Source organism: Streptomyces neyagawaensis (assembly GCF_023516595.1).
GTDB lineage: Bacteria > Actinomycetota > Actinomycetes > Streptomycetales > Streptomycetaceae > Streptomyces > Streptomyces neyagawaensis.
In genome coordinates this window covers 1-115,343 of the sequence record NZ_JAMGBG010000001.1, presented here as the reverse complement: position 1 = coordinate 115,343, position 115,343 = coordinate 1, and the positions used below count along the sequence as shown (strand labels likewise).

Sequence of the window (115,343 nt, the reverse complement as noted above, 5' to 3'; positions counted from 1 at the left end):
CGCTCCCACGACCTGCTGATGGACGGTGACCGACCGGCGGGCGACCGGTGGAACCACGACCACGACAACCGTGAGCCCCCGCCGAAGGGGGCGCGCACCCTGGGTGCCCCGCCGCCCTACCGCCCTACGGAGGACGAGATCGACGACGAGGTGCGCCACGATCTCGACCGCTGGGAACGCGAGGGCTCCGTCGCCTTCGTCGGCCGGGACGGTCCTCGTCTGTTTCCGGCCACCCGGCGTGAGGCGCTGGCCGCGCTGCGCCGGTTCGTCGAGCACCGGCTGGCCGGCTTCGGCCCGTACGAGGACGCGATGCTGGCGGGGGACCCGGTGATGAGCCACAGCCTGCTCTCGTCCTCCCTCAACCTCGGCCTGCTGGATCCGGCGGAGTGCGTGGAACGCGCCGAGGACGCGTGGCGGGCGGGGCGCGCCCCGGTCAACAGCGTGGAGGGATTCGTCCGCCAGGTCGCCGGCTGGCGCGAGTATGTCTGGCAGCTCTACTGGTACTTCGGCGAGGACTACCGCCACCACAACGCCCTACGGCACCACGAGCCGCTCCCCGGTTGGTTCCTGGAGCTGGACGCGGACGCGGTGCGGGCGCGCTGCCTGGCCACGGTGCTGGCCCAGGTGCGGGACACCGGATGGACGCACCACATCCCCCGGCTGATGCTGCTGGGCAGTCACGCCTTGCAGCGCGGCTGGGACCCGATGGCGGTGACGGACTGGTTCCACCGCAGCTTCGTCGACGGCTACGACTGGGTGATGATCCCCAATGTCGTCGGGATGTCGCAGTACGCCGACGGTGGGCGCATGACGACCAAGCCGTACACGTCCGGCGGCTCGTACGTGAACCGGATGAGCGATCTGTGCGGCGGATGCGTCTACCGGCCGGGTGAGCGGACCGGCGACCGGGCCTGCCCCTTCACCACCGGCTACTGGGCCTTCCTGCACCGGCACCGGGCCCGCCTGGAGCGCAACCCCCGGATGGCACAGACGGTCCGCGGCCTGGACCGCCTGGCAGACCTGGACGAGGTACTCCACCGAGAAGCCAGCCGCGGCGACACCCCACACTGACGCCGGCGACTCCCTTAGCCCCGCAAGTCGCTCAGCACCTCGCGTGCGGCCCGTGCGCCGGAGGCCAGTGCGCCCTGGACGGAGCCGGTGGCGCGGTGGTCGCCGCACACGTAGCGGCCCGGTGCCACGCGCGTGGTGCGGGTCAGCGGCTGCGGCGGAGGCATGGCGGGCAGCGCGTCCTCGACGCTGCGGACGGCCAGCAGGGTCCAGCCGTCCGTGCCGGTGCCGTACGCCTCACCGACCGCCGCCCGCACCCGCCCCTCCCGCTCCTCCCGGTGCACCTGGTCCTCCCGCCCTCCCCAGTCCCCCCGACCTTCCCGGCCCTCTCCGTCCCCGTCGAGCACCGACGTGGCGACGAGGGCGTGGCCGGGTGGGGCGTACTCGGGTGCGACATCGCTGAGGACGCAGGTGTTGAGGAAGCGGCGGCGGGCGTCCACCAGCAGGGTCGGCTCGCCCAGGGGGGAGCGCGGGGCTACGTGGTAGTACGTCGTCACGGTGCGGTAGTCGGGCAGGGTGACCTCGGGCAGCAGCCCGGGGACGGAGCCGGGGCCGGTGGCGATCACGACCGCGCGGGCGGGGATCTCCCGGCCCCCGGCCGTCAGCACCCCGTCGTCCGTCAGCTCCGCCACACCGCTCTCCAGCCGCACGGCATCCGGCGGCAGGGCGGCCGCGAGTGCCCGCGGAACCGCTCCGACGCCCGCGGTGGGCAGGAACAGCGTGCCGCGCAGCATGCTCCGCCACACCAGGTGGAACACCCGGGCGGAGGTCTCCAGGTCGTCCTCCAGGAACACCCCCGACAGGAAGGGGCGGAAGAAGCCCTCGACGAACGCCTCGGAGAACCCGGCGTCCGCGAGTGCCGTACGGGTGGTGGTGTCCGCGCGCCGCTTGAGCCGGCCGGGCGGCGACAGCATGGCGCGGGCGGACAGCACACCGAGTGCGGCCAGGTCACGGGGCCCGGCGAGGCGGCCCGGCAGCAGGTCGGGCAGTGTGCGGGGGCGCCGGGTGGGGTCGCTGAAGCGCAGGCGGCCGGAGGGGCCCTGGACCAGGACGCCGGGTGTGAAGGGCCGCAGCCTCAGGTCCCTCAGGGGGAGGCGGCGCCGTAGCTGGGGGTAGGACGTGTTGACGACCTGGAACCCGCGGTCCACCACGAACCCCTCGACCCGGTCCGTACGCATCCGGCCGCCGACCCCGTCACCGGCCTCCAGCACCCGTACCCCGACACCGGCCGCCAGCAGATCCCGGGCGCACGCGAGCCCGGCGACACCGGCTCCCACGACCAGTACGTCCGTCGCGTCCGTAGCGTCCGTCGCGTCCTGGGCTGGGGACACACGACCACCTCTCCCGTCCGCCGGCGCGGCCCCGTGCCGCTCCCTCAACGGAGTGTTCCGCGCGGGACCGGTCCACGGATGCGTTCGCCCCGCGCACTGGGCCGGACGGGTCGGGTCCGTCCCCCTGCGCCTTCGCGAGGAAGTCGACCGGCAGCGACTCGCCCATGACGGCCGAGGCGATGATGGCCGGGGCGATGACGGCCGGGGCGACGAAGAGGCCGCCTAGGGACGCGGAGGAAGGCCCGCAGGAGCCCCGCCCGCGGCCTCGGGCGAGGTGGCCGCGCGGAGTTCGCTGGGCGGCATGCCGTAGGCGGTGCGGAAGGCGCGGGTGAAGTCGGCGGGCCGGGGGAAGCCCCAGCGGGCGGCGATGGAGTGGATGGGCTCGGTGCGTAACGCCGGGTCGACGAGGTCGCGGTGGGCGCGCTCCAGCCGCTGCTCGCGGATGTACGCGGCGACACCGACGCCCTCGGCGCGGAAGAGGGCGTACAGACGGCTGCGGGAGATGTGGTGGGCGGCGGCGATCGCGGCGGGGGTCAGTTCCGGGTCCGCGAGATGACGGCGGACGAACGCCTTGATCCGCAGCATCAGCGTGCGGTCGTAGGCCTCCGCCGGCATCAGCGGATCGGCGTCCAGCGTGTGGGCGAAGGCGGCGGTGACCAGGTCGGCGACGACGGTGCCCAACCGGGGGGCGTCCTGCGGCTGGTACGGGCCGGTGTCCGCGGTCAGGTTCACCAAGAACTGCGACAGCAGCGCGCCGACCCCCTCACGGCCCGATATCGGCCGCCCCACCGCCTGATCGGCCCGGCTCGCGGGCAGCGCCACCAGCGCCCGGGGGATCTCCACGCCGACGATGGTCACCGGGTCGGAGCCGGTGAAGACGTCCCACGACCGCGACGAACTGTTGACGTGGATGTCGCTGAGCCCGTACGTGACCTCCTGTCTGCCCCAGGTCGCCCTGCCCTCTCCGCGCAACAGCAGGGAAAGGTGGTAGACCTCGGGGTCGGACTGGCGGACGAGCTTCGGCGTGCGGCGGAAGACCAACGAGTCGAACGTCGCCGGCCACACCATCACGTCGCCCAGCCCGATCAGCCGCTGGTGCACGCGGTAGTCCGCCGCGCGGTCACTGGACAGGTCCAGGGGAGCATGCGTGCGGCCCATGCGTTCCGTCCACGCGTCGAACCGGTCCCCCGGAGGCAGATCCTGGGAGCGGAACACCGACTCTGGCAACATCGGCGCAGTCAATCACAGGGCCCCGAACCGGCGGAGCGGGCCCTCAGCCGCGGGCCTACGCCGAACCGGGCGCGTCGGCGTGCGCGGTGAGGAGCGGCTGGAAGAACCCCGTCTCCCGGGGCGTGCGCCAGCGGACGTCCGCGAAGCCCGCGTCGGACACCAGGCCGGCCAGCCGGTCGGGTCGCAGCGCCCAGTACGTGGTCCGGCGGACCTGGACGCGCCATTCCCCGTCCGCCGGGAGGAGTTGGAAGTGCTCCAGGTCGTACCGCTCCCCGTCGTCGTGCCAGTGCCACAGCTGGAAGGTGATCGTCCGCTGTCCGCCGCCCTCCGGCAGATGCACCTGGGGAGGCGTCGACGAGGGCCGGTCCCGCAGGAGTTCGTCGTAGGGGCGTGTGCTGAGCAGCAGCCGGCCGCCCGGGCGCAGCACGCGCCGCATCTCCGTCAGGGCGGTACGGACGTCCGGCTCCGTCAGGAGATGGGGAAGGGAGTTGTCCGCGCAGACCACCGCGTCGAACCGGGCGTCGGTGAACGGCAGGCGCCGCATGTCGGCGGCGGCGGTGACCAGCGGCAGCGACCGCCGGGCGCCCTCACGGGCGGCGCGGGCGGCGGCGCGGGCACTGAGATCGGTCCCGACGACACGATGCCCGCGCAGCGCCAGCCCGACGGCCTGGGTGCCGATGCCGCACGAGCAGTCCAGCACTACCGCCCGCTCCCGCCCCAACAGGCCGTCCAGCGCCTCCCCCTGACGGCGGGCGCTCGCCTCCCAGTCCGCGTAGATCAGGTGGTAGTCGTCGGCCAGTTCGTCGTAGAAGCGCGCCACCGAGGTCTCGGACATGCACCGAGGTTAGGCCGTGTCCGACCCTCGCCGTCCGCCTCGCGACGCCGTGCACGCTCCCTCAAGCCCTTCGGGCAGGGGGACCCCCACTCGCCGCACCGGCTGGATCCCCGCGGGGATCGGCGTCTGCGGCCGCCGCCACGGATCCACTGATCAAGGCCGACGGCGTCAGGTCAGCACCTCGGCGATCGCCGAGATCGCCGCCGGTCCCACTCGGCAGCATCCCCCGATCAGCCGTGCCCCGCCGGTCCGCCAGCCCTCGACCTCCGCCGCGGTGAACCGGGACCGGCCGGTCCACTCCCGTGCGGACGCGTCCCAGGCCTCACCGCTGTTCGGGTAGACCACCACCGGCTTGCCGGTGACCCGGGCCGCCGTCGCCACCGCCGCGTCGACGTCCTCCGGGGCGCAGCAGTTCACGCCCACCGCGACGACCTCCTCGGCGTCGGCGGCCAGGGCGAACGCCTCCTCCAGCGGCTGCCCGGCCCGCGTCCGCTCCCCGGCCACGGTGTACGACAACCACGCCGGCACCCCGAGCCCGCGCACCGCCCGCAGCAGCGCCTCGGCCTCCTCGGCGTCGGGCACCGTCTCCAGGGCGAGGACGTCGGGCGCGGCGGCGGCCAGTACCTCCAGCCGAGGCCGGTGGAACCGCTCCAGCTCGGCGACGCTCAGCCCGTATCGCCCCCGGTACTCGGAGCCGTCCGCGAGCATTGCCCCGTACGGGCCGACCGAGGCCGCCACCCACAGGGGTCGCCCGGCGCCCTTGGCCCGCGCCTGTCGGGCCGCGTCGCGGGCCAACTCCACGCTGAGGCCGAGGAGTTCGGTGGCCCGCCCGGCGTCGATGCCGCGCTTGGCGAAGCCCTCGAAGGTGGCCTGGTAGCTGGAGGTGATCGCCACGTCGGCGCCCGCCTCGAAGTAGGCGAGGTGGGCCTCGGTGATCGCCTCCGGCCGCTCGGCGAGCAGCCGGGCCGACCACAGCTCGTCGCTCAGGTCGTGCCCGGCCGATTCGAGCTGATTGGACATGCCGCCGTCGAGGACGAGCGGGCCGGCGGCGAGCGCCTCGCCGAGGGCGGGGGAGGGGACGGAGGAGGGGGAGGGACTCCCCGGGGCGTTGCGGGTCATACGACGACGGTAATCGAGCCACGGCCGTGCTCCCGAACCGAATGTGTCCACCTTATGAACAGATTGACCACCATGTGGAACGCCGGGATACGATCACGGCCCTCCCCGTCCCACCCCTCCCCATCCCCAGGGAACCGCCATGAGCACCACGAGCACCCCCGAGGCCGCAGAGCCCGAACCGTCCCCGGTCGCCGGGCCCGAAGCGGCCGACCCCGCCGCCGCCCGGACCGTCGTCGACCCCGCTGCCGCCCCGGTCGCCGCCCTGACACCCGCCGGCCGCAAGTTCGGTCTCGCCGCGGCCACCGCCCTCGTGATGGGCAACATCATCGGCGGCGGCATCTTCACGCTCCCCGCCGCCGTCGCCCCGTACGGCACGGTGAGCCTCGTCGCGTTCGTCGTCCTCTCCGTGGCCGCCGTCCTGCTGGCCCTGCTGTTCGGCAAGCTGGCCAGGCGCAGCCCGGTCACCGGCGGTCTCTACGTCTACCCGCGCGACGCCTTCGGCCCCTTCGCGGGCTTCCTGTCGGCGTGGTCGTACTGGACGATGTGCTGGGTCAGCATCGCGGCCCTCGCCGTCGGCGTCGTCGGCTACGTCGACGTGCTGATACCCCTGGGCGACGGCAAGGTCGTCCTCGCGGTGGTGGCCCTGGCCGCCCTGTGGCTGCCGGCCGCCGCGAACTTCGCGGGCACCCGCTACGTCGGCGCGGTGCAGGTCGTCTCGACCGTCCTGAAGTTCGTGCCGCTGCTGCTGGTCGCCACGATCGGTCTGTTCTTCATCGACACCGACAACTACGGCCCGTTCAACGCCTCCGGGGAGAGCGTTCCCGGCGCGATCGCCGCCTCCGCCGCCCTGCTCCTCTACAGCTTCCTCGGCGTCGAGTCGGCCGCCGTCAGCGCCGGCGAGGTCCGCGACCCCGAGCGCACCGTGGGACGCGCCAGCGTCCTCGGCACCGTCGCCTCCGCGGTGGTCTACATCCTCGGTACGGTCGCCGTCTTCGGTCTCGTCCCGCACAAGGAACTCGTCGAGTCGGGCGCGCCGTTCGCGGACGCCGTGAACTCGATCGCGGGCGGCAGCTGGGGCGGCACCGTGATCGCGCTGGTCGCCGTCGCCTCGATCGTCGGCTGCCTCAACGGCTGGATCCTGCTGAGCGCACAGATGCCGTACGCCGCCGCCCGCGACGGTCTCTTCCCGAAGCCGTTCGCCCGGCTCGGCAAGGGCGGCGTCCCCGGCTTCGGCGTCCTCGCCACCGCGGTGCTCGGCACGATCCTCATCGTCGTGAACTACGCGGACGACCCGGACACCGCGTTCCGTGTGCTCGTCCTCATCACCACGTTCACCGGCTGCGTCCCGTACCTGCTCTCGGCCGCCGCCCAGCTGTACTGGCTGGCCCGCGGCACCCGCGAGCGCGTGCGCCCCGCCGGCCTGGTCCGCGACCTGATCGTCGCCGGCCTCTCCTTCGCCTTCTCCTTCTGGCTGATCGCCGGCGCCGGCTACGCGGCCGTCTACCAGGGCGCCCTGTTCCTCTTCGCGGGCATCCCGGTCTACGTGTGGCTGCGAGGACGACAGGAGACGCCCGAGGACGCGGACACCACCCCCTAGGTTCGGGCGGGCCCGTTCCGCGCACTCCATTCCTCTGCGAGCACGCTGAACATGAGAGAGTCCCGCCAGCCGTCCCGGATCCACGCGGTGTGGCGCAGGTGGCCCTCGTAGGTCATGCCGAGCTTGTTCAGCACGCGGGACGAGCCGGTGTTCCGCGGGTCGCAGGTGGCGTGGATCCGGTGCAGGCCCAACCCGGCGAACCCATGGGCGAGAAGTCGGCGACCGATCTGCGTGCCGATGCCTTTGCCCCATACCCGCGGATGCACGACGTAGGAGATCTCGCCCTGGCCGTGCTCGCGGCTGCGGACATGCAACTCGCCCATCCCCACGACGTCGTCACCCAGCCGCGCCACATGGGCGAACCTGAGCTGGGGCGTGCTCGACCAGGCCGCGGCCGCGGCCGTCACGAAGTCGCGCGTCTGTTCCTCCGTGTTGGGGCCCCAGGGCTGGAATCGGCACGCCTCCGGCAGGCGGGCCCACGCGTGGACGGCCTGCCAGTCCTCCGGCGTGATCCTGGTCAGGGTCAACGACTGCTCACTCATGGGCCGATCCTGCCAACTGTGCACGCGGAGAGCACTTCTCTTTCGCTCCCGGACAAGCGTCGTCCGTACGGAACGCCGCCTTCAGCGGCGAGGGGCCTGTCCGCACGAGCGGAGCCGGATCGTGGAGATCGGCGCGCTCGTGCGACTCGACGTGCAGCCGTAGACGTAGCCGTGGGCCGGGCTCAGCCCGTCGCCGCGTGGCGGCCGCCTCCCCGGCGCTTGGTCCTGCCGCGGCGCCTGCTCATCGGTACGGCGAGGCCGCAGAGCAGTCCGACGGCCAGGGCGTACGGCCACCAGCCGAAGCCGCTGTCGGCCGAGGCGCCCGTGTTCAGGGTGTCGGGGCCCCGCGGGTCCGTCCTGGCGTCCGCCGCGGACCTGGTCTTCGGCGACGCGGTCGCCTTCGCCGCCGTCAGGACGACGTCGTTGCCGTCGCCGCCCCGGTAGCTGATCCGGTAGGCGTTGTCGGCCAGCTTCACCTTCGCGCCCTCGCGCAGACCCTTGAACGTACCGGTGACGCCGCCCTTTCCGGCATGGTCGATCACGGTGACCTTCTCGCCGGGGCCGCCGACGGCGCCGAGGGCCGCGAAGTCCAGCTCGCCCGCCAGCCGTACCGCCCCGGACACCTTCAACGGCCGCTCGCGCAGCACCAGTCGGCCCCGCCCGGTCTGGGTGTAGCCGCCGGTCACCCGCAGGCCCGCCACGACCGCACCGGCGTTGGTCACGGAGCCCCGCACCGTGCCCTTGCCGGAGAGGGAGCGGTTCACCGTCAGCCCCGCCGTGCCCACGTCGAGCCTCGCGCCCGCCGTGGTGAGCCTGATCCCCTTGCTGCGCGCCAGGGTCGCCCCCGAGCGGAGCGCGAGCGTGCCCTTGGTGACGGTCGTCAGCCCGCTGTACGTCACCCCGCTGCCCGTCAGCGTCGTCGTCGCGGCGCCGGACTGGGTGAACGAGCCGCGGCCGCCGATCCTGGACAGCGACACCGGCTTGGTGACGTTGCGGACGACCAGCCTGCCGTCGTTGACGACCCTGCACAGGTCGCCCTTGGTGTACAGCCCGCCGTCGCCGCCCCGCTTTCCGCTGCCCAGCCGCAGCACCGCGTTCTTCTGGATCGTCGTCGAGCCGTTGTAGTACTGGACGGCGGCGAAGGTCACGTCGTTGCCCTTCGTGCCCTTGATGACGATGTCCCCGGCGCCGGGCGCGGACAGGGTGTCGTGGAACACCCCGCCGCCGATGGGGGCGCCCAGGGTGACCGGACCGTTGTAGTCGAAGGTCAGCAGCGAACGGGAGCGGGCGGCGAGGAGGTTGATGTAGACCGTCTCGGCGGTGCCCGGCATGAAGATCTTGTTCGTGGTGCCGTCGCCCCACTGGACGTTCGCGCCCTTGATGTTGGTGCCGCGCTTGTTGACGTTCTTCCGCGCGGGTGTCCAGTTCAGGGCCGGGTCGCTGAGCGAGGGGTCGGTGTCCCCGCCCCGGTCCGACCAGCTGTACTGACCCGTGAGGATCACCTTGCTGCCGGGCCGGGACTGGACGTTGATGTCGCTGCCGTACTCGCGCTGGTAGAAGTCCATGCCCTGGGTGACGGTCTGTCCCAGGGGTGTGTCCACGGTCCAGGTGCCCTGGTTGAGGATCTTGCGTACGCCGGGGAGCGAGGTCGCGTACTCCGGTGCGCCCGCGTTGAGTTGCGTCCCGTTGTCGATGACACCGGTGAACGGGTGGGTGCCCGACAGGTCCCAGGTGGCCCACAGGAACCTCGGCTGGCTGATCAGCCCCGAGCCGCTGATGGTGCCCAGGTTGTACTGGACGTCCTTCAGCACCAGCCGCAGGGTGCCGTCGACCCTGATGTTGTCCTGGTTGAGCCGGAACGCCGGGGTGTCGTACGGGAAGTGCCTGATCACTCCGGTCCCGCCGCCGTTCCCGTACTGGAGGGTCGCGCCCTTCGCGACGGTCACGGCCGGCGGGTCCGGGTTCGTGACCGTGACGTACGGGTGGTTGCCGCCGAGTACCTTCACGACCTGCCGCTGCCGGGACTTCGGCAGGGTGAAGTCGCTGTCCCTGGTGAGGATCAGGGTCCCCGTGCCCCGCACGGTCAGCGTCCCGGTGCCGCTGAACGTGCCGTCGTAGGTCGTCTTCCCGGGCGGCACGGTCACGACCGTGTCGCCGTCGAGCCGGACGTCCCGGCCCGCCAGCACGTCGGCGGTCGCGTCGCGGGGGCCGGCCGCGGTCGCGGTCGGGGCACCGAGCATCAGGGCGGTGACGGCCAGGGCTCCGGCGGCCGCCGCTGTCTTGTGGATATGGCTGCGCACGCCTTCGGAGACGGGCGGGACGCCACCCGATAACAGAAATCCGCGCCCGCGTCGCGAACAGAGCGTCAGCGACCGATGGAAATCGCTTTCCCCCATCTCGTCCGACCCGTTGACCTCCCGGGGGAGCGCCCTTACCTTTTCGCCGTTCGGAGTGACTGATCTTGTGCGATATGTCGAACGATTCTATTCCTTTTTGTGCCGCCTCGCACGCTCCGACGCCCCCCACCACCCCCACGACCCCCCCCACGCAGAACCTTCAGAGAGGCAGACCGCATGAGCCGCGACAACGCCTTGCCCCAACCCCCCGACCGCAGGCTGCTGTTGAAGGGCGCCCTGGCCGCGGGCGCCCTCACCGCCCTGCCCGGTGCCGGTGCCGCCCACGCGGCGACCGGCGGGCCGGCCGCTTCCCCGGCGGGACCGGGTGCCGCCGCCCCGTACGTCAACCCGCTGGTCCGCAACCGGGCCGACCCGCACATCCACCGCCACCGCGACGGCTTCTACTACTTCACGGCCACCGCACCCGAGTACGACCGGATCATCCTGCGCAGATCCCGCACGTTGCGCGGTCTGTCGACCGCGTCCGAGTCGGTGATCTGGCGCAAGCACGCCACCGGTGTCATGGGCGCCCACATCTGGGCACCGGAGATCCACCACATCGACGGCAAGTGGTACATCTACTTCGCCTCCGCGCCCGCCGAGGACATCTGGGCCATCCGGATCTGGGTCCTCGAGAACGCGCACCGCGATCCGTTCAAGGGCACCTGGGTCGAGCGCGGGCAGCTGAAGACCGCCTGGGAGACGTTCTCCCTCGACGCCACCACCTTCACCCACCGCGGCCACCGCTATCTGGCCTGGGCGCAGCACGAGCCCGGCATGGACAACAACACCGCGCTCTGGCTGTCGAGGATGGCCGACCCGCTGACCCTGACCGGACCGCAGGTCCGGCTCTCCACCCCGGAGCTGCCCTGGGAGGTCATCGGCTTCAAGGTCAACGAGGGCCCGTCGGTCATCCGGCGCAACGGCCGCCTGTTCATGTCGTACTCGGCGAGCGCCACCGACTTCCACTACTGCATGGGTCTGCTGACGGTCGACGAGGACGCCGACCTGATGAACCCCGCGAACTGGTCGAAGTCCCAGACACCGGTCTTCACCAGCAACGACACCACCAAGCAGTACGGGCCGGGCCACAACAGCTTCACCGTCGCTGAGGACGGCCGCACCGACGTCCTCGTCTACCACGCCCGCCAGTACAAGGACATCGTCGGCGACCCCCTGAACGACCCCAACCGCCACACCCGTGTGCAGCGCCTCGGCTGGAAGCCCGACGGCACGCCCGACTTCGGCGTCCCCGTCGCCGACACCCCCACCCCGGGTTCCCGGAAGGAGAGCTGAGATGAGACGTGCGTACGCGATCCTCCTCGCGCTCTGTCTCGCGCTGGCCGGCGGCCTCGCCACCGCGGGCCCGGCCCAGGCGGCACCCCAGACCATCCCCAACGGCGTCCAGTTCACCGACAGCGGCGGCAACCCCGTGCACGCGCACGGCGGCGGGGTCCTCAAGGTCGGCTCGTACTACTACTGGTTCGGCGAGCACCGGAACCCCGACAACACCTTCAAGTACGTGTCGGCGTACCGCTCGACGGACCTGAAGAACTGGGAGTTCCGCAACAACGTCCTCACCCAGGCCACCGACCCGGAGCTGGCGACCGCCAACATCGAGCGTCCGAAGGTCATCTACAACGCGTCCACCGGCACGTTCGTGATGTGGATGCACAAGGAGAACGGCGTCGACTACAGCGAGGCCCGCGCCGCCGTCGCCGTCTCCGACACCGTCGACGGCGACTACAGCTGGCGGGGCAGCTTCCGGCCGCTCGGCCAGCACATGTCCCGTGACATCACCACCTTCGTGGACACCGACGGCACCGGCTACATGATCTCGGCGGCCCGCGAGAACTACGACCTCCAGATCTACCGGCTCACCGCCGACTACACCCAGGTCGCCGCCCTCGTCGCCGACCCCTGGCACGGCGGCCACCGCGAGGCCCCGGCCCTGTTCAAGCGGGGCGGCGTGTACTTCATGCTGACCTCGGGCGCGACCGGCTGGAGCCCCAACCAGCAGCAGTACGCCACCGCCACCAACATCGGCGGACCCTGGACGGCCATGGCGAACATCGGTGACTCCACGACGTTCGGGTCGCAGACCGCGTACGTCCTGCCCGTGCAGGGCACGTCGACCACCTCGTACCTGTACATGGGCGACCGCTGGGGCAACTCCTTCGGCGGCACGGTCAACGACTCCCGCTATGTGTGGCTGCCGCTGACCTTCCCGACCTCGACCACGATGTCCCTGTCCTGGTCGCCGGAGATCACCGTCGACACGGCCGCCGGAACGATCAGCGGCAACAACGCGACGTACAACACCCTGATCGCCCGCAACAGCTCCAAGTGCGCGGACGCGCCCAGCCAGTCGCTGTGGCAGGGCATCGCGATCAACCAGTACACCTGCAACAGCGGCGGCAACCAGAAGTGGTGGTTCAAGGACCTTGGCACCGGCTACTACCAACTCGTCGGCCGCGGCAGCTCCCTGTGCCTTCAAGAGAACTCCACCAACGTCACCCAGGAGAACTGCGGCACCGCCACCACCCAGCAGTGGAGCCTCACCGCCTCCGGCAGCTACTGGCAGGTGAAGGCCCGCACCACCGGAGAGTGCCTGGACGTGAACGGCGCGTCCACCGCCAACTCCGCCGCGATCATCACGTACACGTGCAACGGAGCGACGAACCAGCAGTGGACGCGCGGAACATGACGTAGATCAGGTCTCTTCTCAGGAACCGGTCTTCGGCGGAGGCATCGGAGTGTATGCCGACGCGAGTCTCTTTCGGGGATCGGTCTTCTGTTGCTCGGCATGGGCGGCGCTGTGCCGGTCCACCATCAGGGACACCTCCTCGCCCGTGCCGAGATCCTTGGCCGCCACGTGCACCAGGTCGTTCGCGTCGATGTCGAAGGAGACCTCGACCTGGGGCACACCGCGCGGGGCCGGTGGCAGGGGCAGCTCAAGCACTCCCAGTTTCTTGTTGTACTCCGCGATCTCGCGCTCGCCCTGGAAGACGCTGATCTGTGCGGACGACTGGTTGTCCTCGGAGGTCGTGAAGATCTCGGACCGCTTGGTCGGGATCGTCGTATTGGCTTCGATGAGCTTGGTCATGATGCCGCCTTTGGTCTCGATGCCGAGCGACAGTGACGTCACATCGAGCAGGAGATCGTCGCGCAGCTGTCCGGTGAGCACGGCGCTTTCCAGCGCCGCACCGATGACCACACCTTCCGGGATGATGGCCCTGATGGGCTCCCGCCCGCCGGCCAGTCTCCGCATGAGCGTGGCGATGGCGGGCATCCGGGTGGCTCCGCCCACCAGAATGAAGTGATCGATATTCTCGATCTTGTAGGTGGTGTACCAGTTCTTCAGCGCCATGCGGATCGGCAGCTCACAACGCTCCAGGAGATCCTTCGACATCTGCTCCAACTGCCCGCGGGTCAGTGTGACGTCCAGATGCACGGGACCGGACGGGGACGTCGCGATGTAGGGCAGGAGCACGTTGGCGGTCGGGGCCTGCGACAGTTCGATCTTCGCCTGTTCCGCGGCCTCGGTCAGCCGCTGGAGGGCGGCCCGGCCGGTGAGTCGGATGCCGTGGCGGTCGGCACATTCGTGGACCAGGTGATCGACGATGCGCCGGTCCCAGTCACTTCCCCCGAGGTGACTGTCGCCACTGGTGGACAGCGTCTCGACGACCCTGTCACCGATTTCCAGCAGCGACACGTCCAGAGTCCCGCCGCCCAGATCGAATACCATGATCATTTCGTTGGCGTCCCTGCCGAACCCGTAGGAAAGAGCCGCAGCGGTGGGCTCGTTCACCATCCTCGCCGTCTCCAGACCCGCGAGCGCGGCGGCCTCCGCGAGTGCGGCACGTTGTACGTGGTTGAAGTAGGCGGGCACGGTGATGAGGGCGCGGTTCACGTCCTCGCCGAGATAGGACTCCGCGCTCTGACGCAGGTCGGCGAGGATCCAGGAGGCGACTTCCTCGGCGGAGTAGCGGCGGTTTCCGTGGCGGAAGGTCCAGCCGGTTCCCAGCTCCAGCTTGACGCGGTGGACGACGCCCTCGGGCTTGAGGGCAGCCTGGTCCTTCGCGGGCTTGCCCACCAGCCGCCGTCCGTCCTTGGTGAACGCCACGATGCTCGGTGTGGTCACCTCGCCGTGGCTGTTCGGGATGAGCTGGACCTCGCCCTCCCTGAAGATCGCCACGGCCGAGTTTGTCGTACCGAAATCGATGCCCACGATGTTCGACGTGGTGGTGGCGGGCCGGGAGATCCGGGACGCGTCCGCAGTCTGCCGGGGCAGTTCTCCCAGACCGCGGTTGTGCCAGAGGCTCTCGGCCTGGGCCCGGACCTGCGGATCTCGGTCCTGGACCAGGAGGGTCAGGGCCTCCAGTGCGGACTCCCGGACCGGTCCTCGCCAGCTGCCGAGCAGCCGTTCCACTTCGTGGACCGCGCCCTGCCGCTGCCAGGTGGCCCCGGTGAGGATCGCGGCGCGGAGCGTGTCGGACACCCCGGGGTCCTGGGGGGCGTTCATGTAGAGGATACCGGGATTGCGGGTCAGGTAGAGGCTGCCCTCGGCGTTGTTGACGGTCCGGGTCGGCGTCTGGCTCGGCAGCCGGCTGCGCACCCGGTCGTGGACGAACGTGTACAGCTCCTCGGCGGAGACGTATCCGTCCCCGTCCAGGTCGGCGCTCCCGTCGCACAGCCCCGCCACGACGGCTGCCGTGAAGATCGACGGCTCCGCCCGTTCCCTGCTGCGCTTCTCGGTCTCATGGCTGTACTGCAGTGCTGTCGAGGAGGTGATCACGATCCGGCCCCGCCCGGAGAACGGCTCCTCCAGGTCGACCGCCGGTGCTCCCCTGGTACGCATCCCTTTGGCGAACGCCCCGCTGTAACAGCAGTCCAGCAGGACGACGGCTCGTCGGCACGGACTCTGTTCCAGCTGGTCGGCGACGAACTCGGAGGAGACGCCCGTCGCGTCCAGGTAGTCCCACTCCGTGTCCGACGCGACGAAATGGAGCCTGTTGCGCAGGTCCTTGCGGCCGTGGCAGGAGAGATGCAGCAACAGCAAGTCCTGAGCCTCGGCGCGTGAGAAGAAGGACTGGACAGCCTTGCGGATCTGCGGGGCGGTCCCGTTCTCGACGACGGTGACCTCGAACTCGCCGATGGCCGGGTCGCCCAGGACGGCGGCGAGCTGCTCGGCATCCGCGGCCGCGCCAGGCAGCTCGCTGAAACGCTCGTCCGCGTAGTGCTGGTTGACGACGAGGAGCGCGGACTTACGCATCGGAGGAGTCGTCGGAGCCGACCGGACCGGGTGCGTGTCTGGCCGCGAACAGCTCGATCGCGCGGCGCTGGTCCGCGCGCGAGGCCGAGGTCAGGTGCAGTTCGTCGCCGTCGATCGTGACGTCGATCGAGCCCGAGTTGCGGCGGGCCAACCAGTCCTGGGCCAAGGCCAGGAGGGCCTTCAGCCCGGCGGCTCCCGTCGCGCTCACGAGGACCGTCGTGTAGATCACGGCTTCCCCGGCCCGTGTGCCGCCGGGAGCGGGTCCTGCGGTCTGGTGCCGCACGGAGGACACGTCCAGCTGTGACAGCTCTTCGACGAGGAGCGCCACCGCCTCCTCCGCCCCTTCCGGATCCGCCTCGTCGGCGAACGCCAGCACGGCGTCGTGTCGCCGGTCGTGCATCGTCGTACCTCCCCGTTGATTGCCCGCAACTCCCCATACGCGGGCGAGCTCATGATGGCACGTCAGCCCCGGCTCCGTCCGGGCGTAGCGGCAAGGAGGCGTCAAGGAAGCAGTGCACCGAGGTGCGCTGCTCACTGCGAGGCGGGCGCGGTCCCGGCCCGCGCCGCACCTCCGACGCGGAACGTCCGAGAGGGCGCGCGGGCCGGATGCCTCAGGCGAGCAGATCGATCGCGTCGATCGCCGTGCCCGCACTGAGGTAAGCCGTCGACCCCGACCCGCTCACCACGTTGATCCTCAGCACGTTGTACTGGCTGGTGTCCGTGCGCCAGGCGCTGGCCGGAACGCTGTAGGTGAACGTGTAGTTGTTCCCCCGGTAGGAGCCGTTGGTCAGCGACCGCGTGTTCGGCTGGGTGGGCGGGGAGGGGATCGCCGACGTCCATCTGTCGTTGACGACGACCTGCGGCCGGCCGTTCGCGTAGGCCGTCGTCACCCCGATCCGCAGCGTGTGCGCGGCGGCGGCCTGGGCCGCGGTCAGCCGGAAGTAGACGAGGAGGCCGCTGTTCACGTCCTTCCAGAGGTAACAGGGGAAGGCGGAGGTCTCGGTGCCGCTGCCGATCACCACGTTGCCCGTCCAGGCGGCGGCCCGGACGTCCGAGGGGTGCGCGTACGTCATCAGGTCGGCGTTCTTGAAGCCGCTCGGCGTGCCGTTCCAGTCGTTGATCCGCCAGATCGCGCTCGCGTTGGACGGGTCGTTCGACGACGGGATGGCGATCGTGTTGAGCGTCGTCGTGCCGCCTGCCGTGACCGTCACGGAGGTCGTGTACACCGCCAGCTCGCTCTTGTAGACGGTCAGCGTGTACGTCCCCGGCAGCACACCCGTGATGGTGAAGTAGCCGTCCGACGAGCGTGCAGAACCCCAGTACTGCGCGGCCGAGTTGGCGAGCCCGACCGTGTACGGGTACGACGTGTTCCGCCCGGTGATGCCGACACCCGCGACCCGGCCCCGGCCGCCCGAGCCCACGTACCCGGCGATGCCGAGCGAGTCCGCCCACGGGGTGGTCAGCGTGCCCGGGAACAGCGACGCGGAGGGCGCCCCGCCGTCGGTGAACGCGATCACGTACGGGCCCTGGAGGCCGAATCGCTGCTCCTCCGTCTGGTTCTGCCCGTAGTACAGGATCTCGTACAGCCCGCCGCCGTCCGCGCTCTGGTGGCGCAGCAGCGAGCGGTAGAACGGGCCGCCGGACGCCTTCTCGTGGTTGGAGCGCACCACCCACAGGCCGACGCCGTTCGCGGACCAGCCGACGTAGTCGTAGTCGATCACCCGCAGCTTGGAGAAGTGCTTCGAGCGGGTCTGGCCGTCGGACTTCCGGAACACGTCCGAGGCCTCGATGGTGGTGGGCGCGTACGTGTACGAGTCGGGCGCGTCGTTGAGGAACAGGCCGGCCTTGACGCGCAGGATGAAGCGGGTCGCGGAGACCGAGGTGTCGGCCTTGTTCGTCCACAGGTAGATGTTGTTCTCGCCGCTGCGGGCCGCGTAGTAGTGCCGCAGTGTGCCGTACGTGACGGAGACCAGGATCGTCGACCCGGACTGCCGGATCGTCACCGTGGAGCTGCCGAGGCCGGACTCGATGTGCGAGTTCATGCCGCCGTAGCCCTGGTACTCCGTGCCCCGGTAGACGAGCGAGGCCAGGTCGCCGTTGCTCTTTCTGACCTTGAAGACGAGGTTCGCGCCGGTGTCGACGACGTAGTGGGTGCCGTCGTCGCTCCAGCCGAACGCGGCGGCGTGGGCGGTACCGGCGAGCGGCCCGGCGAGTGCCGCGCCGGCCGCGGCGGCGGCCGTGCCGAGGACGAATCCGCGGCGGCCGAGGGCCTCTTGGTCGGTGGCCTGGGACATGGGGGCCTCCTCGGGAGGGTGGGGGGTGGGGGTGATTCGGAAGAGTGACAGTTGAATCGATTTCGCGAAAGGGCTTTCGACACAAGGGAGTTGGCAATCTTACGAAAGTGCCCCGACCTCTAGAAAGCGCTTGCCCGACAGGATACGGTCCAGCCGCCGGGTGTTGTCATCCCTCCCGAGGAGCCGCAATGAGACGTTTCACCGTCGCCGCGCTGACGGCGGCGACTCTGGGCACCGTCCTGTCGGCCGCACCGGCCCAGGCGCACCACGGCCGACCCGTCCTCGGCCCGGAGAACTGTGCCGCGAACGCCTGCCACTTCGACGTCCCCGCCGGCACCTACGACGTGACCGTCCGCCTCGGCGGCGACAGCGCCGCGAGCACGAGCATCACCGGCGAGACGCGCCGCGCCCTCCTGCCCGAGACGGCGACCGCTGCCGGCGAACCGGTCTTCCGCAGCTTCACCGTGAACGTCCGCACCCCCGAGGGCGAACCCACCGGCCCCGACGGCACCCCCGGCCTCGACCTGGTCATCGGCGGCTCGGCCCCCGCGCTGGCCGACATCCGCGTGACCCCCGCCTTCCCCCGAGCTCTCGGCTCCGCTCGAGCAGGGGGGACCCCCATGGCCCGGCAGATCTTCTTGGTCGGCGACTCCACGGTCTGCGACCAGCCCGGCGACCCGTACTCCGGCTGGGGCCAGCAACTCCCGCGGTACCTCCGCAAGGGCCTCTCGGTCGCCAACCACGCCGACTCCGGCGAGAGCACGGTGTCCTACCTCGCCGACGCGCGACTGTGGGCCACCGTCCGGCCGCGGATCCGCCGGGGCGACCTGGTGCTGATCCAACTGGCCCACAACGACAAGCAGACCGACGAGGCCACCTACCGCGCCAACCTGGAGACCCTGGTCGCGGGCGTCCGCGACCAGGGCGGCCGACCGGTCCTGGTCACGCCGATCGTGCGCCGCTGGTTCAACGCGGACGGCACGCTCAACAACAACACGGCCCTCCTCGTCAACGGCCTCGGCGTCGACCACCCGGCCGTCGTCCGCTCCGTCGCCGCCGCCCACGACGTGCCGCTGATCGACCTCACCGCGAGGACGAAGGCCCTGGTCGAGTCCCTGGGCACCGAAGCCTCCAAGGCGCTCTACCTCTCCAACGAGAAGCGCGACAACACCCACACCTCCGTCCACGGCGCCACCGTGTACGCCGGCCTCGTCCGCGACGAACTCGTCGCCCTGGGGCTGGTGCCCGCCGGGCGGACCAGGGTGGGATGAGCCCCTGGGGCGCCCCGACCGGAACCGGGGCGCCCCAGGTTCCAACCGACAGCGACGACCCAGGAAGCGTGCGCCCATGCCCGCCCAGCCCGACGAGGACCGCAGCCTCAGCCCGTACACCGGCTACACCCGCGCCCACTGGGAGGCGGCCGCCGACGCGCTGCTGGCCGCCGTGGAGCCGTACGCGACTGCCGACGGCGCCCTGTACGACCTTCCCGGCGACCGCACGAGCTGGTCGGGCCGCCTCTCGGACGGCCTGGAGGGCTACGCCCGGACCCTGCTCCTCGCCGCGTTCCGCAAGGACGAGAAGGCCCTCGCCCGCTACGCCGACGGACTCGCGGCCGGTGTCTCGGGGGTGTGGCCTCGCATCGAGGACCGCGGCCAGCCCCTGGTGGAGGCGGCGTCCATCGCCCTCGCGCTCCGGCTGACGCGGCCGCTGCTGTGGGACCGCCTCGACGACGGGGTTCGCCAGCGTGCGGCGGCCTGGCTCGGCGACGCGCTGACCGCAGAACCCTGGCCCTGCAACTGGGAGTTGTTCCCGGTGACCGTCGGCGGCTTCCTGGCGGAGATCGGCCACGAGCCGGAGCTGTCCCGCCGGGTGATCGAGGAGCGGCTCGACCGTATCGAGCGGTGGTACCTCGGCGACGGCTGGTACACCGACGGCGACGGTCGCAAGTTCGACTACTACAACGGCTGGGCGATGCACCTCTACCCGGTGCTGCACGCCTGGCTCGCCGACGACGCCCGCCTGCTGGACCTCTACGGCGGCCGCCTGTCCACCCATCTCGCCGACTACGTCCGTCTGTTCGGCGGTGACGGCGCCCCGCTGCACCAGGGCCGCTCCCTGACGTACCGCTTCGCCACCACGGTCCCGCTCTGGCTCGGCGCGCTGACCGGCCGGACACCGCTCGGGCCGGGCGAGACGCGCCGGCTGGCGTCCGGCGCCCTGAAGTACTTCCTCGACCGGGGCGCCGTCGACGACCGTGGCCTGCTGTCGCTGGGCTGGCACGGCCCCGACCCGGCCGTCCTCCAGGGCTACTCGGGCCCGGCCTCCCCGTACTGGGCGAGCAAGGGCTTCCTCGGTCTGCTGCTGCCGCCGGACCACCCGGTGTGGACGGCCACCGAGGAGGCGGCGCCGGTGGAGCGTGCCGACGAACTGCGTCCCCTCGGCCCGCCCAACTGGCTGCTCCAGTCAACCCGTTCGGACGGTCTGGTCCGCCTCCACAACCACGGCAGCGAGGACGTCCGCTACGACCCGTACTACACGCGCCTCGCGTACTCCACGGTGACGGCGCCCGTGCCCCTGGCGGAGCCCCCGGCGTCGTACGACAACAGCGTGATCGTCGACGGCGACGCGAGCCGGACCGGCATCGAACCGCTCGGCGTGGGCGAGGGCTGGGCGGCGTCCCGGCACACGGCGGCCGGGGGAGCGCGGGTGACGACCCTCGTCCTCGCCCGCGGGGCGGTGGAGGTGAGGGCCCACCTCGTGGCGGGGGCGGCCCCCGGGACGCCGATCCGCGTGACCGGCTGGGCGCCGACGGAAGGCGTCCACACCGACCTCCGCCCGGCCCTCGGCCTCACGGACGCCGAGAAGGGCGACGGCGCACCGTCAGAGCAGGCCCTCACCGGGGAAACCACCGACGACACGTCACTCTTCGTCGCCCTGACCCGCCTGACGGCCGACCCGGCCCCGCCCCCACTGGAGGACACGGTCTCCGTGCGACTCGCCGCCCCGGGCGAACTGCACATCCGGTGGACGGGCGGCCCGGAGACCCGGGTCCGGCTGACGGACGGCGCGGTCGTCTCCGAGGACCTGGAACCGGTCGGTGCGCCCCGCACAACGTGAGGTCGGCCGTAGCCGTCTCCCTGTCCGAGAGCGGTTCCGCCGGCAGCAACACGAGGAGGAGACCGAGGTACGACAGGAGAGGGCCGGCCGACCCCGACCGTGCCCACGATCCGACGAGCGACTCGCCCGGCTGTGGGCGGAGCACGTGCGCGCACCGTTCCCGGCCGGCTGGCGCGGCGCGGACGTCGCGGGCGTGGATCTGGTCCTCGTGGATTCCGATGTCGCGGGCCTGGTGCGGACGGAACTGGACGACGGTGGGCTCGACGACGGTGACATCGCCGCCCTCTGGGCGCGCGCCGCCGACCTCGACAAGATCGTGCCGCTGATCGACGAGGAGTACTGCGCCGCGTACTTCGCGCGGCTGCGCGTGATGGCCCGTCTGGCGGTGGCACCTCATGTGCCCGCCGCGACGTGAGCGACCGTCGGGCCGAGGGCGGGACGCCGGTCCGGGTGCGGGGCCGGTCAGAGGATGTCGTAGGTCAGGTGGGTCGCGGTCGAAGTGGGGGTCACGTCGCGTTGTACGAGGGTGTGGGGTGTCCTGCCGGTGAAGAGGGGGGTGCCGGTGCCCATGACGACGGGGGCGAGGTGGAGTGTGAGGGTGTCGAGGAGGCCGGCGTCGAGGGCCGAGCCGACGGTGGTGCCGCCGCCCATCACGACCACGTCGAGGTCCTTGCCGCCGGCGGCCGACGCCGCCTCGGCGCGCTCGCGCGCGGCGGCCACGGCGTCGGCCATGCCGGTGGTGACGAAGGTCCAGTCGAGGCCCGTGAGCCGGACGGCGTCCGGCGGGGAGCTGGTCACGACCACGAACGCGGGTTTGCCGACCTCGCCCGCGCCGTAGCCGGTCTCGTCGTCCCAGCCGTACGGTCCGTCGACCACGTCGAAGAGATGCCGGCCGAGGACGACGGCGCCCGAGCGGGCCGTCGCCTCGCGCAGGATCCGGCGGTCCTCCGGGTCGTCGGAGAACGCCCAGGTGTGCAGGGCCTCGCCGCCGGTGCCCAGCCCGTTGTCCGGGCCGGGGTCGGGTCCGGTGACGAACCCGTCGAGAGAGACCGAGATGTCAGCGATGATGCGGGTCATACAGGGCAGACCGGATCCACGCCCGGAACTCATCGGTCATCCCTGCGGCGGTCGTCCGTCGGCGGCCATCCGTGCGGCGCGGCGGGGATGGCTACTCACCGCGCGGCACGGCCGGGGTGAGCGGCGGGTGGCCGTCCGCCGTCGGGCATCACGACGGCGGCACGGGTCCCGGCACGGCCGCTTCCCGGGGCCAGTTCTCCAGGGCCACGTGCAGGGCCTCGATCGCTCGGTCCCAGGACGTCCGCACGTCGCGTGCCGCGCCGAAACCGCCGTCCGCCTCCAGGGCGCAGTAGCCGTGGAAGGTGCTGCGCAGCAGGCGTACGGCGTCGGTGAGATCGGGCTCCTCCAGGCCGTAGGCGCGGAGCATGCCGTAGGTGATCTCGGCGGTGCGGCGGAAGGCGGGCGAGGCGGCCACCAGGTCCTGGTCGATGCGGGCCTGGGTGGCCGCGTACCGGCCGGGACGCTCCAGGGCGTAGGCCCGGTAGGCCCCCGCGAACGCGGCCAGCGCGTCCTTGCCGGCCCGCCCGGCCACCGCGTCCGCGATCCGCTCGATCATCTCCCCGCCGGCCAGGAACGCGACCCGGGTCCGGAGGTCCTGGAGGTTCCTGACATGGGAGTACAGGCTCGCGTCCTTCACCCCGAACCGCCGAGCGAGCGCCGACAGCGTCACGTTCTCGAAGCCGACCTCGTCCGCGAGGTCGGCCGCCGCCGCGACGACCCGCTCGGTCGTCAGGCCGGTTCTGGGCAAGGGCGACCACCTCGTGTTCCGCGCGCCTGGGATCTGTGGGGACAGCCTAGGTGAGGCGGACGCCCTCGGATCCCGGCGCTCCCGGTGCGGCCCCGGGTCAGCCGATCGGCGCGTACAGGACGCCCAGCTTGTCGATCTCGGCGCCCGAGCGGCCGGTGAAGCCGACGATGTGCCGGCCGGCGGGGGCGGTGAAGGTGCGGGTGTCGGCGGTGGGTGTGCCGGAGGCGAGCGTGCGGCCCTGGTCGGTGGTGAAGGCGGCGGAGAAGATCCGGGTGTGGCCGTCCTTCTTGCCCTGGGTGAGCTTCACGGACGTGAGGTGCTCGCCGGATGCCAGGGTCAGCGAGACGGCCGTGCCGCCGGTGCCGCCGTGGGTGAGCGTCGTACCGCCGTCGTGGGTGAGCGACACCGCGTCGAGGCGGGACGCGCCGCGCAGTGTGAGCGTGCGGGGCGAGACGGCCGAGGGGAGGTCGTCGGCGTCGCTGAACGCCGTGCCGTGCGGGCCGCCGAAGAAGTCGCTCGCCCCGAGCCGGGGGTTGACGCTCCAGGAGAAGTCGACGGTGTGCGGGAAGTGGTCGGAGAGGTTCTTCCCGCCTGCGTCGAGGAACCTGGCCCACTCGTTGTGGTAGCGCGTGGCGGTCAGGTCCACCAGGGGGCTGCCCCGGTAGAGGACCTTGTCGACGACCTCGCAGTCCTGGGCCGGGGCCGTGGTGGCGCAGACCAGCGCGTCAGCGCCCTGGGCCGGCGGTCTGCCGCCCTGGACGAGGTCCACCCACGGGTCGCGCAGGCCGTTCTCCGACACGAGCGTGCGGATGTTGTCGCCCGCGCGCGTGTAGCGGGTGTTGGTGTCGCCCATGACGATCACCGCGTTGCCCGCCGAGTTGGCCTTGATGAAGTCGGAAAGCTGGGTGATGTTCGCCCGGCGGGCGGCCAGGGCCGCGTCGTCGGAGTCGGCGTTGGTGTGCACGTTGTAGAGGTCGACGAAGACACCCTCGGCGAGCCGCACCCGGGCCAGGGAGAAGCCCTTCGGGGTCAGGCAGTTGGTGCCGGTGCACTTGTTCCACTTCACCCGCTCGAAGTCCTCGAAGGGCAGGTCCGAGAGGGTGTTGAGGCCGTCCCCGAAGGGCACCCCGCCGCTGGTCGCCGTGCGGTGCGGGTGGTCGTCGCCCGCGTACAGCGCTGCGTGGTAGTTGAAGTCCTCCTGGACGTTGACGAGGTCGTACGCGCCGAGGCGGGGTGAGATCAGGGGGGTGTTGGTCTTCGGGCTGCCGGAACTGAGCCCCTCCGGGAGGCCCGCGACGTTGTACGTCAGCACGTTGAAGGTGCCGGAGGCGGCGGCCGTCGCGGGCGCCGCGCCGGTGGTGGCGAGGCCCGTGACGGCCAGGGCGGCGGCAGCGAGGGTGCCGAGGAGTCGTCTCATGCGGGTACTCCGGGAGGGGGGTGGGAAAAGTGAGCGGTGCTCAGGTTCTGTGTCCAACAGTGTGACGGGCAAGGGCAGTTGAGGAAACAGTGAAAGGCGTTGTGATTTGACGCGTCCATGGCACCGTGTGGTCACCCGGTACTCGTTCAACGTTCATGTTTCGCCTCGATCCTCCACGGGCGGCGCACTCGCGCCGCGGAGGGCAGCCGCGGAAGGCAGCGGCATCCAGGAGGCGTCACATGGGGCACGGGCACGCGCACGGTCATCACCACCACGGACACGACCACGATCACGAGCATCCGGCGGCGGACGGCCTCCCCGCCGCCTTCGACACCGCCGTGCCCGACGAGGCGCTGACCCCCGAGCAGCAGTCGCGCCGCACCCTGCTGCGCCGCGCCGGTCTTCTGGGCGCGGGCCTGACCGCCGCGAGCGTCCTCGCCCCGGCGGCCGCCACCCCCGCGTACGCCGCCACCGGCAGCCGCAAGCGCGGCGGTTTCCTGTGGCTGTCCGGCGACCACCACATCCACACCCAGTACAGCAACGACGGCAAGTACCGCGTCGTCGACCAGGTCCGCCAGGGCGCCCGCCACGGCCTGGACTGGCTGGTCATCACCGACCACGGCAACGCCACCCACGCCAGGATCGGCGTCGAGAAGGTCAACCCGGACATCCGTCAGGCCCGCGCCGCGTACGAGGACACCCTCGTCTTCCAGGGCCTGGAGTGGAACATCCCGGCCGCCGAGCACGGCACCGTGTTCGTGCACCCCGGCAAGAACGAGGTCGCCGTCCTCAAGCAGTTCGAGACCGACTACGACGGCGGCGTGAAGGGCGCGACCGAGTCGACGCCCGCCAACGAGGCGCTCGCCATCGCCGGGCTGAACTTCCTCGCCGAACAGGTACGCCGCCGCAAGGTCAAGGACGTGCTCATGCTCGCCAACCACCCCGCGCGCAAGGGCATCGACTCGCCGCACGAGCTGCGCGCCTGGCGGGACGCCACCAGCCCCCGCCACCGGATCGCCGTCGGCATGGAGGGCGCCCCCGGCCACCAGGCCGGAGGCATCGCCGCGCCGCTCGGCATGGGCCGCGCCCGCGGTATCTACGACAACAGCCCCGGCGCCAACTCCTTCCCCGGCTACCCCCCGGAGTCCTACCGGACCTGGGGCGGCTTCGACTGGATGACCGCCACCGTCGGCGGCCTGTGGGACAGCCTGCTCGCCGAGGGCAAGCCGTGGTGGATCACCGCCAACTCCGACTCCCACCACGTCTACACCGACACCGCCGTACGCGGCGGCCCGGACAGCGACTACACCGCCAACGGCAGGCACACCGACCCCGTCTACGGCGGGAAGATCGACCTGACGGAGGGCGACTACTGGCCCGGCCAGTACAGCCGCACCCACGTCGGCGCCGCCGGCTTCTCCTACGCCGCCGTCATGGACGGCATCCGCGCGGGCCGCGTCTGGGTGGACCACGGACAGCTCGTCAGCGGCCTCGACATCCGGGTGTCCGGCGGCAGCCGCTGGGCAACCCTCGGCGGCGCCCTGCACGTCAAGAAGGGCACCAAGGTCACCCTGACCGTCGACGTGGCGCTCGCCGGCGGCCCCAACTGGGCCGGTTTCGTGCCCAAGCTGGCGCGCGTCGACGTCATCCAGGGCGATGTGACGGGCACACCCGCGGACAAGGACACCTTCACCGCGCCGACCACGAAGGTCGTCAAGTCCTACGAGGTGAACAAGTCCACCGGCACCGTCCGGTTCACCTACCACCTCGGCCGCGTCGACCGCCCGCTCTACGTCCGGCTGCGCGGCAGCGACGGCAACCGCTCGGCCGTGGGCGCGATGGGCGCGGCGGTCGACCCGGCGGGCCCCGCCCTCGACGTCGTCGGTGACGCCGACCCGTGGCGCGACCTGTGGTTCTACTCCAACCCGGTGTGGGTGCTGCCCTCGTGACGCCGTACGCCCTCACCGTGGACGCCGGGGTCCGGGACCTGCGCACCGCCGACCGTCTGCTCCACGCGCTGGCCGCCGAACTCGCCCTCCCCGAGGGCACGTTCGGGTGCACCCACCTGGTCCGAGACGGCCGGCCGAGGGTCGCGCTGTCCCTCGCGGTGCCGTCCCGGCCGCTCCTGAGCACCGTCCGGGAGCGGCTGGCGGCCCGTGCACACGAGGTGACGCCCGGCATCCCCGACGCCATGGGCCGTGCCGTGCTCTACCCCGGCGCCACGGCCCTGACCGGCACCCTGTCCGTCGCGACCGTACTGGACCGCTCCGCGATCACCCGGGTGACCGTCCTCGGCTCACCCGGCCGACCGGACCCGGAGACCCCGCTGATGACGCGGAACCATGTACGCCCGCACTGGCACGAGGGTGAACTGGTCCTCACCGCGATGCCCGCCGTCGGCGGCACCCTCGTCCCCTTCGAGGTCCCCGAACCGACACCGTGCTGCGCCGACCACTGAGACGGGCCGGCGGACACACATGAGGGCGGCCGGGCCGTGAAGCCCGGCCGCCCTCACCGTCAGGGCGCCGCCACCGCTCAGCGGACCTCGGAGAACACGAACGAGAACTCCGTCGGCTCCGCCCGCAGGTGGTACTGCGGCAGCGCGCCCGGCCCGCACGACTGCGAGCCGATGCCCATCTGGCCGTGGTCCAGGTTGACCCACACCGTGTCACCGGCCCGGAGGTCGGTGAGGTGCTCGGCGGCGTCGAGCTGCTCGCTCGTCCAGCGCCGCGCGGTGAACCAGAACTCCGGGTCGCCGTCGATCCGCAGACCGCCGAGCTCCGCCCAGCGGACGTCGGGGCGGGCCCCGTTCTCCTGGGGGCGGAGGTAGGGGGTCTGGAGCTCGTCGACCGTGGAGTGGTACCGGTACAGCATGGACGCCGACTTGGTGTCCGGGTAGCCCTCGCCGGGGCCGCCGCCGTACCACTTCACGGCGTCCGCCGACGACAGCCCGAAGCGGATGCCGAGGCGGGGGAGCGGGACAGTCCAGTCGCCCTCCGGGGCCACCGACACGGTCAGCTTCAGCCGCGTCCCGTCCGACGTCCAGCGGTACGTCGTGCGCAGCCCGATCTCCCACGCCGCCGGCGCCACCCGGGTCCGTACCGTCAGCGCGTCGTCGCCCACCTCGACGGCGTCCAGCCGGTGGCGCATCCGGTGGAGGCCGAACTTGCGCCAGAGCAGGCCGTACTGCGGGTCCGGCTGCCAGTCCGCCCCGGCGTCGTTGTCGGTCGGCGCCCGCCAGACGTCGAGGCGCAGCCCTGTCACGTCGAGGCCGCCGATGGTCTTCAGCGCGCCGGTGCGCACGTCGAAGGAGGCCGGGCCGAGACAGATCAGCTTCTCGCTCGCCGTGGGACGGTCGCTGGGCACTACGACCGGCGACGGCCGCTCCACGACCGGCAGTTGGGCCCACGCGACCTGGTGGTCCTTGCGGCCCCACGCGGTGTCCTCGGCCAGCAGCGCCCGTACGGTCCACAGCGCCTCGCCCGCCGGCCCGCCGGACGGCGGCCGCGGCAGCTTCACCTCGGCCGACTCGCCGGGCTTCAGGGAGGGCACGGCGAGGGCGCCCGCCTCCAGCGTCTTCCCGTCGACCTGGTACGACCACTCGAAGGCGAGCTCCGACAGGTCCGCGAAGTCGTACGCGTTGCGCACCCGTACGGTCCCGGCGGCGCCGTCGCCGTCGATGCGGACCGGCTCGATCACCTTCTTGAACTCGACCAGGCCCGGCGAGGGCGTCCGGTCCGGGAAGACCAGGCCATCGCAGACGAAGTTGCCGTCGTGCAGCTCCTCGCCGAAGTCGCCGCCGTAGGCGTAGCCCAGCTCGGGGTGGGTGATGCCGTGGTCGATCCACTCCCAGATGAAGCCGCCCTGGATGCGGTCGTGCGCCTCGAAGATCCGCTGGTAGTCGGCGAGGCCGCCGGGGCCGTTGCCCATGGCGTGGCCGTACTCGCACTGGATGAAGGGCAGACCGCGCCGCTTGTGGGTGCCGCCGTCCAGGCCCTTGCCGATGCGCTCGACCTCGGCGTGGTCGGCGTACATCCGGGAGTAGACGTCGGTGTCGCGGCAGTCCCAGTCGCCCTCGTAGTGCACCAGGCGGGAGCCGTCGCGGCCGTGGATCCACTCGGCCATGGCGGTCAGGCCGCGTCCGGTGCCGCACTCGTTGCCGAGGGACCACATCACGACCGACGGGTGGTTCTTGTCGCGCTCGACCATCCGGGCCGCCCGGTCCAGCAGGGCCGGGGTCCAGCGGTCGTCGTCGACGGGGTTGTCCCGCCAGTTCTGCTCGGTGAAGCCGTGGGTCTCCAGGTCGCACTCGTCGATGACCCACAGCCCGTACTCGTCGCACAGGTCGAGGAAGGCGGGGTGCGGCGGGTAGTGCGAGGTGCGCACCGCGTTGATGTTGTGCCGCTTCATCAGCAGCACGTCCGCGCGCATCGTCTCCAGGTCGAGCGCGCGGCCCCGCTGCGGGTGCCACTCGTGGCGGTTGACGCCCTTGAACAGGATCGGCCGGCCGTTGACCTTGATCAGGCCGTCCTCCAGCACGACCGTGCGGAAACCGATCCGCAGCGGGACGCGCTCGCCCTCCGTCACCAGCTCACCGTCGTACAGGTGAGGGGTCTCCGCGGTCCATGGCTCGACGGGGACGGTCACCGGTTCGCCCGTCGCGACATCGATGTCCAGGCCGGGCACCAGGACACGGCCGTCGACGTCGGAGTCCACGCGCAGGGTTCCGGTGCCGCCGACGTGGTCGTAGGAGGCGTGCACGAAGAAGTCGAGGACGGCGCCCGCCGGGCGGTGCAGCAGGGTGACCTCCCGGAAGATGCCGGGCAGCCACCACTGGTCCTGGTCCTCCAGGTAGGAGCCCGCCGACCACTGGTGGACCCGCACCGCGAGGACGTTGCCCGTGGACTTCAGCAGGTGCCCGACGGCGAACTCGTGGGCGAGCCGCGATCCCTTGAACTCCCCGATGTCCGTGCCGTTCAGCCAGACCCGGGCACAGGACTCCACACCGTCGAAGCGGAGCACGGCCCCGCCGTCCGCCGGCCACCCCTCGGGCAGGTCGAAGTACCGCAGATGGTCGCCGGTCGGGTTCTCCGTCGGCACCCGCGGCGGGTCCACCGGGAAGGGGTACAGGTGGTTGGTGTAGATCGGCGCCCCGAAGGCCCCGTCGCCCTGCATCACCCAGTGCCCCGGCACGGACACCCGGGCCCAGTCCCCGGCGTCGTACCCCTCCGCGGCGAAGGAGTCGTCCTCGGCGTCGGCGGTCGGCGACAGCCGGAAGTGCCAGTCTCCGTCGAGGGACAGGGAACGGGCGTCGGAGGACGCGTACCAGGCGCGGGGCGGCAGGGCCCCGCTGCCCGGCGACACGTCCTCGACGTAGTCGACGGACGAGGCGGTGGTACCGGTGGTGCGGAAAGACATCGGTCTCCTAGCTCAGCCCTTGATGCCGGTCTGCGCGATGCCCTGCACCAGCCAGCGCTGGAGGAAGAGGAACACGAACACCAGGGGCAGGATGGAAATGGCCGTGGCCATGAAGATCAGGTGGTAGGTGATGGTCTGGCCGGTCATGTAGTTCGAGAGCGCGACCTGGACGGTCCACGCACTGGGATCCTGACCGATGACCAGGGGCCACAGGAAGGAGTTCCACCCGCTGATGAACGTGATCGTCGCCATGGCGGCGAAGAAGTTCAGCGAGTTGGGTACGACGACCCGCCAGTACGCGCCCATGTAACCGAGCCCGTCCACGCGTGCCGCCTCCTCCAGTTCCTTGGGGAACCCCAGGAAGTACTGCCGGAACAGGAAGCAGGTGAAACCACTGAAGAGGCCCGGGATGATGAGACCCCGGTAGGTGTCCACCCAGCCGAGCGAGGAGACCAGGACGAAGCTGGGCACGAAGGTCACGGCGGTGGGGACCATCAGCGTCACCAGGACGGCGTAGAAGACCTTGTTGGCGTGCTTGTACGGGATGCGCGCGAGACCGTAGCCGGCCAGCGAGCAGACCAGCAGGGTGCCGAGCGTGTGCAGCACACCCACGACCGCCGAGTTCCACAGCGAGCGCGCGAAGTCGACCGAGGGGTCGTCGAACGGCTTGCTGATGTTGCCCCACTGGATCTCGGAGGGGAACCACTTCCACTCCTCGCCGGTGATCTCCGGGTCCGTCATCAGCGCGTTGCGGACGATCAGATAGAAGGGGACGAGGAAGAGGAGCGCGGCGATGCCGGTGGCGACATAGAGACCGGTCGAGCCGAGCACGCTGCCGGTGCGGACCTTGCGCGGCCGGGCCGGTGCCTCGGCCCGCTCCGCCGGAGGTGTCGTCGTGGTGGTCACTTGGACTCCTCACCCCTTCCGAATCCCATGATCTTGCCCTGGAGCAGGGTGACGAGGCAGATCAGCACGGTGAGGATCAGCGCGCCCGCGCTGCCCGCGCCGTAGTCCTGGCTCTCGCCGAGCGCCTTGTAGTACAGCTCCATCAGGGGCGGCCGGCCCCAGGTGGTCTTCGCCAGCAGGTTGAAGAACTCGTCGAACGCCTGGTAGGCGGCCACGAGGAGCAGCAGGATCACGGCGGTGGAGGTGGCCCGCAGCTGGGGCAGGGTGATGTGCCAGAACGTCTGCCAGCCGGGCTTCGCGCCGTCGATCGCGGCCGCCTCGTACATCTCCTGCGGGATGTTCTGGAGGGCCGCGATGAAGAGGATCATGTAGAAGCCGGCCTGGAGCCAGAGCCGTACGGTCACGATGACCAGCCAGTACCACGGCGGGTCGGGGTTGGCGAGCCACGCGGTGTTCTCGATGCCGAACATGCCGAGGAAGGTGTTCATCAGGCCGAAGCGGACACCGTTGAAGATGGACATCTTCCAGATCAGCGAGGCGGCGACGTAACTGACCGCCGTCGGCAGGAAGAACACCGAGCGGAAGAACGCCCGCATGAACCGCAGCCGGTTCACCAGCAGCGCGAGACCCAGCGAGGTCGCCCAGGTCAGCGGCACGATGAGCGCGGCGAAGACGGTGAAGGTGCCGAGCGACCCCACGAAGTCCTCGTCGGTCAGCATCACGACGTAGTTGTCGAGGCCGACGAACTTGTCGGGCGTGACGGTGAAGCGGGCCTCGAAGAACGAGAGCCACAGGCTCCACAGGATCGGCGCGTAGACGAAGACCGCCAGGCCGATCAGGAACGGCCCGGTGAAGAGCCAGAAGTTGAGAGTGGGGGAGCCCCGCAGCCCCCGCCGCGGCTTGGCCGGAGCGGCCTTCGCCGGGGCGGGGCTGGAGACGCCGTCCTTGGTGATGGTCGACATGTCGTGGCTACCTGTCCCCAGGCCTATCCGAACAGCTTCTTCAGCTCACGGTCGACCTTCGCGTCGGCCTTGGTGAGCTCCTTGTCCGGGTCACCGCCCTTGCGCACCGAGTTGGCCATGACGTCCTCCAGGGCGGTGATGCTCGCCTGGGTCCAGCCGATGTTGTCGAAGTGGCCGAACTCGTTGAACAGCTTGACGCCCTCGGCGGGCAGACCCGACTTCAGCTTGTCGGCGGACTCGGCGATCGACTTGCGCGGCGGGATGTGGAAGCCGTAGGAGAGCGCCCAGTCCTCCTGGAACTCCTTCTGGTCGATCCACAGCCACTTCACGTATTCCTTGGTCGCCTCGAGGTTCTTGCTCTTGGCGTTGACGAACATCGACCAGCCGCCGTTGTAGACGGACTGCTTGCCCGCGTCGCCGACCCTCGGGAACGGGAAGATGCCGAGGTCGTCGCCGAGCGCCTCCTGCATCTGCGGCATCGCCCACATGCCGCACCACTGCATCGCGGTCAGGCCCTGGTTGAGGGCGGACGGGTCCCAGAAGTCGGTGGGCGCGTCGAGCAGCAGGTCACCGCTGGTGAACAGCTTGCGCAGCTGCTTGAAGCCGTCGACGACCGCGTCCGTGTGGTAGGCGATCTGGTTCTTGTCGTCCAGGTGCTGGGCGCCGGCAGACCAGATCAGCGGGCTGATGATGGCGTGCAGGGTGTTGCCGAGGTAGGCGCCCTTGACCTTGCTCGTGGTCAGCTTCGCGGCGGCCTCTATCAGCTCCTCCAGCGTCTGCGGGACCTCGACACCGGCCTTCTCGAACAGCGACTTCCGGTAGAAGAAGAACTGCGGGTCGTCGATCATCCGGATGCCGTAGATCTTCCCGTCGACCGTGTGCGACTGGATGTCGGCCGGGTTGAAGTCGTCCTTGACCGGGTCGATCAGGTCGGTCAGGTCCGCCACCTGGCCGCTCTCGATCATCTGCAGCTGCGGGTGGAACTCGAAGCAGTCGGGGGCCTTGTCGGTGAGCAGCGTCGCGAACAGCTTGCTCTCGAAGTTGGAGCCGGTGATCCACTGCGTGGTGACGTTGCCGCCCTTGTAGGCCTTCGCGTAGCGCTTGATGGCCTGCTCGGTGCCGGCCTCACCGTACGCGTGGAAGTACTGCGTCAGGGCCTTGCCGGACCCGGAACCGCCGCCTCGGCCGTTGTTGCTGCCGCACGCGGCGAGACCGCCGGCGGCGGCCAGACCCAGCGCGGCCCGCAGTGCGGTGCGGCGGTCGAAGTTCCTGTTGCTCATTGCCGACATGCTGACGTCCTTGTCTCGAGTTCGGCTCCCGGCGCTGCGCCGGTGCATGGCTCCGCGGCTCAGTGCCCGTGGCTCAAAGAGGCTTGCGGAGCGGGACGTTAACCTTCGGCTAAGGCTTCGGCAAGGGGTTGAACGAAGTCTGTTCGAAGCGTTGTACTCGGTCCGGGTGTCCGAACGTCCTTGTTCCGGGGTGGAGTTGAGACGGGTACGAGGGCCGCCGGGTCAGGGTCCGGCGGCCCTCTGCTCAGTGCGGTGCCACCGCCGCGACCGGGCCCGATGCCCGGTCGATGCGCTGCGCACCCGTTCCCCTCACGACGCCGACGCGGTGCGGCTCCTCGCGGGGGTGCCGCGCCTGGTGGGCCGCTGGCTGAACGACGACAGCGCCCCTTCGAGGGCGAAGGTCGCGGCGCCCAGGCACACCGGGTCGGTCGGGATGGGGGACAGGACGATCTCGGCGGCGTCCAACGGCCGGCGCAGCGAGTGCCGGGCCACGGCCTCCCGCACCTCCGCCAGCAGGGGCTCGCCGAGCGTGGCCGCGACCCAGCTGCTGAGCACGACCACCTCCGGGTTCAGCAGGTTGACCAGGTCGGCGATGCCGGCACCCAGGTAACGGGCGGTGTCCCGGACGACCTTGAGCGCGATGGGGTCCCCGGCGGCGACGCCCCGGGCGAGGGCGTCGATGGTCGCGGTCTGGTCCTCGGGGTGCAGCAGGGTGCTCCGCGGGGCGAGTTCCCGCAGATGCAGCATGATGCCGGGCGCGCCGACATAGGTCTCCACGCAGCCGTGGTTGCCGCAGTGGCACAGCCGCCCGTCGAGCACGAGCGTCGTGTGCCCCCACTCCCCGGCGCTGTTGCTGACCCCCCGGTGCAGCCCGCCGCCCAGCACCAACCCGGCGCCGACCCCCGTGCCGAGGTTCACCACGACGGCGTCCCCCCGGCCCCGGGCCGCGCCGAACCACAGCTCGGCGACCGCGCAGGCCCGCAGCGGATTGTCCAGGTGGAGCGGGTAGGCGATGTGCTCGGCGAGCAGGTCGAGCAGCGGGACGTCGTGCCAGTCCCAGTTCGGGGCGTACTCCGACACCCCGCCCTCCCGGTCCACCTGGCCCGGCACGCTCACCCCGACGCCGAGCACGCGCGCGCCCTCGACCCCGGCCTGGGTGACCACCGAGCCCACGGCCGCCGCGACATGGGCGACGACCTGCTCCGGCCGGCTCTCCCCGGGGCGCATGTTCTCGTCCGCACGGGCCAGCACATTGAGCGCCAGGTCGAACAGCTCGACCCGGACGTAGGTCTCCGCGATGTCGACGCCGATCAGCGCGCCGCCGGTGGTGTTGACGGCGACGAGCCCCCGGGGGCGCCCGCCCGCGGAGTCCTCGAAGCCGACCTCGGTGATCAGCCGCAGATCGAGCAGCTCCCCGACCAGCGTCGCGACCGTCGCGAGGCTCAGTCCGGTGGCCGCCGCCAGCTCCTGCCGGGACGTGGGAGACTCGGCGATGATCTGGCGCAGCACCTCGTAGCGGTTCGCGGTGCGAATGTCGCGAGACGTGCGCTTCACCGACGCCATGTTCTCCTCGATCCCTCCGGGCCGTGGCGAGGCATGCGGCCCCGGCGCGGCGCAAGGCTATGACTGGGAGAGACTTTCGACAAGGGGTTAGGAAAGGGGGTTTACAAAGTCTTCCGGCAGGCGACGCCCCGTGGCCGGAGAGCGGCGGGCCGCCGCAGGCCCAGGTGGAAGACCCGCCCCCCGGTCCGGCTCAGCCGCCGAGCACCTCCCGGACGAAGGCGTTGCGGAACGTACCCGCCGGGTCCAGCGCCTCGGCCAGAGCCCGGAACTCACCCAGTCGGGGGTACAGCTCCCGCAACGCGGCCGCCGGAACCGTGAACACCTTCCCCCAGTGCGGCCGGGCCCCCAGCGGCGCCAGCGCCTCCTCCACCCGCCCCACCACCGGCAGGACGGCCGCCGCGTCCGCGATCCACGTGAAGTGCAGCGCGACCGTGTCCCGGCCGTGGGAGGGACTGAGCCACTGCTCGTCGGCGGCCACCGTACGGACCTCGCACACCTGGAGCACGGGCGCCACCGCCTCCCGCAGCCCGTCCAGCGCGCGCAGCGCCTCCCCGGCGTCCTCACGCGGCAGCAGATACTCCGACTGGAGCTCCTCCCCGCTGCTCGGTGTGAACTCCGCCCGGAAGTGCGGCAGCCGCTCGTGCCACGGGCCGGGCACCCCCAACTGCTCGGTGCAGTTCACCGCGGGCATCCCCGGCACCGGGTGCACGGGCCCGGCCGCCGGCTCGGCCCACGGGAACTCCCGGAACGGCTGATCGGTGCGCCGCTTGACCCAGACCTGGTCGAAGCCGGAGTGCCGCCACCGGGTGAACAGACTCACGCTGTACGCCGCCGCCGAGACCGCCCCGAGGTCCAGCCCGGCGAGGGGGAGCGGACCGTGGACGGTCTGGCTCACCTCGAAGGCCGGCTCCAGATCGAGGGTGAGCGCCGTGACCACGCCGAGGGCACCGAGCGAGGTCACCGCCCCGCCGAAACGCTCGTCACCCCGCCCCAGGGACAGCGTCGAGCCGTCCGCGAGGACCAACTCGACCTCCCGGACGGCCGCCGCGAGCGGTCCGTTGCCGTTCCCCGAGCCATGGGTGCCGGTGGCCACCGACCCCGCCACGGAGATGTGCGGCAGGGAGGCCATGTTGTGCAGGGCGAGCCCATGGGCGTGCACCGCGCGGGCCAGCTCCGCGTACCGGACACCGCCCCCGACCCGTACCCTGCGGGCCGCCGGGTCCACCTCGATCACCGGCGGGAGCGCGGACAGCGACAGCAGCACGCCGTCCGGGCCGGGCTCGGCGATCTCGTTGAACGAGTGCCCGCTGCCCAGCACCCGCACCCGCTCGCTGCCCGCGACCAGGGCCCGCAGCGCGTCGACCGAACGCGGCCGGTGCAGCTCCTTCGCGCTGTACGTGATGTTCCGCGCCCAGTTGGTCAGGGTCTCGGTCGTCATACCTGAAGTCCTCCACCGTCCGCGAGCCCGGGGGCCCGATCCCTAGGTGTGCTCATCCTCCCTGGTCGGGGCCGTCCGTTGACCCGCTCTCGCCCGCCCGCCTACGGTGTGAAAACGGTTACTGCCGTCAACCACCCCCCACCGGAAGGCCACTTCCTTGCCCGAGCGTCCACGTGCCGTGTTCGCCATGACCGCCGAGAACGTGCCGCGGGTCTTCCCGCCGGAGGTGCTGTCCCGGCTGCGGGACGCGGTGGACGTCGATCCCGCGCTGGTCGTCGAGCGCGCCGAGGACTTCACCGACCCCCGCGTCCGGCCGGTGCTCGCCGGGGCCGAGGTGCTGATCACCGGCTGGGGCTGCCCCCGGATCGACGCGGCGGTCCTCGACGCGGCGCCCGCGCTGCGCGCGATCCTGCACTCGGCGGGCTCGGTGAAGGGGTTCGTCACACCGGCCGTCTGGGAGCGGGACATCACCGTCTCCACGGCCGCCGACGCCAACGCCGTGCCCGTCGCCGAGTACACCCTCGCGATGATCCTGCTCGCCGGAAAGGACGTCCTCGGCCTGCGCGACCGCCTGCGCGCCGAACGGGACCACTACCCCGGCTGGGGCCTCGTCCCCGGCATCGGCAACCACGGCCGCCGCGTCGGCGTCATCGGCGCCTCCCGCATCGGCCGCCGCGTCATCGACTTGCTGCGCCCCTTCGACCTGCGGGTGAGCCTCACCGACCCGTACGTCGACGAGGCGGGAGCAGCCGCCCTCGGCGTCCCCCTGCTGCCGCTCGACGACCTGCTGCGCACCAGCGACATCGTCACCGTCCACGCCCCCGACACCCCCGAGACCCACCGCCTGCTCGGCCGGCGCGAGCTCGCCCTCATGCCCGACGGGGCCGTCCTCATCAACACCGCCCGCGGCGCCCTCGTCGACCACGACGCCCTCACCGGCGAACTGCGCGCCGGCCGCCTCTGCGCCATCCTCGACGTCACCGACCCCGAGCCGCTTCCCGCCGACTCCCCGCTCCTCGACCTCCCCAACGCCTTCGTCACCCCCCACCTCGCCGGCTCCCAGGGCAACGAGCTCGCCCGCCTCGGCCTCGCCGTCACCCAGGAGGCCGAACGCCTCGCCGCCGGCACCCCCCTGGCCCACGCACTCGACCGCGCAGTCCTGGAACACACCGCGTGACGCGGAGGCGAAACAGACGATTCCGGTTGCGGCCGTTTTCGAACGTCGGCCAGAACGACGGCCAGAACGACGGCCAGAACGACGGCCGCCCCCGCCGACCGGGGGCGGCCGAGGTCGGAAGGACAGGCGGGCCGGTGTTCGTCACCCACCTCGAGCCGGGTCCCGGCAAGCTCCTCGCGCCGCGTGACGTGTGCCCGGACACCGGGCTGGTCCGGCTGCTCACCCACCTCGGCGAGACCGGTGCCCGCCTGCCCAGCGTCGACTTCACCTAAGCGGCGGGGTTCGTGGGCAGAAGCCGGGCGAGCCAGTCGGTGCGGGTTCGGCGGGCTGTGGCCGAGATGTGTGCCTGCGGGTACAGGGCGTCGAATCCGTGGAAGCCACCTGCCCAGACGTGGAGTTCGGCCTGGCCGCCGGCCGCCCAGATGCGGGTGGCGTAGTCGGTGTCCTCGTCGCGGAAGACTTCGGCGGAGCCGGTGTCGATGTAGGTGGTCGGCAGGCCCGCGAGGTCGTCGGCCAGGGCGGGTGAGACGTATGCGGGTACCTCGTCGTCGGTGAGGTCGCCGAGGAGGCAGCGCCATCCGAATCCGTTCATCTCGCGGGTCCAGACGCCGGGCCCGTTCGAGTACTGGAGGCTGGAGGTGGTGGTGTTGCGGTGGTCGAGCATGGGGCCGATCAGGACTTGGGCGGCGATCGGCGGGGTGCCGAGGTCACGGGCCAGCAGGGTGACGCCGGCGGCGAGTCCGCCGCCCGCGCTGGCGCCTGCGACGATGATCCGGGCGGGGTCGATGCCCAGTTCGGCGGCGTGGTCGGCGATCCAGAGCAGTCCCTGATAGCAGTCGTCGACCGGGATGGTGCCGGTGGACTCGGGCGCGAGCCGGTACTCGACGGAGACCACGACGGCGCCGAACTCGTCGAGCCACTCCAGCGGGATGTCGATCTGTGAGAAGCGGTCGCCCATGACCATCCCGCCGCCGTGCATCCAGTAGACGCAGGGCGCGGCGGCGGTGGGATCGCTGTTCGCGGGGCTGAAGACGGACAAGGGGATCGGCGTGCCGTCCGGACTCGTAACGGTGACCTCGCGCCGGTCGATGGCGCGGCCTTCGAGGAGGGGTTCGACGGGCATCGAGGAGAAGGGGCGTACCTGCGCCAGCACTTCCGGGCTGAGCTGGGACATCAGCGGCATGTCGGCCAGGAGTTCACGCAGCTCGGGGTCGAGGGAGGGGCGTGCTGTGGTCATGGTCGTTGCCTCTCGTGGGTGTTCGGCGGGTCAGAGGGCGGATTTGCCGCGGACCGGAACGTGGTCCGTGTACTCGGGGTCCTTGGCGAGCAGCGGGTCGATCTGCGCCACGATGGCCTGGGCGGTCCTGCCGGCGAAGACGCGGTGGTGGTCCTCCTCGCTGGTCCAGCCTTCGGCGACGTGGACGACGTCGGGGTCGGACGCCGAGCGGGAGACGAGGTAGACGAGGCAGTATTCGCTCGCGCCGGGGCTGCCCTCGTTCAGTCCGGTCAGCAGCAGGTCGACGAGCTGGTCGCCCATACCGGGCCTGGCGGTCAGGGTGGCGCCGAAGCCGTAGTCGGCAATCATGGAGTCCTTCTCTTCCTCTTCGGTGATGGAGTGCGGTGATTCCATTGAAGCGGTCTGACCTGGGAAAACGTTAGACCGATACTCGTTTCTACTTGCACGATCCTCGCGAGCTTGGGAACCGTGGCGCGAAACGGTGCTGCAATGGACGCATGGACCTCGAAGAACTCCGCACCCTGCTGGCCCGCCATGCGCGGCCCGACTGGACCACCGCCGTCGACGGCGTCCTCATCTCGAAGGTCGAGCGCCCTGATCCGCCGGCGCCTTCGATGTCCGGCACGGTCCTGGCGGTCATCGCGCAGGGCGCCAAACGCCTCGCCCTGGGTGAGAGGGTGTTCGAGTACGGGCCCGGGCAGTACCTGGTCGCATCCGTCGATCTGCCTGTCACAGGGCAGTTCACCCAGGCCGACCCCGAGCAGCCCGCGCTGGGGTTCGGTCTCGTCCTGGAACCGTCCGCCGTTGCCGAGCTGCTGCTCGAGGCCGGGCCCGGAGACGCCCCCCGGAGCGGCGGGGGCGCGCCGTCGGGGATCGCCGTCAGTGACGCTCCGGCCGCGCTGCTGGACGCGGTGGTCCGGCTGCTGCGCCTGCTCGACGAGCCCCGCGACCGGGCCGTACTGGCCCCGCTGGTCAAGCGCGAGATCCTGTGGCGTCTGATCACCGGCGAGCAGGGTGCGACGGTTCGCCAGCTCGGCCTGGCCGACAGCAGCCTCAGCCACATCTCGCGGGCCGTGCGCTGGATCCGCGAGCACTACGCGCAGCCCTTCCGGGTCGAGGACGTGGCGCGGCAGGCCGGCATGGGTGTCTCCGCCTTCTACCGCAACTTCCAAGCGGTGACCGCGATGAGCCCCATCCAGTTCCAGAAGCAGATCCGGCTCCAGGAGGCCCGGCTGCTGCTGGCCACCCACCCCGGAGACGTCACCGGAGTCGGCCACCGCGTCGGCTACGACAACCCGTCGCAGTTCAGCCGGGAGTACCGCCGCCAGTTCGGCGCGCCCCCCAGCCAGGACGCCGCCCGCCTGCGTCAGGCCGTGCGTGCGCCGGCGGGCCTCCTGCCCTGAGCTGGGCGGCCTTTGGTGGAGGATCGTGCAAGGAGTAGCGAGGATAGTTCTACTGTCTCCGCAGGTCAGAGCGATTCAATGGGATCACCGGTTCTCCCGTGGAGCAGGAAAATGCCTGCCCTCCGTATGGATCCCATCACCTCGCAAAGGGGCACAACATGAAGACAGTTCTGATCACTGGTACCTCGTCCGGATACGGGCGGGAGACCGCCCTCTACTTCCACTCGCAGGGGTGGAACGTCATCGCCACGATGCGGACGCCGCGTCCAGACGTCCTTCCTGAGTCGGACCGGCTCCGCGTCGTCGAGCTCGACGTGACCAGGCCCGAGAGCATTACCGCCGCGTTCGAGGCCGAGGGCCCCGTCGACGTCCTGGTCAACAACGCGGGCGTGCCCTCGATCAGCGTGTTCGAGGGCACCCCCATGGCCCGAGTGCGGGAGGTCTTCGAGACCAACACGTTCGGCGTGATGGCGATGACGCAGGCGGTGCTGCCCCAGTTCCGCGAGCGTGGCTCCGGCGTGGTGGTCAACGTGACCTCGAGCGTGGTGCTCGGGCACATGCCGCTCTCGGCCGTCTACAAGGCGAGCAAGATGGCCATCGAGGGGTTCACCGCATCCCTCGCGCTCGAGCTCGCGCCGTTCGGTGTGCGGGCGAAGACGGTCCAGCCGGGCGCCTGCCTGACGACGAACTTCGCGGCCAACGCGACGAAGGGCGCCTCGCTGGACGAGCTGGTCCCGGCGCCCTACGCACCATGGGCGAAGAAGGCCATGGGCGACTTCACGGGCCAGGACCTGTTCACCAAGGAGAGCGACGTCGCCGAGACAGTGTGGCGAGCCGTGCACGACACGACCGGCCGGCTGCGATTCCCCGCCGGCCCCGACGCGGTCTCGCTCTCCCAGGCGAAGTGATCAGTTGGCAGGCAAGGTCACGCCGCACGGATACCAGGAGCTGGCCCCGCGCCCACGCACCGGGTCGGCTCGCGTAACAGCTCCGGCCGGTGTGACGGCTCCCGTACCCCTCTCCGGGGCCCGCCCGGCGCAGACGCCCAGGAGCGTGTCCCAGTGATCAACGCCGGGCCTGTCACGGACGATCGCTCCATTCGTCCGAAACGCGATGTCGTGTTTCCGCCAGCGTGGGCGTCTCGCTCAGGAGAGAGTCGGCGACGGTTCGTGTTCCTGAGCGCGGGCCTGTCCATCCGGCACTCCGCGAAAGGCACAGCGCATGCACGTCGTCCCCGGGCTCAAGGTCCTGTACTTCGGAACGCCGGTGGTGCTGATCAGCTCACTCAACGAGGACGGCACGGCGAACCTCGCGCCGATGTCCTCGGCGTGGTGGCTGGGCCAGTCCTGCATGCTCGGGCTCGCCAACCATGCCCAGACCACCGCGAACCTGCACCGTGAGGGCGAGTGCGTGCTCAACCTGCCCTCGTCGGCGATGGTCGACGCCGTCGACCGGATCGCGCTCACCACCGGGAAGCCGAGCGTGCCGGACTACAAGGCGAAGCAGGGGTACCGGCACGAGCCGGACAAGTACTCGACCGCACGGCTGACCGAACAGGCATCGGACCTGGTCCGGGCCCCCAGGGTTGCGGAATGCCCGATCCAGCTGGAGTGCAGGGTCGTCTCGGCCCACCCTCTCGGCGGTCCCGAGCCCTACGCCACTGCCTTCGAGGTCGAGGTCCTTCGCGCCCATGTCGAGGAAGACCTGGTCATCCCGGGGACGCACTACGTGGACCCGCTCGGCTGGGATCCGCTGATCATGAAGTTCTGCGAGTTCTTCGGCGGGGGACGCAACGTTCACCCGTCGAGACTCGCCGAGGGCTGGAACATGCCGCACCAGCTCCAGCCGACGACCGTCTGAGCAGGCATCCGGCGGCAACCCGGCCGCATCCCGTGATCATCCGGTACTCACGCCGGAGCCGCTGAGCCTCGTTTGTCCTCGACATGGACGACGTGAAGCTCGGTGCCGTCCCGGTGGCGCTTGGAACGTCCGAACAGCCCGACAGCAATCTGCGATTGATCCTGAGGCTCATCGGGGCCGACATAGGTAAGAACGTCGTCGTGATGGCCGGTGACGACCCATCCCTCGACGTCCTTGAGATCGATCACCCCGAAGTCTCCTGCCGGAGACCCGGCATGCGCCGGGCCGAACTTCCTCAGGAGGTCGGTGGCCTGTTCAGCGAGCCCCCCTTCCGGAGCGGTCAGCACGACACAAGTGCCGTGCTCGAACAGCACCCACGACGTGCGAGGGTCGGCGAGGAGCCGCTGCCAGACGTCTATCAGCATCCCGGTGTTCACGCCGGTCATCATGCCGCAGAGCACCGACACAGGGTGACGATCGACCGACGGCTACGGCGAATACGCGACTCCTGACCATGCGGGCCTACCAGACTCGATTCCCCGAGATCATCACGCGCTGCGCCCGGCTGCCGCTCGCCCTGTCGATCATGGCCGCCCGCGCCGCCACGACCCCCGGCCTCCCGCTCGCCACGTCCGCCCGCGAACTGCGCGAGAGCGGTTCGGGGCCCCGCGGGCACCGCCTGGACGCCTTCGCGGAGGACGACCCCGCCACCGACGTACGCACGTGTTCTCCTGGTCCTACCGGCGCGTCACACCCCCGGCCGCCCGGCTGTTCCGGCTGCTGGGACCGCACACCGGCCCCGACATCACCCCCGGCGTCGCGGCCCTGGCGGGCGTCCCGCACGACGAGGCCCGGACGCTCCTCGGGGAGCCCCCCGCGCACCTGCTGGAGCAGCATCGGCCGGGGCGCCACACGGCGCACGACCTGCTGCGTGCCTACGCGACCGAGCTGACCGGGGAACTCGACCCGGCGGACGACCGGCGGGCGGCGCTGCGCCGACCACCACCGCACGGCCGTCCTGGACCGGCTCGACCACGTCGACGCCCACCGGATGCGAGCCCCGCTGCGCGAGACCACCGCCGGTCCCGTGGCCGCCCCGGGGGCCGCCGCGCGACCCGCTCGGGGGCCCCGCTCCCACCTCCGCCGGGCCGGAGGCATACCGTGAGGAGTCGAACGAGAGGAGAAACGGCATGGGCAGCCGCACCGCGCTGGTGGAGGACCTGATGGAGAGGTTCCCGCACGTGCCACGGGAAGCCGTCTTCAAGGAGGACCTGCTCAGGGGTGGCGTGGCCTTCGACGCCTCCGCCCTCAGTGACAACGAGAACGGCGAGGTCAAGCCGAAGTCGTACTTCATCTTCTCCTTCGACCACGGCACCCTGCCCGAACTGGGCGAGGCCGCCCTGCGCCGCCCGCCCGAGGAGATCATCCTCACCGGTGGCCCCTACGACCTGCGGCGCACCGTCGTGTCCGTACGGGTCAACCCGTCGTCGCCGTACCGGGTCGCGGCGGACGCCGACGGCCTCCTCGGCCTCTACCTCGACGGCCGCCGCATCGCGGACGTCGGCGTGCCGCCGATGCCCGAGTACTACCGGCACACCCTCTCCAACGGGAAGTCCGTGATGGAGGTGGCCCCCACCATCCAGTGGGGCTACCTCATCTACCTGACGGTGTTCCGCGTCTGCCAGTACTTCGGCGCCAAGGAGGAGTGCCAGTACTGCGACATCAACCACAACTGGCGCCAGCACAAGGCGGCCGGGCGACCGTACACGGGTGTGAAGGACGTCGACGAGGTCCTGGAGGCCCTGGAGATCATCGACCGGTACGACACGGCGAAGACCTCCACCGCGTACACCCTCACCGGCGGCGCGATCACCAAGACGGTCGCCGGACGCGACGAGGCCGACTTCTACGGCCACTACGCCAAGGCCATCGAGGAGCGCTTCCCGAACCGGTGGATCGGCAAGGTCGTCGCGCAGGCGCTGCCACTCGACGACGTCAAGCGCTTCCACGACTACGGAGTGAAGATCTACCACCCCAACTACGAGGTGTGGGACGAGTACCTCTTCAAGATGTACTGCCCGGGCAAGGAGCGCTACGTCGGCCGCGACGAGTGGCACAAGCGGATTCTGGACTCGGCCGATGTCTTCGGCGCGCGCAATGTGATCCCCAACTTCGTGGCGGGCGTGGAGATGGCCGAGCCCTTCGGGTTCAAGACGGTCGACGAGGCGATCGCCTCGACCACCGAGGGTCTGCGTTTCTTCATGTCGCACGGCATCACGCCCCGCTTCACCACCTGGTGCCCGGAGCCCACCACCCCGCTCGGCAAGGCCAACCCGCAGGGCGCGCCGCTGGAGTACCACATCAGGCTCCTGGAGGCGTACCGCGCCACGATGGACGACTTCGGTCTGTCCTCGCCCCCCGGTTACGGCCCGCCCGGCCCCGGTAACGCGGTGTTCTCGGTCAGCTCCTTCATGGACAGCCTCCCGGCGGCGGAGGAGACCACCGAAGAGGTTACAGTCAAGTAACTTCCGTGACCGGTGAGTCGAACAGGACTCCCATACGTACAACTCCATAGCGGAAACCGACGTTCGGCACATCTGAACACGCGGCTTGTCAGTTGTGCGGGAAGCGTGAAAAGCTCGGGGCCGCCACCAGGTGGTCCCCACAACTCCCTTGGCTCAAGGGCCGGTTGACCTTTCTGGTGGGCTTCCCCCTCGCTCTGTGGATGCAGGAGACCCATGCCCGACCTGCCGAAGCCCCAGGACGCCGTCGAAGCCGCGCTGTTCTCGGAGTGCTGGGACGCGGTCCTGTCGTACGCCGATCTGTGCACCTCCGGCTCCAACGTGGCGACCCAACTGGCCACCCAGGCCTTCAGCAGCGGCATGCGGGAGGTCGACGTCCTGGAGTTCGAGGCGGGCGTCGGCCGCGGTGCGGGACGGCGTGCCCTGCGCCTGCCCCGCATACCCTTCCTCCTGACCTGGGTCAGGACCACCGCCGCCACCTGGGAGTCGGGCGGGCAGGGCCACCGGCTCGACCCCGACCTGCGACTGTGGCTCAACTCGGACAAGGCGTTCCGCTACGCCGGTCCGCCGTTGCACCGCCCCCTCGCCCTGCGCGCCCTCAGGGACATGCAGGAGCCCGACGCGGCGCTGCTGTGGCTGGCCGAGGTCGAGGCGCTGCCGCTGACCTCGGTGGCCCGCCGGCTCGGCCTGGACCCGGCCGTCGCCCGCGCCGAACTCGACCAGGTGCGGGGCCTGTTCCGCGACCGGTGCCAGCGCAACCTGGCCGACACCCCCATGGACGCCGACTGCCGCAGCTACGCACGGCTGCTGGACGCGGTCACCCGCTCGCCCGGCACGGACACCCCCGACGACCTCTCCCGGCACCTCGCCACCTGCGTGGAGTGCGCCGAGGCGGCCGCCTGCCTCGGCCTGCACGGCGGCGGACTGCCCGCCGCCCTCGCCGGCGGAGTCATCGGCTGGGGCGGACTCGCCTACCTGGAGCGCCGCCGCCGCGCCGCCGAGGCGGGGCTCCTGCCCGGCCGCGCCGACTCCACCGGCACCGACCGGGGACTCTCCCCGGGCAAGGAACCCCGCCCGAGGATCGGCCGCACCGGGATGCTGGTAGGCGCCGCCGTCGTCTCGGTGCTGGCACTCGCTGTCTCCCTGATGCAGTTCGGCGACGACGACACGGCCGCGGCCGAGGGCGGCAGGACGAGCGAGTCACCGGTGGTCCAGCGGGACCCCTCCTTCCCACAGGCCCAGCCCAGCCCGTCCGGCGATTCGACCGGACTGCAGAGCACGACTCGCCCGCAGGAGACCGGCACCGACGACGACGGCGACGGCGAGGGTGGCAACAGCAACGAGAAGCCCCAGGGCGACTCTTCGACGCCGGCCAAGGTGTCGCGCGAGCCGGTCGAGCCCACCAAGCCGTCCTCCGTGACCTGCCACGTCCGCTACCAGGTCGACAACGAATGGCCGGGCGGCTTCCAGGCCACCGTCACCGTCACCACCACCAAGGCCCTCGACGGCTGGCGCATCGGCTGGTCCTACGAGGGCGGCCAGCGCGTCACCCAGATGTGGGACGGCACCTTCGACCAGAACGGCTCCCGCGTCACGGCCACCGCCGCCGACTACAACAAGACGGTCGCCAAGGGCGGCACGTTCGGCGTCGGCTTCCTCGGCGCCTGGGAGAGCGACGCCAACACGGTCCCCGACGACTTCACCCTCAACGGCCGCCCCTGCAGGACGGCCGACTAGGACTTGTCCGGACGATCATGTGACTACTCCGCGTCCGGGTCGTTGATGTGGACATGGGGCGGGGCGATTTGAGCGATGCCGAGTGGGAACGGCTGCGGCCGTTCCTGCCGGTCAGCAACAGGCGTTGCGGCAGGTGGCGGGATCATCGGCAGGTGATCGACGGGATTCTGCACCGGGTTCGGACCGGCGTTCAGTGGCGTGACCTGCCGGAACGGTTCGGCCCGTGGAAGACCGTCTACGAACGCCACCGCCTGTGGTCGGCCGACGGAACCTGGGAACGCCTGCTCCAGCAGGTCCAGGCCGAGGCCGACGCAGCTGGGGAGATCGACTGGGACATCTCGGTCGACTCCACCATCGTGCGGGCACATCAGTACGCCGCCGGTGCCCGCACCGAACCGCCGCCGGCGCCTGCGTCAAAGGGGGACGCTGCGGTAGAACACCAGGGCGAAACGCCGTGGCAGAGCCTCGTCGCCCGCCTGGTGGAGGTGGTGCAGGAGGTGAGGGCCTGGGCCGCTCGCGCGGCGGGTTCACCACCAAGCTCCATCTGAGCGCGGACGGCCGCTGCCGCCCGCTGTCCCTGATCGTCACACCGGGACAGCGGGCGGACTGCACACAGTTCACGCCTGTGCTGGAGAAGATCCGCGTCCCGCGGATCGGGCCGGGCAGGCCACGCAGGAAGCCTGACAGCCTCGCGGCGGACAAGGCTTACAGCAACGGCCCGTGCCGCGAGTATCTGCGGCGCCGGGGCATCCGGCACACGATTCCGGATAAGACCGACAGCCAGGCCGCCCGCCTGCGCAAAGGGTCACGCGGCGGACGACTGCCTGGCTTCGACGAAGAGCGGTACAAGAAACGCAACACCGTCGAACGGGCGATCAACCGGCTCAAGCACTCCCGAGCCGTGGCCACCCGCTACGACAAGCGCGGCTATGTCTTCCTCGGAACTGCGACTGCCGCAGTCCTCGCCATCTGGCTCCGTTCATGATCGGCCGGACAAGTCCTAACTTCGGTACCTCCGAACCGAAGAGCCCTGCGCGTACACATCGCGAACATGCCGCACATGCCTGAACAACCCTCAGGTAATCGTCAGAGAAGTCTGTAAGCCACCACGTACCTCACATGCCGGACAATCGATCCGCACCCGAGATACCCGACGCGACTGGGCCGAGTGCCTCGCAGCACGCGCCGAGGATCAACATGAAGGCAGACGATGACCGAGCCGACTGGACGCAACGACGGGCGCACAGCCCAAGAAGTGCTCGACTACCTGGTCACGCACCTGAACGGCGCCCTGCGCCGCCCAGGAATGTACGGCGGTGAGACCGCGATCAGGCTCTACCTCGACGCGGTGGCGTTCGCGGACGCCTCCGAGCAGGCCTGGCAGCAGGAACTGAAGGACCTGCAAACCCGCCGAGGATCCTCCTCCACCGGCGTGCGCGGAGCCTTTCAAGATCTCTGGGGGGATGCACACGAGGGCGCCGTGGCCTCGGTCTACGCCGAGATCGCACACCGCCAGGGATGGCTGCAACTCGACCGGACCCTCACCTCGGCCGAGCACCACGAGATCCGTCGCGTCAGCGAGACCTGGTGCCGCAAGGACCGTCTCCTCAGCGACGTTGTCACGGCGTTCGGCCCGCCCTCGGTCCTCTTCGGGGGAAACAACCCCAACTACCCCAAGACGCTGGCCTACGCGACCGACCAACGCGACGACACCCTGCTCTGCTTCCACCTCTGGAACAGCTTCACGGCGGATCCAAGCTCGTCGTCGGCCTCCGTCCATGCCGAACCCGTTCTCTGGGCCTTCCGGCACGGCGGCACCCTGTTCACGGACGGCTTCACCTTCACCCCGGAGGGATCTGCCCGCCGCTTGCAGAGCGCCAATCGCACCGACCCCGAGATCAGCAGAGGGAATCGTGCACGGTCGGAATAACCCCCTCCCGCCATTAAACGACCAGGTCGCCGGCATCGGGCAGATGGTCGTCCCGGGCACCCCGCGTGATTCCCTGCACATCCTGGACGCGCTCCTGAACCTGGACGGCGGCATCAACCCGCAGATGGTGGCGACGCAAGGGTTGGCTGCCGGCCTTCCGGGATGCCACCAAGGCAACCCCCCCGCTGAGCGCTGCCCGTTGGCGACCGGAGGAACACCGAGGGCCCGACGGGTACGCGCCGTGCGGGCTTTCCATGTTGGACGACGCCCCCGGGATGCGGCGGCTGCGGTGAGCGCCGACAGTGGCCACATGGCGATCGTGGTGCTGCGCGAGCTACGCAAGGAACTGTCGGAGGACTTCGGTCCCGGCGACCCGGTCGGGTACATCGAGGCTGTTCACGCCGCCCCGGCCGACCCGGACACACCGGCCGATGCGGACGACCGGACGTTCTGCGGCAAGCCAACCCTGGACATGGAACGGGTGAACTACCAACCCGCTGGACCAGAAGCGCCTTGGTTCCCGCCCAACATGCGGCAGTGGGAGCGCCCCGACTGCGCTGCCGCGCTCCGGTCACTGTAGACCTGAAGGGACCTGCTCAACTGTCGAGAGGGCTTGCGGACAGGTCCTGTTCCCAAGCGTCGTGGACTACCACCACGGCGTGCAGAGGATGTCGCTCTGGGGGGAAACGCTGCTCACCTGCGCGCAGACGCGGAAGGCCCGACTCGCCGAGTTGCTGGTCGGGTAGGCCGGGGTTGTGATCCTGGCGCCGCGCGCAGTTGTATCGAACGGGCCGCACTGGATCCACGACTTCTTGCCGTCGTTGGTGACGTCCATCCAGACCCTTCCCATGGCACTGGGGCCCCACGTGCTGGAGCTGGTGCTCAGAACACCCCACCCCATCTGTCGGCCCCCGACAGTGCCGGTGTGCATCTCGTACGAGGCGATGGCCCACGGCCTGCCGCCGAAGTTGGCTATCACTGCTCCCGCCCCCGCCACGCCGCGGCCGCTGAGACTGTCGGGAATGTCGGTGAAGCCGTTCACGCCTCCCGCGCAGTCCGACGCCGCTGCCTGTGATGTCCCGGAAGAACCGGCTACGAGCCCTGCCGCGAGCGCGAGGGCGGTTGCTCCCACATGGAGAATCCGGCGCATACCACGCATGCCTTCCCTTTGGTCGAAGGTGGACCTGTGTGTAGTCGCTGATTTTGATGCGGGAAACAGAGCCTGGGTTGTACGGGAGTTGCGCCTCATAGCTCCTCAGGGATGCCGGGGTCGACACGGAGGTCACCACCACCGCCTACATGGGCGAGCGCGGCGACGCGGCGTCGCCCGGGGCTGGCGCAGCACCGGCCCAAGGTCGCCGCGCGGGTCGCCGCCGACGATTCTCCGGACTACCAGCTGACGGCTTGAGCTCAGCCGGTGGTGTGTTGTCCTGGCTGGATGGTGCGCACGCCGAGGACGGGGTCCAGTTGGGGGACGAGGGCCGCAGTGGAGATAGCCAAGAGATGGGCCGGTGCTGAGCCGCTCTGCACAGCATTGACGTATTCAATGACCTCCGCGTGGGCAAGCACCGGAACCTTCTTCCGCAGCACATGCATGGCGAAGATCCGCCCGCGTGTTGCCGCCGTGCGGCGTAGCTCGTCGTGCAGGTCGTCCACCACTGTTCGTGTGGCCGTCTTGCGGATGCGGGTCCGGTAGTCGTCTTCCCACGCGCCGGTGTGCGCGGACAGCCCACCGATGGAGTGCAGCCCGCCGTCAATGCGATCGACGAGAAACGGGCCACCACCCACCAGCATCCGAGAGGGGTCTCCCGTCCGCAGGTACTCCGCCGACTGGTAGGAGACAACCCACACCAGTTCGTGCTCCCTGACATCCGTCACTCGCAGTTGCCCCGGCGACTCACGCTCCAGCTGCGCCTCCACGAGCCGGACGGCGAACTCACGGTCGATCATTCAGGCAGCATCCACCCCACCTACCCGAGTGGGCAATCACGAAAGGACGCCTTCAGGTAGCCATACGTCTCATGCAGCCTCCCGGATCGCGGTCCAGCCCTCGCTGTTGAAGGCCTCGTCGCCGGGAGCCGCCCCGTCCGGACGCGCCTTGCCCTTGGTCAGCCGGGCCGCCTCGGGCGCTATCTCAGGTGCTGCTGTATGGGCGGCAACGGCCCCGAAGTTTCCCGGGGGCTTCCGCACAACCCTCCTGCCACTTCATCAGTCTCCTGTTCGGCAACCTCCCTGACAGCCAGAGAATCCGGTCCGGGGCCCGTGTCTGCTTGGACGCCGGCCCTCCCACCCTCGCCACGGAGTCCCTCACCTTGCGCAAGCGCACGCTCCCCCTGACCGTCCTGACCACCGCCCTCCTGACAGCCGTTCCGGCCCTCCCCGCGCCCCCGGCCACCGCCGCCCCTGCCAAGCACGCCGACGACTTCAACGGCGACGGCTGGCGCGACCTCGCCATGGGTGACCGTGGCGCCACGATCGACGGCAAGAAGCGGGCGGGCGCTGTCATCGTCATCTGGGGCACGGCCAAGGGACTCGACCCGGCCCGACGCACGGTCGTCTCACAGAACAGCCCCGGCATTCCAGGTGCCGCTGAGGCGTCGGACCACTTCGGTACCACCATCACCACGGCGGATCTGAACTCGGACGGTTACGCGGACGTCCTGGCGACGGCTCCCGGCGAGAACGACGGCCGGTACAACGGCACCTTCACCGTCCTGTGGGGCTCGAAGTCCGGTCTCACCAGGGGCAGTTCCCACCGCAACCCGCAGTACCGCGACCGCGGCTTCGCGAACGACCTAGCCGTCGGTGACTTCGACAAGGACGGCAAGCAGGACGTCGTCGCGGTCGACGGCCGGAACATCTGGTACCTGCGGGGCCCGTTCACCGAGTCCGGCAAGCGCGGCAAGGCGACCAACCTCGACCCGACCCACGGCGACCACATCGAGTCGTACACCGTGGTGTCCGGGAAGGTCACCAAGGACGGAACAGCCGACTTCGCCGTGCTCGGCTGGGACTGGGACGCCCACGGCTCCGGCAAGGAGGGCAACGGCGTCTGGTTCTACAAGGGCGGCCCCGGCGCCCCGAAGCGAACCAAGAGGATGCCCCTGCCCGACGGTGCCAACCTCCTGACGCAAGCGAGCGCCACCATCGCCGACTTCGACCGCAACGGCTACGGCGACCTCGCGCTCGGTAGCCGCCGCTCAGGCAAGGGCGGCACGGTGTACGTCTTCCCCGGCACCTCCACCGGCCCCGGCCGCTCGCCCCGGCGGATCACCCAGGCGACGCCCGGAGTGCCCGGCTCTCCTGAATCCTCCGACACCTTCGGCAGCGACGTGTCGGCCGGCGACACCGACGGCGATGGCTACCCCGATCTCGCGATCGGCGCCCCGGGCGAGGCCATCGGCGACAGCCTCTTCCGCATGGGCGGTGTCACGGTCCTGCGCGGCGGCAAGTCGGGCCTCACCGGCAAGAACGCCCGTCTGTACGACTACGCCACGGCCGGTGTCGAGGGCGAACCGAACGAGCGCAACGACGCCTGGCTGGGGGAGTCGCTCCTCCTGCGGGACTTGACCCGGGACGGCCGGGCCGAACTCATCGCCGCAGCCCCCGAAGCGGGCCGTCTGCACATCCTCCCCGGCACCTCCTCGGGCCCCACAGGCAAGGGTTCCCTCCTCCTCGACGCCAACAACCTGAACCTCACCTCCCTCGCCAACTTCTGGGCCGAACTGCCCAACTAGTGCTCTGACGCATACCTTCGCCGGGTTGGGCGGGTGTGGGGCCATTAACGCCGGCTACCTGGCCGACGCATCCGCCTATGCTCGGCTCGTGCAGCAGCTTTCCGACCGCAGCAATCCGTTGATCACGGCGTTCCCAGCCGAGCTTGCAAGCGATGCCCAGGCAGTCCTGGCAGTGATGCCTGATTCTCGGCTCCAGCGGCATGCCTCGTTCTCGGTCGCTGTCGAGGGCCAGCAAATTTTGATCCCCGGGCGCCTCTACAACGACGAGCCGCCAACTGACGCGGTGGCGTCGCTTTCGTCGCGCCAACAACAGCTTCTGCACTGCCTGTACTCAAGGCACTGCGACGGCATGGTCAGGCAGCGCCACCTGGAGAAGGTCGTTGGTTCCACTGACCCATGGGTCGTCCCCTTCGTCGTGCAGCTGGTTGGCGAGTACGTCTTGGAGATCCTGGTCGTCATCCGCGATGAGCTCCGTGATCTCGCCACGCCCGGCGCCTGCGGCCACCTCGCTTACGGACAGTTCCTCGTAGACAACCCTGCCTTCTTCGCGCGCACTCAACGGCGGGTCGTGAGCTACTGGAGCTGCTACTACCGCGGCGCCTACGCGAGTTTTCAGGGCTACCCGGGGTGCACGATTCTGGACCTCCTACGGTCCGCTGCCTCCGACAGAGCAGGACATCCCTGGCCCAACCTCGCTCCTGCCGGCGCCAGGGTGCACGGCTACTGCTAGGACCCGGCCGGGCAAGGTCGCCGGGCTGGTCATGCGGCATCGGCGAGGGGACGACCGCCCCAACGGATGCCCTTCTCACTGCGGATGCGGCCGGGCAGCGGCGCGTAAGCGGGACGCGGCCGCCGTGCACCGTCTGCTCGCCGGTACCGTGTGTGTATGTCCTCGCCCCGCCCTGCCGACGTGATCACCTGCACCCGGTGTGGTGCGACAGCAGACGTCCCCGAGGACCGCGATCACCGGCCTCTATGGCAGCAGGGGTGGCGGTGGATCGAGGTCTCAGGCGTTGTTCTCCTGCCCGCCGTGCCCTCCGGTCATCGTGGTCACCGAGGACGGTCGGCACCAGCGTGGGCCAGGGGCCGCGGCTTAGTCATGGGCAGCCCGGGGCCACGGCAGCTGGTTCAGTAAACCGCTTTGACCGGGCCGGCGAACCCGTGTTCTCTCCCGCTCCAGCGACTCGCTCACGGGGCCTGGAGCAGGCCCCCGCCGACTTCCCGGACGGGGTGCGCCAGCGGGAACGTGCCGGCCGTGAGCCGGGCCACGAGGTTCATGCCTCCCGGCTACGACGGCCAGATCACTGCACCGTCACGCACCACCAGCGGCTCGGGCTGGGGATCTTCGTAGAACCGGGTCCAACCCAAGGTGACCCGCCCGTCGCGGCCCCGGTGTTGTCCGTCGGCCTTGGTCGCGAGCCAGGTGAGGAGCTGCCCGGCGCGCTCGAAGTCGTCGGGGTGGATCTCCTGCCGGCTGGTCAGTCTCCAGGCGTCCGCCTCGGTGTCCTGCCTGCGTTCCAGGACTGAGGCCAGGGAACCACCCACCTTGGATGCCTGGCTGTGCTGGGCCAGGAGTGGCTCGGGTTGGTTCTCGATCACAGGCTTTCCGTGGTCATCCTCTACTACGACGGGAAAGTCGGTCACGATGCGGAGGACGTTCGGCTCGGTGCCCAGTCCGAGGTGCCAGCGGAGCTCGGAGAGTTCCTCCTGCGACATGTCGCCGACCAGATCCATCGTGAGCATGAGTTCGAAGACGTCAGCCATGGCACCACACGCTAGTACGCGCCTCAGACATCACGGCCATCCGCACTTGGCAGTCCCCTCGTCGCCGCGAGGAACCAGGGCGGCCGGGCCCGGAGCGGGCGATCATCGGGGGCAGGAGTCATGCCTCGGCGGTGCGCTGGCCGCTGTCTGTTTGAGCGTCGAGCAGGCCCGCGGCCTGGGGCGTCTCTTTCGGATCTTGTCGAGTCCTGTGATGGCTGCGAGGCTAGGTTGATCACATGACATGGAGTCACCGCGCTCTCACCGCAACCCTTCTTGCCTGTCTTACGCTGTCCGCCTGCTCTACGGACAAGGCGCCACCGCCCCCTGCCGGGGCACCGTCAGCGAGCGAAGCCGGCGAGGCGCAGTCCTTCAATGACGACACCGACGTGCCGCTCACACAAGAGCTCAGCCGAGGTGAACTCACTCAGGCGATTCCCGACGCTGAGGACGTTGTCCCCGGGTACTACCCCGGCAGTCTGAACAAGCTCATGCCGGGAGAACCCGACGACTGTGCTCCGCTCGATGCCCCCGCGCCGGCCGGTTGGCAGCGAGCGGCTAGCGGCGACTACGACTACCAGGGATCGACCGTCTCACGGGGCATTGATCTGGACGTCTGTCAGTTCGACAAGGCCGCGCACGCGAAGGCGGCCTTCGACCAGTGGCCGGACAGGGACGAAACGGCCGCTGTCGCGGCCGGTCGGGTCGGAGAGGCGTCGGTCTTCCTCGCGCACCATGGTCCGAGTGGGACTGTCTACGGCTACAGCAGGTCCGGCACCGTGATCGCCCGAGTGCGTGTGGAGGACGCGGGCGCGGATCCGACAGACGCCCATGACGTACTGGCTGTCACGATCAAGCGCCTTCAGCAGGTTCAGGCGGGTCGACGGGCCACGGCGACGGCATCCGAGATCGCTGCGCCGAAGTAGACCCAGCGCAGCGAGAAGTGCTTATGCCCCTCGTCCGAGCGCATCGAGGGTCTCCGCGAGGGCGAGCGCCGCTAGGACGTGGACCTGGCCGTGGTGTTCCTCCATTAGCCCGGCGGCTAGGGCTTCTGTGGCCCGGGCCGCCTGGTCCAGAGCCGCTCGTACGCCGTCGAGCGGCATCAAGGACCGCGCGGGCGGCACCAGGGGCCGCGTCGGCCCGTCGACGTGCTCGCCGGCCAGCCAGTCGTGTGCGGCGCGCAGCGTGGCGGCGACGTCGTCACCGTGGTCTTCGATGACGGAGCCGGTCATGGGGCGGAGCCACTGCTCGTAGTGGGAGCGGAGCACCTCGTCGTAGGTCCGGTAGTCCATCACCGTGCCGCAGCGTCCGCCGGCAGGTCCCGGCGTGCTGCGGCGGCCGCCCGAGCGTTCGGCGAGCCAGCGGTGGCGACGGCACATGGCCATCCGGTAGTCCACGGCGCGGCCGCGTCGGCGGCCGGCGCGCACGAGGACAAGGGCGGCAGGCTCGGCGCAGGCGGTGATCTGGCGGAGCACAGGCATCTCGGGTCCCTTCCACAGCGGCAAGGGCTCCGATCATGGCTGTGTGGCGCCGGTGCTACAGCCCAGCGGTGGGCACTGCGGCAGTGACCCAGGTCTCATTCTGAGTGAGCCGGGGGCGGTGACCTCGTGCAGGAGTGCGGAGGCCGCGCTGGTGGCGTTCGGCGGCTCCTTCTTGTTGCATCCTCCGGAGCCATCGCGGTCCGCAGGGGCCTCCGGTGACCGTCGTCCCGGCGGCAGCGCTCAATCGACGGCATGCGCGCGGGGGCGATGACCGGTTCGTAGAGTGGCGCCATGAGTTCCCTGCCCCAGGCCCCAAGCTGGCATGCGATTGGCCTGTGCGGGGTGACCTTCCCTGAGCCCCTGTGCGGCCGCGCGATCACGTGCCTCGACCTGAAGGGGGTCGCTCCCGCGCTGTCGCCGGACGTCGCGGCGCCCTCCCTGAGCCCGTTCGCCGTGGAGGCTGGCGCCGCCGCCGAGGACAGGGGGCCGGGCAGTGACGTTGTACCGGGCGATCGTCCAGTTCACCGAGGGCGGCCCGGCTGTCACCGGCGAGTGGGAGGACAACGCCGTCGTCGCCCGCAGGACCTACAAGGAGTGGATCGGGCTCTACGCCCACGACCCCGCCGTGGTCGTCCAGTTCGTCGCCGACGGGGACAGGCGGTGAACGGCGGATCGTCCGCAAGTGGGTCGTCGACCGGGAGGTCATTACCGAGCCGGACGACCCTCTGTAGAAGTACCGCCGCTGCGGCGTCCGTTGCGATCTGGCTCCGAACGTGGACTCCTACGCGACCCAGCAGTAGACGTTCTGGCCCTGGCGTCGGGCACTGATGACGAGAGCAGCCAGATCACTCAGGATCAATTCGGCGATCTCCGGGTCGATGACCTCGCCGTCCTCCGCCCGCTGAGCGGACCATGCGACGGCGGCATCCTTCACCTCGGACCGCTCGGCCTCGGCGAGCGCTGCGGACAGGCGAGGCGAGATCGCGAAGACGACGCAGCCGTCATCGTCCTGGCCGGCGACGAGACGAGGCTCGTCAGCTTCAAGGAGCTGCTCGAAGCTGACGCCGGTAAACAGGCACTCCCACTCGACCACAGCCTCTTCGGGATCGAAGTTGCCGAAGGAGAGCGACTCGAATGCGGGTGGCGGCCCGGTCTGAAGAGCCAGAGCCGCTGACGCGTCATCCGCAGCCGCGAAGAACTCGACGATGATGCTCACGCCGGCATCATGCCGGACCGTTAACGACCATTGATCGGCTGGACAGGTCCTAGCCGGGCGGGACGGGACGGATCAACCGGGCGGGCCCGACAAGTCACGTGCCCGACAAGGCCGGCGGGCTGGGCGGGCCCGCAGCCCCGCAGACCGGGCACGGGGGCGCAGCGACAAGCCGGGCATAACGGCGGGCCGGGCATGCCGGGATACGGCATACGACACCACCGGCCAGGATGTGGCCGGAGGCCGGAGGCCGGAGGTCGGCGCGGGGCAGGGCGGGCGCATGGGCAGCCGGGCACACCGACAAGCCGGGCTGGCCGTCTGGCATCTGGCGGACCGGCAGGTCGGGCCGACCGGCGGACCGGCCGACCGTCAGACCGGCAAGTCGGGCCTACCGGCGGACCGGCCGACCGTCAGACCGGCAAGTCGGGCCTACCGGCGGACCGGCAGAGTGGCAGGTCGGTGCCTACCGGCTGACCGGTGAGTCGGCCCTACCGGTCTGCCGGGCCGACCGGCCGTCTGACATCTGGCATGCGGGAAGGGCGGGCGGACCGGCAGAGTGGCAGGTCGGGTCTGCCGGCGGACCGGCAGGTCGGGCGCTCGTCGCCCCCGAGCCGGCGCCCCGGCTGCGCCGCCCGCCCCGGCTGCCCTGGTCGGGGGCGGATGCGCGGCTGCCAGTTAATTCGATTGACGGGGCCCCGCTGGGCCCCGCTAGGGTGTGATCACCCCGCACCGCGGCCTCTTCGGCCGCCCGGTGCCGACCACGAGCAGAGAACAGGAGGTGTCGACCGATGGCTGTCACGGTGACGAGCGCTGCCCTCATCCAGGAATCCATCAAGTCCACCTCCGTGGTCTCCGGCTGACACACCCACACTTCACTCCGCGCCGCCCCTGACGGGCTCGCGCGGCTGCCGGGACCACCCTTGTGAAGGGTCTCCCTTGACTTTCTCCGGCTCTCCTTCCGGTTCCGCCTCCTCTCTCTCCGCTCTCGCTCCCTACGGCTGGGACGACGCCTGGGCGGACGCCTTCGCCCCGTACGACGCCGAGGGCCTCGTCGCCGGGCGGGTCGTCCGGGTCGACCGCGGGCAGTGCGACGTCATCACGGCCGACGGCCCGCTGCGGGCCGACACCGCGTTCGTCACCCCGCACGACCCCATGCGGGTCGTGTGCACCGGCGACTGGGTCGCCGTCGAACCCGCGGGCGACCCCCGCTACGTCCGCACCTACCTGCCCCGCCGCAGCGCGTTCGTGCGCTCCACCTCCTCCAAGCGGGCCGAGGGCCAGATCCTCGCCGCCAACGTCGACCACGCCGTCGTCGCCGTGTCGCTCGCCGTGGAACTCGACCTCGGCCGCGTCGAACGATTCCTCGCGCTGGCCTGGGAGTCCGGAGCACAACCGGTGGTCGTGCTCACCAAGGCCGACCTCGTGCCGGACGCAGTGACGCTCGCGTACCTGGTGCAGGACGTCGAGACCACCGCGCCCGGCGTCCCCGTCATCCCCGTCAGCTCCACCTCCGGCGAGGGCCTCGACGTCCTCGGCGCGGTGCTCTCCGGCGGCACCTCCGTGCTGCTCGGGCAGTCCGGCGCGGGCAAGTCGACCCTCGCCAACGCGCTGCTCGGGGAGGACGTCATGGACGTCCAGGCCACCCGCGACGTCGACGGCAAGGGCCGGCACACCACCACCACCCGCAACCTCCTCGCCCTCCCCGGCGGCGGAGTGCTCATCGACACCCCCGGGCTGCGCGGAGTCGGCCTCTGGGACGCCGAGACCGGTGTCAACCAGGTCTTCGCGGAGATCGAGGAACTCGGAGCGCGCTGCCGCTTCCACGACTGCGCGCACGTCGCCGAGCCGGGCTGCGAGGTGCTCCTGGCCGTGGAGACGGGCGCCCTGTCCCCGCGCCGCCTGGAGAGCTACCGCAAGCTCCTCCGCGAGAACCAGCGCATCGTCGCCAAGAGCGACGCCCGCCTGCGCGCGGAGATCCGCAAGGAGTGGAAGCGCAAGGGAGCGGAGGGCCGCGCGGCAATGGAGGCGAAGCGCGGCGGCCGCCGCTAGTCCCCGACGGCCGGTATCCCCTGGAGGGCGGGCCCGCGGGCCCGCCCTCCAGAGACCGCGGGCCCGGCCCTTCAGGGGCGCGGGGAACTGCGCGAGAAACCACGAACCGCCCGCACCCGCCGGACCGCCCGCACCCCGCCAAACCCCCGCGTCCCCCCGAGCGACCGGCCGCCCGGCGGTGCCGGTGAGGCGGGCGGATGCGGAGTACCGCCCGGCGTTGTCGGCGGACGCCGAGCGCCGTGTCCGAATCCCGCCAGCCGGACCGTCCGCCGTCACCGAGACTGGAACCGTGGAGGACATCGAGGACACCGAGGACACCAGGTACGAGGCCGTGCGCAGCCGGGACGCCCGCTTCGACGGCACCTTCTTCTTCGCCGTCACGACCACCGGTATCTACTGCCGCCCCAGCTGCCCCGCGGTGACCCCGAAACGGCACAACGTCCGCTTCCACCCCACCGCGGCCGCCGCTCAGCAGGCCGGGTTCCGGGCCTGCCGCCGCTGCCGCCCGGACACCACCCCCGGCTCGGCCGAGTGGAACGTCCGCGCGGACGCCGTGGCCCGCGCCATGCGCCTCATCGCGGACGGAGTCGTCGACCGGGAAGGCGTCGCAGGCCTCGCCGAACGTCTCGGATACAGCACCCGCCAGATCCAGCGGCAGCTCACCGCCGAGGTCGGCGCGGGCCCCGTCGCGCTGGCCCGCGCCCAACGTGCCCACACCGCCCGCGTCCTCCTCCGGACCACGACCCTGCCGATCACGGAGGTCGCCTTCGCCTCCGGGTTCGCGAGCGTCCGCCAGTTCAACGACACGATCCGCGCGATCTACGCCGCGACCCCCACGGACCTGCGCGCCGCACCCCCCGCGGGCCGACGCCCGGCCACCCCCGCCCGCCCGCGCCCCACAACCCCCGGACGAGGCACCCGCACTCCTTCCTCCGACGGCACCGGCATCCCGTCCGCGGGCATCCCCCTGCGCCTCGCCCACCGCGGCCCCCACCAGTCCACCGCCCTCTTCGACGTCCTCGCCGCCGAGGCGATCCCCGGCGTCGAGGAGCTGAGCGGCCCCCGAGGTCGCCGCACCTACCGCCGCACGCTGCGCCTGCCGTACGGCACCGGGATCGCCGAGGTCGACGAACGCCCCGGCACCGGCGCCCGCGGCCGCACGGCCCCCGCACCCGGCCCACCCGGCGGTCACCCCGGCGGCTGGCTGGACGGCCGCCTCCACCTCACCGACCCCCGTGACCTCACCACCGCCGTCCAGCGGCTGCGCCGCCTCCTCGACCTCGACGCCGACCCGTATGCCGTCGACGAGCGCCTCGGCGCCGACGAGCGGCTCGCCCCGCTGGTCGCCGCCCGGCCGGGGTTGCGCTCGCCGGGGGCGGCGGACCCGGAGGAGTTCGCGATCCGCGCCCTCGCCGGACCCGCCGAAGCCGCACGGCTCGTACACGCGTACGGCAAGAGCCTGGACGCCCCGCAGGGGACGCTCACCCATCTGTTCCCCGAACCGGCCGCCCTGGCCGACGCCGACACCGGCGGGCCCCTCCGCGCGCTCGCCACGGCCCTCGCCGACGGCGCCGTACGCCTCGACGTGGGCGCCGACCGCGACGAGGCCGAGGCCGCGCTGCTCGCCCTGCCGGGCATGGACCCGCGCACCGTCGCCGAGATCCGCACCCGGGCCCTCGGCGACCCGGACGTGGCCCCACCGGACATGCCCCTGCCCGACGCCTGGCGGCCCTGGCGCTCGTACGCCCTGCGCCACCTGGGCCCAGCGACCCGGAGCATCCGGAACACCCCGAGCACCCGGAGCACCGGATGACAACGCCCCCACCGGAAGCGACGATCAGACCAGTGGAAACAAGGAGTTCAGCCGTGAGCGCCGGACAGCGGACCTACTGCACCACCGTCGACAGCCCCGTCGGCCCCCTCCTCCTGACCGCCGACGCGTCCGGCGTGCTCACCTCCCTCTCCGTGCCGGAGCAGAAGGGCGGCCGGGTGCCGCTCGCGGACTGGCGCCACGACCCGGCGCCCTTCCGGGAGGCCGCGGAACAGCTCGCCGCCTACTTCGCCGGGGAGCTGAAGGAGTTCCGGCTGGAGTCGCGCGCCGAGGGCACGGAGTTCCGGCAGCGGGTCTGGGCCGCCCTCGACGACGTCCCGTACGGCGCGACCACCACGTACGGCGCCATCGCCTCCCGTATCGGCGCGCCCAGGGCCGCCGTCCGAGCCGTCGGCGGCGCGATCGGCGCCAACCCGCTGCTCATCCTGCGGCCCTGCCACCGGGTGATCGGCGCGGACGGCTCCCTCACGGGATACGCCGGCGGCCTCGACCGCAAGCGTCTGCTGCTCGGCCTGGAGGGAGTGCTCCGGACCGACGGACGGGACGGCGACGTGGCCTCGTGACGCGGGGATCAGGACGCGTGTGCACAGGTCCGCCCGGTGACGTGAGGGCGGGTGCGCGGGTCCGCCGGGCCGGGAAGTGATGAGGGGCTTGTGTCGCTTCCGCGGAGCGGAGGGCGGCCCGCGTGGCCGACACGACCCCGGGCGCCAACACCGCCCCCCGGGCCGCCGCCGCGTCGGCAACCGCGCAGGCGTACGTCCTGAGCCTCGTCCTCCTCGTGGCGACGGTGATCGGCGCGCTGCCGACGAGGGCCGACACCCACCGGGGCCCCGTCCGCGGCGGCCCGGCGCTGGACGGGTACCTGGGCGGCCGCCGCGTCCGGTACGGTCCCCGCCCTGTCGGGGGCCTCGATCCGCAACGTCAGGGCGTCGCTCAGCGGCCGAGTACCGCCCCGATCCACGCCCCCGCGACGAGCAGGCAGGCGAAGAGTTCCGCCAGCACGCTGGAGCCGCCGGACCGCATGGCCGTGCGCACGGCCGCCGCCGCCTCGCGGTGCCGGCCGAGCCGGAGCCGCTCGCAGAGGTAGATGCCGCCGATGAACCCGGGGATCGCGCCGACCACCGGGACGAGGACGAAGCCCAGGAGCGCCCCGACACCGGCGTACGCCGCCATCCGGGGGGAGGCGCCGCTCAGCTCCAGGCGCCGGGGAGGCAGCATCCAGCGGGCCGCCCGGGACAGCAGCAGGACGATGGTGGAGCCGACCAGCACCCACCAGGCCACCGGGCGGGGCTCCTCCAGCGCCCACCACATGACCCCGGCCCAGAGCAGCAGGGACCCCGGTACGCCGGGCACCAGCACTCCGCACAGGCCGAGCAGCACGACCACGCCGACCAGCAGGAGTTCCCACACTCCCATCTGCCCAGGGTGCAGGACCGCACGAGAAGACGCAGGTCAGGGAGGGGCCCCGGCGCCGACCACACAGCCGCCGCCAGCCGCTTCCGGTGGGCGGACAGGGCGTCCCCTTACCACCGCCCCAGGTACGGGACAACACCCATCCCCGGAGGAACCTCCGGCCCCTCGACGCCCTTGTCTCGCACCGGAGTTCGACGTGTAGTCCGACACGCCGTGCGGTCGTCGGCTCTGCGGGCTGATTTTCCGGATGCCCCGTTTTCATACGGCAGTTGAGGTGGACAATTAGGGGCATGAGCCAGCAGGGGGAGAGGCCGACCGGTCATGAGGACGACTGGTGGCGGCAGTTGTACGACGACGCCAGTGGGGACACGGGCCCCTCGGTCGCGGCCGATTCCCTCGACGATCGGTTCGCCTCGGCGGCGAACACGGTCGCGAATCGGCCGAAGGCACCGTCGAACGGGACGAGCGTGACCGGCACGCCGGGCACGCGGGGAGCCCGGGGAGCCGAACCGGACGGACGAGACGGTCCGAGCGATACGGGCACGAGAAGCACCGGCCCCGGCGGCTCCGCCTCCGCGGGCTCGGCAGCCCCGTCGGGTCCCTCGGCCGCCGGACCCCTTTCGGACAGGGTGCCGCCCCAGGGTTCCCCCGACCACCGGACACCCGCCCCAGCTCCGGCGCCCGAGCCGCCTCCCGCGCCCCCGTCCGCCGACCCCGCCACCGAGGCCCTGCGCCGCAGCGGCCTGCACCCCCAGCCGGCCCCATGGGAGCCGACGCCCACCGCTTCACCATCGCCCGACGCCGCCCCGCCCACCCAGCCGACACCGACGGACCGGACCCCGTCCGCCGAGCAGCCCTCCACCGGTCAGCGGCCCCGCGCCGGCGGCCAGCCCCTGTCCGGTGGTCAGCCCCCGGCTGCCCCACCGTCGGCCGTCGCTCGGCCTTCGTCCGCCCCACCGTCGGGCGGCGCGCGGCCGCCGTCCGCGGACGAGCCGCCGTCCGCGGACGAGCCGCCGTCCGCCGGTCCGCACCGCGCCGACGGCCAGCCCCCGGCCGCCGCTCGGCCTTCGTCCGCCCCGCCGCCGTCCGCGGACGAGCCGCCGTACGCCGGGCAGCCGCCGTCCGCCGGTCCGCACCGTGTCGGCGGTCAGCCCCCGGCGGGCGGCCAGCTCCCCGTCGGCGACCAGCCCCCGTCCGGTGGTCAGCCTCCGGACGCCGCTCGGCCTCCGTCCGCCCCACCGTCGGGCGGCGCGCGGCCGCCGTCCACCGACGAGCCGCCGTCCGCCGGGCAGCCCCCGTCCGCCGACGCACCGGAGCCCGGGGTCTTCCCGCCCGGGCCGAGGCCCCCCGGGTTCCGTGCTGCGGCGTCGGGTGGGCGGCCGTCCGGTGAGGCGGCTCCGGGCGGTGGCGCAGGTTCGCCGTCCGGGTCGGATGCCCTGCCCGGTTCCGCCTCCCCGTCGTCGAGGCGGTCGAGCCCGTCCGGCTCGCTGTGGCCCCCGGGGCCCTGGGCGCGCCCGGCCGGGCCGACCCGCTCCGGAACCGGCCCGCTGACCTCCCACCCCTGGTCGCCCCCCGCCACGCCTCCGCCCCCGGACGCCGTTCCACCCCCGCCGGCCCAGCCCGTGCCGCCCTCGCCCTCTGCACCCGCAGACGCCGTTCCACCCCCGCCGACCCAGCCCGTGCCGCCCTCGCCCTCCGCACCCGCAGACGCCGTTCCACCCCCGCCGCCCCACGCCGTCCCACCCCCACCCTCCGCACCCGTACCGCCCGCCCCGGCCCACCCCGCACCGACCGGCGCCGTGCCACCGACCCCGCCCTCGGACCCCGTCCCCTCCCCCCAGCCTCCCGCCGCCCCACCATCGGTCCCCACCCCACCCGGCACCCCCTCCCCGGACGACCTCCCGGACGCCGTGCCGCCCTCCCCAGGTCCGGTTCTCGGTGCCTCGGCGGGTACCGCCGTGCCGTCCGGCCCCGCTGTTCCCGAGCCCTCCGACGCGCGGCTCGGCGCGGACGTGGACCCGCGGACCCTCCAGGCGCAGGAGGTCAGGCTGGTCACCGGGAGCCAGCCGGTGCACGTGGACCACGTGGGGTCCGGGCCGCCCACGTACGACCCCGAGCCGAGCGCGCTGCCACCGGCCGACCCGGACGATCTCGGCGACCTCGTCGCGGACACGGTGCTGGACGGCGCGCGCTACGGGGCTTGTACGTTGCGTGCCGTCTCCCTGCGCGGGGACTCCTCGCGCTACCGCGGCGAACCGCGCCGGGACTCGCTGCTGACCGCCCGGTTCGGTGGGGGCGAGCAGGCCCTGGTGCTGGTGGCGATGGCGACCGGAGTCCGGGCGACCCCGGGCGCGCACCGGGCGGCGGCCGAGGCGTGCCGGTGGATCGGGCAGGCGATCGGGCGCAGCCACGCCCGCCTCGTGGAGGACATCAGGGCCGGCCGGCGCGGCGACCTGAAGTCGGGGCTGCACCGGCTCACCGACCGCAGCCTCGGCAGACTCCGCGCGAGCGCGGTCGAGCAGGGGCTCGACCCGGAGGAGTACACCGCGAGCCTGCGCTGTCTGCTGCTCCCGGCCGACCCCCGGTGCCGTACGCGGGTGTTCTTCGGGGTCGGCCCCGGCGGACTGTTCCGGCTGCGGGGCGGGGAGTGGCAGGACATCGAGCCGCGGGTCGCCGAGGCCGCCGGTGCGCCGGTCGTCGGATTCGGTTCGCTGCCGCACGAGACCCCCGAGGGCGACCGGCTCACCATGGACCTCGGCATCACGACGCCGCCGAGCCCGTACGAACCCGCCCCCGCGCCGCCCCGTGAACCCTTCCGGTTCCGTGCCTCGGTGGCCCGCGAGGGCGACGTCCTGCTGCTGTGCACCCCCGGGCTCGCCGATCCCCTGCGCGGGGAGGAACAGCTCGCCGACCACCTCGCGGCGCGCTGGCGTACCGACGAGCCGCCCGGTCTCGCCGCCTACCTCGCCGACACCCAGGTCCGGGTCAAGGGCTACGCGGACGACCGTACGGCGGCGGCCGTCTGGGAGGCGTGACCCTCTCCGTGACCTCTCCGGGTGCCCGCCTGGGCGTACGGGTGTACGCGAGCTGGGCAGGTCAGCCGGGTGAACCGGGCGGAGCGGGATAGACGGAGGGCGACGCGTACGGCCCCTCGCCCGGTGGCCGCTGTCAAGCCGTCGTACCGGCCGCCCGGTTGGCCTGTACCAGCGCTTGATTTCAGCCAATGAACATCATCGTCGTCGAGCGGTCCGCATCCGCCGCCGGTGCGGGGCTCGTCCGCCCGTCACGTGCCGTGGCGACACGGCCGGATCCCCGGCCTCACGTGGGGGTTGGCCGGGACCGCGGGGTCGGGTACCGGCCGCCCGGCCGGGGGCGCGCCGTCGGGTTCGTCGGCGTGTGAGGGGGTTTTCCGGGGCGGGAAGCGCTGTCTTCCGGTACCGATGGCTGGCTTGACCCTGTGCGTTTGAAGACGTACGGAGGGTCGTTGACGATTCGACATGAGTGCCGCGATCCGGACCGGGCAAGGATCCCCGTGTGCGTGTTCGAGCAGGAGGGGAATCGGTCATCGGCGCGTGGGCGGGGGTCATGAAGAGGCAGGCGCGAGGAGGCGGTCCCGTGGCGATCGGGGCGTCCTCGGCGGAAACGGTGGAGGAAGAGACCGACGATGTGCCGGCGCAGCCCGGTGCCGGTCAGCTCAGGCGCAGACTCGGGCGGGCGGATCTCCGGGCGGTGCCCGAGTCCCGTAAGGCCCTGCGGGAGTTGCTGCGGCAGTGGGGGCGGCCGGGGAGATCGGAGATAGCGGAACTGCTCACCAGTGAACTGGTCACCAACGCACTGATCCACACCGACGACGACGCGGTGCTGACCGCCACGGTCTCACCCCGCGGACTCCATGTGGAGGTACGGGACTTCGTGGCCCGCAGGCCCAAACCGAGGATGTCGCAGACCGACGACAGCACCCATGGCCGCGGTCTCCTCCTCGTGCAGTCCCTCGCCGACTCCTGGGGGGTACGGGCGCACGGGGTGGGCAAGTCGGTCTGGTTCGACCTCGACGGCGGCCTCACCTAGAACGAACAAGCAAACGAACAAGCAAACGGACAGGGGCGCGGCTGATGCCGCGCCCCTGTCCGATGGTGTGGTCCGGACTCAGCCGAACTGCTGCTCAAGGTCCTTGAGCTTCCGCTCCAGGGAGTCCAGCCGAGGCAGGGCCATCGTGTCGTCCTCCGCGGTGAGATCCACGGTGATCGACTTGTCAGAGCCGTTGCGCACGGGCTGCAGGGAGGGGCGGGTACGCACGGGCAGGGGCTCCGGCGCCGATATGGCAGGCTCCGAGACCGCCTGTGCGGGGACGCGTTCCACGGTGGTGTCCACCTGGCGCTGGCCACCGCCACCGCCGCCGCCACGGCCGGGCAGACCCCGGTGGCCGCGGCTGATGGCCTTGAGGTGGGCGCGCTCCAGACGCTCGTGCTCCCGCTTGCGCGCGCGGTTCTCCTCCTTGAGGCGCTTGTCCTCGCGCACCTCGTCCACGGCCTCGTCCAGGCTGCGCACACCCTCCAGCAGCATCAGCGACCAGGCCCTGTACGTCTCACGCGGAGCCCGCAGCCAGCGGACCACACGGATCTGCGGCAGCGGACGCGGCACCAGACCCTGCTCGCGCAGCGCCGCGCGGCGCGTCTGCTTCAGCGCGCGGTCGAACAGCACCGCGGCGGACAGGGACATGCCGGCGAAGAACTGCGGGGCGCCGTCGTGGCCGAGACCACGGGGCGCGTGCACCCAGTTGAACCAGGCTGCGGCACCCGCGAACGTCCACACGAGTATGCGGGAGCCGAGAGCGGCGTCACCGTGGCTGGCCTCGCGGACCGCGAGCACCGAGCAGAACATGGCGGCGCCGTCCAGGCCGAACGGAACCAGGTACTGCCACCCATTGGTGAGGCCCAGGTTCTGTTCACCGAACCCGACCAGGCCCCGGAAGGAGAGCGCCGCGGCGACCGCGGCACAGCAGAAGAGAAGAATGTAGGAAGCGGTGCCGTACAGGGCTTCCTTGCGCCGGCGGCGCTCCTCACTGCGTTCCCACGAATCCTCGGTCTTAGCGTGCTCCCCGGAGCGCTTGCCGCGCGCGAGCACCGCCACCGCCGCCAGCATGCCCAGGAGCAGTACGGCGCCCGGAAGCAGCCAGTTCAGCGATATGTCGGTCAATCTCATCAGGGGTCCCTTGCATTGGGATAGGGCGTAACGCCCGCCATAGTGGCCCAATCCTCGCGGCCCTCAGGGGGTTTCGGGGCAAGAGACCGCCAAGGAAGTGCAATGAGTGACGCCAGGCGGCATTCTGCTCGAACTACCGCGCGAGGGACGGGAGTTGAGTGCGAGTGAGATTACCCGTTCGAGTGGTTCCACGGAAAGTTCCCGTGAGGAGTGAGGAATTTGTGAACCACCTGTAACCCAACGAGGGTCCCACCTGGAGTGGATCTTACGGCACATGCCCCAGTCGGTCGCCGGGGGGTCCCGGTCGTCCGGGGGAGACGGTCCGTCAGGCTGCCGCGGGCGACGTGAGCTTGGCGATCCGTTCGGCCTCGCGGGTGCGCGGGCAGGTGGCGCAGGTGTCCTCGGGGTCCAGCGTGTAATACATGCAGCAGCTCGCCCGGTCGCGCGTCGACAGTGGCTCACCGCCGGGCCCGGACGGGTCACGGAAGCCCGCGGCGCCCACGTAAGGGCGGGTCGCGCCCGGCAGCAGCAGCTCCAGCTCGCGTCGGCACCGCTCCCGCTCATCGGGGCCGAGCAGTTCGGCGATGTACCAGATGCCCTCCACGATCTCGTCGGTCGCCATGCCCCACAGGGCGCGGCCGCGTCGCCGCATCCGGGGGCCGAAGCCGCCGAGGACCGGTTCTATGTGCTCGGCGAACGCGGCGCGCAGCTCGGCCCGCAGCGCCTCCTCGTCCGGGACCACACGGGCGCCGGGCGCGGTGGCGGCCGGATCGCCGGGCAGGCAGCTGAACGTTTCACCGCGGACCGCCAGCCGGCTCCGCTCCCGCTGGAACGCCACGTGCTCCGTCGGGAAGCGCGGCACCCGGCGCTCCAGGAACCAGGGGACGGTGAAGAGGAGGCACGCGTACCAGGAGTAGCGGTGCAGTCCGAAGGTGGCCACGACGTCGGGGCGCCCCTTCCGTCCGTGGTCCCGGAGGATCTGGTCCTCGTCCCACGCCAGGAACGCGTCCAGCGCCGCGCCGCCCGCCGCGAGCCCGGTTGCGCCCACCCATCCCTCACCTTCGGGCAATGGATCCGCGAGGGAGAGTTCTGTCACGCTCATCACGGGCAGGACCTCGGTCAACCGCGCGTAGGCGGTCGTCATGGGTGACGTGCGCGGAGAGGGGGCCGGTGCCGGTGCGGAGAGGGGCATACGGGGACCGCCGTTTCGCCGTCGCTGCAAGGTAAGGCTTACCTTACCCGAGGCTCGCTCTGGGTAGTCCGGGTTTGAACTGAGGGCATGTGCGCCTATGGTGCTTAACGACCGGTAACAACCCCAGTAGTGACCAACCGCCCCCGGGTGCCGGTGGCCGTACCGGCCGGCCGCACTACCGGACACGCCCGACACACACGTGGACCCATGACTCGGCTCGGAGGAGGACCTGTGGACCAGGCCGGACCGCGTTCGCGCCAGGCCCCTGCCGCGAGTGCGTTCGACGCCGCCCGTCCGGCCACGGCCTACCGAGTGCCCGCGCAGCCGGGAGTGACGGACGTGGACCGGGTGCGGGGCCTCACCGCGGACGCCGCCGGGAGCGCCGGCCGCCGTGCTGCCGCCCGCCGCGACGCCGACCGCGCTGATGCCGCGCCGGCCGGTGAGGCGGGCCGCCGCGGTGCCGGGCCGAATGCGGCCGACGCGGGCCGCCGTGGCACCGTGCCGCCTGCCGACGCCGCCCGTGGGGAGCACACCCACAGTGAGACGCCGATCCCTCTTCCCCGTAGTGGCGGGACCGGGGACGAGGCAGGGTCGGACGGGCTGCGCCCGCCGGGGCGCCCCGTCGTGCAGCGGGCCTCCGTGCGCGGGCAGATCCTCGACGCCCTGCGGGCCGCGCTCGCCGCCGGTGAGCTGACACCCGGCGAGGTGTACTCGGCGCCCGCGCTCGGCGAGCAGTTCGGGGTCTCGGCGACCCCGGTCCGCGAGGCGATGCAGCAACTGGCGATCGAGGGCGCCGTCGAGGTCGTCCCCAACCGGGGCTTCCGCGTCGTGCGGCGCGGCGCCCGTGAGCTGGCCGAACTGGCGGAGGTGCGGGCGCTGCTCCAGGTGCCGGTGATCCTGCGGCTCGCGCGGACGCTGCCGGCCGACAACTGGGCCGAGCTGAGGCCGCTGGCCGAGGAGACGGCGCGGGCGGCGTCCGCCGGGTGCCGGGCGACGTACGGGGAGGCGGACCGGGCCTTCCACCGGGGGATGCTGTCGCTGGCCGGCAACGAGCAGTTGGTGCAGATCGCGGACGACCTGCACCGCAGGAGTCAGCTGCCGCTGACCGCCGGGTCGGCCGCTTCGCGGTTGGAGCTGATGGCCGACGCGGCGGAGCACATCGCGCTGCTGGACGCGCTGGCCGCGGGGGATCTCGAGGCCGTGGAGTGCCTCATGGGGAACCACTTCGGCGGGGCGGTCTAGCGCCGTAGGGGTGCGGGTTGTTCGCCGGGTGCCCGTGGTCTGTGGCTGGTCGCGCAGTTCCCCGCGCCCCTGAAAGCATGGCGGTGTCCGGTGTCCTTGTCCCCGTCCTCACGCCGTGGCCGCCGGTGGGGCCAGTTGCCTGGCGAGCCAGGTCGGTACGCCGCCCAGGAGGCGGAAGAGGCGGCGGGCCTCCTCGCGGAGGCGGGACGCCTCCGGTTCGGGCTCGGTGTCGGCGAGCGACGCGAGCGCGGGGGCCGTACCCACGAGATAGCCCAACTCCTCGCGGATGCGCAGGGATTCGGCGAAGCCGTGGCGCGCCTCTGCCAACTCGCCGTCGCGCAGGGCGAGTCCCGCCAGATGGCGCCAGGTGAACGACTGCAACAGCAGATTGTCGTGGGCCGTGGCGCCGGCGTGGGCGCGGCGGTAGGCGGCGCGCGCGGCCTGCGGGGCGTGGGCGAGGTTCTCCGCGAGGAGGCCCCGACGGAAGTCGAGCAGCGCCCGGCCGGGCGCCCCCGGCGCGATCAGCGCGGCGGCCCGGCCCAGCGCGGCCCGCGCCTCGTCCGAGCGGTCGCGGACACCGAGCAGCGTGGCCGCGTACGCCAACTGGCCGCGCTCACAGGCCGCCGCGCCCCGCTCGTCGTCGGTCCGGGCCTGCGCCTCGGCCGTGCGCAGCGCGTCCTCGGCCTCCTCCCAGCCCTGCTCGGTGTAGAGGCAGCGTTCGACGAGGAGCGCGGTGCGCTGCAGCGCGGCCTGTGGGGTGACGGGTTCGATGAGGGCGGCCGCGTCGACCCAGCACGCTCGTGAACGCAGGCGCCATACCGCGGTCTGGAGTGGATCGTCGCCGGCGGTCGTTCCGTTACCAGACATGGCGGTATGCGCCACGTTGCCCTCCCCGAGCACACCGTTGAGCTTTGAGTTGGTGGCGGCATCTCAGCACGAATGGCCGGGCTGGCCAAGAGGGTGGGTGAAAGAATTCACAAAGTCATGGGGTGCGGAGGGCGCACATCGATCTTCCTCCACCACCCCTCGGACTCCGCGCCGTCAGCGCCAACTCGCCGCCCCTGGGCGCTAACTCATCCGCAGTGCCAGGAAGAAGTCCAGCTTGTCCTCCAGGCGGGACAGGTCCCGGCTCGTCAACTGCTCGATACGGCCCACCCGGTAGCGCAGTGTGTTGACGTGCAGGTGGAGGCGGGCCGCGCAGCGGGTCCAGGAGCCGTCGCACTCCAGGAACGCCTCCAGGGTGGGGATCAGCTCGGCGCGGTGGCGGCGGTCGTAGTCACGCAGCGGGTCCAGGAGACGGGCGGTGAAGGCGCGGCGGACGTCGTCGGGGACGAAGGGCAGCAGCAGGACGTGGGAGGCCAGCTCCTGGTGGCCGGCCGCGCAGACCCGGCCGGGGCGTGCCGCCGCCACCCGGCGGGCGTGCCGGGCCTCCTCCAGGGCACCCCGCAGGCCCTCCGCCGAGTGCACGGCCGCGCTGACGCCGAGGGTGAGCCGCCCGTCGCCGTCGAGGCCGGCCGACAGCGGGTCCCGTACGGCGGCGAGCAGGGTGTCGGCGTGGAGGCCGGACTCGGAGCCGTCGTGTTCCGTGGAGACGGCGGGCAACGGGACGAGCGCGATGGCCTCGTCACCCGTGTGGGCGACGGCGATCCGGTCGGAGTGCTCGGGGCCGGTCGCCAGGGGGTCCACGAGGATCTCCTCCAGCAGCGCCTGCGCCACCGGCCCCCCGTCGATCCCCGCCGCGCGTCGCCCGCCGCCGTTGTCGGCCGCGGGGCCCTGCTCCTCCCACTCGACCCGCGCCACGACGACCTGCCAGTGCGGGGCCGCCCCGAGGCCGGGCAGGAGCACCGGCGCGGCGACCCGCAGCCGGGCCGCGATCTCGGCGGGCGCCGAACCCGCCTGCACCAGCTCCAGGACCTCCTGGGCGAGCCGGCGCCGTACCGTGCGGGCCGCGTCACGGCGGTCCCGCTCGACGGCGATCAGCTGGGTGACGCCGTGCAGCAGGTCGAGCCGCTCGGCGGGCCAGTCCCCGGCGTCGGCCTCCACGGCGAGCAGCCAGTCGGACAGCACCGTCTCGCGCACATCACTGGCGGCGGCGTTCCCGGAGCGGCCCGCGCCGCTGATCGGGAACAAGGAATACGTCGTTGTGCCGACGCCCACCCGGTACGGCCCGCGCCGCCCCGTGCGCGCCGCCGCCAGGTGTTCGCCTGCCAGCCGCGCGCACAGCTCGGCTGGCAGGGCGGGCCCCGCGACCTTGGGGCCCGCGATGAGGCGGCCGGTGGGGGAGAGGACCCACGCCCGCAGGTCCAGGTCGGAGCCCAGCAGATCGAGGACCACGTCCGGGCCTCCGCCCGCCGGGCCGGACGTCATCATCCGGCGGTGGCGGTCCACCACGGCCGCCAGGTCCCCGGCGCGCTCACCGGAGACCTGCCGCACGACGTGCTCGGTGATCGTCGCGAAGGCCACCGACTCGTTGACCGCCAGCAGCGGCAGCCGGTGCCGGGCGCACGCCACGACGAGGTCCTCGGGGACGGCGCCCAGCTCGGCCTCACCCGCCGCCAGGGCGGTGACCCCGGCGCCGACGAGGATCCGTACGAAGGGTTCGGAGTCGGTGGCGTCACGGCGCCAGGCGAGGCCGGTGAGGACCAGCTCGCCGCCGGAGAGGTAGCGGCTGGGGTCCCGCAGGTCGGTGGTCATCACACCCCGTACGGTGCGGTCCAGCTCGTCCTCGCCGCCGAGCAGCCGCAGGCCCAGCGCGTCGGTGTCCAGCAGTGCGCGCAGGCGCATTCTCGTCGCCGCCGTTCTTGTCTCGAAATCTGTGGTCGGTTCGCCCGGGGGGCGCCCCGGTGGCTTCCGGAGGAGGGTGGTTACGGAAGGCCGGGACACGTCCGGGGCGTGGCCTGGGACTTTCGAAAACCCACCCGCCCGGCTCCGGATGTGTGCTGTGTGTTTCCAGAGCAAAACGAGGAGGTTGCTGATGGCCTCCGTTCATACGAATCTACAAGATGCGCCCCCTGGCCAGGCAACTCCTTCATGGTTTCCGTGACTGACCGGGGCCGAGGAGAGCGCTGTGTACTGGCGTCGACCCCTCATGAACAGCACATGAACGAGCCGGGCCCGCCGCACACGATCTGGCTCAAACGGAACCACTCCGAGACGACTGAGACGAAGAAGAGAGCCGGTCAGATGGACTTCCTTCGCCCCGCCAGCTGGGAGGAGGCGCTCGCCGCGAAGGCCGAGCACCCCACCGCTGTGCCGATCACCGGCGGCACCGATGTGATGGTCGAGATCAACTTCGATCATCGTCGGCCCGAGTACCTGCTGGATCTGAACCGGATCGGCGACCTCTACGAGTGGGAGGTCGGCGAGGAGACGGTTCGCCTGGGCGCTTCCGTCCCCTACACCCGGATCATGGAGCACCTCCGGCCCGAGCTGCCCGGCCTCGCCCTGGCCTCGCACACGGTGGCCTCCCCGCAGATCCGCAACCGCGGCGGCGTCGGCGGCAACCTCGGCACCGCCTCCCCGGCCGGCGACGCCCACCCGGCCCTCCTCGCGGCGGGCGCCCGGGTCGAGGTCGAGTCCGTACGGGGCGCCCGGCTCATCCCCATCGACGACTTCTACACCGGCGTCAAGCGCAACGCGCTCGCCCCCGACGAGCTGATCCGCGCCGTCCACATCGACAAGGCCGACGGACCGCAGCAGTACTCCAAGGTCGGCACCCGCAACGCCATGGTCATCGCCGTGTGCGCCTTCGGACTGGCCCTGCACCCCGCGACGCGCACCGTCCGCACCGGCATCGGCTCGGCCGCGCCGACCCCCGTCCGGGCCAAGGTCGCCGAGGACTTCCTGAACGCGGCGCTCGACGAGGGCGGTTTCTGGGACAACGGCAGGATCATCACCCCGTCGGTCGCCAAGCAGTTCGCCGAGCTGTGCTCCGCCGCCTGCAACCCGATCGACGACGTCCGCGGCACCGCGAGCTACCGACGGCACGCCGTCGGCGTCATGGCCCGCCGCACGCTCATGTGGACCTGGGAGTCGTACCGCGGCAACGCCGCCCGCACGGAGGGAGCCGCCTGATGCGGGTCAATTTCACGGTCAACGGACGTCCGCAGGAGGCCGACGACGTGTGGGAGGGCGAGTCCTTGCTGTACGTCCTCAGGGAACGCCTGGGGCTTCCCGGCTCCAAGAACGCCTGCGAGCAGGGCGAGTGCGGCTCGTGCACCGTCCGCCTCGACGGTGTGCCGGTGTGCGCGTGTCTGGTCGCCGCCGGGCAGGTGGAGGGCCGCGAGGTCGTCACCGTCGAAGGGCTCGCCGACTTCGCCAAGCAGCGCGCCGAGCACGGCGGTTGCGCCTCCGGCGCGTGCGGCACCACGGACACCGCGGCCGGCACCCCGCTCGACGAGGCCCGGAGCTGGGCCGCCCGCGGCACCGACTCCCAGACCGGCGAGGGCACCGAACTCTCCCCGATCCAGCAGGCGTTCATCGACGCCGGCGCCGTCCAGTGCGGCTTCTGCACCCCCGGACTCCTCGTCGCCGCCGACGAGATGCTGGAGCGCCACCCCAACCCGACCGACGCGGACATCCGCGAGGCACTCTCGGGCAACCTGTGCCGCTGCACCGGCTACGAGAAGATCATGGACGCGGTCCGCCTCGCGGCCGCCCGGCAGTCCGAAGGGGTCTGAAACATGGGAACCACCGGCCTGCCCACCAACATCACCCAGGGCTCCCGCACCAAGGGCGGCATCGGCGAGTCCACCCTCCGCCCCGACGGCACCCTCAAGGTCACCGGGGAGTTCGCCTACTCCTCCGACATGTGGCACGAGGACATGCTCTGGGGCCAGATCCTGCGCTCCACGGTCGCCCACGCCGAGATCGTCTCCATCGACACCGGCGAGGCTCTCGCCACACCCGGCGTGTACGCCGTGATGACGTACGACGACCTGCCGACCGACGTGAGGAACTACGGCCTGGAGATCCAGGACACCCCGGTCCTCGCCCACGGCAAGGTCCGCCACCACGGCGAGCCCGTCGCGATCGTCGCCGCTGACCACCCGGAGACCGCGCGCCGCGCCGCCGCCAAGATCAAGGTCGAGTACCGCGAACTCCCCGTCATCACCGACGAGGCCTCCGCGACCGCGCCGGACGCGATCCTCGTCCACGAGAACCGCACCGACCACCACATCGGACACGTTCCCCACCCCAACATCGTCCACCGCCAGCCCATCGTCCGCGGCGACGTCGCGAAGGCCCGCGAGCGCGCGGACGTCATCGTCGAGGGCGAGTACGTCTTCGGCATGCAGGACCAGGCGTTCCTCGGCCCCGAGTCCGGGCTCGCCGTCCCCGCCGAGGACGGCGGCGTCGACCTCTACGTCGCCACCCAGTGGCTGCACGCCGACCTGCGCCAGATCGCCCCGGTCCTGGGCCTGCCCGAGGACAAGGTCCGTATGACGCTGGCGGGAGTGGGCGGCGCGTTCGGAGGCCGTGAGGATCTCTCGATGCAGATCCACGCATGCCTGCTCGCCCTGCGCACCGGCAAGCCCGTCAAGATCGTCTATAACCGCTTCGAGTCCTTCTTCGGCCATGTCCACCGCCACCCCGCGAAGCTCCACTACGAGCACGGGGCGACGAAGGACGGCAAGCTCACCCACCTCAAGGCCCGCATCGTCCTCGACGGCGGCGCGTACGCCTCCTCCTCCCCGGCCGTCGTCGGCAACGCCGCCTCCCTCGGCGCGGGCCCGTACGTCATAGACGACGTCGACATCGAGGCCATCGCCCTCTACACCAACAACCCGCCCTGCGGCGCGATGCGCGGCTTCGGCGCGGTCCAGGCGTGCTTCGCGTACGAGGCCCAGATGGACAAGCTGGCGGCGAAGCTCGGCATGGACCCGGTGGAGTTCCGCCGGCTCAACGCCATGTCCCAGGGCACCGCCCTGCCGACCGGGCAGGTCGTCGACTCCCCGGCCCCGGTCGCCGAACTCCTGCGCCGCGTCAAGGCGATGCCCATGCCCCCCGAGCAGCAGTGGCTCGCGGCGGGCGAGGCGGCGGACGTACGGGAGCTGCCGGGCGGCCTGTCCAACACCACCCACGGCGAGGGCGTCGTCCGCGGCGTCGGCTACGCCGTCGGCATCAAGAACGTCGGCTTCTCCGAGGGCTTCGACGACTACTCCACGGCACGGGTGCGCATGGAGGTCGTCGGCGGCGAACCGGTCGCGACGGTCCACACGGCCATGGCGGAGGTCGGCCAGGGCGGCATCACCGTCCACGCGCAGATCGCCCGCACCGAGCTGGGCGTCACCCAGGTCACCATCAACCCGGCCGACACCCAGGTCGGTTCGGCCGGTTCGACGTCCGCGTCCCGCCAGACGTACGTCACCGGTGGCGCCGTGAAGAACGCCTGCGAACTGGTCCGGGAGAAGGTCCTGGAGCTGGGCCGCCGCAAGTTCGGCACGTACCACCCCGCGTGGGCGACCGCCGAACTCCTCCTGGAGGGCGGCAAGGTCGTCACCGACGCCGGTGAGGTCCTCGCCGACCTGGTGGACGTCCTCGGCGACGAGGCCGTCGAGGTTGAGGAGCAGTGGCGGCACCGGCCGACCGAACCCTTCGACCTGCGCACCGGGCAGGGCTTCGGCCACGTCCAGTACTCCTTCGCCGCGCACCGCGCCGTCGTCGAGGTCGACACCGAGCTGGGCATGGTGAAGGTCGTCGAACTGGCCTGCGCGCAGGACGTCGGCAAGGCCCTCAACCCGCTGTCCGTGCTCGGCCAGATCCAGGGCGGCACGACACAGGGCCTCGGCATCGCCGTCATGGAGGAGATCATCGTCGACCCGAAGACGGCGAAGGTCCGCAACCCGTCCTTCACGGACTACCTCATCCCCACGATCCTCGACACGCCGACCATCCCGGTCGACGTGCTCGAACTCGCCGACGACCACGCGCCGTACGGGCTGCGCGGCATCGGCGAGGCCCCCACCCTGTCCTCCACCCCGGCCGTCCTCGCGGCGATCCGGGCGGCGACGGGCCGGGAACTGAACCGGACGCCGGTACGACCCGAACACCTGACGGGTACGGCGTAGTCCGGTTCGGCCGCGTAGGAGTCCGGTTCGGTCGCGTACGAGCTCGGGGGTGCGGGTTGTTCGGCGGCCTCGGGTGGTCTGTGGTTGCTCGCGCAGTTCCCCGCGCCCCTCAAGGGCCTGCGGCCCTTGAAAGCGCCGGGCGCGACCCATGCCGCCAAGGGCCACGAGGAACTGCGCGACCAGCCCCCACCCACCCGCGGTCGCCGACGCACCGTACCGGCCGAGCTCTACGCCACAGCAACCCCACCGCCGGGCAACGCCCCCAACGGCTGCCCGGCACCGCAGGTACCCCGTTCGTCTCGGGCCGTCCCCCGGGTCGGGCGCCTTCCCAAATCCCGCGCGTAGCGGCCAAACGCAGCGCGGGGGCCCCTGTGAACCTTGGGAGTAGGCCCACATGACCCAGCAGTCCCTCCACCCGAAGGCCGACGCCGCAGCGGACGACGCGGCCGCGGAACCCCGCCTCCCCGCCGACAGGTCCTCACTCGACCGGTACTTCCACATCACCGCCCGAGGGTCCTCCGTCGCCCGTGAGGTGCGCGGCGGCGTCACCACCTTCATGGCGATGGCGTACATCCTCCTGCTCAACCCGCTCATCCTGTCCGGCCCGGACGCCGCGGGCGCCACCCTCGGCCAGAAGGCCCTGATCACGGCGACCGCCCTCGCCGCGGCCGTCAGCACCCTCCTCATGGGCTTCGTCGGCAGGGTGCCGCTCGCCCTCGCCGCGGGCCTGTCCGTCTCCGGCGTCATCGCCTCGCAGGTCGCCCCGCAGATGACCTGGCCGCAGGCGATGGGCATGTGCGTGATGTACGGCGTGATCATCATGCTGCTGGTCGTCACCGGCCTCCGCGAAATGATCATGAATGCGATCCCGCTGGCCCTGAAGCACGCGATCACCATGGGCATCGGCCTGTTCGTCGCCCTGATCGGCTTCTACAAGGCCGGCTTCGTGCACCAGGGCAAGGCGACCCCGGTCACCCTCGGCCCCGCCGGCGAACTCGCCGGCTGGCCCGTCCTGCTCTTCGCGGCCACCCTCCTCGCGATCTTCATGCTCCAGGCCCGCGGTGTCCCCGGCGCGATCCTGCTCGGCATCGTCGGCGGGACCGTCCTCGCCGTCGTCCTCAACGCCCTCGGCGTCGTCGACCCGAAGCAATGGGCGGGCGGCGCACCCGAGTTGCACGGCAGCGCGGTCTCGATGCCGGACTTCTCACTCTTCGGGCACATCGAGTTCGGCGGCTGGGGCGACGTCGGCGCGATGACGGTCGGCATGATCGTCTTCACTCTCGTCCTCGCCGGGTTCTTCGACGCGATGGCCACCATCATCGGCGTGGGCACGGAGGCGGGCCTCGCCGACGACAAGGGCCGGATGCCCGGCCTGTCCAAGGCGCTGTTCATCGACGGGGCGGGCGGCGCGATCGGCGGTGTGGCCGGCGGCTCCGGCCAGACGGTGTTCGTCGAGTCGGCGACCGGGGTCGGCGAGGGCGCCCGCACGGGCCTGTCCTCCGTCGTCACCGGAGTGTTCTTCGCCGCCTGCCTGTTCTTCACCCCGCTGACGGCGATCGTCCCCGGCGAGGTCGCGGCGGCGGCCCTGGTGGTCATCGGCGCCATGATGATGACCAACGCCCGGCACGTCGACTGGTCCGACCGCGCCACCGCGACCCCCGTCTTCCTGACCGTCGTGATCATGCCGTTCACGTACTCCATCACCGCGGGCGTCGCGGCCGGAGTCGTCTCGTACGTCGCCATCAAGCTCGCCCAGGGCCGGGCGCGGGAGATCGGCGCGTTCATGTGGGGTCTGACGGCGGTGTTCGTCGTCTTCTTCGCACTCGACCCGATCGAGAGCTGGCTGGGCGTGCACTAGGGCCCTGGATCTGTCGTTCGGATCATGCCGGCTTCGGGTCGCCGAGTATCGTCCGCGCAACCGCAATCTGTGAGGAGACCGAGAGATGCTGGACATCGCCGACGAGCTGCACCGGTGGGTCGGGCAGGGGCGCGACTTCGCCGTGGCCACCGTGGTGGCCGTCGGCGGCAGCGCCCCTCGGCAGCCGGGCGCCGCCCTCGCGGTGGACGCCGACGGCACGGCGATCGGCTCGGTCTCCGGCGGCTGTGTGGAGGGCGCCGTCTACGAACTGTGCCGACAGGCGTTGGAGGACGGCGAACCGGTCCTCGAACGCTTCGGCTACAGCGACGAGGACGCCTTCGCCGTCGGCCTCACCTGCGGCGGGATCATCGACATCCTCGTGACACCGGTGCGGGCGGACGACCCCGTCCGCCCGGTGGTCGCCGCCGCGCTCGCCTCGGCGGCGGGCGGGGAGGCGGCGGCGCTGGCCCGGATCGTCTCCGGCCCGGCGGAGCTGCGCGGCCGGGCCCTGCTGGTCCGCCCGGACGGCTCGTACGACGGCGGCTTCGGCGGCCACCCCGAACTCGACCGCACGGTCGCCGCCGAGGCCCGCGCCCTCCTGGACGCCGGCCGCACCGGCACCCTGGAGATCGGAGAGCAGGGCTCACGTTGCGGAGCGCCGCTCACGGTTCTGGTGGAGTCGTCCGTCCCACCACCCCGGATGATCGTCTTCGGCGCGATCGACTTCGCGTCCGCGCTCGTCCGGATAGGCAAGTTCCTCGGCTACCACGTGACCGTCTGCGACGCCCGCCCCGTCTTCGCCACTCGCACCCGCTTCCCGGAGGCGGACGAGATCGTCGTCGAGTGGCCGCACCGATACCTGGAGCGCACGGACGTCGACGCCCGGACCGTCCTGTGCGTCCTCACCCACGACGCCAAGTTCGACGTTCCGCTGCTGCGCCTCGCGCTGCGCCTCCCCGTCGCCTACGTCGGCGCGATGGGCTCCCGCCGCACCCACCTCGACCGCGAGCGACGCCTCCGCGAGGAGGGCGTCACCGACCTGGAACTGGCCCGCCTCCGCTCACCCATCGGCCTGGACCTCGGCGCCCGCACCCCCGAGGAGACGGCCCTGTCCATCGCCTCCGAGATCGTCGCCCACCGCCGCGGCGGCACCGGGGTCCCCCTGACGGGCGCGCACACGCCGATCCACCACGACGGCCCGTCGTCGAACCCGGCGGACGTACCGAGCCTGAGGGTGTCCTGACGCCCGCCCAGGGACCGCCCGACTTGTGACTTGACCGCCCGGACGGCAGGGTTGACCGTCCAGGAAACGGCAACAGTACGACGGGGGCGGTCAGTTGAGCACGGTGAGCGTGGGGCACGGCGCGGGCGAGGGCATGGACGAGGGCCCCGACGGCGCCACCGGCCTGGACGGGGGCGACGGCGGCACGGGCTCGGGCCCGGACGACGGCGAGGCCGGCGGGGGAGCCGACGGCACCCGCGACAAGCGTCGGCTGTCGACACCCGCGACCACCGTGCTCGGCCTCTTCCTCCTCGTCGACGTGGTCTTCGTCTGCGGCGCCCTCGTGACGCTGTGGCCGGTGGTCCTGGCGACGGTCGAGCCGGGGGCGGACCCCGCGGCCACCGCCCGCTGGTCGCCGTTCGGCTTCGGCGACTGGGCGCTGACCGCGGACACGGCGATGCTGCTGGCCGTGGTGGTGTGCAGTGCGCTCGGCAGCTTCGTCCACGCGGCCACCTCCTTCGCGACGTACGTCGGCAACCGGCGGCTCTACGCGAGCTGGCTCTGGTGGTACCTGCTGCGCGCCGGCATCGGCGTGGCCCTCGCGCTCCTCGTCTACCTGCTGCTGCGCGGCGGCCTCTTCGCCGGCAGCTCCGGCGCCGGCGCCACCAACCCGTACGGCTTCTCCGGCATAGCCGGCCTGTGCGGCCTGTTCTCCAAGCAGGCCACCGACAAGCTGCGCGAGATCTGCGACACCCTCCTCAGCACCACCGGCGACGGCGACCGCGACCGCCGGGACGGCCTCGCCACCCCCCGCGACAGCACCCCGCACCATTGATCACGATGACGTCGACGGCACCACGAACGGGGAACCTCTGATGAGCGATGACATGACCTCCAGCGGCTGGGACGTCCTGGACGCCTCCCACATGGCACTGCGCACGGTGGTCCACGCCGTCCCCGCCGACGGCTGGCACCGGCCGACGCCCTGCGCGGGCTGGACCGTCACCCAGGTCTTCCAGCACGCCGTCGGCGACCAGATCGGCTATGCCGCCGCGCTGACCGGCGAACCCGGCCCCGACTTCGACCCGTTCGCCCCGTCGGGCGACCTGGAGGGGGTGGACCCGGCGGCGTTCCTGGAGGACGCCCTGGCCCGCGCGGCGAAGGCGTGGGCGGGGGTCGACCGGGACGCCGCCGAGGTGCCCGTACCGGTACCGCCGCACACGTTGTCCCCGTGGTCCGGCTCGGCGGCCTGCGGGCTGGACGCAGCGGTCCACGCCTGGGACATCGCTCTGGCGACGGGTCGACCCTCGCCGCTCACCCCCGCGCTCGCCCGCCCCCTCCTCGAGGTCGCCGGGGAGATCGTCGAGCCACTCCGCCCCTACGGCGCGTACGCCGCGGCCCTGACGCCCGACGAGGGCGACGACGACGTGGCGGTCCTCCTGCGCTACCTGGGCCGCGACCCCCACTGGAGCGCCTCCTGACCCTGCTCGCGGCGAGGTAGGACGCCTCCGGCAGTTGGGCGCACGGTCGAGTGCCGACCCGTGGACGTGCTCAGCGCCCGGAGGGCGTCTCCTCCAGCAGCCCGTCCATCGCACGCCCGAACATCCGCCGGGACAGCCATCCAAGGGGCCGGTCGCAGAAGCCCGGCAGCCGGTGGACACGCAGTTCCTCGCGCCACAGGACGCGCGAAGCGACGGGGGCGCCGATGTGGTCGCTCTCGTCGCCGTGCCCCTCCCCTCGGCCACCGTCGACGTACGGATGGACCTCGATCTCCGCCCACCCCAGGACGAGGGACCCGTGTTTGACGAGCCGACACCGCCCCACCCCTCCGCCCTCCGGCGGCTGCCACACCACCACCTCCATCGGATCGTCGAAGGAGAGGGGGCCGATACCGCTGCGGGCGACGAAGACCGTGCCCTCGGCGGTCGGGGGAGGCGTGCGGACGGTGACCCGGGTCAGGGGGACGACGTCGGCGTGGCGATGCCAGTCGGTGAGACGCTGCCAGGCCACGTCGGTGGGAAGGCTGGAGAGGCGTTCGAGGGAGAAGAGGACCACGAAGCCGATCGTAGGTGAACAATCGGGGACACGGCGGACGCGTCGAACCGCCCCTGTCCCACGAACGATCACTGCACGCGCTACCGGGCGCGAGCAGGCAAGCCGCGCGGGACCTACCGCCGCCACCCCGCGTACGGCAGCATGAGCCCCGTCCGCACGTCCCGCCCCGGCCGGAAGGTGCACCCTCGTGGACCGTGAACTGCACGCCAGGCTCGACGAGTTGCAGCGGGATCCGTATCCGCACTACGCGCGGGCGCGGGCGGCGCAGGGGCTCACCTATGTGCCGGAGCTGGACTCGTGGCTGGTGGTCCGGGACGCGGATGTGCGGGAGGTGCTGCGGCGGCCGGAGGACTTCTCGTCGGCCAACGCGCTGCGCCCCGACGTGATGCCCGCGCCCGCCGCCCTGGCCGTGCTGGCCGGCGGCTTCGGCGGCCGGCCGGTCGTGGTGACCGCCGACGGGGCCCCGCACCAGGCGCTGCGGGCGCCCATCGTGCGCGGCCTGTCGCCCGCGCGGGTCGGCGCCGTCCTCCCGTACGCCGCCGAGCGGGCCGCCGCGCTCCTCGACGGCTTCGAGAAGGACGGCCGGGTCGAACTGATGGCCGCCTACGCCGGGAAGCTGCCCGGCGACGTCATCGGACGCCTCGTCGGGTTCGACCCGGCGGACGTACCGGCCCTGGTGCACGGCGGTCACCGGCTCGAAGAACTGCTCTTCCGGCCCCTGGCGGAGGCCGAGCAGATCGCCGCCGCCGAGGACGTGGTGGCGATGTCCCACCGCGTCGACGCGTTCGTGCGCGCCCGCCGCGCCGACCCCCGCGAGGACCTGGTCACCGAGCTCATCACCTCCGTCGCCGGGCCGGGCGACGGCGAACTGACGCTCGATCAACGCCACGAGCTGGTCGCCCATCTGCAGAACCTGCTCATCGCCGGGCATCTGACGACCACGGCCCTCATCGGCACGACCCTCCTGCACCTCCTGCGCCACCCCCGCCAGTGGGAGCTGCTCTGCGCCCACCCGGACCGCATACCGGCCGCCATCGAGGAGGCCGCCCGGTACGACACGGCCCTGCAGGGCTTCCGTCGGGTCACCACCCGGGCGGTCACCCTCGCGGGCACCGAACTGCCCGCCGGCTCACCGGTGTTCCTCGCCTTCGGCGGAGCCAACCGCGACGGCTCCCGCCACCCCGACCCCGACGACTTCGACATCACCCGCACCGCGGCCGCCCGCCACCTCTCCTTCGGCCTCGGCGTCCACGCCTGCCCCGGCTCCACCCTCGCCCGCGAACAACTCCGCATCACCCTGGAACTCCTGACCCGCCGCATGCCGGGGCTGCGCCTCGCGGACGATCAACGAATCATCATGCGACCGACCTTGATCCACCGCTCCCCGGAGACCCTCGACCTCGTCTGGTGACCTCGCCGAGCGGGGAACACCGACGGCGGCACGGTCGCGCGGTGCCTCCGCGGCCTCCGTCGGCCTTGGCCGACTCACACGTCCAGCAACTCCCGTGCGGCCACCGGAGCCCCCGTCTCCAGCGACCGGTTCGCCGCCAGCCCTGTCACCAGGGACCTCGCCCCGTCCACCGCGTCCGCGGCGCGGCCCAGTTCGTCGGGGACGTGGTCCCCGAACAGGTCGGTCAGCATCCGTACGTCCCCGCCGCCGTGTCCGCCCTCGCCCGTCGCGACCTTCACCTCACGCGGCCGCTCCCATAACCGCCGTACGAGCAGCTCGGTCCGACCGGCCTCGTCGCCGGTCTCCGTGCCGTGCAGGACGGGGGTCGCCCCGGTGACCCGGACGTGCGGGCGGGTCCACGTCGACTCCTCGACCAGCAGCTCCAGACGGCCCTCGCTGCCGTTGAAGGCGATGCGGTAGCCCTCCCAGGGCGCGTACGCCGTCAGGTGGTACGTCAGGGTCGCCCCGGACGCGTACCGCACGAGGACCGCCATGTCGTCCTCGATGGTCACGCCGGGGCCGAAGACGTTCCGGTCGCGGTGGTAGCCGTCCTCCGCCTCGGCGTCCAGGTAGAGCGCGCTGAGGACGGGGGAGTCGTCGAGGTGGAGCGCGAAGGGGTCGCCCTCGGCGGCGGGGGAGCCGTGGGCGCGTTCGTAGTCGCGGGCGAGTCCTCGGCGCCGGCCCGCCTCGTCGCCGTAGAAGAAGAGGCGGCCTTGGGCGAAGACGGTCTCGGGGCGGGTGCCGAGCCACCAGTTGACCAGGTCGAAGTGGTGGGTCGACTTGTGGACCAGCAGCCCGCCGGAGTTCGCCTTGTCGCGGTGCCAGCGGCGGAAGTAGTCGGCGCCGTGCCGCAGATCGAGCAACCACTCGAAGTGCACCGAGCCGACCTCGCCGATCTCACCGCTCGCGAGCAGCTCCCGTACGGCCGAATGCACCGGGTTGTAGCGGTAGTTGAAGGCGACACGCACCTCGCGGCCCGTCCGGCGGCGCGCGTCCAGGATGCGGCGGGCACGCTCGGCGTCGGTGGTCATCGGTTTCTCGGTGACGACGTCGCAGCCCGCCTCCAGGGCCCGCACGATGTAGTGGTCGTGGGACCGGTCCACACCGCACACCACCACCAGGTCGACCCGCTCGCGCCGCAGCATCTCCTCGAACTCCCCGGCGGCGTAGGCCGGTACGGGCGCGCGGCCGGGGTGGTCGGCGGCGATCCAGGCGTTGTGGACGGCCATGCGGTGCGCGTTGGTGTCACAGAGGCCGACGAGGTCGATCCGGTCCGCGAAGGAGCCCGTCAGCGCCTCGGTGAACATCCGTGCGCGGGCGCCGAGTCCGACGACGGCGGCACGGCTTCGTCCCACGGAGACGGTGCAGGGGTCTTGTTGTGACATCCGGACCTTCCCTAGGGTCTCGTGCGGGGGGTGGAAGCGCTTTCTAGTGAAAGAGGTGACCCACTCATGCCCGGAATCAGGACAAGGAAGTCCTCCGCGACAGCCGTGGTCCTCGCTCTGTGCGCGATGCTCGGCGGCTGCTCGGGCCCCCAGGAGTCGGGCGGCGGCGGCAAGGTCGTTCTGCGCTACACCTGGTGGGGCAACCCCGACCGGGCGGCGAGAACCCAGCAGGCCGTCGACCTCTTCGAGAAGGGGCACCCCGGGATCGAGGTGCAGACCTCGTTCTCCGGCTACGACGCCTACAAGCAGAAACTGGCGACCCAGGCCGCCGGCGGTGACGCGCCGGACGTCATGCAGCTCGACTACCGCATGATCGACCAGTACGCCTCCGGGGGCGTCCTGCTGGACTTGGCCGAGCAGCGGTCGGCCCTCGACACCGACGCGTTCGACACGGGACTCCTCGCCACCGGGAAGGTCGACGGCAGGCAGTACGCGATCCCCCAGGCCCGCGGCACCGAGACCGTCGTGTACGACGCGAGCCAGTGGAAGGCGGCCGGGGTCGCCCCGCCCCGCGAGGGCTGGACCTGGAACGACTGGGCCGACACCATGCGGGAGTTGGCGCGCAGGACCGGTGAGCCGGGCGGCACGGACCCCGGCTGGAGCGAGGACGCCTTCGAGGTCTGGCTGCGCGGCCGCGGCAAGGCCCTCTACACCGAGGACCGGCAACTCGGCTTCACAGCAGAAGACTTGACCCGCTACTGGACGTTCACCGACAGGCTCCGCCGGGAGGGCGCCGTCTCGCCCGCCGAGGAGACCACCCAGCTCGACGGCACGGTGGAGAACACCCCGCTCGGCCGCGGCAGGGCCCTCTCCGACAACAACTGGGACGCCCCGGCCAGCGGCTACCTCGGCCTCCTCCCCGATGCCGAGATCGCGCTCGCGCCGATGCCCTCGGGCGAGGGCGGCACACCGGGCCAGTACTTCAAGCCGTCGATGTTCATGGGCGTGGCCGCCGACACGAGTCACCCCGAGGAGTCCGTCCGCCTCGTCGACTTCATGCTCAACGACCCCCAGGCCGCCAAGATCCTCGGCGCCACCCGCGGCATCCCTGTCAACGAGGCCCTCCGCGAGGAGATCGCGCCGGACCTCAAGGACTTCGACCGGACCATCTACGACTACCAGGCGTCTCTTGAGGGCGAGTTGAAGGCGCCGCCCCAGGCGCCACCCTCCGGCGACAGCGCCCTGCAGACCACCTTCCAGCGCGACTACGACCAGGTGTCGTACGAGCGGATGTCCCCCCGAGAGGCCGCCGAGAACTACCTCACCGAGGCGAAGGCGGAGCTGAGGTCATGACCACCCCACACATGCCGACGACCGTACGGGGCGAGGGCGCCGCACCCTCCGCCAGGCCCGCCCGCAGGCCCCGACGCGAGGGCGCCGCCTGGGTGTTCCTCTCCCCGTGGGTACTGGGCGCCTGCGTCCTGACCCTGCTTCCGATGGCCGTATCGCTCTACCTCTCCTTCACCGACTACGACCTGTTCAACGCGCCCAGCTGGGTGGGCCTGCGCAACTACACGCAGATGTTCACCGAGGACCCCCGCTACTGGCGTTCGGTCGGGGCGACTCTGACGTACGTCGTCATCGCCGTGCCCCTGCAACTGGCCCTTGCGCTCGTGGTGGCGCTGGCCCTGAAGAACATGCGGCACGGCAAGGCCTTCTACCGCTCCGCGTTCTACGCCCCGTCCCTCCTCGGTGCCTCCATGTCCATCGCCCTCGTCTGGCGGGCGATCTTCAACGACGGCGGCACGGTCGACCATCTGCTCGGCACCGGCGGCTGGGTCAACAAGCCGGGCTGGGCACTGCTCGCGGTGGCCCTGCTGACGGTGTGGCAGTTCGGCGCCCCGATGGTCATCTTCCTCGCCGGACTCCAGCAGATCCCGGGGGAGTTGTACGAGGCGGCCGAGGTCGACGGCGCCGGGCGATGGCGCCAGTTCCTGTCGATCACCGTGCCGATGCTGTCACCGGTGATCTTCTTCAACCTGGTCCTCCAGACCATCCAGGCCTTCCAGGTCTTCACCCCCGCCTTCGCGATCAGCGCGGGCAAGGGCGGCCCCGCCGACTCCACCCTCTTCTACACGCTCTACCTCTACGACCGCGGCTTCGTCGCCTCCCACATGGGTTACGCCTCCGCCATGGCCTGGGTCCTGCTGCTCGCCATCGGCGTGGTCACCGCCGTCCTGTTCCGCACGTCCCGCTCCTGGGTCTTCTACGCCTCCGAGGGGGACCGATGACCACCACCACGCAACACCCGCCGCCGCACGCAGGCCCTTCGCCTGGCAGCGCGCGGCCCTGCACACCGCGTGCCTGGCCGCCCTGCTGGTCATGCTCTACCCGCTGGCGTGGCTCCTCGCGACCTCGGTGAAACCGGCGGACGAGGTCATCGCGAGCCTCGACCTGCTGCCCGGCCGCCTGGAATGGTCCAACTACGAGACAGCCCTGGAGGGCGTCAACGACATCTCGGTCGGCAGACTGCTCGGCAACTCCCTGCTGATCGCGACCGGCGCCGTCCTCGGGAACGTCCTGTCCTGCTCCCTCGCCGCGTACGCCTTCGCCCGCCTGCGATTCCGCTTCCGCGGACCGCTGTTCGCCTTCATGATCGCCACGATCATGCTGCCGCACCACGCGGTGCTGATCCCGCAGTACATCATCTTCAACCAGCTCGGCATGGTGAACACCTACTGGCCGCTGATCCTGCCGAAGTTCCTGGCCACGGAGGCGTTCTTCGTCTTCCTCATCGTGCAGTTCATGCGGGGACTGCCGAGGGAACTGGAGGAGGCGGCCCGGATCGACGGCTGTGGACCGTTCCGAAGCTTCTTCCTGGTGATCCTGCCGCTGACGCGCCCGGCCCTGATCACCACCGCCATCTTCACGTTCATCTGGACCTGGAACGACTTCTTCACCCAGCTGATCTATCTCTTCTCGCCGGAGAAGTTCACGCTGACTCTGGCGCTCAGGTCGTTCGTGGACGCGTCGAGCACCTCGGCGTTCGGCCCGATGTTCGCCATGTCGGTCATCGCGCTGCTGCCGATCGTGCTGTTCTTCCTCGCCTTCCAGCGGTTCCTGGTGGAGGGCATGGCCAACTCGGGGATCAAGGGGTGAGCGTGAGCGCGATGCGGACCGACCGGGAGCCGGGCGAGATCCTCGGACCGAGGATGTCGCTGTTCGCCGACGTACTGAGCGTCGGCGTCGCCGTGGCGGTGGTGAGCCTGCCGTTGGTGACGCTGCCCGCCGCGCTGTCCACCGCCTGCGAGGTGCTGCGGGGCGTACGGGACGGGCGGCCGGTGACCGCCCGGCGGTTCCTCGGCGGGCTGCGGCGACGGCTGCGCTCCGGTGACGTCGCCGCCGGTCTCGTCACCCTCGCCGGTCTCGGCCTCCTCCTCGTCGACCTGGCGCTGGTCTCCGCGGGCCTCCCCGGCGGCTCCGCCCTCGGCCTGGCGGTCGCCGCCGTCGGCGTCTGCGCCGCCGTGGTCGGCCTGCGGGCCTGCGCGCGCACCGAGTCCGCCGTCGACTGGCCCGGCGCCGTGCGCGGGGCCGCCCACGACGCCGTGCGCGACCCGGGCGGCAGCGCCCTGGTGGTGCTGGCGGTGCTGACCGCCGCCCTGTGCGCGTGGATGCTGCTGCCCCTCGCGTTCCTCGTCCCCGGACTGCTGGCCCTCGCCCTCACCGCGATCGACGTACGCGGGGCGACCAAGGGGACCGGGGTGACGGGAGGGCGCGGAAAAGAGGTCGCCTCCCAGGAGGGCGTGTGATGGGGTGAGGCCCGCAGGTCGTCGCGCGGGACTGGGGAGCAGTGAACAGAAGGCGGCAGAAGAAGCTGTCCGTACGTCTCGTCCGGGCCGCGTCGGTCGGTGACACCGCCACGGTCGACGCGTTGCTCCGGGCCGGGGCCTGCCCCGCGACGGCCGACGCCGACGGCACGACGCCGCTGTACGCGGCGTCCGTGCACGGGGCGGCCGACACGGTCCGCCGACTGTTGGCCGCCGGCGCCCCGCCCGACGCCGAGAGCGGGCACGGCACGGAAGGCACGCCGCTGTGCGGGGCCGCCTGCTGGGGTCACACGGACACCGTGCGCGCACTCCTCGCGCACGGCGCCGATCCGAACCTCCGCGAGGACCACGGCACGGGCCGCCCCCCGCTCTACTGGGCGGAGTGCGGCCCCCACCCGGAGACGGCGGCACTGCTGCTGGCCGCGGGGGCCCACCCGCTCGACGGGACCGCGTGACGTTCGGGGCCGCGCGGCGGCCGGACGGGTGCTGCCACCCTTGCGTCGGCTCCCGCCGACTCAGACCGCTATCGCGTACACCTTGCCCGCGTAGCTGCCGATGTAGAGCACGCCGTCGGACACCACGGGCGACGAGGGCGTGAAGAAGCTGTCGATGCTGTCGCCCGCCGAGAACCGCCACCTCTGTTCGCTGGTCCTGACGTCCACTGCGTACAGGTTGCCGTCGTCGCTGCCGAAGTAGACGACGCCGTCCACCACCGCCGGCCGTGAGTCGACACTGTCCGCCGTGGGGAACTTCAGGCGCTGCTTGGCGGTGAAGGCGTCGACTCCGTACAGGTCGCCATTGTCACCACCGACGTAGACCACCCCGTCGGCGACCGTCGGCGAGGAGGAGCCGACGGGGCCACCGCCCGGAAAGTCCTCGTACTCCATGCCGTCGGAGGCGTTCACGCAGTACAGCCCGTCGATGCCGCCGATGTAAATGCGCCCCTTCGCCACCGCCGGCGACGAGGAGAAGATGTGGTCCGTGAGGGCCGACCACCGTTCCGTGCCTGTCGCCGCGTCCACCGCCCGCAGGCCGTCGCCGCTGCCGACGTACACGACCCCCTCGACCACGGCCGGCGTGGAGTACACGTAGCTGGGCGTGAGCGCCGTCCAGCGCTTCTCGCCCGTGGCCGCGTCCACGGCGTGCAGCCCGTCCGCGCTGCCGGTGTAGACGATCCCGTCCACCACCACCGGTGCCGAGTGGATCGCGCCCGCCGGGTACTGCCACCGCCTCTTGCCGGTGACCGCGTCCACCGCGTACAGCAGACCGTCGCCGCTGCCGACGTAGACGACCCCGTCGACCACGGCCGGCGACGACTGGACCCGGTCGCCAGTCTCGAACGCCCAGCGCTTCTTGCCCGTGGCGGCGTCCAGCGCGTACAGCCGCTGGTCGCCGCTGCCGATGTAGACGACCCCGTCGGCCACCGCCGGTGTCGAGTTGACCGTCTTACCGGTGGAGAACGTCCACAGCCGCTGCCCCGGGCGGCGCTCGGTGCCGTCGAGGAGCCGCCACGTCGTGTACCCGGCCCCGGCGACGCCCGCTCCGGCGAGGCCGAGCAGGAGCCGCCTCCGGGAGAGCCCGGCCTGCCGTCCGGATCGTGGCGCAGTGGTGTCCTGAGGGTGCCGTGGCGTCGTGGCGTCCTGCGGGAGGTCGTGTCCCCGTGGAGGATGCGGGGCGGGCACGTCCGGGGCGGTGGACGGACGTGGCGCTTCGACGTGCGGGGCCGCCGGGCCGGTCGGTCCCGCGGCCTGGGACGACCACAGCAGCAGCCGCGGATCGGGCGTCGCCGGTACCGGCGCCTGAGGTGCCGTGGCGCGCGCACGGACGTCGGCCGCGACCCGGTCGGGCAACCAGCCGACCTCGTGCGTGTCCTGGTCGGCGTCCTGACCCCACCGCTCCTCGGCCAGCCGGTCCAGCAGCGCGCCGACGGTGGGGCGTGCGCCGGGATCCTTGGCCAGGCAGTCGGCGACCAGGGCGCGCACCCGCGGCGGGAGCGCGTCGAGGTCCGGTTCCTCGTACACGGCACGGAAGTTGAGCGCCTCGGCCGCGCCGGTGCCGAAGGCGCTCCGTCCCGCCGCGGTGAACGCCACTACCCCGCCCAGGGCGAAGACGTCACTGGCCGGGCCGACGGGCTTGCCGGTGAGCTGCTCGGGGGACATGAAGCCGGGCGTGCCGATCAGCATGCCGGGCTGGGTGAGCCTGCTGGCACCGGAGTCGGTGGCGGCCGAGATCCCGAAGTCGATCACGCGTGGCCCGTCCGCCGCCAGCAGGACGTTCGACGGCTTCAGATCCCGGTGGATCACTCCCGCGGCGTGGATCGCCTCCAGCGCCTCGGCCAGCCCGGCCGCGAGCGCCAGCACCGCGTCCTCGGGCCACGCTCCGTGCCGGACGACCGCCTCACCGAGGGAGACCCCGGGCACGTACGCCGTCGCCAGCCATGCCGGTGACCCCTCGGGGTCGGCCTCGACGACCCCGGCGGTGAAGAACCCGTTGACCTTGCGGGCCGCGCCCACCTCGCGGGCGAACCGGCGCCGGAAGTCGGGGTCCTGGGCGAGGTCGGGCCGCACCACCTTCACCGCCACCGCGCGCCCGCTCGGCGACCGGCCCAGGTAGACCCGCCCCATGCCGCCCTCGCCGAGCCGCGCGACGATCCGATACCGCCCCACCCGCGGCGGATCCACGTCCGCCGGCGCCGCGAAGCCGTCCGCCTCGGGTCTCGCGCCCATCCCGTCGGCCATGTCCCGCCTTCCGTACCGTCAAGTGCCGTGCGCCCGTGCCGAACCAGCTGTCCGGGAGCCCTCGCACAGGAGATCCGTGAAACCACCGGTTCGGTTCCCGATGAGTATGCGGGAGCCTCACCCGCGGCCATCCGCGGCCATCCGCGGCCGTCGGCGTACCGTCTCCCGGTGCTCCCGGTGCTCCCGGTGCTCCCGGACGGACGGCGAACAGGCTCAGGAGCGCGCACGGCGTCGGCTCACCGGCGGGCCGGCGGGCCGGTGGGTTCGTCGCGCGGCTCGTCGGCCGCTCAGGAGCGCGCACATCGTGCGGCTCAGCGGCCCGCCGGGGGGCTGGTCGTGCCGCGGATCTCCAAGGTCGGTGTGGTCAGGACGACTTGGGCCGGGCGTGTGGGATCGGCGATGCGGTCCAGGAGGCTCTGGGCGGCGCGGCGGCCGACGTCATGGCTGGCGTTGTCCACGGTGGTGAGCCACAGATGGCGCAGCCGGGAGACATAGGTGTTGTCGTAGCCGACGAGGGACAGGTCGCGCGGGACGCTCAGGCCCAGTTCCTCGGCGGCGGAGAGGGCGCCGACGCAGGACATGTCGTTGAACGCCAGCACCGCGGTGGGGCGTTCGGGGGCGCTGAGGAGTCGGACCGTGGCGCGGTAGCCGCCCTCCTCCGTCAGGTCGCCGCGTTCGACGGCCGCCAGGTCGGACAGACCGTGCTCGCGCATGACCGTCTCGAAGCTGCGGCGGCGCAGCGCGCCGACCACGCCGTCCCCCGCGATGTGCCCGATCCGCCGGTGGCCGAGGGCGATGAGGTGCTCGGTGGCGAGCCGGGCGCCCAACTGGTCGTCGCCCGCGACGACATCGACATGGGGGAGCGTCGGCTCACGGGCCCCGGCGACCACGGTGGGCACCTGCGCGGCCGCCGTGCGCAGAGCCTCCGACGGGGGCAGTGTGCCGACCGCGATCAGACCGTCGACCCGCAGTTCGGTGAAGGTCCGGGTGAGGTCCTCCCCGAGACGCCGGTTGAGGTGGCCGTCGGCCAGCAGCATGCGCAGACCGTTGTCGTGCAGCCGGGAGTTCAGACCGTCCAGCAGCTCCACGAACCAGGGGTTGCGCATGTCGTGGAGGAGGACGCCGACCGTGCGGGTGCGGCGCTCGCTCAGACTGCGCGCGGCCGCGTTGGGCCGGTAGCCCAGCTCGTCCACGGCCGCCAGCACGGCCTCCCGCTTCTCCGGGCGCACCTGCTCGGAGCCGCGCAGCACCAGCGAGACCAGGGACTTCGACACGCCGGCGCGCTCGGCGACATCGCGGATCGTCGGAGGTCTCATGGTGTGGACCGTTCCACAGGGCGGGTGCGATTGTCAAAGGGCTTGACAGCTGCGGAGACCCACCCCAAGGTGAGCTGCGTACGTTCTGGAACGGTCCAAAGCTGGTCCGGTGGGTCCGAAGAAGGGCAGTCATGGTGAGTGCGCTCGGTGTCGCCGTCGTGGGGTTCGGCTGGATGGGGCGGGTGCACACCCAGGCGTACGCCCGCGTGCCGCACCACTTCCCGCAGCTTCCCGTCCGCCCCGAGCTGGTCACCGTCGTCGAGGACGTGCCCGGCCGCGCCGAGGAGGCCGCCGAGCGGTTCGGGTTCGCGAGCACCGCCCGTGACTGGCGTGAGGTCGCCGCCGACCCGCGCGTCCACGCCGTGAGCATCACCGCGCCGAACTTCCTGCACCGCGAGATCGGTGTCGCCATGGCCGAGGCCGGCAAGCACATCTGGATCGAGAAGCCCGTCGGGCTCACCGCCGCCGACGCCCGCGCCGTCGCCGACGCGGTCGTCAAGGCCGGCGTCCAGGGCACCGTCGGCTTCAACTACCGCAACGCCCCCGCCGTCGCGTACGCCCGCGAACTGATCGCCGCGGGTGAGATCGGCACCGTCACCCATGTCCGCGTCCGTCTCTTCAGCGACTACGCCGCCCACCCCGAGGGCGCCCTGACCTGGCGGTACGAGCGTGAGCGCGGCGGCAGCGGCGTCCTCGGCGACCTCGCCTCGCACGGCGTCGACCTCGCCCGCTTCCTCCTCGGCGACATCACCGCCCTCACCGCCGACTCCGCGATCTTCGTCCCCGAACGGGCCCGTCCCACCGGCGCCACCGCCGGCCACACCCGTGCCACCGGCGGTGAACTCGGCCCCGTCGAGAACGAGGACTACGTCAACTGCCTGCTCCGCTTCGCCTCCGGCGCGAGGGGCGTCCTGGAGGCGAGCCGGGTCGCCGTCGGCGAGCAGAACAACTACGGCTTCGAGGTCCACGGCACCAAGGGCGCCGTCCTGTGGGACTTCCGCCGCATGGGCGAGCTGGGTGTCAGCCGGGGCACGGCCTACCAGGACCAGTCCGTCAGCACCGTCTTCGTCGGCCCGGGCCACGGCGCGTACGCGGCGTTCCAGCCGGGCTCCGCCAACGCCATGGGCTATGACGACCTCAAGGTCATCGAGGCCCACCACTTCCTGCGCTCGATCGCCGAGGGCATCCCGCACGGCGCCACCCTGGCCGACGCCGTGCACAGCGCCACCGCCCTCGACGCGATGAGCCGCTCCGCGGAGTCCGGTGCGTGGGTGAGCCTCTGAGCCGGCTGCCGGCCGAGGCTCCTCCGAGGCTCCTGAGACGAGAGGTGATCGGGGCGGGCGGGCCGTGCGCGATCAGTCGAGGTTGTTGCCCCAGAGGGACTTGTCGTCGCTCCTGAGGCTGGGCACCCCGTCGTAGGTCCCGCCGTCCGCGGTCACCAGGGGCGCGGAGAGCTGGTCCTCCAGCACACCGTCGCGGATCCGCACGATCGTGCTGTCGTGGTCCGTCCCGCCGGGCTTGAACGTCTTGCCCTCGATCGCCGCCCGCAGGTAGTAGAGGGCGTATTTGGCGTAGAGGTCGGCGGGCTGGGAGACCGTGGCGTCGATCTTGCCCTTGGCGATCTCCCTGAGCTCTCGGGGGGTGCCGTCGTTGGCGACGACGAACACATGCCTCTTGTCCTCCGGGCCGACCAGCAGACCCTGCTGCTTGAGCACCTGCAGGCTGCCGGAGAGCGCCAGGCTGGAGTGCATGTAGACGCCCTTGATGTCAGGGTTGGTCGTGAGATTCGCCTGCAGTTTCTGCGCCGCGATCGTCCCGTCCCAGTTCGTCGTCTCTCCGAAGACCTTGATCCGGGGATAGTGCTCCTTCATGCACGCGTTGAACCCCTCGGTGCGGTCGCGGCCGTTGACGGAGGCGAGGTCTCCCTGGAGCATGACGACCTTGCCCTCACCGCCGAGCTTGGTGCCGAGGAACCGGCAGGCCTTCTCCCCGTACGCGCGGTTGTCGGCACGCACCACCATGTAGACGTCGCCGGTGTCGGGACGGGTGTCCAGGGTGACCACGGGGATCTTCTGCTCGGCCAGCTGCCGCAGGATGGGCGCGGTCGCGGCGGTGTTCTGGGGGGCCATGGCCACGCCCTCCACGCCCTCGATGATGAGGCTCTGGGAGTTGGTGGCGAGTTTCGCGACATCGTTCCGCGAGTTGGTGGTCTTCAGCTCCAACCCGAGTTCCTCGGCGAACCCAGGGGTGTACTGCGTGAACGCGTTCCAGAAGTCGGTGTCCGAGCGGGGGTAGTCGACACCCACCACCGTGGCGCCGCCCGGGTCGGAACCGGAGCCGCCGCAGGCGCCGAGCACGGTGACGACGAGAGCACTGACGGCACCGAGGCTGATACGGCGGATGCGTCGGGTCTTCACGGCTGCTTCTCCCTTGCGAACGGTTGCGTGCGGGAGATCAGGCGGGGCCGCCCCTGCCGCGGCCTCTGCTGTCCAATCTAGTACCCCGGCAGGTTTTCCTGCCTGACCTGCGGCTTCCGGAGAGCTGGGCGCCGTGGTCCGGGCGTCAGCCGCGGACGAGCAGCTGGAAGTCGAAGGAGTAGCGCGAGGCCCGGTAGATGTGGCTGCCGTACTCGACGGCCCGGCCCGTGTCGTCGTAGGCCGTGCGCTGCATGGTGAGGACGGCGGCCCCCTCGGGCTCGCCGAGCCGCTCGGCCTCCTCGGGGGCGGCGATCCGGGCGCCGACCGTCTGGTGGGCGCTGTGCAGGGTGATGCCGGCGTTGCGCATCATCCGGTACAGGCCCGTCGCCTCCAGCCGCTCGGTGTCGAGGTCCAGCAGGCCCGCCGGGACGTAGTTGGACAGGAACGCCACCGGCTGGCCGTGGGTGAGGCGGAGCCGTTCGAAGAGGTGCACCTCCGCGCCCTCGGCGAGGCCCAAGGCCGCGGCCACCCCGGCGGAGGCGGGCCGGAGCTCGCTCAGCAGCACCTGGGTCGTGGGCTGCTGGCCCGCCGCCTCCAGGTCGTCGTAGAGACTGCTCAGCTCCAGCGGACGCTTGACCTGGCTGTGTACGACCTGCGTGCCCACGCCACGGCGGCGTACCAGCAGCCCCTTGTCGACGAGGGACTGGATGGCCTGCCGCACGGTCGGCCGGGACAGTCCGAGGCGGCCCGCGAGCTCGATCTCGTTGCCCAGCAGGCTGCCCGGGCCCAGTGCCCCGTGTTCGATGGCGGACTCCAGCTGCCGGGCCAGCTGGTAGTACAGCGGCACCGGGCTGCTCCGGTCGACACGGAGGTCGAGCTTCTCTGTACTCCCTGTGGTCGCGCTGGTCACGGTCCGAGGGTAACCGCCCGTCCGGATGACAGGAAGCCCTGTCATTTCGTTGTCCTGACAAGCCCAGCACCCGTCGCGGGTGCCGGGCGGCTCTCGGACCGGCCGCGGGCCGGGCCGCTCACGTCCCCGGGTGAAGGTGCCGGCGCCGGGCGGTGACCTCCCGGTCGTACGTGGCGCGGGCCTCGACCGCGGCCCGGCGGGCGGCGGTCTCCGAGACCGGAACGTCCCACCAGGCCTCCGCCGGGGGAGCGGTGGGAGTCGGGTCGGTCTCCACGTACACGCAGGTCGGCCGGTCCGAGGCGCGGGCGGCGGCCAGGGCGTCGCGCAGCTCCCGCACGGTCTTGGCGCGGATGACGTCCATGCCGAGGCTGGCCGCGTTGGCGGCCAGGTCCACCGGCAGCGGGGCTCCGGTGAAGGTGCCGTCGGCGACGCGGTAGCGGTAGGCCGTGCCGAACCGCTCGGCGCCCACCGACTCCGACAGCCCGCCGATGGAGGCGTAGCCGTGGTTCTGGACGAGGACCAGATTGACCGGCAGACCCTCCTGGACGGCGGTCACGATCTCCGTCGGCATCATCAGATACGTGCCGTCGCCGACCAGCGCCCACACGGCGGTGCCGGGCGCCGCCTGCTGGACGCCGATCGCGGCGGGGATCTCGTAGCCCATGCAGGAGTAGCCGTACTCCAGGTGGTACTGGCGGGGGCCGCGGACCCGCCACAGCTTGTGCAGGTCGCCGGGGAGCGAGCCCGCGGCGTTGATGACGACGTCGTCGTCCCCGACGACCGCGTCCAGGGCGCCCAGCACCTGCGTCTGCGTCGGCACGGCGTGCTCGTCGGCCGGCGTGTAGACCGCCCGCACCACCTGCTCCCAGCGCTGCTTGCCGTTCCGGTACTCGGCCTCGTACGCCTCCTCCACGCGGTGCCCGGCGAGCGCCTCCGTGAGCGCCTCCAGACCGGTCCGCGCATCGCAGACCAGGGTCCGGGCCGCCAGCTTGTGAGCGTCGAACGCGGCGATGTTGAGGTTGACGAAGCGGACGTCGGGGACCTGGAACAGGGTGTGGGAGGCGGTGGTGAAGTCGGTGTAGCGGGTGCCGACGCCGATGATCAGATCGGCGGTGCGGGCGATGTCGTCGCAGACGGCGGTGCCGGTGTGCCCGATGCCGCCGAGGTCGCCCGGGTGGTCGTGGCGCAGCGAGCCCTTGCCGGCCTGGGTGGACGCGACCGGGATGCCGGTGGCCTCCACCAGCGCCCGCAGCGCCGCCTCCGCCTCGCTGTGGTGGACGCCGCCGCCCGCGACGAGGAGCGGCCGCCGCGCCGCGCGGATCGCCCGGACCGCCTCGGCCAGCTCCACCGGGTCGGGCGCCGGCCGCCGTACCCGCCAGACGCGCTCGGCGAAGAACTCCTCCGGCCAGTCGTACGCCTCCGCCTGCACGTCCTGCGGCAGGGCGAGGGTGACGGCGCCCGTCTCGACGGGGTCGGTGAGAACCCGCATGGCGTTGAGCGCGGCCGGGATCAGCGCCTCGGGGCGGGTGATCCGGTCGAAGAAGCGGGAGACCGGCCGCAGCGTGTCGTTCACGGACACATCGGCCTCGGTGGGGTGCTCCAACTGCTGGAGCAGCGGGTCGGCGGTGCGGGTCGCGAAGTAGTCGCCGGGCAGCAACAGCACGGGCAGCCGGTTGATGGTGGCGAGGGCGGCTCCGGTGACGAGGTTGGTGGCGCCGGGCCCGATGGAGGTGGTGACCGCCTGCGCGGAGAGCCGGTTCAGCTGACGGGCGTACCCGACGGCCGCGTGCACCATGGACTGCTCGTTGCGGCCCTGGTGGAACGGCATGGCCTCCTCGCCGGCCTCCAGCAGCGCCTGGCCGACCCCCGCGACGTTGCCGTGGCCGAAGATGCCCCAGGTCCCGGCGATCAGCCGGTGGCGTACGCCGTCGCGCTCGGTGTACTGCGCGGACAGGAACCGCACCAGCGCCTGGGCGACGGTCAGCCGGCGGGTGGAGGGGGTGCTCATCGGGACCTCACGGGGACGAAGGGGTGGGTTGGGGGCTTGGCGAGGGAGCATGTTGCTGGGGCTGGGGCTGGGGCTGGGGCTGGGGCTGGGGCTGGGGCTGGGGCTGGGGCTGGGGCTGGGGCTGGGGCTGTGCTTGGGCGTGGGCGTGGGTTGGCTCAGAGCAGCCCGACCGCCGTGTCGACCGCGGTCTCCACGCTGCCCTCGGCGGGGTAGAGCAGGGAACGGCCGACGACCAGGCCCTGGACGGTGGGTAGCCGCAGGGCCTTGCGCCACTTCTCGTAGGCGCCGTCCTGATCCTTCCCCACCTCGCCGCCCAGCAGTACGACGGGCAGGGTGGAGGTGTCCAGGACCTCGGCCATCGCGTCCGCGTCGTCGGTGACGGGCAGCTTCAGCCAGGTGTACGCCGAGGTGCCGCCGAGGCCCGCCGCGATGGCGATGGAGCGGGTGACGGCCTCGGCGCTCAGATCGTTGCGGACCCGGCCGTCCACGCGGCGCGAGATGAACGGCTCGACGAACAGCGGCAGTCGGCGCGCCGCCATGTCGTCGACCGCGCGGGCGGTGGAGTGCAGGGTCCGCAGGGAACCCGGGTCGTCGTAGTCGACGCGCAGCAGCAGTTTGCCCGCGTCGAAGCGGAGACGCTCGATGTCCTGCGGGCGGTGGCCGGTGAAGCGGTCGTCCATCTCGAAGGACGCCCCGGCGAGCCCGCCGCGGTTGAGGGAGCCCATGACGACCTTGTTCTCCAGGGCGCCCAGGAGCAGCAGGTCCTCCAGGATGTCGGCGGTGGCGAGCACGCCGTCCACGCCGGGCCGCGACAGCGCGGTGCACAGGCGCCGCAGGAGATCGGCCCGGTCGGCCATGGCGAGGGGGCGGCCGCCGACGCCGAGGGCGCCGCGGGCGGGGTGGTCGGCGGCGACGATCATCAGCCGGCCGCGGTCACCGATGAGCGGGCGGCGGGCGCGGCGGGCCGCGGCTTCGGCGACGGCCTCGGGGTGGCGTGCGCGGACCGTGGCGAGGTCGGGGATGCGGATGGTCAACTCGGGCTCCGTTCCAGGGGCGGTGCCCCTTCGTCCCCTTCGGGCGCCTCATGGCTCGGGGGTGCGTGTTCGTTGGCGGGTGCGGGTGGTTCGTGGTTGCTCGCGCAGTTCCCCGCGCCCCTGGAGGGACGGGCCTGCGGCCCGCCCTCCTCCAGGGGCGCGGGGCGGTGGCACATGCGGCTCCGCCGCGTGGGCGCGATCAGCCCCACTCACCGGCAGGCGACCCGGGGTCGACGGCGAACCGCGGCGTCACCCGGCCCCCAGCAACTCCTCCACCTCCCCCGCCGTCGGCATCGCCGAGGAGCAGGCGAGGCGGGACGCGACGAGGGCGCCCGCGGCGTTGGCGTACCGCATGATCCGCTCCAGATCCCAGCCGCGCAGCAGCCCGTGGCAGAGGGAGCCGCCGAAGGCGTCGCCCGCGCCGAGCCCGTTGACGACCTCGACCGGCACCGGCGGCACCTCGGCGACCGTGCCGTCGCGGTGGACGGCGAGCACCCCCTTGGGGCCCTGCTTGACGACGGCCAGCTCCACCCCCGCCTCCAGCAGCGCCTCCGCGCAGGCCCGGGGTTCCCGGACACCGGTGGCGACCTCGCACTCGTCGAGGTTGCCGACGGCGACCGTGGAGTGCCGCAGGGCCTCGGCGTAGTACGGGCGGGCGGTCTCGGGGTCCCGCCAGAACATGGGTCGCCAGTCCAGGTCGAACACGGTGGTGCCGGCGGCCTTGTCGCGCGCCTTGAGCGCGGCGATGGTGGCGGAGCGGCTGGGCTCCTCGCTCAGTCCGGTGCCGGTGATCCAGAAGACGCGGGCCGCGCGGACGGCGAAGAAGTCCAGCTCGTCGGTGTGGATCTCCAGGTCGGGGGCCTTGGGGCGCCGGTAGAAGTAGAGCGGGAAGTCGTCCGGCGGGAAGATCTCGCAGAACGTGATCGGCGTCGGGTGGGCGGCGACGGGGGTGACGAACCGGTCGTCGACGCCGAACTCCTTGAGGGCCTCGTGCAGGAACACGCCGAAGGGGTCGTCTCCCGTCCGTGTGATCACGGCGGCCGTGTTGCCGAGCCGCGCCGCCGCCACCGCGACGTTGGAGGCGGACCCGCCGAGGAACTTGCCGAAGGACTCGACACGGGCGAGCGGCACACCGGTCTGCAGCGGATACAGATCCACTCCGATGCGACCCATGGTGATGAGATCGAAGGACTCGGCGGACTCGGTGGACTCGGGCATGCGCGTCGCTCCTCGGGTGGGGGGGATGCGGGCCGACCGGAAACCCGTGGCGCGCCTGGGATGCGCACACACGGGGGCGGAGGTACCCCAGGTGTAGGGCCCCGGGCGAGCTGCTGTCAAGGCTTTGTACTGACATTCGGACCTGCTCGTGAAATGATGTCTTAACAAAGTCTTGACAGCTGGGTGTGCCAGGGGTTTGATCCCGTCCCAACGAAACAGCGCAGCCGGCCTACCGGCACAATGATCCGGACTTCAGGTCCGGGCTCGCGCGGGCACACTGCCCGACGCTGTCCCGTTCCCTTTCCCCCTGTCGCACAGTGAGGTGCAGGAAAGATGGACCGCACGTTTCAGCCCCGCTCACGCCGAGTGGCTCCCTTTTTCGCCATGGCCGCGGCCTCCGCGATGTTCATAGCCGGATGCTCCAGCAGCTCCGGCGGCAAGGAGGCCGAGGAGGGCGGGGCGAACGCCTCCGCGGGCAAGGCCAACACGCCGCAGATGACGGTGGCGCTGGTGACCCACGCCGGGCAGGGCGACACCTTCTGGGACATCGTCCGCAAGGGCGCCCAGACCGCCGCCGACAAGGACAACGTCAAGCTGGTCTACTCGAACGACCCGAACGCCGCGAACCAGGCGAACCTCGTCCAGAACGCGATCGACCAGAAGGTCGACGGCATCGCCGTCACCCTCGCCAAGCCCGACGCGATGAAGGACGTCATCGCCAAGGCGGAGAAGGCGGGCATCCCCGTCGTCGGCCTGAACTCCGGCATGGACGTGTGGAAGGAGCAGGGTCTGCTCTCCTTCTTCGGCCAGGACGAGACCGTCTCCGGTGAGGCCTTCGGCAAGAAGCTCAACGAGACCGGCGCCAAGCACGCGGTCTGCGTGATCCACGAGCAGGGCAACGTCTCTCTCGAGGCCCGTTGCGCCGGCGTGAAGAAGACCTTCAAGGGCAAGACCGAGAACCTCTACGTCAACGGCACCGACATGCCCTCGGTGAAGTCCACCATCACGGCCAAGCTCAAGCAGGACTCCTCGATCGACGAGGTCGTCACGCTCGGCGCGCCCATCGCCCTGACCTCCGTGCAGTCGGTCGACGACGCCAGCAGCAAGGCCAAGGTCGCCACGTTCGACCTGAACAAGGAGCTGACGGACGCCATCAAGGCGGGCGACATCGAGTTCGCCGTCGACCAGCAGCCCTACCTCCAGGGCTACCTGGCGATCGACTCCCTGTGGCTCTACAAGAACAACGGCAACTACAGCGGCGGCGGTGAGGCGCCGGTCCTGACGGGCCCGGCCTTCGTGGACAAGGACAACGTCGACACGATCGCCAAGTTCGCCGCGAAGGGCACCCGGTGATCTGAATGTCCCAAGCAACGGCACCGGCGGCGAGCTCCCCCTCGCCGCCGGCTCCGCCGGCCGCCCAGAAGGACGGCCGTACCGTCGAACGTTCCCTGGGTCGACGCCTGTTGGCCCGCCCCGAGGTCGGCGCGCTGATCGCCGCGATCGGTGTGTACGTCTTCTTCTTCGCCGTGGCCCCTTCCTTCCGTGAGGCCGGCTCGCTGGCGACCGTGCTCTACCAGGCGTCCGTCATGGGCATCATGGCGCTGCCGGTGGCGTTGCTGATGATCGGCGGGGAGTTCGACCTGTCCGCCGGTGTCGCGGTCACCACCTCAGCCCTGACCGCCGCGATCCTCAGCTTCCAGCTCACGGTGAACGTGTGGACGGGCGTGATCGTCGCGCTGATCGTGTCGCTGGCGGTGGGCGCGTTCAACGGCTGGCTGCTGATCAGGACCGGCCTGCCGAGCTTCCTGGTGACGCTGGGTTCCTTCCTGATCCTCCAGGGCTCCAACCTGGCCGTCACGAAGATCTTCACCGGCAATGTGGCGTCCGACTCGATCGCCGACATGGACGGCTTCGACCAGGCCAAGAGCATCTTCGCCTCCGAGGTGACCATCGGCGGCGTCGACTTCAAGATCACGATCTTCTACTGGCTGGTGTTCGCGGCCATCGCGACCTGGCTGCTGCTGCGCACCAAGTTCGGCAACTGGATCTTCGCGGTCGGCGGCAGCCAGGACAGTGCGCGGGCCGTCGGCGTGCCCGTGAACTTCACCAAGGTGGCCCTCTTCATGGGCGTGGGCGCCGGGGCCTGGTTCGTGGGCATGCATCTGCTGTTCTCGTTCAACACGGTGCAGTCCAACGAGGGTGTGGGCAACGAGTTCCTGTACATCATCGCGGCGGTGATCGGCGGCTGCCTGCTGACCGGCGGCTACGGCTCGGCGATCGGCCCGGTCATCGGCGCCTTCATCTTCGGCATGGTCAACCAGGGCATCGTCTACGCCAACTGGAACCCCGACTGGTTCAAGGCCTTCCTCGGCGTGATGCTCCTGATCGCCGCCCTCGTCAACTTGTGGGTCCGCCGCCAGGCGACCCGGAGGTGAACCACCCCATGACACCCACGAACACGACCGCCGCCTCGCCCGACGCGACCCCCGCCACCGACACGCCGGTGGTGGAACTGCGCGGTGCGGGCAAGGCGTACGGCAACGTCCGTGCCCTGCACGGCGTGGACCTGACCGTGCACCCCGGCAAGGTCACCTGCGTCCTGGGCGACAACGGTGCCGGCAAGTCCACCCTGATCAAGATCATCTCGGGTCTGCACCAGCACACCGAGGGCGAGTTCCTGGTCGACGGCACGCCGGTCCGCTTCACCACCCCGCGCGAGGCCCTGGACGCCGGCATCGCGACGGTCTACCAGGATCTGGCCACGGTCCCCCTGATGCCGGTGTGGCGGAACTTCTTCCTCGGCTCGGAGATGACGAAGGGTCCCTGGCCGATCCGTCGCCTCGACATCGAGAAGATGAAGCAGACCGCGGACGCCGAACTGCGCAACATGGGCATCGTCCTGGACGACCTGGAACAGCCCATCGGCACGCTCTCCGGCGGCCAGCGCCAGTGCGTCGCGATCGCCCGCGCCGTCTACTTCGGCGCACGCGTCCTCATCCTCGACGAGCCCACGGCGGCCCTCGGCGTCAAGCAGTCGGGTGTGGTCCTGAAGTACATCGCCGCCGCCCGCGACCGCGGCCTCGGCGTCATCTTCATCACCCACAACCCGCACCACGCGTACATGGTCGGCGACCACTTCAGCGTCCTGCGCCTCGGCACGATGGAACTCTCCGCCGCCCGCGACCAGGTCACCCTGGAGGAACTCACCAACCACATGGCGGGCGGCACGGAACTCGCGGCCCTCAAGCACGAACTGGCCCAGGTCCGCGGAGTGGACGTCGACGAACTCCCGGAGGAGAAGGACCTGACGGCTCCGGGGGCTTCGACGAAGGACGGGGCGGCGTAACGCCCAACCGGCCCCTCGGACCGGACGACGACAACGGCCGTGTCGTCAGGACGACTTTCCTGACCCGTCGGCTCCTCCGCAGCGAGGGGCCGCCAGGAGGGGCCTCCTGACGATCACGGCCGTTCGTCGTGCGGGGTCACCTTCGAGCGGCGCGCGCGGCCTGCGCGCGAGTGGGTCACCTTGCTGTTCGTTCAACGCGCCACCACTATGAGGTATGCGGCCCGTGAGCCATACGCCCGAGGAGACATCCATGGACAGCTACGAGCAGCCGTTCGCCACGAGCGTCGTCAGGGACTTGCACGACATCTCGCTGGCTGAGGTACCGGAGTCCGCACAAGACTCGGCTCTGGCAAGGATGCTCGGGGGAGGCGGAGAACCGGTGGCCGCCTTCCAGTCGTCGCTCTGACCGGGTCGGCCGGAATCCCCGAGGGACCGTACCGGTGATCGCGGCGACGCGGCCCTTCCGTCAGTTCGTGATCAAGGTGCACAGCCGTTGCGACTTGGCGTGCGACCACTGTTACGTCTACCAGCACGCCGACAAGAGCTGGCTGAGGCGTCCGGTCACCATGTCGGACGAGACGTTCCGACGCACGGCCGACCGGATCGCGGAGCATGCCTCCGCACACCACCTCACTCGCGTACACGTCGTCCTGCACGGCGGCGAGCCCCTGCTGGCCGGACGGGAACGGCTGCGGCGCTTCGCCCGCTCGCTGCGTTCCGCGCTGCGGGGCGTGGCCGAGCTGGACCTTCGTATGCAGACCAACGGCCTCCGTCTGGACGAGGAGTTCTGCGCGATGCTGGTGGAGGAGTCCATCGTCGCCAGCATCTCGCTCGACGGCGACGAGAGGTCCAACGACCGTCACCGGATCCGGCGCAACGGCTCCGGCTCCCACCAGGACGCGGTGCGCGCGGTGCGTCTCCTGGGAGCCCCGGCCCACCGCAGTGCCTTCGGCGGCCTGCTCTGCACCATCGACGTCGAGAACGACCCGGTGGATGTCTACCGGGCACTGGCCGACCTGCGCCCACCCGCCGCGGACTTCCTGCTGCCCCATGCGACCTGGGAGTACCCACCCCCTCGCCCCGGCGGTGACACCGACTACGCGGACTGGCTGATCGCGGTGCACAAGCAGTGGACCGCCGACGGCATGCCCATGCGCATCCGGCTCTTCGAGTCGATCAGTCGACTGACGCGTGGCCGGGGCAGCCTCACCGAGGCACTCGGCCTGGGCAGCTCCGACCTGCTGGTGGTGGAGACGGACGGCGCCATCGAGCAGGCCGACTGGCTCAAGACGGCCTACCCGGGCGCCCCGGAGACGGGCATGCACATCGACACCCATCGCCTGGAGGAGGCCGCCGCTCACCGTGGCATCCAGGCTCGGCGAGCCGGCCTGGACGGGCTGAGCCCCCAGTGCCGTTCCTGCCCGGTCGTGTCCGTCTGCGGCGGCGGCCTCTACGGGCACCGCCACCGAGCGGTCAATGGCTTCGACAATCCCTCGGTCTACTGCTCCGACCTGCTGAAGATCATCGAGTACGTCCAGGCCGCCGAGCGCGACGAAACCGATGTCCGTCACGGCTGGCACGGCCTGACGTGGACCCACTTCGACGAACTCGCCGCCGGACACGGCAGCGCCGCCGCCGTACGGTCTCTCGCGGCGGCCCAGAACAGCCAGCGTCGCGCGTTGCTGGCCGCCGCTCGCCGCGCGGATGTGGGAACGGGGTCGGAGGCCGGCTGGGACGCGGTCCTCGACCTGCCCACCGCCGCGCTGGACGTACTGCTGTCCGAGCCGTATCTGCGCGTGTGGGCTCTCGCCTGCGGACAGTCGCTCCGCGGAGCCGACGGGCACCCGGCCGAGGCAGCCCTGTCCGCGGTCGCCCGCACCGGTGGCCGGCTGACCCTGCCGGTGCCGCTGAGGGAGGGTCCCGATGGGCCGGAGATCCATCTGCCCGGCATGGGCCGTCTGTTGATCGGTCAGGACAGTGTCGACCACCGGGCCGGGACCGTCACCGTGACGGCTTCCGACGCGGCGATCATCGTGGGCGGCCGAGCCCTGGGAAGGGAGCGGTCCCCACGGGGAACGGTCTGGCAGCCGCTGAGGCACCTGTACGCGGACGGACTGGAAGTGGCCCTGGACGACGTGGACCCGTCCCGCGACTGCTACGAGTATCGGCCGCTGCCCAGACTGGCTGAGGCTGATTTTCGACGCTGGGAGGAGATGTTCGCGCAGGCGTGGCGACTGATCCGCTCCGAATGCCCGGACCACGCCCGGGGCATCGCCGCCGGGCTCGTCACGGTGACCCCGCTCGCCCCCGATCCGTCCGGCGACGACGTGAGCGCCACCTCCCGGCACGCCTTCGGAGCGGTGGGTATCGCTCTGCCCCGCTCGGCCGAGGACCTGGCGATGCTGATCGTCCACGAGTACCAGCACGTCAAACTCGGTGCGATGCTCGACATGTTCGATCTCCTCGACGGTCGCGACGACCGCCGTTTTCGCGTTCGCTGGCGCTCCGACCCTCGACCCCTCAATGCTGTGGTCCAGGGCGCGTACGCCCATCTCGCGGTCGCCGACGTCTGGCGGACCAGGCGTCGCCGCGGTATCGCGGACGTCTGTGCCGATCTCCACGAGCGGGCTCGGCTGGAGGCCGACAAATGGTGTATGGCTGTTGTGGACGTTCTCGACGCCATGGCCGAAACAGGCTCACTGACCGCCCTTGGGCGCCGATTCGTTCGGGGCATGCGGGCTGAGGTTGACACGTGGGCGGAGTAGCGGAGAGCGACCCGGTCGCGGTGTAATAGTCCACCAACTCCCTTTCCGTGCAACTGTGTCCGGTACGGTCCGCTCTGGGCCCGTCTCTGGGCGCCGGCAGTAGCTATCGCGCTCCGATCTCGGAGCCAACTCGCGAGGCTCGGGACCCTGGGAGGTTCGTGGTGGGCGCGACGGGGGCGGGGAAGGGCGAGTCCATGGTTCAGGCGGCTTCTCAGGCGCTACAGTCGTCAAATTCCTCCGATCCGTATGTGTTCTTCATGAGTTACGCCCGGACGCCCTACAAGGGAGCCCGAGCGAAGAAGGACGCGTCGGATCTGGCATTGGAGGAGTTCTACACGCTGTTATGCAGCAACATCATGCAGTTGACCGATCATGACGGTGAGGAATCTCCGGGTTTCCTGAATCGGGGGATGGATACCGGTGTCGACTGGGAGAATCGGCTCAAGCACGCTCTGGCCACCTGCCGGGTCTTCGTGCCTATCTACAACACCCGTTACTTCACCAGGGAATGGTGCGGCAAGGAATGGGACGCCTTCGCGCGGCGGCAGGAGGAGCAGCTCCGGACCCGGCCGTACACGGGCAACGCGATCGTCCCCGTCCTGTGGGTGGGAGAGCAGCATCTGAGCATGCCGCCCGTGGCGGCGAAGGTGCAGTATGCCATTCCCAGTCTGGGTAGGCCATATCTGCAAGCCGGCCTCTACGGCTTCAAGCAGGCAGGTCGCCGCGGCATGTACCGCAGTTTGGTGTGGTCACTCGCCGAGATGATCGTGAAAGTGGCTCAGCAGACCAGCCTCGCACCATGCGACGTGGAGCTGTTCAAAGACCTCCGGAACGTCTTCGAGGGGGAATAGCAGGATGCCGAAGTTCTTCATGAGCTATGCGCGGGTTCCTGTTCACCGACTCCAGGGAGCGTCGCAGGATCCCAATCGCCTTGTCTTCCAGTTCTTCGACGAGCTGTGCGCCGATGTGGCACGTCACGCGAACGTGTCCCTGGAAAAGGCCGGTTTTGTCGAGCGGCAGGGCGCATCCAGCGAGAATTCGCTCAACGCGCTGTTCGGATGTCAGGTTTTCGTTCCGCTGTACTCACAAAGGTACTTCAGTAACCCTTATTGCGGACGGCAGTGGACTGCCGTCACCGACGGTGCCGCGCAGGGCGTTCGGCCGAACATCGTGCCGGTGCTGTGGACGCCGTACTCGCCCACCGCGCTGCCCAAGCGGGTCAAGGAGCAGTATCCCGAGGAGCCTGAGGGCATCGGGGAGGCGGCGGAGGATTATGCCAGGCACGGGTTGCATCGGCTGCTGGACGAGAGACTCGACCTGACAGAACGATCGGACCCCGAGGACGAGCGGGCGGCGACCCAGGTTGCTCAGGTGACCGACTGGCTCGCCCGGCGCATCGTCGATCTGGCCGCGAGGGTGCCCCGGCAGTCGGACTCGTCCGGGGGAAGGAACCCGGTGCGGCCCATGACGCTGGCCGGGCTGGACGACGCCTTCGCCGACCCGCCCTTCGCTTCCCCGCTGAACATCACCGTGCTCGCGCCCACCGAGACGCAGTTACCCGTCGGCAGGGACGACGTCCTGTACGGCCCCGGCGTCGCCGATTGGCGGCCCTACGGCCCGGCCGTGGGCCCTCTGGTCGAACAGATGAAGGCCACGGCCCGGAACCTCGGTTTCGCGCCCGCGGTGGTGCCCTTCCACAAGATTCAGGCGGAACTTCACAGCACGCAGCCGCCGACCGCCCCGTGGATGCTCGTGGTCGACCCCTGGGCGCTGGAGAACACTCAAATGGCGTACCAGGCAGGGGAGTTCGACAGGGTGCGTCGGCCATGGACCGCAGTGCTGAGTGCCCTGTCCGGCGACGACGCGCAGACCAAGGAGCAGTCCGATCGGCTGCGTGGCCTGTTGGCGGCGCACTTTCCGCGCTTCCTCAGCGAGGGGCGAGCGGGAGAGCAGGAAGCGGTACGTGGGTTGGCGGGAGCAGATGTCTTCACGCGCTGGTTCAGCGAATTGGCCGTGGCGACCAAGATCCGCTACTTACGGTATATCCATTCGCAATTATTCCGGAGCGGCGGATTCGTCCGAGGTGACCCGGAATCCGGTTCCGACCTGTCCCCATGTCGCGACGGCGGCCGGGACAACTGGGCATCGATCGACGGACGTCGTGTGGAGGGCAGGCCATGAGCGGCGAGGATGCGCGCAGGATCATCACCTTTTACTCGTACAAGGGTGGTCCGGGAAGGACGATGGCGCTCGCCAACACGGCGTGGATCCTGGCCTCGTCGGGTAACCGGGTGCTGGTGGTCGACTGGGATCTCGATGCACCGGGGCTGGACCGATTTCTGCACCCCTTCCTGAGTGAGAGGCAGCTTCGCGAGACGCCCGGAGTGCTGGAACTGGTGAGTCGGTCGACCCACTTCATGGTCTCCACCCACGGCGGTGCCGGTGAACTCGCGTACCAGGGCGAACCGGGGTCGGTGTATCCCGGAGTGATCGACCTGGGGTCCTCCGACGGCATCACTCTCAACAGCTGCATCATCCAGGTCGATTGGGATTTCCCCGAAGGTGGCCAGCTCTACTATCTTCCGGCCGGCACGAAGAACCAGGGGTACCTGGCGGCATTCTCGCAGTTCGACTGGAAGCACTTCATGGAGGGCCCGCTCGCCACGAGATTCCTCGACGGGCTCAAGCGCGAGTTCCTCGAGAGCTTCGACTACGTCCTCATCGACAGTCGCACCGGCCTGAACGACATCTCGGACATCTGTACGGTCAACCTTCCGCACACCGTGGTCATCGGCTTCACGCCGAGCAGCCAGAGCATCGAGGGCGCGGCCGGTGTCGCCGAGCGCATCGACGGCATGCTGTACGGCAACCGGGACATCCGGATCCTGCCGGTCCCCATGCGTGTGGAGAACGCGGAGGCGGACCGACTGGACGCTGCCCGGGGCCAGATCCAGTACCGATTCGACCGGATCGTGCGCAAGCACATCCCCGAGCGGGACCCGGAGGACTACTGGGGCAGTGTGGAGATCCCCTACCGCCCCATCTACTCCTACGAGGAGACACTCGCTCCCTTTCGTGAGCAGCCGGGTGACCCCAAGAGTCTGCTCTCCGCCTACGAGAGACTCACGGCGGTCATCACCGACGGCCAGGTCGATTCCATGCCCCGCATCGAGGAGTCGCTGCGTCGCAAGACCCTGGACCGGTACACCCGCCATCGGCCACCGCGCGTCTCCGACGTGTATCTGAGCTTCGTGCCCCAGGACCGGAGCTGGGCCAACTGGGCCGGCGCGGTCCTGGAACAGGCCGGATTCAAGGTCCACCTGGCGCAGGAGAACCCGACGGACGGGGGTCAGGCGCGGGGGGAGATCGAGCGAGGTGTGGAGGCAGCCTCCTATACGCTCATCATCTTCTCCGAGGACTACATGAGGTCGTCCAGATACCGGGCGACCTGGGAAGCGGTCTACGCGGAGAGCGACCGACGCACGCACCAACTTGTCTCGATGCAGGTCGACCGAGGGGTGTCGCTGGAGCCTCCCTTCCGAGAGCAACTTGCCGACATGACACGCTGCAACAGCGGCGAGACCGGTCGTGCGGCGCTGCTGACCTGGTTCGGCAGAGGTGGGGAGTCGCTGTCCCGCAACCACTTCGCCGGCGCTGAACCCAAGTTGCCCCGCTTCCCGCGAACGGAGCCTCGCGTCTTCGGCGTACCGCTGCGCACGTCGTCCTTCACCGGCCGTACGGAGCTGTTGGAGGGCATCCGGGAAAAGCTCTGGAAGGGTGACTCGCGGGTCCTCGTGCTGAAGGGAATGGGCGGGGTGGGCAAGACCCTGCTGGCGCAGGAATTCGCCCACCGTTACAGGAGCGACTACGACGTCGTCTGGCACATCCAAGCAGAGCAGGACGTACTGGCTCTGGAGCGGTACGCCGCTCTGGCCGAGCAGCTCGGTCTGCGGGAGCGGACCAATCCGACCGACACAGGCCAAGAGGTCTCCAAGTTCCTCAATGGCGCTGAGAACGTCGACAGTTGGTTGCTGATCCTGGACAACGTTCCGGAGCCCGATCATCTTCCCGAGTTCATGATGGACGGCCGACGCGGCCACATCCTGGTCACGAGCCAGCGGGCCGAGGGCTGGGGACGGTTCGTGGACACCATCGACGTCCCCGTCTTCGAGCGCCATGAGAGTATCGCCCACGTGCACAGCCGACTGCCCGACTGCAGTTGGACGGAGGCCGACCAGATCGCGGATGCCCTGGGCGACCTGCCGATCGCGATCGAACGGGCCGCGGCCTTCATCGAGCAGACTAGGGCCGACGTACGCGACTACATCAAGCAGATCCAGCCCCAGGCCGCCGGCGACCCCGACGACAAGACGGTCGGAGAGGTCAAGAACACCTGGGAGTTCGCGCTCGGGCAGTTGAGGGAGAAGTTTCCCCCGGCGGTGCAGCTTTTGCAGATCTGCTCGTACTACAGTGCCGAGCCGATCTCCATGGATCTGCTGGAAGGCTTCGAGGTCTCCCGTGCTCTGGGCGGTGTCCGTACGGTGTCGCGTGCGTACAAGGAGCTGAGCCGATTCTCCCTGGTTACCGTCGACCGGAAGGCGCGCAGCGTCACCGTGCACCGGATGATGCAGGCCGCCATGCGGAAGGAGATGACCGAGACGGAGCGAGAGGCCGCGCAGGAGGTCGTCTACCGTTCGCTGATCGCCGCCCGGCCCAGCGGGGACGACCCGGAGAACCCTAATACCTGGGAGAACTACCGGATCATCTGGCCGCATCTGGGCACCCCGTGGGCCGAGACCGCTCCTGACGAAGGCATCAAGGAACTGTTCGTCGACCGCGTGCGCCAGCTGCGCCGTCGGGGCGAACTCAGCCTGGCGATGGAGTACAGCCAGAAACGGGTCGCCGCGTGGTCCAGCGCGGAGGAGGTCGACGAACGCTGGACACTGCACATGCGCTTCCAGATCGCCAACATCCTCCGCGCCCAGGGCAGATACGAGGAGTCGCTCGCCCTGGACCAGGAGGTCCTGGAACGACAGAAGGAAGTGCTCGGCGACGAGGACGATCAGCACATCCTGATGACCACCAGTAGCATCGCCGCCGACTTGCGGGGCCTGGGCCGGCTGTCGGAGGCATTGCGCTACGACGAGGAAACCTACCGGCGCTACGAGTTGATCTACGGCGAGGATCACGCGAGGACCCTCAGCGCGGCCAACAATCTCGCCGTCGCCCTGAGACTTTCCGGGGACTACAAGCGGGCCCGCGATCTGGACCGCAGAACACTCGAACTGCGCCAGGCGATCCAGCTCCATGAGCACCCCCTGACCATCGAGTCGGCGGTGAATCTGGGCCGGGATCTGCGTGACTGCGGCGACTACGAGGAATCCGTCACGCTGCTGAGCCGTGCCTACGAACGCTGCCTGCGCAACCCCCGGCTCACCCAGGGCTCGCCGACCGTGTTGCACACGGCGAAGGGCTTGGCCGGTTCATTAAGGCGGGCGGGAAAGGCAGCCGAGGCGGAAGAACTCGTTCGCCACGTGTTGCGCAGCACACCCGAGGGGGAGAGGGGAGCCACCTCGGAGCGGTTGGTGCTGGAGCTGGGCCTGGCCGGTGACCTGGCCGCTCAGGGACGGGTCGACGAAGGTCTGGCTCTGATCCGCCGGGTTCTGCAGGACCTGAGGGAGACGCTGGGGGAGATGCACTCCCACACCATCGCCTGCTCGGTCAATTACGCGGTCCTCCTGCTGGACGGCGGTGCGTCCCCGCGTCCTGAGGCGGCCGCCGAGGCCAGGGAGCATCTGCGGCTGGCCCGGGAGAGATTCGCGCAGCTCAACGGTGAGCATCATCCCTTCGTCCTCATCTGCCACGCCAATCTGGCCGTCGCGGAAGCGGCGTTGGGAAACTGGGAGGAAGCCCGGAAAGCCGGCATGGAGGCGTACGACCTGCTCAAGGAAGTACTTGAGCCGACTCATCCGTCGACGTTGACATGTTCGGGGAACATCGCCGTGATCCTCAGCCATCTGGGCCGGGCCGACGAGGCCCGCAAGCAGCACAACGACACCTTGGCGGCACTGATCAAGCGGATCGGCAACGAACACCCCCGCGTGCTGACCCTCCAGTCCTGGAACCTCAGCTGCCTGGACCTGGAGCCGCACCCGATCTAGTCCTGACGAGTGGGACGGTGCGGCCGTGGTGGGTCAGAAGCCAACGGCCGCGCCGTGTGGGCGTCAGGCCGCCTCGTCACGCACCCAGGCCAGTACCTGGGGCAAGGCCGGCAGGGCCGCGAAGTGCGCCGCCGATGGATGCAGCACCGCTTTGGCCGTGGGGATCTTCTTGGCAAGCCAGCGGAAGTGGGAGACGGGGGCGAAGACGTCGCTCTCACCGTGCCACAACATCACGGGCACTGTTCCGTCGATGTCACCGAGGTCGAATCCCCAGTGCCTGCGGAACGCCACCAGGTCGTCCACCCAGCCGGTGGGTGCGGGCGGTTGCTCCGCCGCTCCCTCGCTCTGCTCTCCGTAGCCCACCGCGGACAAGTAGTTGAGCAGCAGCTGCCGACGAATGCCGGCATTCTCGACGACCATCCGGTCCTCTTCCGGCATCTCCTGGCGGAGTGCAGCGAGGAACAGGGCCGGATCTCGGCGGATGGTTTCGGCGTTGCGGGCCAGCAGCACACCCAGAGCGGACACGTCGGGTGCATGGGCATCGAGCAGGTCGTACGTCGACACATTGGACTCGGCCATGCCTTCACGCCAGTTGAGACCGTCATCGGCGTCCGGCGGTGCAAGAGAGACCAGCGCGGCGGCACTGGCCACCTGGCTGCCGATGTTGCGGGCCGCACAGGCAAGGGCATGGGGTGCGCCGCCGGATCTGCCGACCACCGAATACTTCTTGAGGTCCAGATCCTGTGCGATGGTGTCGATGTCCTCAGCGGCGTGGACAACCCTCCGGCCGGGGTGACGGTCGGAACCGCCGTATCCCGGTCGGTCGTAGGCGATCAGGCGGATGCCCAGTTTGTGGAGATCGAAAGTCCTCGGCCGGGGGCCGAGGCGGCTTCCGGGTGTTCCGTGGAGCAGAAACACCGGGTGTGAGTCGGGATCACCCCATGCCTCGTAGGTGATCACTCGTCCATGAGCCGGTGTTCTTACCGTCCTGACCACCCGATGCCCTCCCGTTGCCAGCGACTGTGGGCTGGAGTGCGGAGTCTCCCAGCATGGCGCAAGAGAGGCGCCGCTCCTAGCGGTTGCTCAGCCGTTCTGGCCAAGTGTGGCGGGTCGAGGAGTATCCGTGGGCCGCTCGGCTGGTCAGGCCTCAAGGTAGTGCACCGGGCCATGGGGCGCCTGGTCAGTGTGTCTCACCGCCCGTCAGGTGGTCCCGGACGGCGTACTCCACCTGTCCGACAGTCGAGTTGGCCGGACCGGCCCAGCAGGTCCGCCAGCAGCCATACGATCGCCAGCCACATCTCTGTCCCCTGCAAGCCTGGTTCGGGGCCCGGGCCTGATGTGCCTGGGCCGAAGCCTTCGGCGTCGTGCCAGCGGGAGAGGGTTCTGGTGAGACGAGTCTGCGCCCAGGTGTGGATCTCGTGCGTGCGTTAGGGCATGCCGTCCGGGCCCGTGCCCAGTCGGCGGGTGCAGAGCCAGAGGGGTGGGCGACGTCCAGGATGTCGCAGGCGCTCTCCCGGCCGGGTGCGAAGTGGCGGGTGTCCCGCGCGTGGCCCAGGCCCGCGTCCACGACACGTTCGGGGTGCGGCACCGGGACGCCGACTGGGCGAAGGAGCCTCGCGTGAGGCGGTGGTAGCCGGTGACGACCTGGAGGCTACCGGCGGTGGCGGAGGGGCTGCCCCACATCCCGTCCGGGGGTCGGCGCGGATCAGCGGCCAGCCGAGAGGGCCTCCAGGGTGCCCTCGGACGCCGGTGCCGGCACGTCGGTCTCGGCGCGCCGTCGGTTCCAGTGGGCCGCCGTCGCCCACGCGTCGATCCAGGCGCCCGCGGCCCACGCGCCGTCCCGCCACAGCAGTGCCTCCAGCGGGGCGATCAGCTGGCGCGGTCATCCAAGGCAGAGCGCCCCTCGGAAGGAGGAAGGCGGCCGTATGGGGGAGGGCCGCGTGAAGCCGTCGGGCGCGGCCAGGTGTCGCTCTACGGTGCGGCCGGGCGCCGCTCTACGGTGCGGCCGGGTGACGGTGTCCGAGGCAGCCGGGTGATCGCCTGCGTCGCTCGGTGCGGCGTGCCCCGGTGGTCCCGGACGGTGGCTGATCCTTTCGTCGGTCAAGAGGATCTTCGGCTCTCTTTCGTCTTGTGCCACCGGGATGGGTCATGCGCATCAGCTTCAACGCCTCCAGTGCCCCGCCGCTCGTCGCACCCGTCACCGCGCCCCCCGCCGCATCGCCGGTGCTCGCCCCGCTGGTCGCCGTGGCCGGCGCGTTCACGCTCGCCCAACTCGTCCTCGTCCCCCCGGGGATGGGGCTGGGCTGGGACGAGTCGGTGTACGTCAGTCAGGTCAGCCCGCACGCCCCGGCCGCGTTCTTCAGCGCGCCACGCGCACGTGGCGTCCCGCTGCTCGTCGCACCGGTCGCCGTGTGGTCGTCGTCCACCGAGTCGCTGCGGGTCTATCTGGCGGTGCTGTCCGGGGCGGGGCTCTACCTCGGGCTGCGGGTGTGGCACGGGCTGTTCCCCCTGCGGGTCCTGGCGCTCGCGGGGGCCCTGTTCGCCACCCTGTGGGTGACCCTCTTCTACGGGCCCCAGGCCATGCCCAACTACTGGGTCGCCATCGGTGCCCTCGTCACCACCGGATGCTTCCTCCAGACCAAGGCCAAGGCCGTCCCGCCGTACTCGCTCCGCCGAACGACCCTCTGGGGTGTCGCCGCCGGTACCGCGCTGATGGCCTGGATGCGGCCCACGGACGCCGTGTGGGTCTCCCTGCCGTTGCTGCTCCTGCTGGTCGGGGCGCGCGGGTGGCGGCAGCCCCGGCTGGCGGTGGCGATGGCGGCCGGACTCGGTACCGGCGCCGGGGCCTGGGTGATCGAGGCGTACGCCCGGTACGGCGGGCTCCTCCGGCGGCTGGACGACGCGTCACGCGTTCAGGGCGGTCTGGGCTGGCACATCGCCGTCGACGATCAGCTGCGCAGCCTCGTGGGGCGCACGCTCTGCCGCCCTTGCACCGGGGAACTGCCGCACGTGGCGATCTACGCCTGGTGGTTCGCCCTACCGGTGCTCGCCGCCGTCGGGGCTGCCGTCGCCGTCCGGGCACGACGCCGGACGCCCACACTGGTCCTGCTGGCCTGCGCCACGACCGCCGCCCTGCCGTACCTCTTCTTCATCGGTTACGCCGCGCCCCGGTTCCTGCTCCCCGCGTACGCCCTGCTCGCGATCCCCCTCGCCGACGGCCTCCTGAGCCTGGTCACCGGGCCGGGCGGGGCATGGCGGCCGGTGGCGGGGACGCTCGTGGCGCTGGCGCTCGTCGCGCACCTGGGGGTGCAGTACTCGGTGTTGAAGCGGACCGTCGACCGTACCAGCGCCTCGCACCGCGGCTGGGACCGGGTCGCCACCGACCTGCGACGGCTGGGCGTGCGGCCGCCGTGCCTGCTCACCGGCGACTACGCCATCCCCATCGCGTTCTACGCCGGCTGCGCCTCCGCCGCCGTCCGCGGCAACAACGCCAACATCACCCGCGGGGGCATCCTGCGCACCGCCGAACGCGTCCCGGTCGCCGCCCTCGTGGCAGGGGACGGCGCCCCGCCCGACTACGCCCGCTCCTGGCCCGCTCACGAGGTCGCCGGATTCCGGCTCCACGTGGCGCCGAGGGGGCGCTAGGTGTACTCGGTCATGACTTTGGTGACAGGCGGCTGATCGGGGGCTGGCCTGCGAGCGCGGTGTGTCGGCGTCGAGTGTTGTAGAAGGTCAGCCACGGCGCCAGCGCGTGGTCGCGTTCGGTGTTGCTGGTGAACACCTGGCGGTAGGCCCATTCGGTTTGCAGGGTGCGGTTGAAGCGTTCGACCTTGCCGTTTGTCCAGGGGCAGTGCGGGCGGATGAATCGTTGCCCGGCGCCCAGCTCGGCCACGGCCTGGCGGAAGGCAGTGCTCTTGCGGTAGGTCCAGGCGTTGTCGGTGATGACCCGTTCGA

General features: G+C 71.1%; 94 protein-coding genes and 1 pseudogene (1 of these 95 running past the window's edge). 52 read left to right on the top strand and 43 right to left on the bottom strand.

The window, feature by feature from the left end:
- Positions 1 to 1,071 carry the 3' portion of a cryptochrome/photolyase family protein gene (locus M8J73_RS00480; RefSeq protein ID WP_055542955.1) on the top strand. It extends 429 nt beyond the left edge of the window, so 1,071 of the gene's 1,500 nt are visible here — the last part of the coding sequence; its start codon lies beyond the left edge, outside the window; the stop codon is at positions 1,069 to 1,071.
- 14 nt (positions 1,072 to 1,085) lie between these two features.
- Here M8J73_RS00480 and M8J73_RS00475 read toward each other — a convergent pair whose 3' ends face one another.
- From M8J73_RS00475 to mmuM, 4 genes are all read right to left on the bottom strand, one after another.
- On the bottom strand, positions 1,086 to 2,399 hold the full coding sequence (locus M8J73_RS00475; RefSeq protein WP_249828082.1) for an NAD(P)/FAD-dependent oxidoreductase: 1,314 nt from the start codon (positions 2,397 to 2,399) through the stop codon (positions 1,086 to 1,088).
- Positions 2,400 to 2,621: 222 nt separating this feature from the next.
- Positions 2,622 to 3,629 (bottom strand): helix-turn-helix domain-containing protein, encoded by a 1,008-nt coding sequence (locus M8J73_RS00470; protein ID WP_055542865.1) that lies wholly within the window; start codon positions 3,627 to 3,629, stop codon positions 2,622 to 2,624.
- Positions 3,630 to 3,684: 55 nt separating this feature from the next.
- Positions 3,685 to 4,464, bottom strand: a complete 780-nt coding sequence (locus M8J73_RS00465; RefSeq protein ID WP_055542866.1) for a class I SAM-dependent methyltransferase — start codon at positions 4,462 to 4,464, stop codon at positions 3,685 to 3,687.
- Between the two features lie 168 nt (positions 4,465 to 4,632).
- The gene (gene mmuM, locus M8J73_RS00460) at positions 4,633 to 5,583 is read right to left on the bottom strand and encodes a homocysteine S-methyltransferase (RefSeq protein WP_249828081.1); all 951 of its coding nucleotides are present in this window, start codon (positions 5,581 to 5,583) and stop codon (positions 4,633 to 4,635) included.
- Positions 5,584 to 5,722: 139 nt separating this feature from the next.
- Here mmuM and M8J73_RS00455 point away from each other — a divergent pair, with 139 nt between their 5' ends.
- Positions 5,723 to 7,180, top strand: a complete 1,458-nt coding sequence (locus M8J73_RS00455; RefSeq protein ID WP_055541060.1) for an amino acid permease — start codon at positions 5,723 to 5,725, stop codon at positions 7,178 to 7,180.
- Here the strand turns inward: M8J73_RS00455 and M8J73_RS00450 are convergent.
- Positions 7,177 to 7,722, bottom strand: a complete 546-nt coding sequence (locus M8J73_RS00450; protein ID WP_055541059.1) for a GNAT family N-acetyltransferase — start codon at positions 7,720 to 7,722, stop codon at positions 7,177 to 7,179. The genes M8J73_RS00455 and M8J73_RS00450 overlap by 4 nt on opposite strands.
- 182 nt (positions 7,723 to 7,904) lie before the next feature.
- A complete protein-coding gene (locus tag M8J73_RS00445; protein ID WP_055541058.1) occupies positions 7,905 to 10,022 on the bottom strand; it encodes a hypothetical protein in 2,118 nt (705 codons plus the stop codon).
- A 273-nt stretch (positions 10,023 to 10,295) separates the two neighbouring features.
- On the opposite strand from M8J73_RS00445, the gene M8J73_RS00440 reads away from it, so the two are divergent.
- Together M8J73_RS00440 and M8J73_RS00435 are read left to right on the top strand one after the other, a co-directional pair.
- Positions 10,296 to 11,414, top strand: coding sequence for a glycoside hydrolase family 43 protein (locus tag M8J73_RS00440; protein ID WP_249828080.1), 1,119 nt, complete (start codon positions 10,296 to 10,298; stop codon positions 11,412 to 11,414).
- A 1-nt stretch (position 11,415) separates the two neighbouring features.
- Positions 11,416 to 12,825, top strand: coding sequence for an RICIN domain-containing protein (locus tag M8J73_RS00435; RefSeq protein ID WP_055538656.1), 1,410 nt, complete (start codon positions 11,416 to 11,418; stop codon positions 12,823 to 12,825).
- Between the two features lie 18 nt (positions 12,826 to 12,843).
- On the opposite strand, the gene M8J73_RS00430 is transcribed toward M8J73_RS00435, so the two are convergent.
- The 3 genes from M8J73_RS00430 to M8J73_RS00420 form a co-directional block, all read right to left on the bottom strand.
- Positions 12,844 to 15,393: a caspase, EACC1-associated type gene (locus M8J73_RS00430; protein ID WP_055538657.1), complete on the bottom strand. Its 2,550-nt coding sequence runs from the start codon at positions 15,391 to 15,393 to the stop codon at positions 12,844 to 12,846.
- Positions 15,386 to 15,793, bottom strand: a complete 408-nt coding sequence (locus M8J73_RS00425) for a hypothetical protein (protein WP_055538658.1) — start codon at positions 15,791 to 15,793, stop codon at positions 15,386 to 15,388. The genes M8J73_RS00430 and M8J73_RS00425 overlap by 8 nt, the downstream gene beginning before the upstream one ends.
- A gap of 211 nt (positions 15,794 to 16,004) precedes the next feature.
- Positions 16,005 to 17,687, bottom strand: a complete 1,683-nt coding sequence (locus M8J73_RS00420; protein WP_249828079.1) for a rhamnogalacturonan lyase B N-terminal domain-containing protein — start codon at positions 17,685 to 17,687, stop codon at positions 16,005 to 16,007.
- 188 nt (positions 17,688 to 17,875) lie between these two features.
- On the opposite strand from M8J73_RS00420, the gene M8J73_RS00415 reads away from it, so the two are divergent.
- The 3 genes from M8J73_RS00415 to M8J73_RS00405 all read left to right on the top strand — a co-directional run bounded on the left by M8J73_RS00415 (position 17,876) and on the right by M8J73_RS00405 (position 21,219).
- A complete protein-coding gene (locus M8J73_RS00415; RefSeq protein WP_249828078.1) occupies positions 17,876 to 18,958 on the top strand; it encodes a rhamnogalacturonan acetylesterase in 1,083 nt (360 codons plus the stop codon).
- Between the two features lie 76 nt (positions 18,959 to 19,034).
- Positions 19,035 to 20,804 (top strand): DUF2264 domain-containing protein, encoded by a 1,770-nt coding sequence (locus M8J73_RS00410; protein ID WP_055536986.1) that lies wholly within the window; start codon positions 19,035 to 19,037, stop codon positions 20,802 to 20,804.
- Positions 20,805 to 20,949: 145 nt separating this feature from the next.
- Positions 20,950 to 21,219, top strand: a complete 270-nt coding sequence (locus M8J73_RS00405) for a hypothetical protein (protein WP_055536987.1) — start codon at positions 20,950 to 20,952, stop codon at positions 21,217 to 21,219.
- Positions 21,220 to 21,266: 47 nt separating this feature from the next.
- On the opposite strand, the gene M8J73_RS00400 is transcribed toward M8J73_RS00405, so the two are convergent.
- From M8J73_RS00400 to M8J73_RS00390, 3 genes are all read right to left on the bottom strand, one after another.
- Positions 21,267 to 21,881 (bottom strand): dihydrofolate reductase family protein, encoded by a 615-nt coding sequence (locus M8J73_RS00400; protein WP_055536988.1) that lies wholly within the window; start codon positions 21,879 to 21,881, stop codon positions 21,267 to 21,269.
- Positions 21,882 to 22,029: 148 nt separating this feature from the next.
- Complete coding sequence (locus M8J73_RS00395; RefSeq protein WP_055536989.1) at positions 22,030 to 22,629, bottom strand: TetR-like C-terminal domain-containing protein; 600 nt, start codon at positions 22,627 to 22,629, stop codon at positions 22,030 to 22,032.
- A gap of 97 nt (positions 22,630 to 22,726) precedes the next feature.
- Entirely contained in the window at positions 22,727 to 24,046 is a 1,320-nt protein-coding gene (locus tag M8J73_RS00390) for a jacalin-like lectin (RefSeq protein ID WP_055536990.1), read from the bottom strand.
- A gap of 239 nt (positions 24,047 to 24,285) precedes the next feature.
- On the opposite strand from M8J73_RS00390, the gene M8J73_RS00385 reads away from it, so the two are divergent.
- On the top strand, positions 24,286 to 25,995 hold the full coding sequence (locus M8J73_RS00385) for a PHP domain-containing protein (RefSeq protein WP_055536991.1): 1,710 nt from the start codon (positions 24,286 to 24,288) through the stop codon (positions 25,993 to 25,995).
- Complete coding sequence (locus tag M8J73_RS00380; protein WP_055536992.1) at positions 25,992 to 26,504, top strand: hypothetical protein; 513 nt, start codon at positions 25,992 to 25,994, stop codon at positions 26,502 to 26,504. Before M8J73_RS00385 ends, M8J73_RS00380 begins: the two co-directional genes overlap by 4 nt.
- Positions 26,505 to 26,581: 77 nt before the next feature.
- Here the strand turns inward: M8J73_RS00380 and M8J73_RS00375 are convergent, their stop codons facing one another.
- From M8J73_RS00375 to M8J73_RS00350, 6 genes are all read right to left on the bottom strand, one after another.
- Complete coding sequence (locus tag M8J73_RS00375) at positions 26,582 to 29,464, bottom strand: glycoside hydrolase family 2 TIM barrel-domain containing protein (RefSeq protein ID WP_055536993.1); 2,883 nt, start codon at positions 29,462 to 29,464, stop codon at positions 26,582 to 26,584.
- A gap of 12 nt (positions 29,465 to 29,476) precedes the next feature.
- Positions 29,477 to 30,370, bottom strand: a complete 894-nt coding sequence (locus M8J73_RS00370) for a carbohydrate ABC transporter permease (RefSeq protein WP_055536994.1) — start codon at positions 30,368 to 30,370, stop codon at positions 29,477 to 29,479.
- Complete coding sequence (locus M8J73_RS00365) at positions 30,367 to 31,332, bottom strand: carbohydrate ABC transporter permease (protein WP_055536995.1); 966 nt, start codon at positions 31,330 to 31,332, stop codon at positions 30,367 to 30,369. The genes M8J73_RS00370 and M8J73_RS00365 overlap by 4 nt, the downstream gene beginning before the upstream one ends.
- Before the next feature lie 23 nt (positions 31,333 to 31,355).
- Complete coding sequence (locus M8J73_RS00360; protein ID WP_055536996.1) at positions 31,356 to 32,621, bottom strand: ABC transporter substrate-binding protein; 1,266 nt, start codon at positions 32,619 to 32,621, stop codon at positions 31,356 to 31,358.
- Between the two features lie 309 nt (positions 32,622 to 32,930).
- Complete coding sequence (locus M8J73_RS00355) at positions 32,931 to 34,184, bottom strand: ROK family transcriptional regulator (protein WP_206187752.1); 1,254 nt, start codon at positions 34,182 to 34,184, stop codon at positions 32,931 to 32,933.
- A 190-nt stretch (positions 34,185 to 34,374) separates the two neighbouring features.
- Positions 34,375 to 35,622, bottom strand: coding sequence for an FAD-binding protein (locus M8J73_RS00350; protein ID WP_055536997.1), 1,248 nt, complete (start codon positions 35,620 to 35,622; stop codon positions 34,375 to 34,377).
- Between the two features lie 157 nt (positions 35,623 to 35,779).
- Between M8J73_RS00350 and M8J73_RS00345 the strand changes: the two genes are divergently transcribed.
- Together M8J73_RS00345 and M8J73_RS00340 are read left to right on the top strand one after the other, a co-directional pair.
- Positions 35,780 to 36,799, top strand: a complete 1,020-nt coding sequence (locus M8J73_RS00345) for a hydroxyacid dehydrogenase (protein WP_055536998.1) — start codon at positions 35,780 to 35,782, stop codon at positions 36,797 to 36,799.
- Between the two features lie 116 nt (positions 36,800 to 36,915).
- Positions 36,916 to 37,017: pseudogene (locus tag M8J73_RS00340) on the top strand (site-specific integrase); the annotation flags it as partial.
- Positions 37,018 to 37,067: 50 nt separating this feature from the next.
- Here the strand turns inward: M8J73_RS00340 and M8J73_RS00335 are convergent.
- Together M8J73_RS00335 and M8J73_RS00330 are read right to left on the bottom strand one after the other, a co-directional pair.
- Positions 37,068 to 38,036, bottom strand: a complete 969-nt coding sequence (locus tag M8J73_RS00335; RefSeq protein ID WP_055537000.1) for an alpha/beta hydrolase — start codon at positions 38,034 to 38,036, stop codon at positions 37,068 to 37,070.
- A 30-nt stretch (positions 38,037 to 38,066) separates the two neighbouring features.
- Positions 38,067 to 38,384, bottom strand: a complete 318-nt coding sequence (locus M8J73_RS00330) for a putative quinol monooxygenase (RefSeq protein ID WP_055537013.1) — start codon at positions 38,382 to 38,384, stop codon at positions 38,067 to 38,069.
- A 149-nt stretch (positions 38,385 to 38,533) separates the two neighbouring features.
- Between M8J73_RS00330 and M8J73_RS00325 the strand changes: the two genes are divergently transcribed.
- The 3 genes from M8J73_RS00325 to M8J73_RS00315 all read left to right on the top strand — a co-directional run bounded on the left by M8J73_RS00325 (position 38,534) and on the right by M8J73_RS00315 (position 41,299).
- Positions 38,534 to 39,439, top strand: a complete 906-nt coding sequence (locus M8J73_RS00325; RefSeq protein WP_249828077.1) for an AraC family transcriptional regulator — start codon at positions 38,534 to 38,536, stop codon at positions 39,437 to 39,439.
- A gap of 158 nt (positions 39,440 to 39,597) precedes the next feature.
- On the top strand, positions 39,598 to 40,347 hold the full coding sequence (locus tag M8J73_RS00320) for an SDR family oxidoreductase (protein ID WP_055537001.1): 750 nt from the start codon (positions 39,598 to 39,600) through the stop codon (positions 40,345 to 40,347).
- Between the two features lie 313 nt (positions 40,348 to 40,660).
- Positions 40,661 to 41,299: a flavin reductase family protein gene (locus M8J73_RS00315; RefSeq protein ID WP_055537002.1), complete on the top strand. Its 639-nt coding sequence runs from the start codon at positions 40,661 to 40,663 to the stop codon at positions 41,297 to 41,299.
- Between the two features lie 47 nt (positions 41,300 to 41,346).
- Here M8J73_RS00315 and M8J73_RS00310 read toward each other — a convergent pair whose 3' ends face one another.
- The gene (locus tag M8J73_RS00310; protein ID WP_206187753.1) at positions 41,347 to 41,748 is read right to left on the bottom strand and encodes a hypothetical protein; all 402 of its coding nucleotides are present in this window, start codon (positions 41,746 to 41,748) and stop codon (positions 41,347 to 41,349) included.
- Between the two features lie 741 nt (positions 41,749 to 42,489).
- Here M8J73_RS00310 and M8J73_RS00300 point away from each other — a divergent pair.
- From M8J73_RS00300 to M8J73_RS00280, 5 genes are all read left to right on the top strand, one after another.
- Positions 42,490 to 43,824 carry a radical SAM protein gene (locus M8J73_RS00300; protein ID WP_055537004.1) on the top strand — a complete coding sequence of 445 codons (1,335 nt, stop codon included), beginning with the start codon at positions 42,490 to 42,492 and terminating at the stop codon, positions 43,822 to 43,824.
- Positions 43,825 to 44,037: 213 nt separating this feature from the next.
- Complete coding sequence (locus tag M8J73_RS00295; RefSeq protein ID WP_055537005.1) at positions 44,038 to 45,558, top strand: cellulose-binding domain-containing protein; 1,521 nt, start codon at positions 44,038 to 44,040, stop codon at positions 45,556 to 45,558.
- A 53-nt stretch (positions 45,559 to 45,611) separates the two neighbouring features.
- Positions 45,612 to 46,543 (top strand): IS5 family transposase gene (locus M8J73_RS00290; RefSeq protein WP_372503864.1). Its coding sequence is split into 2 segments (ribosomal slippage): positions 45,612 to 45,989 and positions 45,992 to 46,543, totalling 930 coding nucleotides; the frame shifts between segments, so codons are not numbered across the junction.
- 225 nt (positions 46,544 to 46,768) lie between these two features.
- Positions 46,769 to 47,488, top strand: a complete 720-nt coding sequence (locus tag M8J73_RS00285; RefSeq protein WP_063799150.1) for a hypothetical protein — start codon at positions 46,769 to 46,771, stop codon at positions 47,486 to 47,488.
- A 310-nt stretch (positions 47,489 to 47,798) separates the two neighbouring features.
- Positions 47,799 to 48,068 carry a hypothetical protein gene (locus M8J73_RS00280; RefSeq protein WP_055537009.1) on the top strand — a complete coding sequence of 90 codons (270 nt, stop codon included), beginning with the start codon at positions 47,799 to 47,801 and terminating at the stop codon, positions 48,066 to 48,068.
- Positions 48,069 to 48,134: 66 nt separating this feature from the next.
- Here the strand turns inward: M8J73_RS00280 and M8J73_RS00275 are convergent, their stop codons facing one another.
- The 3 genes from M8J73_RS00275 to M8J73_RS00265 all read right to left on the bottom strand — a co-directional run bounded on the left by M8J73_RS00275 (position 48,135) and on the right by M8J73_RS00265 (position 49,678).
- Positions 48,135 to 48,530, bottom strand: a complete 396-nt coding sequence (locus M8J73_RS00275) for a hypothetical protein (protein ID WP_055537010.1) — start codon at positions 48,528 to 48,530, stop codon at positions 48,135 to 48,137.
- 368 nt (positions 48,531 to 48,898) lie between these two features.
- Positions 48,899 to 49,438 carry a YrhB domain-containing protein gene (locus tag M8J73_RS00270; RefSeq protein ID WP_055537011.1) on the bottom strand — a complete coding sequence of 180 codons (540 nt, stop codon included), beginning with the start codon at positions 49,436 to 49,438 and terminating at the stop codon, positions 48,899 to 48,901.
- A 69-nt stretch (positions 49,439 to 49,507) separates the two neighbouring features.
- Positions 49,508 to 49,678 carry a hypothetical protein gene (locus tag M8J73_RS00265; protein ID WP_157873042.1) on the bottom strand — a complete coding sequence of 57 codons (171 nt, stop codon included), beginning with the start codon at positions 49,676 to 49,678 and terminating at the stop codon, positions 49,508 to 49,510.
- A gap of 122 nt (positions 49,679 to 49,800) precedes the next feature.
- Here M8J73_RS00265 and M8J73_RS00260 point away from each other — a divergent pair, with 122 nt between their 5' ends.
- Both M8J73_RS00260 and M8J73_RS00255 read left to right on the top strand, forming a co-directional pair.
- Positions 49,801 to 51,225 (top strand): FG-GAP-like repeat-containing protein, encoded by a 1,425-nt coding sequence (locus tag M8J73_RS00260; protein WP_249828076.1) that lies wholly within the window; start codon positions 49,801 to 49,803, stop codon positions 51,223 to 51,225.
- A gap of 88 nt (positions 51,226 to 51,313) precedes the next feature.
- Positions 51,314 to 51,955, top strand: a complete 642-nt coding sequence (locus tag M8J73_RS00255; protein ID WP_055538536.1) for a hypothetical protein — start codon at positions 51,314 to 51,316, stop codon at positions 51,953 to 51,955.
- Between the two features lie 557 nt (positions 51,956 to 52,512).
- Here the strand turns inward: M8J73_RS00255 and M8J73_RS00250 are convergent.
- Complete coding sequence (locus M8J73_RS00250) at positions 52,513 to 52,989, bottom strand: hypothetical protein (RefSeq protein ID WP_055538532.1); 477 nt, start codon at positions 52,987 to 52,989, stop codon at positions 52,513 to 52,515.
- A gap of 236 nt (positions 52,990 to 53,225) precedes the next feature.
- Here M8J73_RS00250 and M8J73_RS00245 point away from each other — a divergent pair, with 236 nt between their 5' ends.
- Entirely contained in the window at positions 53,226 to 53,912 is a 687-nt protein-coding gene (locus tag M8J73_RS00245) for a hypothetical protein (protein ID WP_157873124.1), read from the top strand.
- A gap of 21 nt (positions 53,913 to 53,933) precedes the next feature.
- Here M8J73_RS00245 and M8J73_RS00240 read toward each other — a convergent pair whose 3' ends face one another.
- Positions 53,934 to 54,467 carry a hypothetical protein gene (locus M8J73_RS00240; protein ID WP_055538534.1) on the bottom strand — a complete coding sequence of 178 codons (534 nt, stop codon included), beginning with the start codon at positions 54,465 to 54,467 and terminating at the stop codon, positions 53,934 to 53,936.
- A gap of 493 nt (positions 54,468 to 54,960) precedes the next feature.
- Here M8J73_RS00240 and M8J73_RS00235 point away from each other — a divergent pair, with 493 nt between their 5' ends.
- Positions 54,961 to 55,131: a hypothetical protein gene (locus M8J73_RS00235; RefSeq protein WP_157873125.1), complete on the top strand. Its 171-nt coding sequence runs from the start codon at positions 54,961 to 54,963 to the stop codon at positions 55,129 to 55,131.
- A 117-nt stretch (positions 55,132 to 55,248) separates the two neighbouring features.
- On the opposite strand, the gene M8J73_RS00230 is transcribed toward M8J73_RS00235, so the two are convergent.
- Complete coding sequence (locus M8J73_RS00230; RefSeq protein ID WP_055538535.1) at positions 55,249 to 55,683, bottom strand: hypothetical protein; 435 nt, start codon at positions 55,681 to 55,683, stop codon at positions 55,249 to 55,251.
- Between the two features lie 933 nt (positions 55,684 to 56,616).
- Between M8J73_RS00230 and rsgA the strand changes: the two genes are divergently transcribed.
- The 3 genes from rsgA (at position 56,617) to M8J73_RS00215 (ending at position 60,123) form a co-directional block, all read left to right on the top strand.
- Positions 56,617 to 57,729 (top strand): ribosome small subunit-dependent GTPase A, encoded by a 1,113-nt coding sequence (rsgA, locus tag M8J73_RS00225; RefSeq protein WP_249828075.1) that lies wholly within the window; start codon positions 56,617 to 56,619, stop codon positions 57,727 to 57,729.
- Between the two features lie 289 nt (positions 57,730 to 58,018).
- The gene (locus M8J73_RS00220) at positions 58,019 to 59,542 is read left to right on the top strand and encodes a DNA-3-methyladenine glycosylase 2 family protein (protein WP_372503863.1); all 1,524 of its coding nucleotides are present in this window, start codon (positions 58,019 to 58,021) and stop codon (positions 59,540 to 59,542) included.
- On the top strand, positions 59,539 to 60,123 hold the full coding sequence (locus tag M8J73_RS00215) for a methylated-DNA--[protein]-cysteine S-methyltransferase (protein ID WP_079055310.1): 585 nt from the start codon (positions 59,539 to 59,541) through the stop codon (positions 60,121 to 60,123). Before M8J73_RS00220 ends, M8J73_RS00215 begins: the two co-directional genes overlap by 4 nt.
- A 370-nt stretch (positions 60,124 to 60,493) precedes the next feature.
- Here M8J73_RS00215 and M8J73_RS00210 read toward each other — a convergent pair whose 3' ends face one another.
- Positions 60,494 to 60,976 carry a DUF456 domain-containing protein gene (locus M8J73_RS00210; RefSeq protein WP_055543320.1) on the bottom strand — a complete coding sequence of 161 codons (483 nt, stop codon included), beginning with the start codon at positions 60,974 to 60,976 and terminating at the stop codon, positions 60,494 to 60,496.
- Between the two features lie 1,433 nt (positions 60,977 to 62,409).
- Here M8J73_RS00210 and M8J73_RS45420 point away from each other — a divergent pair.
- Positions 62,410 to 64,008 carry a protein phosphatase 2C domain-containing protein gene (locus M8J73_RS45420; protein ID WP_249828159.1) on the top strand — a complete coding sequence of 533 codons (1,599 nt, stop codon included), beginning with the start codon at positions 62,410 to 62,412 and terminating at the stop codon, positions 64,006 to 64,008.
- Positions 64,009 to 64,558: 550 nt separating this feature from the next.
- A complete protein-coding gene (locus M8J73_RS00200) occupies positions 64,559 to 65,041 on the top strand; it encodes an ATP-binding protein (RefSeq protein WP_079054753.1) in 483 nt (160 codons plus the stop codon).
- Between the two features lie 78 nt (positions 65,042 to 65,119).
- Here the strand turns inward: M8J73_RS00200 and M8J73_RS00195 are convergent, their stop codons facing one another.
- Positions 65,120 to 66,175, bottom strand: coding sequence for a DUF2637 domain-containing protein (locus tag M8J73_RS00195; protein WP_055538102.1), 1,056 nt, complete (start codon positions 66,173 to 66,175; stop codon positions 65,120 to 65,122).
- Between the two features lie 325 nt (positions 66,176 to 66,500).
- Positions 66,501 to 67,319 (bottom strand): (2Fe-2S)-binding protein, encoded by an 819-nt coding sequence (locus M8J73_RS00190; RefSeq protein ID WP_055538101.1) that lies wholly within the window; start codon positions 67,317 to 67,319, stop codon positions 66,501 to 66,503.
- Positions 67,320 to 67,598: 279 nt separating this feature from the next.
- Here M8J73_RS00190 and M8J73_RS00185 point away from each other — a divergent pair, with 279 nt between their 5' ends.
- A complete protein-coding gene (locus M8J73_RS00185; RefSeq protein WP_055538100.1) occupies positions 67,599 to 68,609 on the top strand; it encodes a GntR family transcriptional regulator in 1,011 nt (336 codons plus the stop codon).
- Positions 68,610 to 68,717: 108 nt separating this feature from the next.
- Here M8J73_RS00185 and M8J73_RS00180 read toward each other — a convergent pair whose 3' ends face one another.
- Together M8J73_RS00180 and M8J73_RS00175 are read right to left on the bottom strand one after the other, a co-directional pair.
- The gene (locus M8J73_RS00180) at positions 68,718 to 69,491 is read right to left on the bottom strand and encodes a hypothetical protein (protein ID WP_055538105.1); all 774 of its coding nucleotides are present in this window, start codon (positions 69,489 to 69,491) and stop codon (positions 68,718 to 68,720) included.
- Between the two features lie 186 nt (positions 69,492 to 69,677).
- Positions 69,678 to 71,393, bottom strand: coding sequence for a PucR family transcriptional regulator (locus M8J73_RS00175; RefSeq protein ID WP_055538099.1), 1,716 nt, complete (start codon positions 71,391 to 71,393; stop codon positions 69,678 to 69,680).
- 399 nt (positions 71,394 to 71,792) lie between these two features.
- Between M8J73_RS00175 and M8J73_RS00170 the strand changes: the two genes are divergently transcribed.
- The 7 genes from M8J73_RS00170 to M8J73_RS00140 all read left to right on the top strand — a co-directional run bounded on the left by M8J73_RS00170 (position 71,793) and on the right by M8J73_RS00140 (position 80,240).
- Entirely contained in the window at positions 71,793 to 72,683 is an 891-nt protein-coding gene (locus tag M8J73_RS00170; protein ID WP_055538104.1) for an FAD binding domain-containing protein, read from the top strand.
- Complete coding sequence (locus M8J73_RS00165; RefSeq protein ID WP_055538098.1) at positions 72,683 to 73,288, top strand: (2Fe-2S)-binding protein; 606 nt, start codon at positions 72,683 to 72,685, stop codon at positions 73,286 to 73,288. The genes M8J73_RS00170 and M8J73_RS00165 overlap by 1 nt, the downstream gene beginning before the upstream one ends.
- Positions 73,289 to 73,291: 3 nt before the next feature.
- Positions 73,292 to 75,679 (top strand): xanthine dehydrogenase family protein molybdopterin-binding subunit, encoded by a 2,388-nt coding sequence (locus M8J73_RS00160; RefSeq protein WP_055538097.1) that lies wholly within the window; start codon positions 73,292 to 73,294, stop codon positions 75,677 to 75,679.
- Between the two features lie 394 nt (positions 75,680 to 76,073).
- Positions 76,074 to 77,537 carry an NCS2 family permease gene (locus tag M8J73_RS00155; protein ID WP_055538096.1) on the top strand — a complete coding sequence of 488 codons (1,464 nt, stop codon included), beginning with the start codon at positions 76,074 to 76,076 and terminating at the stop codon, positions 77,535 to 77,537.
- A gap of 85 nt (positions 77,538 to 77,622) precedes the next feature.
- The gene (locus M8J73_RS00150) at positions 77,623 to 78,780 is read left to right on the top strand and encodes an XdhC family protein (RefSeq protein ID WP_055538095.1); all 1,158 of its coding nucleotides are present in this window, start codon (positions 77,623 to 77,625) and stop codon (positions 78,778 to 78,780) included.
- Positions 78,781 to 78,883: 103 nt separating this feature from the next.
- A complete protein-coding gene (locus M8J73_RS00145) occupies positions 78,884 to 79,594 on the top strand; it encodes a hypothetical protein (protein ID WP_240501156.1) in 711 nt (236 codons plus the stop codon).
- Between the two features lie 40 nt (positions 79,595 to 79,634).
- A complete protein-coding gene (locus M8J73_RS00140) occupies positions 79,635 to 80,240 on the top strand; it encodes a TIGR03086 family metal-binding protein (RefSeq protein ID WP_249828074.1) in 606 nt (201 codons plus the stop codon).
- Positions 80,241 to 80,310: 70 nt separating this feature from the next.
- Here M8J73_RS00140 and M8J73_RS00135 read toward each other — a convergent pair whose 3' ends face one another.
- Positions 80,311 to 80,814: a hypothetical protein gene (locus tag M8J73_RS00135; RefSeq protein ID WP_055538414.1), complete on the bottom strand. Its 504-nt coding sequence runs from the start codon at positions 80,812 to 80,814 to the stop codon at positions 80,311 to 80,313.
- A gap of 187 nt (positions 80,815 to 81,001) precedes the next feature.
- Between M8J73_RS00135 and M8J73_RS00130 the strand changes: the two genes are divergently transcribed.
- Positions 81,002 to 82,225 carry a cytochrome P450 gene (locus tag M8J73_RS00130; RefSeq protein ID WP_055538415.1) on the top strand — a complete coding sequence of 408 codons (1,224 nt, stop codon included), beginning with the start codon at positions 81,002 to 81,004 and terminating at the stop codon, positions 82,223 to 82,225.
- Between the two features lie 74 nt (positions 82,226 to 82,299).
- Here the strand turns inward: M8J73_RS00130 and M8J73_RS00125 are convergent, their stop codons facing one another.
- Complete coding sequence (locus M8J73_RS00125; RefSeq protein WP_055538416.1) at positions 82,300 to 83,649, bottom strand: Gfo/Idh/MocA family protein; 1,350 nt, start codon at positions 83,647 to 83,649, stop codon at positions 82,300 to 82,302.
- A gap of 66 nt (positions 83,650 to 83,715) precedes the next feature.
- On the opposite strand from M8J73_RS00125, the gene M8J73_RS00120 reads away from it, so the two are divergent.
- From M8J73_RS00120 to M8J73_RS00100, 5 genes are all read left to right on the top strand, one after another.
- A complete protein-coding gene (locus M8J73_RS00120) occupies positions 83,716 to 85,002 on the top strand; it encodes an ABC transporter substrate-binding protein (protein ID WP_055538417.1) in 1,287 nt (428 codons plus the stop codon).
- Positions 84,999 to 85,940, top strand: a complete 942-nt coding sequence (locus M8J73_RS00115) for a carbohydrate ABC transporter permease (RefSeq protein WP_055538418.1) — start codon at positions 84,999 to 85,001, stop codon at positions 85,938 to 85,940. Before M8J73_RS00120 ends, M8J73_RS00115 begins: the two co-directional genes overlap by 4 nt.
- Before the next feature lie 91 nt (positions 85,941 to 86,031).
- Positions 86,032 to 86,808: a carbohydrate ABC transporter permease gene (locus M8J73_RS00110; protein WP_240501207.1), complete on the top strand. Its 777-nt coding sequence runs from the start codon at positions 86,032 to 86,034 to the stop codon at positions 86,806 to 86,808.
- An 11-nt stretch (positions 86,809 to 86,819) separates the two neighbouring features.
- Positions 86,820 to 87,458: a hypothetical protein gene (locus M8J73_RS00105; RefSeq protein WP_055538426.1), complete on the top strand. Its 639-nt coding sequence runs from the start codon at positions 86,820 to 86,822 to the stop codon at positions 87,456 to 87,458.
- 41 nt (positions 87,459 to 87,499) lie between these two features.
- Complete coding sequence (locus M8J73_RS00100; protein WP_055538420.1) at positions 87,500 to 87,931, top strand: ankyrin repeat domain-containing protein; 432 nt, start codon at positions 87,500 to 87,502, stop codon at positions 87,929 to 87,931.
- Between the two features lie 60 nt (positions 87,932 to 87,991).
- Here the strand turns inward: M8J73_RS00100 and M8J73_RS00095 are convergent, their stop codons facing one another.
- Positions 87,992 to 90,214 carry a serine/threonine-protein kinase gene (locus M8J73_RS00095; RefSeq protein ID WP_055538421.1) on the bottom strand — a complete coding sequence of 741 codons (2,223 nt, stop codon included), beginning with the start codon at positions 90,212 to 90,214 and terminating at the stop codon, positions 87,992 to 87,994.
- A gap of 311 nt (positions 90,215 to 90,525) precedes the next feature.
- Positions 90,526 to 91,530, bottom strand: coding sequence for a LacI family DNA-binding transcriptional regulator (locus tag M8J73_RS00090; protein ID WP_055538422.1), 1,005 nt, complete (start codon positions 91,528 to 91,530; stop codon positions 90,526 to 90,528).
- A gap of 131 nt (positions 91,531 to 91,661) precedes the next feature.
- Between M8J73_RS00090 and M8J73_RS00085 the strand changes: the two genes are divergently transcribed.
- The gene (locus M8J73_RS00085) at positions 91,662 to 92,813 is read left to right on the top strand and encodes a Gfo/Idh/MocA family protein (protein ID WP_055538423.1); all 1,152 of its coding nucleotides are present in this window, start codon (positions 91,662 to 91,664) and stop codon (positions 92,811 to 92,813) included.
- Between the two features lie 72 nt (positions 92,814 to 92,885).
- Here M8J73_RS00085 and M8J73_RS00080 read toward each other — a convergent pair whose 3' ends face one another.
- From M8J73_RS00080 to iolC, 5 genes are all read right to left on the bottom strand, one after another.
- Positions 92,886 to 93,947: a sugar ABC transporter substrate-binding protein gene (locus M8J73_RS00080; RefSeq protein ID WP_372503861.1), complete on the bottom strand. Its 1,062-nt coding sequence runs from the start codon at positions 93,945 to 93,947 to the stop codon at positions 92,886 to 92,888.
- A gap of 145 nt (positions 93,948 to 94,092) precedes the next feature.
- A complete protein-coding gene (locus M8J73_RS00075) occupies positions 94,093 to 94,902 on the bottom strand; it encodes a GntR family transcriptional regulator (protein WP_079054793.1) in 810 nt (269 codons plus the stop codon).
- Positions 94,903 to 94,975: 73 nt separating this feature from the next.
- Entirely contained in the window at positions 94,976 to 96,865 is a 1,890-nt protein-coding gene (gene iolD, locus M8J73_RS00070; RefSeq protein WP_249828073.1) for a 3D-(3,5/4)-trihydroxycyclohexane-1,2-dione acylhydrolase (decyclizing), read from the bottom strand.
- Positions 96,866 to 97,020: 155 nt separating this feature from the next.
- The gene (locus M8J73_RS00065; protein ID WP_249828072.1) at positions 97,021 to 97,899 is read right to left on the bottom strand and encodes a Cgl0159 family (beta/alpha)8-fold protein; all 879 of its coding nucleotides are present in this window, start codon (positions 97,897 to 97,899) and stop codon (positions 97,021 to 97,023) included.
- 249 nt (positions 97,900 to 98,148) lie between these two features.
- Entirely contained in the window at positions 98,149 to 99,117 is a 969-nt protein-coding gene (iolC, locus tag M8J73_RS00060; RefSeq protein ID WP_055538009.1) for a 5-dehydro-2-deoxygluconokinase, read from the bottom strand.
- Positions 99,118 to 99,450: 333 nt separating this feature from the next.
- On the opposite strand from iolC, the gene M8J73_RS00055 reads away from it, so the two are divergent.
- The 8 genes from M8J73_RS00055 to fxsT all read left to right on the top strand — a co-directional run bounded on the left by M8J73_RS00055 (position 99,451) and on the right by fxsT (position 111,389).
- Positions 99,451 to 100,470 carry a sugar ABC transporter substrate-binding protein gene (locus M8J73_RS00055; RefSeq protein WP_055538008.1) on the top strand — a complete coding sequence of 340 codons (1,020 nt, stop codon included), beginning with the start codon at positions 99,451 to 99,453 and terminating at the stop codon, positions 100,468 to 100,470.
- Between the two features lie 5 nt (positions 100,471 to 100,475).
- Complete coding sequence (locus M8J73_RS00050) at positions 100,476 to 101,552, top strand: ABC transporter permease (RefSeq protein WP_055538007.1); 1,077 nt, start codon at positions 100,476 to 100,478, stop codon at positions 101,550 to 101,552.
- 8 nt (positions 101,553 to 101,560) lie between these two features.
- A complete protein-coding gene (locus tag M8J73_RS00045) occupies positions 101,561 to 102,463 on the top strand; it encodes an ATP-binding cassette domain-containing protein (protein WP_055538006.1) in 903 nt (300 codons plus the stop codon).
- A gap of 250 nt (positions 102,464 to 102,713) precedes the next feature.
- Positions 102,714 to 102,869, top strand: a complete 156-nt coding sequence (fxsA, locus tag M8J73_RS00040) for an FxSxx-COOH cyclophane-containing RiPP peptide (RefSeq protein WP_063799177.1) — start codon at positions 102,714 to 102,716, stop codon at positions 102,867 to 102,869.
- A 34-nt stretch (positions 102,870 to 102,903) separates the two neighbouring features.
- Positions 102,904 to 105,228, top strand: coding sequence for an FxsB family cyclophane-forming radical SAM/SPASM peptide maturase (locus M8J73_RS00035; RefSeq protein WP_063799176.1), 2,325 nt, complete (start codon positions 102,904 to 102,906; stop codon positions 105,226 to 105,228).
- A gap of 194 nt (positions 105,229 to 105,422) precedes the next feature.
- Entirely contained in the window at positions 105,423 to 106,079 is a 657-nt protein-coding gene (locus M8J73_RS00030) for a TIR-like protein FxsC (protein WP_055538010.1), read from the top strand.
- A gap of 4 nt (positions 106,080 to 106,083) precedes the next feature.
- Complete coding sequence (gene fsxC / locus M8J73_RS00025) at positions 106,084 to 107,409, top strand: FxsC protein (RefSeq protein WP_055538005.1); 1,326 nt, start codon at positions 106,084 to 106,086, stop codon at positions 107,407 to 107,409.
- On the top strand, positions 107,406 to 111,389 hold the full coding sequence (fxsT, locus tag M8J73_RS00020) for an FxSxx-COOH system tetratricopeptide repeat protein (protein WP_055538004.1): 3,984 nt from the start codon (positions 107,406 to 107,408) through the stop codon (positions 111,387 to 111,389). Before fsxC ends, fxsT begins: the two co-directional genes overlap by 4 nt.
- A 63-nt stretch (positions 111,390 to 111,452) precedes the next feature.
- Here fxsT and M8J73_RS00015 read toward each other — a convergent pair whose 3' ends face one another.
- A complete protein-coding gene (locus tag M8J73_RS00015; RefSeq protein ID WP_055538003.1) occupies positions 111,453 to 112,385 on the bottom strand; it encodes an alpha/beta fold hydrolase in 933 nt (310 codons plus the stop codon).
- 1,152 nt (positions 112,386 to 113,537) lie between these two features.
- Here M8J73_RS00015 and M8J73_RS00010 point away from each other — a divergent pair.
- Entirely contained in the window at positions 113,538 to 115,034 is a 1,497-nt protein-coding gene (locus M8J73_RS00010) for a hypothetical protein (protein WP_055538002.1), read from the top strand.
- A 10-nt stretch (positions 115,035 to 115,044) separates the two neighbouring features.
- Here M8J73_RS00010 and M8J73_RS00005 read toward each other — a convergent pair.
- Positions 115,045 to 115,343: integrase core domain-containing protein (locus M8J73_RS00005; protein WP_249828071.1), on the bottom strand; the 299-nt coding region annotated here is incomplete at its 5' end.

Excerpts from the sequence above, each read along its gene's own strand:
- M8J73_RS00470 (WP_055542865.1), bottom strand. The coding sequence starts at position 3,629 with ATGTTGCCAGAGTCGGTGTTCCGCTCCCAGGATCTGCCTCCGGGGGAC.
- M8J73_RS00465 (WP_055542866.1), bottom strand. The coding sequence starts at position 4,464 with ATGTCCGAGACCTCGGTGGCGCGCTTCTACGACGAACTGGCCGACGAC.
- mmuM (WP_249828081.1), bottom strand. The coding sequence starts at position 5,583 with ATGACCCGCAACGCCCCGGGGAGTCCCTCCCCCTCCTCCGTCCCCTCC.
- M8J73_RS00455 (WP_055541060.1), top strand. The coding sequence starts at position 5,723 with ATGAGCACCACGAGCACCCCCGAGGCCGCAGAGCCCGAACCGTCCCCG.
- M8J73_RS00450 (WP_055541059.1), bottom strand. The coding sequence starts at position 7,722 with ATGAGTGAGCAGTCGTTGACCCTGACCAGGATCACGCCGGAGGACTGG.
- M8J73_RS00440 (WP_249828080.1), top strand. The coding sequence starts at position 10,296 with ATGAGCCGCGACAACGCCTTGCCCCAACCCCCCGACCGCAGGCTGCTG.
- M8J73_RS00435 (WP_055538656.1), top strand. The coding sequence starts at position 11,416 with ATGAGACGTGCGTACGCGATCCTCCTCGCGCTCTGTCTCGCGCTGGCC.
- M8J73_RS00430 (WP_055538657.1), bottom strand. The coding sequence starts at position 15,393 with ATGCGTAAGTCCGCGCTCCTCGTCGTCAACCAGCACTACGCGGACGAG.
- M8J73_RS00425 (WP_055538658.1), bottom strand. The coding sequence starts at position 15,793 with ATGCACGACCGGCGACACGACGCCGTGCTGGCGTTCGCCGACGAGGCG.
- M8J73_RS00420 (WP_249828079.1), bottom strand. The coding sequence starts at position 17,687 with ATGTCCCAGGCCACCGACCAAGAGGCCCTCGGCCGCCGCGGATTCGTC.
- M8J73_RS00415 (WP_249828078.1), top strand. The coding sequence starts at position 17,876 with ATGAGACGTTTCACCGTCGCCGCGCTGACGGCGGCGACTCTGGGCACC.
- M8J73_RS00410 (WP_055536986.1), top strand. The coding sequence starts at position 19,035 with ATGCCCGCCCAGCCCGACGAGGACCGCAGCCTCAGCCCGTACACCGGC.
- M8J73_RS00400 (WP_055536988.1), bottom strand. The coding sequence starts at position 21,881 with ATGACCCGCATCATCGCTGACATCTCGGTCTCTCTCGACGGGTTCGTC.
- M8J73_RS00390 (WP_055536990.1), bottom strand. The coding sequence starts at position 24,046 with ATGAGACGACTCCTCGGCACCCTCGCTGCCGCCGCCCTGGCCGTCACG.
- M8J73_RS00385 (WP_055536991.1), top strand. The coding sequence starts at position 24,286 with ATGGGGCACGGGCACGCGCACGGTCATCACCACCACGGACACGACCAC.
- M8J73_RS00375 (WP_055536993.1), bottom strand. The coding sequence starts at position 29,464 with ATGTCTTTCCGCACCACCGGTACCACCGCCTCGTCCGTCGACTACGTC.
- M8J73_RS00365 (WP_055536995.1), bottom strand. The coding sequence starts at position 31,332 with ATGTCGACCATCACCAAGGACGGCGTCTCCAGCCCCGCCCCGGCGAAG.
- M8J73_RS00360 (WP_055536996.1), bottom strand. The coding sequence starts at position 32,621 with ATGTCGGCAATGAGCAACAGGAACTTCGACCGCCGCACCGCACTGCGG.
- M8J73_RS00355 (WP_206187752.1), bottom strand. The coding sequence starts at position 34,184 with ATGGCGTCGGTGAAGCGCACGTCTCGCGACATTCGCACCGCGAACCGC.
- M8J73_RS00350 (WP_055536997.1), bottom strand. The coding sequence starts at position 35,622 with ATGACGACCGAGACCCTGACCAACTGGGCGCGGAACATCACGTACAGC.
- M8J73_RS00335 (WP_055537000.1), bottom strand. The coding sequence starts at position 38,036 with ATGACCACAGCACGCCCCTCCCTCGACCCCGAGCTGCGTGAACTCCTG.
- M8J73_RS00330 (WP_055537013.1), bottom strand. The coding sequence starts at position 38,384 with ATGATTGCCGACTACGGCTTCGGCGCCACCCTGACCGCCAGGCCCGGT.
- M8J73_RS00325 (WP_249828077.1), top strand. The coding sequence starts at position 38,534 with ATGGACCTCGAAGAACTCCGCACCCTGCTGGCCCGCCATGCGCGGCCC.
- M8J73_RS00320 (WP_055537001.1), top strand. The coding sequence starts at position 39,598 with ATGAAGACAGTTCTGATCACTGGTACCTCGTCCGGATACGGGCGGGAG.
- M8J73_RS00315 (WP_055537002.1), top strand. The coding sequence starts at position 40,661 with ATGCACGTCGTCCCCGGGCTCAAGGTCCTGTACTTCGGAACGCCGGTG.
- M8J73_RS00310 (WP_206187753.1), bottom strand. The coding sequence starts at position 41,748 with ATGATGACCGGCGTGAACACCGGGATGCTGATAGACGTCTGGCAGCGG.
- M8J73_RS00300 (WP_055537004.1), top strand. The coding sequence starts at position 42,490 with ATGGGCAGCCGCACCGCGCTGGTGGAGGACCTGATGGAGAGGTTCCCG.
- M8J73_RS00295 (WP_055537005.1), top strand. The coding sequence starts at position 44,038 with ATGCCCGACCTGCCGAAGCCCCAGGACGCCGTCGAAGCCGCGCTGTTC.
- M8J73_RS00285 (WP_063799150.1), top strand. The coding sequence starts at position 46,769 with ATGACCGAGCCGACTGGACGCAACGACGGGCGCACAGCCCAAGAAGTG.
- M8J73_RS00280 (WP_055537009.1), top strand. The coding sequence starts at position 47,799 with ATGGCGATCGTGGTGCTGCGCGAGCTACGCAAGGAACTGTCGGAGGAC.
- M8J73_RS00270 (WP_055537011.1), bottom strand. The coding sequence starts at position 49,438 with ATGATCGACCGTGAGTTCGCCGTCCGGCTCGTGGAGGCGCAGCTGGAG.
- M8J73_RS00250 (WP_055538532.1), bottom strand. The coding sequence starts at position 52,989 with ATGGCTGACGTCTTCGAACTCATGCTCACGATGGATCTGGTCGGCGAC.
- M8J73_RS00245 (WP_157873124.1), top strand. The coding sequence starts at position 53,226 with ATGACATGGAGTCACCGCGCTCTCACCGCAACCCTTCTTGCCTGTCTT.
- M8J73_RS00240 (WP_055538534.1), bottom strand. The coding sequence starts at position 54,467 with ATGCCTGTGCTCCGCCAGATCACCGCCTGCGCCGAGCCTGCCGCCCTT.
- M8J73_RS00215 (WP_079055310.1), top strand. The coding sequence starts at position 59,539 with ATGACAACGCCCCCACCGGAAGCGACGATCAGACCAGTGGAAACAAGG.
- M8J73_RS00210 (WP_055543320.1), bottom strand. The coding sequence starts at position 60,976 with ATGGGAGTGTGGGAACTCCTGCTGGTCGGCGTGGTCGTGCTGCTCGGC.
- M8J73_RS00200 (WP_079054753.1), top strand. The coding sequence starts at position 64,559 with ATGAAGAGGCAGGCGCGAGGAGGCGGTCCCGTGGCGATCGGGGCGTCC.
- M8J73_RS00195 (WP_055538102.1), bottom strand. The coding sequence starts at position 66,175 with ATGAGATTGACCGACATATCGCTGAACTGGCTGCTTCCGGGCGCCGTA.
- M8J73_RS00190 (WP_055538101.1), bottom strand. The coding sequence starts at position 67,319 with ATGACGACCGCCTACGCGCGGTTGACCGAGGTCCTGCCCGTGATGAGC.
- M8J73_RS00175 (WP_055538099.1), bottom strand. The coding sequence starts at position 71,393 with ATGCGCCTGCGCGCACTGCTGGACACCGACGCGCTGGGCCTGCGGCTG.
- M8J73_RS00170 (WP_055538104.1), top strand. The coding sequence starts at position 71,793 with ATGGACTTCCTTCGCCCCGCCAGCTGGGAGGAGGCGCTCGCCGCGAAG.
- M8J73_RS00165 (WP_055538098.1), top strand. The coding sequence starts at position 72,683 with ATGCGGGTCAATTTCACGGTCAACGGACGTCCGCAGGAGGCCGACGAC.
- M8J73_RS00160 (WP_055538097.1), top strand. The coding sequence starts at position 73,292 with ATGGGAACCACCGGCCTGCCCACCAACATCACCCAGGGCTCCCGCACC.
- M8J73_RS00155 (WP_055538096.1), top strand. The coding sequence starts at position 76,074 with ATGACCCAGCAGTCCCTCCACCCGAAGGCCGACGCCGCAGCGGACGAC.
- M8J73_RS00150 (WP_055538095.1), top strand. The coding sequence starts at position 77,623 with ATGCTGGACATCGCCGACGAGCTGCACCGGTGGGTCGGGCAGGGGCGC.
- M8J73_RS00140 (WP_249828074.1), top strand. The coding sequence starts at position 79,635 with ATGAGCGATGACATGACCTCCAGCGGCTGGGACGTCCTGGACGCCTCC.
- M8J73_RS00125 (WP_055538416.1), bottom strand. The coding sequence starts at position 83,649 with ATGTCACAACAAGACCCCTGCACCGTCTCCGTGGGACGAAGCCGTGCC.
- M8J73_RS00120 (WP_055538417.1), top strand. The coding sequence starts at position 83,716 with ATGCCCGGAATCAGGACAAGGAAGTCCTCCGCGACAGCCGTGGTCCTC.
- M8J73_RS00115 (WP_055538418.1), top strand. The coding sequence starts at position 84,999 with ATGACCACCCCACACATGCCGACGACCGTACGGGGCGAGGGCGCCGCA.
- M8J73_RS00110 (WP_240501207.1), top strand. The coding sequence starts at position 86,032 with ATGCTCTACCCGCTGGCGTGGCTCCTCGCGACCTCGGTGAAACCGGCG.
- M8J73_RS00105 (WP_055538426.1), top strand. The coding sequence starts at position 86,820 with ATGCGGACCGACCGGGAGCCGGGCGAGATCCTCGGACCGAGGATGTCG.
- M8J73_RS00095 (WP_055538421.1), bottom strand. The coding sequence starts at position 90,214 with ATGGCCGACGGGATGGGCGCGAGACCCGAGGCGGACGGCTTCGCGGCG.
- M8J73_RS00090 (WP_055538422.1), bottom strand. The coding sequence starts at position 91,530 with ATGAGACCTCCGACGATCCGCGATGTCGCCGAGCGCGCCGGCGTGTCG.
- M8J73_RS00085 (WP_055538423.1), top strand. The coding sequence starts at position 91,662 with ATGGTGAGTGCGCTCGGTGTCGCCGTCGTGGGGTTCGGCTGGATGGGG.
- M8J73_RS00075 (WP_079054793.1), bottom strand. The coding sequence starts at position 94,902 with ATGACAGGGCTTCCTGTCATCCGGACGGGCGGTTACCCTCGGACCGTG.
- iolD (WP_249828073.1), bottom strand. The coding sequence starts at position 96,865 with ATGAGCACCCCCTCCACCCGCCGGCTGACCGTCGCCCAGGCGCTGGTG.
- iolC (WP_055538009.1), bottom strand. The coding sequence starts at position 99,117 with ATGCCCGAGTCCACCGAGTCCGCCGAGTCCTTCGATCTCATCACCATG.
- M8J73_RS00055 (WP_055538008.1), top strand. The coding sequence starts at position 99,451 with ATGGACCGCACGTTTCAGCCCCGCTCACGCCGAGTGGCTCCCTTTTTC.
- M8J73_RS00050 (WP_055538007.1), top strand. The coding sequence starts at position 100,476 with ATGTCCCAAGCAACGGCACCGGCGGCGAGCTCCCCCTCGCCGCCGGCT.
- M8J73_RS00045 (WP_055538006.1), top strand. The coding sequence starts at position 101,561 with ATGACACCCACGAACACGACCGCCGCCTCGCCCGACGCGACCCCCGCC.
- fxsA (WP_063799177.1), top strand. The coding sequence starts at position 102,714 with ATGGACAGCTACGAGCAGCCGTTCGCCACGAGCGTCGTCAGGGACTTG.
- M8J73_RS00030 (WP_055538010.1), top strand. The coding sequence starts at position 105,423 with ATGGTTCAGGCGGCTTCTCAGGCGCTACAGTCGTCAAATTCCTCCGAT.
- fsxC (WP_055538005.1), top strand. The coding sequence starts at position 106,084 with ATGCCGAAGTTCTTCATGAGCTATGCGCGGGTTCCTGTTCACCGACTC.
- fxsT (WP_055538004.1), top strand. The coding sequence starts at position 107,406 with ATGAGCGGCGAGGATGCGCGCAGGATCATCACCTTTTACTCGTACAAG.
- M8J73_RS00010 (WP_055538002.1), top strand. The coding sequence starts at position 113,538 with ATGCGCATCAGCTTCAACGCCTCCAGTGCCCCGCCGCTCGTCGCACCC.